Origin of the sequence: Ramlibacter rhizophilus (genome assembly GCF_004681965.1) — a bacterium.
Taxonomy (GTDB): Bacteria; Pseudomonadota; Gammaproteobacteria; order Burkholderiales; family Burkholderiaceae_C; genus Ramlibacter; species Ramlibacter rhizophilus.
On the sequence record NZ_SMLL01000003.1, the window covers coordinates 54,808 to 163,860 of the forward strand.

The window sequence follows — 109,053 nt, forward strand, 5'->3', positions numbered from 1 at the left end:
CGTGCTGCACGAGCCGGTGTTCGCGAACGACAAGCCCAGCGACGAAAGCGTCTACGCCTCCACCATGACCATTCCCGGTGGCTTGGAGATGACCACCTCCAAGGACGTGCTCGAAGCCATGGCCACCGGCGCCGGCCCGCGCAAGGTGCTGGTCTCGCTGGGCTACTCGCAGTGGGGCGAGGGTCAGCTCGAATCGGAGCTGGCCGAGAACAGCTGGCTCACGGTGGGCGCCGACGCGGCCGTCATCTTCGACACGCCGGTCGAGCAGCGCTACGACAAGGCGCTGCTGCTGCTGGGCCTGCAAAGCTGGATGCTCTCGCCGGACGCGGGCCACGCATGAGCCCGGACCCCGGCGACGTTCCCGCGCACTTCCAGACCTTTCTCGCTTTCGACTTCGGCCTGCGCCGCACCGGCGTGGCCAGCGGCAACCGCCTGCTGCGAAGCGCCACGCCCCAGCGCACGATCCGGGCCGAGGGCGCCGCGCGCCTGGCCGAAGTGCAGGCTCGCGTGCGCGAGTGGCAGCCCGACGCGCTGGTCGTGGGCGTGCCCTTCCACCCCGACGGCGCAAGCCACGAAAATACCGCCCGCGCGCGCAAGTTCGCCCGCCAGCTGCGGGCGCACCTGGGCCTGCCGGTGTACGAAGTCGATGAGCGCTACAGCACGACCGAAGCGCGGGCCAGCGGGGCGGCCGATGCCGACGCCGGCGCCGCCTGCGTGATCCTGGAACAGTTCCTGAGGAGTATCGAATGAGTGAACCCGGTGCCTTGCTGCTCGACGCGGAGGCCCTGTACGGCGAGTTGCTGCGTGGCGTGCGTGGGCTGCTCGGCGCCGACACCCGCCTGGTGGGCATCACCTCCGGTGGCGCCTGGCTGGCCGAGCGGCTGCAGCAGGACCTGCAGCGGCCCGGCAAGGCCGGCGTGATCTCCTCGGCCATGCACCGCGACGACTTCGCGCGGCGCGGCATGTCCGGTGCGGGGCAGCAGACCCAGCTGCCCTTCGATGTCAACAATGCCGACATCGTGCTGCTCGACGACGTGCTCTACACCGGCCGCACCCTGCGCGCCGTGCTCAACGAACTCTTCGACTATGGCCGCCCCGCCAGCGTGAAGCTCGCGGTGCTGGTGGACCGCGGCGGACGCGAGCTTCCGGTGCAGGCGGACCTGGCCGCGGCGCGGGTGACGCTTCCGGCGGCGCAGTCGCTCGCGCTGGCGCGCGACGCGCAGGGCCGCTTCAGCTTCGCGGTGGAAGGCGCCTGACGCATGCTCTCCAAGCGAAATCCGCAGCTGAACAAGCACGGCGAACTGATCCACCTGCTGTCCACCGAGGGCCTGCCGCGCGAGATCATCACGCAGATCCTCGACACCGCCGCCACCTTCGTGAGCGTAAGCGACCGCGAGGTCAAGAAGGTGCCGCTGCTTCGCGGCAAGAGCGTCTTCAACCTGTTCTTCGAGAACAGCACCCGCACGCGCACCACCTTCGAGATCGCGGCCACGCGGCTGTCGGCCGACGTCATCAACCTGGACATCGCGCGCTCCTCGGCCGCCAAGGGCGAGTCGCTGCTGGACACCATCGCCAACCTCTCAGCCATGGCGGCGGACCTGTTCGTGGTCCGCCACAGCGAGTCGGGCGCGCCCTACCTCATCGCGCAGCACGTGGCGCCGCACGTGCACGTCATCAACGCCGGCGACGGGCGGCATGCGCACCCCACGCAGGGGCTGCTGGACATGTACACCATCCGCCACTACAAGGGCGACTTCTCCAGGCTCACGGTGGCCATCGTGGGCGACGTGCTGCACTCGCGCGTGGCCCGCTCGGACATCCACGCGCTCACCACCCTCGGCTGCGCCGAAGTGCGCGTGGTCGGCCCGCGCACCCTGGTGCCCGCCGACATGGCGCCCATGGGCGTGCGCGTCTTCCACAGCCTGGAGGAGGGCATCCGCGGCTGCGACGTGGTCATCATGCTGCGCCTGCAGAACGAGCGCATGAGCGGCGCGCTGTTGCCGTCCTCGCAGGAGTTCTTCAAGAGCTTCGGCCTCACGCCCGAGAAGCTGAAGCTCGCCAAGCCCGACGCCATCGTCATGCACCCCGGCCCCATCAACCGCGGGGTCGAGATCGATTCGGCCGTGGTCGATGGCAAGCAGAGCGTGATCCTGCCGCAGGTCACCTTCGGCATCGCGGTGCGCATGGCCGTCATGAGCATCGTCGCGGGCAACGAATCGTGAGCGCCTTTCCACCATGAAGATCCTGATCCGAAACGGCCGGGTGATCGACCCGGCCAGCAACCGCGACGAGCTGTGCGACCTGGCGGTGGCGGCCGGCCGCATCGTCGCCATCGGCAGCGCGCCGGCCGGCTTCACGCCCAGTCGCGTGCTCGACGCGAGCGGCTGCGTCGTCGCCCCCGGCCTGGTGGACCTGGCCGTGCGCCTGCGCGAGCCCGGCCACGAGCACGAGGGCATGCTGGAAAGCGAGATGGCCGCGGCCGTGGCCGGCGGCATCACCAGCCTGGTCTGCCCGCCCGACACCGACCCCGTGCTGGACGAGCCGGGGCTGGTGGAGATGCTGCGCATGCGCGCCGAGAAGCTCCACCAGGCACGCGTGTTCCCGCTGGGCGCGCTCACGCGTGGCCTGGGCGGCGAAGTGCTCACCGAGATGGCCGAACTCACCGAGGCCGGCTGCGTGGGCTTCAGCCAGGCCGAGGTGGCGCTGGGCAACACGCAGGTGCTGCAGCGCGCGCTGCAGTACGCCGCCACCTTCGGCTACACGGTCTGGCTGCGGCCGCAGGAGCTGCACCTGGGCCGCGGCGTGGCCGCCAGCGGGCCGCTGGCCACGCGCCTGGGCCTGGCCGGCGTGCCGGTGGCGGCCGAGACCATCGCCCTGCACACCCTGTTCGAGCTGATGAAGTCCTCGCGGGCGCGCGTGCACCTGTGCCGCATCAGCAGCGCCGAGGGCCTGGCCCTGGTGCGCGCGGCCAAGGCCCAGGGCCTGCCGGTCAGCTGCGACGTGAGCATCAATTCGCTGCACCTGACGGACCTGGACATCGGCTTCTTCGACAGCCGCGCCCGCCTGAATCCGCCGCTGCGCCAGCAGCGTGACCGCGACGCGCTGCGCGAGGGCCTGGCCGATGGCACGGTGGACGCGCTGGTCTCGGACCACACGCCCGTGGACGAGGACGCCAAGACCCTGCCTTTCGCCGAGGCCGAGCCCGGCGCCACCGGCCTGGAGCTGCTCCTGAGCCTGGCGCTCCACTGGGGCCAGCACAGCGGGGTGGGGCTCACGCGCTCGCTGGCCGTGGTCACCAGCGAGGCCGCGCAGGTGCTGGGCGCGTCGCTCGGCACCCTGCAGGCCAGCTGCGGGCAGCTGGTGGCCGGCGGCGTGGCCGACCTGTGCATCTTCGATGCGTCCGCGCGCTGGACGGTCGGCCCCGAGGCCCTGCGCAGCCAGGGCAAGAACACGCCCTTCGCAGGCTACGAGCTGCCCGGCAAGGTGCGCTGGACGCTGGTGGGCGGACAGGTCGCCTACGAAGCGCGCGAGCCGGCCTGATGGCGGCGCGCACCCGCTTCGCATGAGGTCCCTGCGCGCCAGCTGGAAGCTCGCGCGGGCGCTGGGCATGGTGCTCTCGGGGCTGATGACCCTCGCGTTCGTGTTCCCGCGCCTGTCGGCCGGCGAGCGCGAGGCGCGCGTGCAGGCCTGGGCCGAGCGCACGCTGCAGGTGCTGGGCGTCGGCCTGGAGGTGCGGGGCGTACCGGCCGCCCAAGGCCCCGTGCTGCTGGTGGCCAACCACATCTCCTGGCTGGACATCCTGGTACTGCACGCGGCGCGTTACTGCCGCTTCGTCTCCAAGGCCGACGTGCGCCGCTGGCCGCTCATCGGCCGGCTGGCCGAGGGCGCGGGCACGCTGTTCATCGAGCGCGAGTCGCGGCGCGACGCGCTGCGGGTGGTGCACCACATGGCCGAGCGCCTGCGCGCCGGCGACGTGCTGGCGGTCTTCCCCGAGGGCACGACCAGCAACGGCATCGCGCTGCTGCCCTTCCACGCCAACCTGCTGCAGGCCGCCATCAGCGCCGACGTGCCGGCGCAGCCGGTGGCGCTGGTCTTCCTGGACGCGGCCAGTCGCCAGCCGACCACGCGGGCCTGCTACATCGGCGACGACAGCCTGGTCGGCTCGCTCTGGCGCACCCTGGGCGGGGCCCCCATCGTGGCGGTGGTGCACTTCGGCCAGCCGGAGGCGGCGCAGGCGCGGGACAGGCGCCTGTGGGCCGAGCACCTGCGCGAGCGGGTGGATGAACTGCGGCGGATCTAGAGGCGCTCGCGCACCGTGTCCAGCAGGTCCTGCGGGCGCAGCATGGCGTCCCGCACGATGCGCGCGGTCTCGAACTGCTGCAGGACCGGGCGAAGCCGCGGGCGGCTGGCCAGGCCCTCCCAGAGCGACTGGAGCGGCGCAGGATCGGCGCGTCCTGCGTCGGCATGGCGCAGGGCGAATTCCAGGGTCTCGGCTTCGCCGAGCAGCAGGGCCCGGGCCGCGGCGCTGAGCGGCGGGGGTTGCGCCTCGGGCGGGGCGTTGCAGCAGTAGACGACGCGCTCGGGCAGGGCGCCGCCTCGCGGCCGAAGGGCGCGCAGCGCTTCGCCGGGCAGATCGATCGGGCCGTGTTCGCTTGCGAAGCGATAGCGCATGCCGGGCTGCGCCAGCGCGAGGCGGCGCAGGCCGCTCAGGAGTCGCGGCAGGTCGGGCACCGCGGCCGCGGGCGAGGCTTTCACCTCGCCCAGCAGGGCCACGCGCGCAGCGTCGTGCGCGAACACCACGAGTGCGATGTCCCATTCGTCCTTCGCGCCGGACAGCACGCCCGGAAAGCCGGCCGGCAGGCGCAGTCCGCGCACGGCCCGCCAGGTGGTGCCGGTCGCCGCGTGCCCGTTCAGGACCTCGGCCATCGCATCGAAAACCTCCGCGACCTCGGCCTCGGCCTGGCGCCCCACGCGGGCCGAGGCGCGGCCCTGCGCCGCCGCGGCGTCAGTGCCGGCGAGCGGCCCGCGCGCGGCGTGCAGCGCCTGGAGGCGCCGCACCGTGGCATGGGCCTGCAGGGCCTGCAGTCGCTCGAGTCGGGCGAGCGCGGGCGACTGCGCCAGCGCGTCCAGCGCGTGCCGCAGCGGCGGGTCCGCCAGCGGGTGCAGCGCCGCCAGCGCGTCCCGCAGCGCCGCCCAGTCGCCTGCCCGGGCGCATTGGTGGGCGTGCGCCAGCGCGGTCGCGAGGCCCGTGGCGGCGAGGGCGTCGTGCTTGGCGGGATGGGCGAAGCGGTCCAGTTCCGTGCGAACGCGGCGCTGGTCGGCGCGCAGCTGCGCGTGCAGCGCCAGGAATTCGTCCAGGACGGGCGCCTGGCGGCGCAGCAGCAGCGCCTGGAACGCGGGGTCGCCCCCCACCGGGGCGAGCGCCGTCTCCACCAGCGCCGCCAGCGCGCCGACGAAGAGGGGCGCGGCCCATGCGGGCGCGGGCTGGCTGGCGGCAAGGCTCGCCCGTTGGATTTCGATGGCCGTCGCCAGGGCCAGGTCGGGAGCGGCCCGGCCGGCGGCCTGCGGGTCGGCCGGCAGGGAGGGCAGGCGCGTGCGCCGGGGTGCGGCGCGCAGGGCCGCGAGCAGTGCGGCGTCGGGATCGGTCGGCGCGGGCGCAGGCACGGCCGGGCAACCGGTCAGCGACCGGCCGACACCGAGGGTGAGGCGAGCGGCGGCACGACCTCGCGCAGGCCCACGCGCCGATCGGTCTCGGCGACGCAGGGCATCTGGCACAGCTCGGTGCCCTGCAGCGCACAGGCGCGGTTGAACGTCACCACGTGGTCCACCTGCGGGCGGATGCCGATCCACTCGCCGATGCGGTGGTCGTGGTGGCTGGGCACGTGCGCGAGCACCACCTGGCCGCTCTTGAGCCGCAAGGTGTAGAGGAACTCCGAGCCGCGGAAGGCCTTGCGCACGATCTGCGCCTTCACCGGCGCGTCGTCGTCGTGGAGGATGTCGTCGGCGCGCAGCAGCACGTCGCACTCGCCGCCCTGGTAGGCGCAGGGCAGGGGGCACTCGGCCACGTCGCTGAGCGGCCCCAGGGGCGTGTCGACGACCACCTTGCCTTCGATCTCGCGCAGCGTCGCGGGCGTGAACACGCCATGGCCGATGAAGTCGGCCACGAAGCGCGTCGCGGGGCGGTGGTAGAGGGTGTAGGCATCGTCCCACTGGTGCAGGCGTCCCTCGTGGAGCACGCCGATGGCATCGGCCATGGCGAAGGCCTCCATCTGGTCGTGCGTCACGAACAGCGCCGTGGCGCCGGCCGCCTTGAGGATGCCGCGGATCTCGTGCGCGAGGCGCTCGCGCAGGTCCACGTCGAGATTGGAGAAGGGCTCGTCCAGCAGCAGCAGCTCGGGCCGGGGCGCCAGGGCGCGCGCCAGCGCCACGCGCTGCTGCTGGCCGCCCGAGAGCTCGTGCGGCATGCGTCCTTCGGTCCCCGGAAGGCCGACCAGTTCGAGCACCTCGGCCACGCGGGCCGCCCGCTCGCGGCGGGGCAGGGCGTCCAGGCCGAAGCCGATGTTGCGCCCCACGTCCAGGTGGGGGAACAGCGCATAGTCCTGGAACACCATGCCGATGCGGCGGCGCTCGGGCGGGACATGCACGCCCTTGCCGCTCACGACCTCGCCGGCGATGCGGATGGTCCCGGCGCTGACCGGCTCCAGGCCGGCGACAGCCCGCAGCAAGGTGGTCTTGCCGCAGCCCGAAGGGCCGATCAGCACGCCGATGCCGCCGGCCGGCAGCCCGAAGGAGACGCCGTCCACCGCCGGGCGGGGCCGTCCGCGGTAGTGCACGCCCAGCTGCGACAACTCCAGATGCATGAGGCGCATTCTAGATGCCTACAATTCTCATTTGCATCCAGCGGGCTCCGTCGGGTCCGTCCTCCACCTCCTTCCATGCCTCACCGCCGCTTCCAGGACCTTGCCTTGCTCATCCTCGGGGGCGTGGTGGTGATTCCCGTGGCCGGTGTGCTTTCCGCCTGGCTGCAGTGGGACGCCCGCAGCGCCGACATCCTGCGCCAGATGGCCGGCACGGTCCTGCTCGAGTACGCGCTCACCAGCCTGCTGCTGTGCGGCGTGGTGGCGCTGGGTGTCGCGCTGGTCGGCACCGTGTGCGCGGCCGCGGTCACGCTCTTCGACTTCCCGGGCCGCCGCACTCTGGAGTGGGCCCTGCTGCTGCCGCTGGCCATCCCGGCCTACGTGGTGGCCTACGCCTACACGGACTTCCTGCAGTTCAGCGGGCCGCTGCAGACCGGCCTGCGCGCGAGCTTCGGCCTGGAGGGGCGGCTCCTGCCGGAGGTGCGCAGCCTGCCCGGCGCCGCCTGGGTGTTCGTGTTCACGCTCTATCCCTACGTGTACCTGCTCGCGCGTGCCGCGCTCGGCGAGCGCGCGGCGCACCTGATGGAGGCCGCGCGGCTGCTGGGCGCGCCGCTGCGGCGGCGCATCACCTCGGTCGCGCTGCCGCTGGCGCGGCCGGCCGTGGCCGCGGGCGTGGCGCTCGCGCTGATGGAGACGCTGGCCGATTTCGGCGTTGCCAGCTACTTCGGCATCCAGACCTTCAGCGTGGGCATCTACAAGGCCTGGCTGGCCATGGACGACCGCGTCGCCGCGGCCCAGCTCGCCACCAGCCTGCTCGCGGTGGTGGCACTGGTGCTGATGCTGGAGGCGCGCGCCCAGCGGCGACTGCGCTTCGTCACCTCGCGCGGAGGGCGCGGCGCGGCGGCCGAGGCGCAGCCGGTTCGCCTGCGCGGCTGGCGCGCCGGCGCGGCGTTCGGCGCTTGCCTGCTGCCGGTGCTGGCCGGATTCGTCTTGCCGGTGGCCTTCATGCTGCGGCCGCTGGGTGCCGACTGGTCGATGCTGCCTTGGGACCGATTCGTGCAGTGGGGCTTCAACAGCGTGCGGCTGGGTGCGATCAGCGCCGCCCTGGCGGTGGCCATCGCCCTGCTGCTGGCGTTCCGCATGCGCCAGCGGCCCGACGCGGTGACCCGGGGCGTGGTGCAGCTGGCCGGCCTGGGTTATGCGATTCCCGGTGCGGTCATCGTGGTGGGCCTGCTGCTGCCGGTCGGCTGGCTGCAGCAGGCAGCGCCCGGCCTGCCCAGCGCCTACTGGGTGACCGGCACCATCCTGGGGGTGGTCTGGGCGTATCTGGTGCGGTTCATGTCGGTCGCGCTGCAGTCGGTGCAGAGCGGCTATGCACGGATCCCCGCCAGCCTCGACGATTCGGCCCGCATGCTGGGAACGGCCGGGCTGGGTCTGCTGGCGCGCGTGCACTGGCCCCTGCTGCGCCGGTCCGCCATCGCGGCGGGCCTGCTGGTGTTCGTGGACGTGATGAAGGAGCTGCCCGCCACCATGGTGCTGCGGCCCTTCAACACCGACACGCTCGCGGTGGTGGCCTACCAGCTCGCGCGCGACGAGCGCCTGGGCGAGGCGGCCCTGCCGTCGCTGGCGCTGGTGCTGGTGGGGATGATTCCGGTGGTGTTGCTCAGCAGGACCTTGCGGCAGCCCCGAACCTGAGCATCAAACCTCGTCGGTGAGGGCTTCGGCCTGCGCTTCGTGCTTGCGGAAGACGATCTCGCCCGTGGGCACATGCACCACCCGGATCTCGTGGCCGGAGGCCGGAACGAAATTCTTGGCAGCGAGGGCGACCGCCAGGCCCCGGTCCCCCACCAGCACCTGCTTGCTGCCGCCCATGGGCAGCAGGCGCCCGGACAGGGGCAGGTTGCTTTCGATGCGGTAGTCGGCTGGCGTCATGGGGTTCCCTTCGTCTCTCTCGTTCTTTGCAACTTCCGGGCCAGCGGCGGACCCGGCCCGCGCAGCTCCATGTAAGCGGGTCGGCATAGGGTAGCCAGCGGCCGCCGCCTGTATGTAGGACGAAAGCTCATCGCGCGACCTGGGCTGCGTGCGTGCCGACGCCGCGGTGCTAACGTGGCCCGCTTCGCCGCAGCATGCCGCCACGACCGCCCGCCGAACCCCGCTTCGCTGCCGACGCCATGCTCGGGCGCCTCGCACGCTGGCTGCGCGTGCTGGGCTGGGACACCTTCTTCGACGCCACGGTCCACGATCCTGAGCTCGTGCGGCGGGCCGATGCCGAAGACCGCGTGCTGCTCACGCGCGACCGCCACCTGCTGCGCGCGCTCGCACCGCGCCGGCACATCGAGATCCGGCACGACGCGCCGCTGGCGCAACTGGTGCAGGTGGTGCGGGTGCTCGATCCGCCGCCGCCGGCTGAGCTCTTCCTTCGCTGCACCGTCTGCAACGGGGTGCTGTCGGCGCCGGTGGACTTGGATCAGGCCCGCCCCTTGCTGCCGCTGGGCCTGCGGCACGATCCGCCCACGCCGGTGCGCGCCTGCCCGGACTGCGGTCGGCTGTACTGGCCCGGCTCGCATGTGCGCCGCATGCGCGACGCGCTGGTGCGGAGCCTGCCGGGCTGGCTGGATGCGGCGGGACGTGAAGGCAGTGCTGGCGCCAACCGTTGAGCAGCGCTACGATTCCTGACAGTCCCTCACCGGCAGGAGCTGAGCATGGCAACTGTACCGACGACCTGGATCACCACGGCCTTGTTCCTGCTGGGAGGGGCACCTGTCGCGCAGGGGGCCGAAGCCTTCCAGATCCGCTACAACCTCGCCGGCAGCCTGGGGCAGGACCTGTTCGCCCCGGTGCCCGCGGCCGGCTGGGTGGGCAGCCTCACCCACACCCATGGGCGGGTGCATGAGGTCACCGGGGACGGCGGCGGGCCGCCGAGCGTCCAGGTCCCCGGCGGCGTGGCGCCGGTCACGTCGCTCCCACCGGCCTTGCGGCCCAGCTACGGCGCCTCGCTCGCGCGGCTGCAGGGCACCGGTTCGCTGCGGCAATGGAACCTTGGGCTGGCCCGCCTTTCCGAACTGCAGGGCGGCTCGCGCTGGGCCTTGGGCCTGAGCCTGCCCTACGCCACCCGCCAGCAGAACTACCGGGTGCAGGCGGCCACACCGGCACTGAACTGGTCGCCGGCGGTCCCGCCCGCAGCGCGCGCCGCCGCCACCCCGCTTTTCCAGGCCGGCTACCAGGCCGCGATCGCGGCGCTGGGCGGCGGCGAATCCGGCGAGGTCAGCGGCTTCGGCGACCTGGAGCTCAGCGCCGCCTGGCTGCACACCGGTGAACGCATGCGCCTGGGCGCCGGAGCGACCCTGGTGCTGCCGACCGGCAAGTACGACGCCGCGCGCGGCGTGGACGTGGGCTTCGGCAATTTCTACACCCTGCGGCCGGCCGTCCAAGCGCAGTGGGAGATCGGCCCGCGCACCGCGGCGGCCGCGCGCTTCGTGCTGGGCCTGAACACGCGCAACGAGGACAACGACCTGCGCAGCGGCAACTGGGCGGCGCTGGAGCTGGCAGCCGGCCAGCGCACGGACTTCGGGGTGTTCGGCGTGCTGCTGCTGCACGCGCGCCAGGTGCAGGACGACCGCAACAACCCCTTCGGCGCGAGCCGCTACCGCACCAACAATGCCGGTGTGTTCTACACGGTGCGCCTGCCGGCGCCCGAGCTGTCGGTGAGCCTGCAGCACACCGTCTCGGTGTCCTCGCAGAACGCCAAGCACGGACGCTTCACGCAGCTGCGCCTGGCCAAGGCCTTCTGAGGCTTGCGCGGCCCGCCGCCTCCGGGCTGCCGGCCGCCGCGGCGATACTTCCCCGCTCGCGAGAAAGGGTGAAGACGTGGCATGGATGTACCTGATCGTGGCCGGCCTGTTCGAAGTGGGCTGGCCGGTGGGCCTGAAACTGGCGCAGCAAAGCGAAACGCGCGTCCTGGGCATCGGCGTGGCCGTGGTGTTCATCGCGCTGAGCGGCCTGTTCCTGTGGCTGGCGCAGCGCCACATTCCCATGGGCACCTCCTACGCCGTGTGGACCGGCATCGGCGCGGCCGGCACCTTCCTGGTGGGCATCGTGTTCTACGGCGACGCCGCCACGGCCGGGCGCTGGCTGGGGCTGGCGCTGATCGTCGCGGGCGTGGCGACGCTCAAGCTCGCGCACTGAGCACGCGCTGCGGCGTGAGGACCGCGCCAGGACATCCGGCGCGAGGCTCGACGCCCGCTTCTCACGTCACGTAGTCACCACTCGCCTCGGGCTGGAAAAGCACGGCACCTACCCGCACGGTCCTGCAACTTCCCCTCGGCGTCTGCCAGCGCACTTCGTTCCCCGCCCGCATGCCGATCAGGCTGCGCCCGAGCGGCGACAGCACGGAGATGAAACCGCTGGAGGGTTCCGCGTCGTCCGGATAGCAGATGGCGAGGACGCGCCGCTCGCGCGTGTCGACCTCTTCCAGTTCGAACTGGGTGTACATGGTGATCACGGCCGCTTCGATCTCGGGCCCGGGAACGATATCGGCGGCGTCCAGCACCTCGTCGAGTTCAGCCAGCGGCCGGGACGAATTCAGGGTGCGAAGGCGGGTGAAGTCCAGCTCGGTGAGTTGCCGCTCCTGGACGCGAAGGTCTGCTTGCATGGTTGCGCTCCGAAACAATGCGCCGGCTGGGTGCCCGGCGGAGAGGATGGCGCGTCAGAGGAAAGCAGAGGGCCGCCGGGCCGGGGGAAGTGCGGCAGCAGGCCGCCGACCGCACGAAGGCGAGCCGGCATGCATGGGAACGTGGGTGAACAAGGGCACGAGGCGAGTATGTGCGGTCTCGGCCGGAGCGCGCGTGATTCTGGCAAGGGCCGCAGGGGCTTTGTCACGAGGTCCGGGCCCGGACGGGATAGCGGCTCGTGGCGCCCCCGGCAGGAATCGAACCTGCATCTAGCGCTTAGGAGGCGCTCGTTCTATCCATTGAACTACGGCGGCACAGGAGGCGGATTCTAAGCGGCGCCCCTACTTGGACAGCAGCCGCATCGCCTCCTCCAGCCCCTTCACGGTCAGCGGGTACATGCGCTGGCTCACGAGCTGCTGGATGACGCCGATGCTTTGGCGGTACTGCCACACGCCCTGCGGCTCGGGGTTGATCCACACGAACTTGGGGAAGGCGTGCGTGAGGCGCTGCAGCCACTCGGCGCCGGCTTCCTCGTTGTTGTATTCGACGCTGCCGCCCGGCTGCAGGATCTCGTAGGGGCTCATGGTGGCGTCGCCCACGAAAACGAGCTTGTAGTCCTTGTTGTACTTGCGGATCACGTCCCAGGTGGGGAACTTCTCCGAGAAGCGGCGGCGGTTGTTCTTCCACATGAAGTCGTAGACGCAGTTGTGGAAGTAATAGAACTCCAGGTGCTTGAACTCCGTCTTGGCCGCGGAGAAGAGTTCCTCGACCCGGTGCACGTGTTCGTCCATGGTGCCGCCCACGTCCATCAGCAGCAGCACCTTCACGTTGTTGTGGCGCTCGGGGACCATGCGCAGGTCCAGCCAGCCGGCGTTCGCCGCGGTGGAGCGGATGGTGTCGTCCAGGTCCAGTTCTTCCTGCGCGCCCTCGCGTGCGAAGCGGCGCAGGCGGCGCAGGGCCACCTTGATGTTGCGCGTGCCCAGTTCCTGGCTGTCGTCGTAGTCCTTGTAGGCGCGCTGGTCCCAGACCTTCACGGCGCTCTTGTTGCGTCCCTTGTCCTGGCCGATGCGGATGCCCTGCGGGTTGTAGCCGTAGGCGCCGAAGGGCGAGGTGCCGCCGGTGCCGATCATCCTGTTGCCGCCCTCGTGCCGCTCCTTCTGTTCCTCGAAGCGTTTCTTCAGCGTCTCCATCAGCTCGTCCCAGCCCTTCTTCTCGATGCGGGCCTTCTCCTCGGGACTGAGTTCCAGCTCCAGGTTCTTGCGCAGCCACTCCAGCGGAACGTCCTTGCTGAAGTCGGTCAGCATCTCCACGCCCTTGAAGTAGGCGGCGAAGGCACGGTCGAACTTGTCGTAGTGCTTCTCGTCCTTGACCAGCGTGGTGCGGGCGAGGTAGTAGAAGTCGTCCAGCGACCAGCCGTCTTCGCTGCGCGGACCGGCCACGCCGGCCGAGACCGCCTCCAGCAGCGTGAGGTACTCCTTGACCGAGACCGGCAGCTTGGCACTGCGCAGGGTGTAGAAGAAATCGATCAGCATGGCGCTTCTCCCGCGGCCTGGCCGTGGCGGGCGAGCTGGTACTCCAGGTGGGCGCGCACCTCGGGCCATTCGCCGGCGGCCAGGCTGTACATCACCGTGTCGCGCACCGTGCCGTCGCGCCGCAGCGCATGGTGGCGCAGCACGCCGTCGCGGCGTGCGCCCAGGCGCTCGATGGCGCGCTGGCTCGCGAAGTTGAAGTTGTCGGTGCGCCAGCCCACCAGCTTCGCGCCCAGCACCTCGAACGCATGCGCAAGCAGCAGCAGCTTGGCACCGGTGTTCACGTGCGTGCGCTGCCAGCTGCGGGCATACCAGGTGTAGCCGATCTCCAGGCGGTCGATGGCCGGCACGATGTCGTGGAAGCGCGTGGTGCCGACCACCTGGCCTGTCGCCCGCTCACGCACCACGAAGGGCAGCATGTGCCCCGCGGCCTGGCCTTGCAGGGCGGTGGCGATGTAGGCGGCCGTCTCGCCGGGCGCGGGCACCGAGGTGATCCGCAGCTGCCACAGCTCGCCGTCGCGTGCGCAGGCCTCCAGGGCGGCCGCATGGTCGGCCGTGAGCGGCTCCAGGGACAGCCGGGGCGACTGCAGGGTGACGGGCACGACCGGGTTCATGCTCGGGAACGCGTCAACGGTTGTGGCGTTGCATGAAGACGAGCTTTTCGAACAGCGTGACGTCCTGCTCGTTCTTCAGCAGCGCCCCCACGAGCGGCGGCACCGCGACCTTGTCGTCCTTGCTTTGCAGCGCCTCCAGCGGAATGTCCTCGGCCACCAGCAGCTTGAGCCAGTCCAGCAGCTCCGAGGTGCTGGGCTTCTTCTTCAGGCCCGGCAGGTTGCGCACGTCGTAGAAGGTCTTCATGGCGGCCGAGAGCAGCTCCTGCTTGAGGCCGGGGAAGTGCACGGCAACGATCTGCCGCATGGTGTCCGCGTCGGGGAACTTGATGTAGTGGAAGAAGCAGCGGCGAAGGAAAGCGTCCGGCAGTTCCTTCTCGTTGTTGGAGGTGATGAACACCAGCGGGCGATGGCGCGCCTTGACCAGCTCGCGCGTCTCGTAGACGTAGAACTCCATGCGGTCGATTTCGCGCAGCAGGTCGTTGGGGAACTCGATGTCGGCCTTGTCGATCTCGTCGATCAGCAGGGCCACCGGCTGGTCTGCGGTGAAGGCCTGCCACAGCACGCCCTTGACGATGTAGTTGTGGATGTCCTTGACGCGTTCGTCGCCCAGCTGGGAGTCGCGCAGGCGGCTCACCGCGTCGTACTCGTACAGGCCCTGCTGCGCCTTGGTGGTGGACTTGATGTGCCATTGCAGCAGCGGCATGTCCAGCGCCTGTGCCACCTCCTCGGCCAGCATGGTCTTGCCCGTGCCCGGCTCGCCCTTGACCAGGAGCGGCCGCTTGAGCGCGATGGCGGCATTGACCGCCAGCATCAGGTCCTGCGTGGCGACGTAGTTCTCGGAGCCTTGGAATTTCATGGGAGTCGGAAGATAACGGCGGGAAGCGGACCGCGACACGGGCGACGGAGCCTGGACGGCCGAGCCATATAATCGCCGGTTGATTTGACTTGACGATTGTGCTCGCAAAATGACCAAGTTGCTGACCTCGCTCTTTGCCGTGCTTGTCGCTTCTGCGACCGGTTTCGCGAGTGCGCAGACGCCCGCCGCGCCGGCCCCCACGCAGCCGGCCGCTGCGCCCACCGCACCCGCGTCCGCCAGCGTCGAAGCCAAGGTCGCCATGTGCATCGGCTGCCACGGCATTCCCGGTTACCAGGCCAGTTTTCCCGAAGTGCATCGCGTGCCCCTGATCTCGGGGCAGAACGCCAAGTACATCGTCGCCGCGCTCAACGCCTACAAGAGCGGTGACCGCAAGCACCCCACCATGCGCAGCATCGCCGCCGGCATGTCCGAGCAGGACATCGCCGCCGTCGCCAGCTGGTACGAGAAGCAGGGCACCGGCGCGCTCGAACCGGCCGCGCCCCTTCCCCAGCCGAACGCCCGGGTGGCCGCGCTGCTGCAGAAGGCCGCCTGCGCCTCCTGCCATGGCACGACCTACTCCAACCCGGTCGATGCCAGCTACCCCAAGATCGCGGGCCAGCACAAGGACTACCTCTACGTGGCCCTGCGGTCCTACAAGGTGGACAACAACCCGGTGGTGGGCCGAAACAACGCCGTCATGGGCGCCATCGCCCGACAGTTCACGAACGCCGAGCTGAAGGAACTGGCCGACTACATCGGCGAACTCGAGGGCGAGATGCAGGTTCAGCCGCAGAGCCGCTTCCGCTAGCCCACAGGCACCGCCCGCACACGAAAGCCCCGCAACGCGGGGCTTTTCGCTTCATGGCGGCATTTTTCCCCTTGGGCTAGGTCAACCAAGCGGCGTCGCAACGGCCAGCGCTCGTCGATGGCCCGACGTGGGCCTCAGCGGCCATGATCGTTCTTGATGCCGCTCGTCATCCTCACGTGGGCCGGTGAGGGCCGCCGTCCGTTGACGAAAGCGACCAGCGACAGCATCACCGGCACCTCGACCAGCACACCGACCACCGTCGCGAGCGCAGCGCCCGAGTGGAGCCCGAACAGGGAGATCGCCACCGCCACGGCCAGTTCGAAGAAGTTGGATGTGCCGATCAGGCAGGCGGGCCCAGCGATCTCGCGCGGCAAGTGGAGCATCCTGGCGCCCCACCACGAGATGAAGAAGATGCCGTAGGTCTGCAGGATGAGCGGCACGGCAATGAGGCCGATGACGGCAGGCTGCTCGATGATCGTCCGGGCCTGAAACCCGAAGAGGAGAACGACAGTGGCAATGAGGCCGATCACGGACCAGGGCTTCAGGCTCGCGACGAAGCGCGGGAGCGCCGTTGCCGATCTGCGGGTGAGCGCGCGGCGAGTGAGCATGCCCGCGACGAGCGGAAGCACCACGTACAAGGCCGTGGCAAGCACCAGCGTCTGCCAGGGAACAGCGACATCCGTGACCCCCAGCAGGAACGCAGCGATGGGTGCGAAGGCGACCACCATGATCAGGTCGTTCACCGAGACCTGCACCAGGGTATAGCTGGGATCGCCCTTGACCAGTTGGCTCCACACGAAGACCATGGCCGTGCAAGGCGCCACGCCCAGCAGGATCATCCCGGCGATGTACTCCTTGGCCGACTGCGGATCGACCCATGGCGAGAAGATGTACTGGAAGAACAGGACACCCATGGCCGCCATCGTGAACGGCTTGACCAGCCAGTTGATCACGAGCGTCAGGGCCAGACCCCTGGGCCGGCGGCCGACATCGCGGACCGCGCTCCAGTCCACCTGGATCATCATCGGATAGATCATCACCCAGATGAACACGGCGACCACCAGGTTGACGTGGGCCACCTCGAGCGAGGCCACGAGGGAGAAAAGGCTTGGCAGCGCCAGTCCGAGCCCCACGCCTGCTGCGATGCCCAGCGCCACCCACACGCTCAGATACCGCTCGAACAGCCCCATCAGGTCTCCCGGCCGATGCGATCGAGTTCTCTTTGGAGTGCGAGCTTGTTGAGCTTGTCCAGCGGAAGGTTGGCGAAGATCGCGATCCGACGGCTCAGGAGCATCAGTGCGTCACTGAAGGCCTTGCGCCGGCGATCCTCCGGGCCTTCGGCCTGTGTGGGATCTTCGACCCCCCAGTGGGCCGACATGGGCTGCCCGGGCCAGATGGGGCACACCTCGGCCTTGGCTCGGTCGCACACGGTGATGACGAAGTCCATGTGCGGCGCGTCGGGCTGCGCGAACTCGTTCCAGCTCTTGCTGCGAAGGCCCGCGGTCACGAGGCGATGGCGCTCCAGCAGCTCGAGCACGAAAGGGTGCACCTCTCCAGCCGGAGCGCTACCCGCGCTGAAGGCGCGAAACCGGCCCTGCGCCTGCGAGTTCAGGAGCGCTTCACCCATGATGCTGCGCGCCGAGTTGCCGGTGCACAGGAAGAGGACATTGAAGGTCTGATGTTCCATGGATGTCTAGCAGTTCGAGCAGTCAACAGCGGAATCTGGCATGCAGGCGTTCCCGCCGCAGCAGTTGGCGGTCAGGAATCCGAGCAGGTCGTTCATGGCAGCGATCCGGGCGCGATAAATCAGATTGCGGCCCACGCGCTCCTGGGTGATCAGGCCGGCGTTGGTGAGCTCCTTGAGATGGAAGGACAGGGACGTCGGCACGATCCCGAGCTCCTCCGTCATCCGGCCGGGTGTCACCCCTTCAGGCCCTGCCACGATGAGAAGACGGAACACCTTCAGCCTCGACTCCTGGGCCAGGGCAGCCAATGCCTTCACCACGTCGGCATCGTTCATGCGTGGACTCCGGGGGATTCGGGAACGCGGGTGGGAAGGCCCAGGGTGAACAGCCAGCACAAGCCGAGCATCGCGGCCGATCCGACCAGCGCATACAGCAGGCCGCCCCACTGGTACAGGAGCCCGGACAAGAGCGTTCCGAGGAAGCGGCCCAGCGCGTTGGCGGCGTAATAGAAGCCCACGTCCTCGGCCGCTTTTTCCGAGCCGGCGTAGGCCAGCACCAGGTACGAGTGCACCGAGGAATTGACCGCGAAGGCGAAGCCGAACACGCCAAGTCCGGCAACCACCACCCATTGGAGGTCGGGCACGTCGAGGGCCACCGCCACGGCCAGGCCGAGGGGCACGAGCGCGAGCGCGGCGGACCACCACCGGGCGGCCGGCACTTCGCGGCTGAGTCCGTCCGGACTGCGCCGGACGATCTGCGGCGCCAGGGCCTGCACCAGCCCGTAGCCGATGGTCCAGGCGGCCAGGAAGCCGCCGACCATCGTGAACGTCCAGCCCGCCGAGTACAGGAACACCGGCACACCCACGACGAACCAGACATCGCGGGCGCCGAAGAGACCGACGCGCGCGGCTGCCAGGGCGTTGATCCCGGGGTTCTTCGCGAAGAGCTCCTTCGCGCTCGTGGACGCCTTGCTCTTGCCCATCATCGTGGGCAGGGCCGTTGCGACACCGACGAGAACCAGCGCCAGCAGCCCCGCCATGGCCCAGAGCGAGTGGCGAAAGCCCAGCGTCTGCAACAGGAGCCCGCCCAGGAAGAAGCCGATGCCTTTCATGGCGTTCTTGCTGCCCGTGAACCAGGCCACCCACTTGAACAGCTGGCCGGCCCCCTGCTGCTTGACCTGGGCCTGCGTCACCTTGATCGCCGACTTGCTGGCCGTCTTGGTGAGGTCCTTGGCCACGCCGCAGATGCCTTGGGCCAGCACCACCCAGGCGACCGACAGCGCGGCAGTCCACCCCGGATCGAGCATGGACAGGAGCGTGAAGCCCGTGATCTGCGTCACCAGCCCCACCGTCAGCATGCGCGTGATGCCGAAACGTGTCGCCAGCCATCCCCCGATGAGGTTGGCCAGGATGCCCGCTGCCTCGTACAGCAGGAACAGGAAGGCCAGCGTGAAGGGCGAGTAGCCCAGCTGGTAGAAGTGCAGCAGCACCAGCATCCGCAGCGCGCCGTCGGTGAGCGTGAACCCCCAGTAGGCCGCCGTGACGATCGCGTAATTGCGCGCTGCGTGCTGCATCGTCAGATCCCGACGTGCTGCATGTGGCACGCCAGATCGACCATGCGGCACGCATAGCCCATCTCGTTGTCGTACCAGGCATAGACCTTGAGCAAGGTGCCGTCCGTGACCATCGTGGACGGCGCATCGACGATGCTGCTGCGGGTGTCGCGCGCATAGTCCGCGCTCACGAGAGGCCTCTCCTCGTAGCCCAGGATGCCGGCAAGCGGGCCGGCAGCCGCTGTCTTGAACAGTGCGTTCACCTCGTCGGCCGTGGTGTCCCGCCGCAGCTCGAACACGCAGTCGGTCAGCGAGGCGTTGAGGACGGGCGCGCGCACGGCATGTCCATTGAGCTTGCCCTTGAGCTCCGGGTAGATCAGCGCGATGGCGGTCGCGCTGCCCGTGGTGGTCGGCGCCAGGCTGAGCATGGCGCTGCGGGCGCGCCGCAGGTCCTTGTGAGGAGCATCGACAACCAGGTTGGTGTTCGTGGGATCGTGAATGGTGGTGATCTGGCCGTGCCGGATGCCGATGGCCTCATGGACGACCTTGACGACCGGCGCCAGGCAGTTGGTCGTGCACGATGCGGCCGTGACGATGCGGTGCCTGGCCGGGTCGTAGAGGTGGTGGTTCACGCCGACGACGATGTTCAACACGTCGCCGACCTTGACCGGTGCCGCCACGATCACCCGCTTGGCACCGCGGTCCAGGTGAGCCTGCAGCGTCTCGGGCGTGAGGAACTTGCCGGTGCACTCCAGCACCACCTCGACGCCGTGTTCACCCCAGGGGATCTCGGCCGGACTGGCATGCGACGAGAAGGAAAGGCCGCGCTCGGCGATGCGGATGCGGGAGTCCCCTTCGGCTTCGATGCCCGCGCGCCACTTGCCCTGCACGCTGTCGAAGGCCAGAAGGTGCGCCGTGGCGGCTGCGCCGCCCTTGACTTCGTTCAGGTGAACAACGTCCAAGCGGTTGGCTGCCCGGGGATCGTCGGCGCCGCGCTCTGCCGCGCCCAGGGCCGCACGCAGGGCAAGCCGCCCGATCCGGCCCATGCCGTTGATCCCAACTCGCATCATCACCTCGATATTTCGATAAAGGTTGAAATGTAGGGCGCAGTGGTGACAACTTCGTGACGATGTCTCAGGCGGTCCGCAGTCGTGCTTCGGCCGAGTGCGTCGCAGGGGGACGCCGGACGGTGGCGAGCCGGCTCAGCCCGTCGCCCGCCGCTGCACGCAGTCGAGGTAGGCCTGGCCATCGGGCGGCCGGCCGGACCGCTGGCTTTCCCAGAGCATCTGTCCCAGGCATTCCATCGCCTCGTGGTGTGCGTCGTGCAGGGAGTTGCGGCGCGCTGCGAGCAGCTCGACCGCCTGCCGGATTCCCCGCGGCTGGTCGATCGAGCACTGCTCGCTGATGGACAGGTGCATGGCCAGGTGCAGGAAGGGATTGGACTGGCCGTCGCCGCCGTCATAGACGCGGGCCACGGCCGCCTCGGCATCGGCGAGGTGCGGGTCGTATTCGGCGTGCTCGCCCAGCCACTGGCTGGCGAGGGTCTCCAGCGCGTCCAGCGGCTGTCCGGCACGCGACTTTGCGTGCACGCCGCAGAAGAAGCGGCGCACGTCTTCCTGGGAGGGATTGAACATGCGGGCAAGGGTAGCACCCGCGGGCGCGTAAGCTACGCACCTCGCGCCCGGTGCGCCCTGCCTGTTTTTCCGGAAGTACCCACGTGATCGACAAAATCGCGGCCAGCGTGGCCGAGGCCCTGGCCGATACGCCCGACGGCGCCACGGTGATGGTCGGCGGCTTCGGCACCGCCGGCATTCCCAACGAGCTCATCGACGGCCTGATCGAGCAGGGCGCCCGGGACCTCACCCTCGTGAACAACAACGCCGGCAACGGCGACCACGGACTGGCCGCGCTGCTCAACGCCGGGCGCGTGCGCAAGGTCATCTGCAGCTTCCCCCGGCAAGCGGACAGCCACGTCTTCGACGAGCTGTATCGCAGCGGGCGCATCGAGCTCGAGCTCGTGCCTCAGGGCAACCTGGCCGAGCGCATCCGCGCGGCCGGGGCCGGCATCGGCGGCTTCTTCACCCGCACGGGTTACGGCACCGAGCTGGCGCGCGGGAAGGAGACGCGCGAGATCGGCGGGCAGATGTACGTGCTGGAGTCGCCCATCGCCGGCGACCTCGCGCTGGTCAAGGCCGAGCGCGGCGACCGCTGGGGCAACCTCACCTACCGCATGGCCGCGCGCAACTTCGGGCCGGTGATGGCCATGGCCTGCCGCCACACGGTGGCCAGCGTGCACGAGATCGTGGCGCTCGGCGAGCTGGACCCCGAGGCCGTGGTCACGCCGGGCATCTTCGTCAGCCGCGTTGTGCGGGTGCCGCGCACGGTCACGCAGGCCGGCGGTTTCAAGCGTTCGCAGTGAAAGGGCAGGGCATGACGTATGCACGACGCAGCAAGGACGCCCTGGCACGGCGCGTGGCGCAGGACATCTTCGACGGCGCTTACGTGAACCTGGGCATCGGCATGCCCACGCTGGTGGCCAACCACCTGCCGGCCGGCGTGGAGGTGGTGCTGCACAGCGAGAACGGCATCCTCGGCATGGGCCCGGCGCCGGCCGAGGGCGAGGAGGACTACGACCTCATCAATGCGGGCAAGCAGCCGGTGACGCTGCTGCCCGGCGGCGCCTTCTTCCACCATGCGGACAGCTTCGCGATGATGCGCGGCGGGCACCTGGACATCTGCGTGCTGGGCGCCTTCCAGGTCTCGGCCACGGGCGACCTTGCCAACTGGAGCACCGGCGAGCCCGGCGCCATCCCCGCGGTGGGCGGCGCCATGGACCTGGCCGTGGGCGCGCGCCAGACCTGGGTGATGATGGACCTGCTGACCAAGCAGGGCGCCAGCAAGATCGTCGAGCGCTGCACGTATCCGCTGACCGGCCTGGCCTGCGTCAAGCGCATCTACACCGACCTGGCCACCTTCGAGTGCACGCCCGCGGGCCTGCGGCTGGTCGACGCCGTGCCGGGGCTGGGCGCGGCCGAACTCGAATCTTTGGTGGGCCTGCCCATCGACACCCGACACCTGACCCAAGGAGACTGACCATGACGACGACCCACGCCTTCATCTGCGACGCCGTGCGCACGCCCTTCGGCCGCTACGGCGGCGCCCTGTCCCCGGTACGTGCCGACGACCTGGCCGCGGTGCCGCTCAAGGCGCTCATGGCGCGCAACCCCAAGGTGGACTGGCAGGCCGTGACCGACGTGCTCTATGGCTGCGCCAACCAGGCCGGCGAGGACAACCGCAACGTCGCGCGCATGGCGCTCCTGCTGGCGGGACTGCCGCAGGAAGTGCCCGGCGCGACCATCAACCGCCTGTGCGGCTCCAGCCTGGACGCGGTGGGCACGGCCGCCCGCGCCATCCGCGCCGGGGAGGCGGGCCTGATGATCGCAGGCGGCGTGGAGAGCATGAGCCGCGCGCCCTTCGTCATGCCCAAGGCGGAGTCGGCCTTCTCGCGCAACAACGCGGTGTACGACACCACCATCGGCTGGCGCTTCGTCAACAAGCTGATGAAGGAGCAGTTCGGCGTGGACTCCATGCCCGAGACGGCCGAGAACGTGGCCACCGACTACGGCATCGAGCGCGAGGCGCAGGACCGCATGGCGCTGGCTTCGCAGCTCAAGGCGGTGGCGGCGCAGAAGTCGGGCTTCTTCGACGGCGAGATCGTGCCCGTCACCATCCCGCAGAAAAAGGGCGAGTCCATCGTCGTGAACCGCGACGAGCATCCGCGCGAGACCAGCCTGGAGGCGCTCGCCAAGCTCAAGGGCGTGGTCCGGCCGGACGGCAGCGTGACGGCCGGCAATGCCAGCGGCGTGAACGATGGCGCCTGTGCGCTGATCCTGGCCAGCGAGGCCGAGGCGCAGCGCCATGGCCTCACGCCGCGCGCACGGGTGCTGGGCATGGCGACCGCGGGCGTGCCGCCGCGCATCATGGGGATCGGCCCGGCGCCGGCTACGCAGAAGCTGCTGGCGCAGACCGGCATCCCGCTGGAGCGCATCGACGTGATCGAGCTGAACGAGGCCTTCGCCGCGCAGGGCCTGGCCGTGCTGCGGCAGCTGGGCCTGCAGGACGACGATCCGCGCGTGAACCCCAACGGCGGCGCCATCGCGCTGGGCCACCCCCTGGGCGCCTCGGGCGCGCGGCTGGTGACCACCGCGGTGAGCCAGCTGCACCGCACGGGTGGCCGCTACGCGGTGTGCACCATGTGCATCGGCGTGGGGCAGGGCATCGCGCTGCTGGTCGAGCGGGTCTGATCGCGCGGCGCGTGGAGGGCCACGGGTCCTGATCACCGATCCGTTCTTCTATGCCATCGCCATCCCGGCGGTGTTCCTGCTGGGGTTGAGCAAGAGCGGCTTCGGCGCGGGCTTCGGTTCCCTCACGGTGCCGCTCATGGCCCTGGCGGTGCCGGTGCCGCAGGCCGCGGCCATCCTGGTGCCGGTGCTTTTCGTGCTGGATCTGCTGGGGCTGCACGCCTGGCGCCGGCACTTCGACTGGCCCCTCATCCGCTTCCTGCTGCCCTTCGGGCTGCTGGGCACGGCCATCGGCACCGCGCTGTTCACCCTGCTGGACTCGCGGCTGGTGGCCGGCATCGTGGGCGTGTTCACGCTCCTGTTCCTGGCGCAACGGGTGATGTTTCCGTCCAGGCCGGACAGCGCGCCGCCGCCGCGCTGGCTGGGGGGCGTGCTGACCACGGTCGCGGGCTTCACCAGCTTCATCGCGCATGCCGGCGGGCCGCCGCTCAACGCCTACGCGCTCAAGCTTCGCCTCGCCCCCGCGGTGTACACGGCCAGCATGGCCATGTTCTTCTTCACGGTGAACGTGGCGAAATGGGGACCCTATGCCTGGCTGGGCCTGCTGGATGCGCGCAACCTCGCCACCTCGGCCGCGCTGCTTCCGCTGTCGCCCATCGGCGTGTGGGTGGGTGTGCGGATCGCGCACCGGCTGGACCCGGTGCTGTTCTACCGGCTCATCGACGCCGGCATGCTGCTGACCGGCTGCAAGCTGGTCTGGGATGGATTCCTGTCGGGTCGGATCTGAAGGTCAGGCGCCCGGCTGGCGCGCCACCAGCACCGGCACGGGCGCCAGGCGGATGATCTGGTCGGCACCGCTTCCCAGCATCAGACGGTTGAGGCCACGGCGGCCGTGCGTCCCCACCACGATCAGGTCGGCGCTCCATTGCCGCGCCTCCTCGGCCACCAGGTGGGGCATGCGCTCCCCCATGCGGTCGATCAGCTCGGCCTCGCAGTCCAGGCCGGCGGCCTTCACCTGCTGCACGGCCTCCTCGAGGATGCGGGTGGCGTTGTCGCGCGTGGCGCGGTACAGCTCGCCGGCAGCGGCGCCGGTGGCGTCATAGCCCGCGAGGTAGGTGGCGTCCTCGAGCACGTGCACCAGGCGCAGCTTCCCGCCGCTCTCGCGGGCCATGCCGACGGCCGTGGTGAGTGCATGGCGCGAAGCGTCGCTGCCGTCGACGGGAACCAGTAGGCGTTGGAACATGGCGGTCTCCTGTGGCGCTATGGATCGGACGATCGTACGCCGCCTCAGGCGCGGATGTCGGTCTCGCCGGTCGGGTCCGGCGCCGCCGCGGGGTCCAGCCGCGCGCGCTCGGCATCGGCGCGCTCCTGGGCCATCTGCTGCTCGAACTGCTCGCGCCCCTGGCGCGCCACGGCGATCAGGCGGGCACGGTCTTTGTAGTGGGGGTACATCTGCTCGAAGAGGGCCAGGTTGTGCGTGCGAAAGCGCCCGGCCTGCTGAGCCACTTCGGCCTCGTCCATGCCCAGCACCTGCAGCACGGTCATGCCGCTTCGAAGGCTGGACTCGAAGAGCTCGCGCTGCACGTGGCGTACGCCCCGGTCGCGCAGCTTGTTCCAGTGGGTGACGTCGCGGGCGCGCACCACGAGCTGCAGGTGCGGGAAGTGCGCCTGCGCGGTGTCCACGATGGCCAGGCACTGCGCCTCGTCGTCCACCGCCACCACCAGCACCCTGGCCTTGTCGGCACCGGCGATGCGAAGCAGGTCCAGGCGGCGGGCGTCGCCGTAGAACACCTTGGAGCCGAAGGCACGCGCGGCTTCCACCATGTCGGCGTCGTGGTCCAGCAGGGTGCTGGCCACGCCCTGGGCGGCGAGCAGACGCGCGACGATCTGCCCGTAGCGGCCGAAGCCCGCGATGATGACCGGCGCGTCCTGCGGCTCGCTGATCTCGGGCAGGCGCCGCGGCTGGCTCCAGCGCGGCATCAGCCAGCGGTCCATGGCCGCAAGCAGCAGCGGCCCGAGCAGCATGGAGATGGCCACGGACCCCACCAGCAGCGAGCTGGTCGGGGCGTCGATCACCCGGGCGCCGGTGGCGGCCTGGAACACCACGAAGGCAAACTCGCCGCCCTGGGCGAGCAGCAGGGTGAAGACGGTGCGGTCGGGCCGCGCCAGTCGCAGCGCGCCGCCCAGTGTCCAGATGAGCGCCCCCTTGATCGCGAGCAGGCCGATCACCAGCGCGGCCACCAGCCCCGGCGCGGCGCGCAGCGCGGCGAAGTCGATGCTCATGCCCACGGCGATGAAGAAGAGGCCGAGCAAAAGGCCCTTGAACGGCTCCAGGTCGGTCTCCAGCTCGCGCCGGTATTCGCTGTCGGCGAGCAGCACACCCGCGAGGAAGGCGCCCAGGGCCATGGACAGCCCCACCGACAGCATCAGCGACGCGCTGAGCACGACCAGCAGCAGGGCGGCGGCGGTGAAGATCTCCGTCGTGCGACTGCGCGCGATCCAGCGGAACACCGGCCGCAGCAGCAGCCGTCCGCCCAGGATGATGGCGGCGATGGTGGCGACGATCTGCAGCGCCTCCAGCAGGCGCTGTGACACCGGGATGCTCGCGGCCGCGTCGTGTGCCCCGAGCAGCGGCACCAGTGCCAGGATGGGGATGGCCGCCACGTCCTGGAACAGCAGGATGGAAAAGCCCGCCTGGCCTGCCGGCGTGCCGAGGATGTTGCGCTCGTTCATGACCTGCAGGGCGATGGCCGTGGACGAGAGCGACAGGCCGAGCGCCGCCACCAGGGCCAGCGTCCAGGACGCCCCGGCCAGCCAGCCGGCCGCGAACAGCAGCGCCGTGCAGCCCAGGACCTGTGCCGAGCCCCAGCCGAAGATCGGACGTCGCATCGTCCACAACCTCCGCGGCTCCAGCTCCAGCCCGATCAGGAACAGCATCAGCACCACGCCCAGCTCGGCGAAGTGCAGGATGGCCTGCACGTCCGTCACCAGGCCGAATCCCGCCGGTCCGATCACGATGCCGGCAGCCAGGTAGCCCAGCACGGCGCTCAGGCCCAGGGCCCGGGTCAGCGGAACGGCCAGCACGGCGGCCGCGAGATAGATGAGCGTGTGGGTCAGCCACACGGGAGCGTGGTCGATGGTGCGACTCCGGCAGGGTGGGTGCGGCCGAGTCTACGGCGGCCGCGTCGGCGGCCCTAACATCCCGGTCATGAAAGTCCTCCAGTCCCCCACCGATCTGCTGGCCCTGGTCGGCCAGGAAGTCGCCGCCAGCCCCTGGCTGACCGTCACCCAGGAGCAGGTGAACCTGTTCGCGCAGGCCACGGGCGACGCCCAGTGGATCCACGTGGACGAGGACCGCGCGCGCCACGGGCCTTTCGGCACCACCATCGCGCACGGCTACCTCACCCTCTCGCTGCTGCCGCGCTTCTTCGCCGAGGCGATCACGGTGCAGTCCATGCGCATGTCGGTGAACTACGGCCTCAACAAGGTGCGCTTCCCCGCCCCGGTGCCCGTGGGCAGCCGCCTGCGCGCGCACTTCAAGCTGCTGGGTTGCGACGCGATCGAGGACGGCCTGCAACTGGCCTGGCAGGTGACGGTGGAGCGCGACGGCGGCGACAAGCCGGTGTGCGTGGCGGAGACGCTGTCGCGGGTGTATCCGTAGGTCCAGGCTTCAGGCCGCCGCCTCGAAGCCGTTCTGCCGCCAGGCCTCGAACACCGTCACCGCAACGGCATTGGAAAGATTCAGGCTGCGCTGGCCCTCCCGCATCGGAAGCCGCAGGCGCTGTGCGGGCGGGAAGCTCTCACGCAGCGCCGGGTCGAGCCCGCGGGACTCGGAGCCGAAAACCAGCCAGTCGCCGGGCGCGAAGCGCACATCGTGCACTCGCTGCGTTCCGCGCGTGGTGAGGGCGAACATGCGCTCGCGCGGAGGCTGCTCGGCCTCCATCAGGCGGGCCCAGTCCGCGTGGCGGCGCACCTGCGCCCACTCGTGGTAGTCCAGGCCGGCGCGGCGCATCAGGCGGTCTTCCATCGAGAAACCCAGGGGTTCCACGAGGTGCAGGGTGCAGCCGGTGTTGGCGGCAAGGCGGATCACGTTGCCAGTGTTGGGCGGGATCTCGGGTTCGACCAGGACGATGTGGAACATGGGCGTCATTCGTCGGTGCGCGCCAGCACCACGCCGACGATGCGCGCCGCACCGGCGCGGCGCAGGGCGCAGGCCGCGGCCTGCAGGGAGGCGCCGCTGGTCATCACGTCGTCCACCAGCACCAGCCGGCGCCCGGCGAGCTCGCGCAGGCGCAGCGGGTCCACCGCGAAGGCGTGCGCCACGTTGCGCAGGCGCGCCTGGCGGTCGAGCTGGGCTTGCGGCGGCGCTTCCCGCACGCGACGCAGCAGGTCCGCGCGCAGCTTGCCGGCGGCCAGCCGCCGCGCGAGTTCTGCCGCCTGGTTGAAGCCGCGCTGAGCCAGGCGCCGCGGCGACAAGGGCATCGGAACGAGCAGGTCGGCCTCATCGACGGCCATGCCGATCCTCGGGTCGCGTCGCATCAGGGCTGCCAGCGTCGCGGCCCAGCCGGGTTGCTCCTGGAACTTGAAGCGCGCGATGAGCCCGGACCAGGGATAGGCGTAGCCCAGCGCCGCGTGGCAGGCGTCCAGCGCCGGCGGCTGCAGCAGGCAGGTTCCGCAGCGCGCCACGCCCGCGGGCACGACCAGCGCGCAGCCCTCGCAGCGGGGCGTGGGGCGGGCGAAGCGGCGATGGCAGGACTCGCAGACCGGCCCGTGCGGCCAGCCCCCGCAGACCGCGCAGCGGGAAGGCAGGCGCGAGAGCAGGGAGCCGAGGCGGTCGCGGAGCATGGCGTCAATATACTGGCCGGCTTTCCCGCTCATGCCCGATCCGCGTCCTCCCACCCTCGACCCCGTCGCCGCCGCGCGCTGGCAGGCCAGGGCCCCGGCGCGCTCGCCGTGGTTGCACGAGGAGGTAGGCCGGCGCATGCAGGAGCGGCTCGAATGGATCCGCCTGCAGCCGGCCCGCTGGGCCGACTGGGCGCCCGTGCGCGGAGGCCTGCAGGCGCATGCCCTGGTGGCGCAGCGCTACGCGCAGGCGCCCTCGCTGGCGGTGGAGCCGCAGCCGCGCCAGCGCGAGGCGGCGCTTGCGCACTTCGCCGCGCCGTGGTGGCGGCGCTGGGGTGGCGCTCGGACGCAGGTGCTCGATGCGCTTCCGGACGCCTCGGTGCAGATGCTGTGGGCGAACATGGCGCTGCATTTCGACCCCGACCCGCAGGCCCTCATCGCGAGCTGGCACCGTGCGCTGCAGGTCGACGGCTTCCTGATGTTCTCCTGCCTCGGTCCCGACAGCGCGCGCGAGCTGCGCCGGCTGTATGCGGCGCTCGGCTGGCCGCCGGCCGGGCCCGAGTTCACGGACATGCACGACTGGGGTGACATGCTGGTGCACGCCGGCTTCGCCGAGCCCGTGATGGACATGGAGCGCCTCACGCTGACCTGGTCCGACGCGCGCGCCCTGCTCGCTGAGCTGCGCGAGCTGGGCGCCAACCTGCACCCGGGGCGCTTCGCCTCGCTTCGCGGGCGGCGCTGGCGCGAGCGGCTCGAGGCCGGGCTGACGCAGGGCCTGGCGACGTCCGACGGGCGGCTCGCCCTGGACCTGGAGATCATCTACGGCCACGCGCTGCGACCGCAGGCCCGGCCGCGCGTGGGCGGCGACGCCGCGGTGTCCCTCGAGGACATGCGTGGCCTGCTGCGCCAGGGGCGCCCCAGGGGATGAAGCCGGGGTTGCCGGTGTCGGAAGTCGACCACGGCGCGAGGGATTGAGCGTCCTGCGGCGCGGGGGTGGGGGGTGGGCGCACGCTACAATTCCGCGTTGATCTTGTGAGCGGCCACCGTACTATGCGGGGATATCGATTCGCCACGGTTCAGGGCCCTCGCATCCAGTGGGCCCTGAAGCGCAACTGTTCGATCTCCCCAGGTCAGCTGGCCTGGTTCTACGCCTCGCTGTGCGTGGTGTCCCTGGGCATCGCAACGTTCTTCTGGCTGCAAGGCGCGACATTGATCCTGCCTTTCGCCTGGGCGGAGCTGGCGGCCGTCGGCATCGCATTCCTGGTGTACGCCCGGCACGCGACCGACGGTGAGCGCATCACCCTGAGCGGCCCCCGGCTGGTGGTCGAGCTGGAGAATGCGGGGCGCCTGGAGCGGGCGGAGTTCCACCGGGACTGGGTCCGGGTGGAGCCGCGGTCGGACCAGCGCTCGCTGATCGAGTTGTCGGGCCGCGGGCAGTCGGTGCAGGTGGGGCGTTTCGTGCGCCCGGAGCATCGCACCGCGCTGGCCCAGGAGATCAGAAGGGCCTTGCGTGAGACCGCGTGAGGCGCGGCGCATCGAGGCGGCGGATTGTCATTGAGGTAGATACGAAGTGAAAACGATCAAGAGCATTTCCCGGTTGGCCTTGCTCCTGGCTTCCGGGGCCGGCTGCGGCGCTGCCCTGGCCCAGATCCAGGACCTGCCCGGTGGGCCGGCGGTGCGCCAGCTCAACCTGCATGACGCCGCCACCCGCATCGCGGGCGAGCAGGCCTGGCTGCACTGGTTCATGCTCATCACCTGCGTCGTCATCTTCGTGCTGGTGTTCGCGGTGATGTTCTATTCCATCTGGAAGCATCGCCGCTCGCGCGGCGCCAAGCCGGCCAACTTCCACGAAAGCGTCACGGTGGAGGTCATCTGGACCGCCATTCCCTTCCTGATCGTCATCGTCATGGCCCTGCCGGCCACCAAGGTGCTGGTCGCGGCCAAGGACACGAGCAACGCCGACCTCACCATCAAGGCCACGGGCTACCAGTGGAAGTGGGGCTACGACTACCTCAACGGCGAGGGTGCCGGCATCGCCTTCCTCTCGGCGCTGGATGCCAGCCATCGCCAGATGTCCGACGAGGGCGCCCGCGGTGTCATGCCCAACGACTACCTGCTCAAGGTGGACAACCCGCTGGTGGTGCCCGTGGGCAAGAAGGTGCGCATCATCACCACCGCCAACGACGTGATCCACGCCTGGGGCGTGCCGGCCTTCGGCGTCAAGCAGGACGCCATCCCCGGCTTCGTGCGCGACACCTGGTTCCGCGCCGAGAAGGTCGGTGACTTCTACGGCCAGTGCTACGAGCTGTGCGGCAAGGAGCATGCCTACATGCCCATCCACGTGAAGGTGGTGTCCCCGGCCGACTACAGCGCCTGGGTCGTGGCCGAGCAGAAGAAGATGGCCGCCCGCCTGGACGATCCGGCCAAGGTCTGGGAGCTCACCGACATCGCTGCCCGCGGCGAGAAGGTCTATGCGGCCAACTGCGCGGCCTGCCACCAGGCCAACGGCAAGGGCGCCGGTCCCATCAAGGCGCTCGACGGCTCGCCCCTGCTGCTCAACGCCGAGAAGAGCGCGGCCATCGACATCCTCCTGAACGGCAAGGGTGCCATGCCGGCCTGGAAGCAGCTGTCCGACACCGACATCGCCGCCGTGATCAGCTACACCAAGAACGCCTGGGGCAACAAGACCGGGCAGGTGGTTCAGCCCGCCGACGTGCAGGCTTTCCGCGCCAAGTAATTCCCCGAGGTAATCCAAGATGAGTGCAGTTCTCGACAACCACGCACACGGCGCCGACCACGCGCACGACCACCATCACGACCATCCGACGGGCTGGCGCCGCTGGGTGTACGCCACCAACCACAAGGACATCGGAACGCTCTACCTGCTGTTCGCGTTCTTCATGCTGATGTTCGGCGGCGTTCTGGCGCTGGGCATCCGCGCCGAGCTGTTCCAGCCGGGGCTGCAACTGGTCAACCCCGAGCTGTTCAACCAGCTCACCACCATGCACGGCCTCATCATGGTGTTCGGCGCCATCATGCCGGCCTTCGTGGGCTTCGCGAACTGGATGATCCCGCTGCAGATCGGCGCCTCGGACATGGCCTTCGCGCGCATGAACAACTTCAGCTTCTGGCTGATGGTGCCGGCGGGCGCGATGCTGGCGGGCTCCTTCTTCATGCCCGGCGGGGCGCCAGCGGCCGGCTGGACGCTGTATGCGCCGCTCACGCTGCAGATGGGCCCGTCCATGGACGCGGGCATCTTCGCCATGCACATCCTGGGCGCGAGCTCCATCATGGGCTCGATCAACATCATCGTGACCATCCTCAACATGCGCGCCCCGGGCATGACGCTGATGAAGATGCCGATGTTCTGCTGGACCTGGCTGATCACCGCCTACCTGCTGATCGCGGTCATGCCCGTGCTGGCCGGCGCCATCACCATGACGCTGACGGACCGCCACTTCGGCACCACCTTCTTCAACCCCGCCGGCGGCGGTGACCCGGTGATGTACCAGCACATCTTCTGGTTCTTCGGCCACCCCGAGGTGTACATCATGATCCTGCCGGCCTTCGGCATCATCAGCCAGGTCGTGCCCGCCTTCGCGCGCAAGCGCCTCTTCGGCTACGCCTCCATGGTGTATGCCACCTCGTCCATCGCCATCCTGTCGTTCATCGTGTGGGCGCACCACATGTTCACGACCGGCATGCCCGTGACCGGCCAGCTGTTCTTCATGTACGCGACCATGCTGATCGCGGTGCCCACGGCCGTGAAGATCTTCAACTGGATCGCCACCATGTGGCAGGGCTCGATGACCTTCGAGACGCCCATGCTGTTCGCGGTGGGCTTCATCTTCGTGTTCACCATGGGCGGCTTCACCGGCCTGATCCTGGCCATGGCGCCCATCGACCTGCTGCTGCAGGACACCTATTACGTGGTGGCGCACTTCCACTACGTGCTGGTGGCCGGCTCGCTGTACGCGCTCTTCGCCGGCTTCTACTACTGGGCGCCCAAGTGGACGGGCGTGATGTACAACGAGACCCGCGGCAAGATCCACTTCTGGTGGTCGCTGATCTCCTTCAACCTCACCTTCTTCCCCATGCACTTCCTGGGGCTGGCCGGCATGCCGCGCCGCTACGCCGACTACCCCATGCAGTTCTGGGACTTCAACGCCGTGGCCTCGGTGGGCGCCTTCGCCTTTGGCCTGGCCCAGGTGTACTTCTTCTTCTTCGTGGTCCTGCCCGTGATGCGCGGCAAGGGTGCGGTGGCGCCGCAGCGCCCCTGGAACGACGCCGACGGCAAGGGTGCCGAAGGCCTGGAGTGGGAAGTTCCTTCGCCGGCACCTTTCCACACCTTCGAGGTGCCTCCCCGCCTGGACGCCACGGCCACCCGCGTGCTCGACGCCCGCGTGCAGCCGAGCAACCCCGACGCGGTGCATTGAGCCTGAAAGACGAGCAGCCGCCATGGCACGTGACGACGACCCGCGCAACAACGCGGCGCCCGAAGAGCGGCGCAGGGGCAACCTGCGCCTGGGCCTGATCCTTGCGTCCATCGCGGCGGCCTTCTTCCTGGGCTTCGTCGCCAAGATGTTCCTGCTGGGTGGCTGAGCGTGACAGGAGTGCTGCAGTGAGCATCAGGCGCGAGAACCTTCGCATGGTCGGCAAGCTGGTCGTCGTGGCGGCCGGCATGTTCGCCTTCGGCTATGCGCTGGTGCCGATCTACCAGAAGGTCTGCGACGCGCTGGGCATCAACATCCTGGCCATCGGCGAGCGGCAGGTCCCGGGCGGATCGACGGCGCTGCCGAGCAACACCCAGGTGGACACCAGCCGCACCATCACCGTGGAGTTCGACGCCAATGCGCGCGGGCCCTGGGAATTCCGGCCGGCGCAGCGTTCCGTGCAGGTCCATCCAGGGCAGCTCACCACGGTCATGTACGAGTTCCAGAACGTGCAGAACCGGCGCATGGCCGCGCAGGCCATTCCCAGCTACGCGCCGCGGCAGTCCGCAGCGCACTTCAACAAGCTCGAGTGCTTCTGCTTCAACCAGTACACGCTCGAGCCGGGCGAGAAGAAGCAGTGGCCGGTGGCTTTCGTGATCGATCCGCGCCTGCCCAAGGACGTGACCACCATCACCCTGTCCTACACCTTCTTCGAGGTGGGCGCGCCGGTGCCCTCCGCTCCGAGTGCCGCCGCACCGGCACAGCCTCGGTCATGAGCCACAAGGTCGCTGCCATGGCTTCGCCGCGCAAGGGATCGATCCTCCAGACCGCCAGGGCCGTGGCCTGGGCGTTCCTGGGCGTGCGCAAGAACAGCGCCTACCAGCAGGACCTGGGGCGCCTGAACCCCCTGCACGTGATCGTGGTCGCACTCGTGGCTGCACTGCTCTTCGTGCTGGCCCTGGTGGGGCTGGTGCACTGGGTCGTGAATTGAATCTGAAATCGACATACAAGAACTTATCCGGAAGCAGGAGTTGAGATGAGTACCAGCGCCCACGGCACCACGCCGTACTACTACGTGCCCCAGCCGTCGCGCCACCCGGCGATGATGGCGCTGGGCCTGTTCTTCGTGATCCTGGGCGCGGGCCAGTGGATCAACGGGGTGGAGTGGGGGCAGTGGTCCCTGTACTTCGGCCTGGCCTGGGTTGCGGTGGTCCTGTTCCAGTGGTTCCGCGACGCCGTGCGCGAAAGCGAAGGCGGCTTGTACAGCCGCAAGATCGACCTGTCCTACCGCTGGAGCATGAGCTGGTTCATCTTCTCGGAGGTGATGTTCTTCGGCGCCTTCTTCACCGCGTTGTGGTGGATGCGGGCCCACTCGGTGCCGGCCCTGGGCGGCATCGACAACGCCGTCCTGTGGCCCGACTTCAAGGGCCTGTGGCCCACCGCCGCACCGGGCGTCACCGCCTCGCCGGGCAACATCATCGAGCCCTTCCAGACGATGACGCCGTTCTGGCTGCCCACCATCAACACCGCGCTGCTGCTGTCTTCGGGCGTGACGCTCACCATCGCGCACCACGCACTGCGCGAGAACCATCGCGGCAAGACCATCGCCTTCATGTGGGCCACCGTGATCCTGGGCCTGGTGTTCCTCTTCGTGCAGGGCTACGAGTACTACCACGCCTATGTGGACCTGAACCTCAAGCTCACCTCGGGCGCCTACGGCTCGACCTTCTTCCTGCTGACCGGTTTCCACGGCTTCCACGTGCTGGTGGGCATGCTGATGCTGCTGTTCATCACGCTGCGCCTCATGAAGGGCCACTTCACGGCCGATCGCCACTTCGGCTTCGAGGGCGCTGCCTGGTACTGGCACTTCGTGGACGTGGTGTGGTTGGGCCTGTACGTGCTGGTGTACTGGCTCTGATCGCCGCCGCACACGACAAGGGCCGCGAAAGCGGCCCTTTGTCTTGGTGCCCGGCGGCGGCTCAGCCCTGCAGGGGAATCCCGGTGGGGCGCAGGTATCCCAGTTTCCAGGCGACCAGGATGCACACGAACAGCAGGATCGAGAACCCGACGCGGAAGGCCAGCGCGCGTGCCATGTGGCTGCTCTTGGGCTTGTCGCCGCTGTCCTTCATCATGAAATACAGCGCCGCCCCCAGGCTGCCGATGATGGCCACGAAGGCCAGCGAGATCAGGAGAACTTTCATGCGAGGGATTATCCGGTGCGTGCCCTGAGGGCATGGCGCTTCTGGGCCGTGACCGTGGTCGCGCTGGCCATGGCCCTGCTCACCGCGCGCCTGGGCCTGTGGCAATGGAGCCGTGCCGGGGAAAAGCTGGCGCTGCAGGAGGCCATCGAAGCACGGGCATCGGCGCCGGCGGTGGACGCCCGCGAACTGGTCGGCACCGGCCCACCCGCGCTGCTGCACCGCACGGCCGTGCTGCGGGGCCAGTGGCTTGCGCCGCACACGGTGTACCTGGACAACCGCCAGATGCAGGGCCGCCCGGGCTTCTACGTGGTCACGCCCCTGCAGCTTGCCGATACCGATGCCGTGGTCCTGGTGCAGCGCGGCTGGGTACCGCGCAACTTCGCGGAACGCGAGCGGCTGCCCGAGGTGGCGACGCCGGCCGGCGAGGTCACCGTGCGGGGGCGCATTGCCCCGCCTCCGTCCAAGCTATACGACTTCGCCGGGGCAGGGCAGGGGCCCATCCGGCAGAATCTCGACCTCGCCGATTTCCGCGCGGAAACCCGCCTGCCGCTGCTCGAAGGCTCGGTGCAGCAGACCGGGCCGGCTTCGGAAGGCCTGCTGCGTGACTGGCCGGTGCCGGCCAGCGGGGCGGGCAAGAACTACGGCTATGCCTTCCAGTGGTGGGCGCTGTGCGCCGTGATCCTCTTCATGTATGTCTGGTTCCAATTCATCGCGCCTGGGCGCGCCAAGCGCCGTGACTGACCAACCGCTGGACCTGACGGTCCACTCCCTGCCCAGCCCGCAGGCCGCGGCCGACACCGATGCGCGGCGCACCCGCGCCGGCCGCTGGAAGATGCTGGCCGTGCTGCTGGTGTGCGCCGCGCCCGTGGTCGCGTCCTACTTCACCTACTACGTGGTGCGGCCGGAGGGGCGGCGCAACTTCGGCGAGCTGATCGAGCCCCAGCGGCCGCTGCCCGCCTGGAGCGCGACCACGCTGGCGGGGCAGCCCGTGCCCCTGCCGTCGCTGCGGGGCCAGTGGCTGCTGGTCACGGTGGCCGGCGGCGCCTGCGATGCGCGCTGCGAGAACAACCTGTACCTGCAGCGGCAGCTGCGCGAGTCCCTGGGCAAGAACATGGATCGCCTGGACCGCGTCTGGCTGGTGAACGACCAGGCGGATGTCCCCTCGTCGCTGCAGCCCGCGCTCGCGCAGGCGACGGTGCTGCGCGCCGACCCGCAGGCGCTCGCGGCGTGGCTGCAGCCCGCCCCGGGCCGGGACCTGTCCAGCCACCTGTACGTGGTCGATCCCATGGGCCACTGGATGATGCGCTTTCCAGCCGACCTCGACCGCGCCGGCGCCGCCAAGGCCAAGCGGGACCTGGAACGGCTGATGCGCGCCTCGGCCTCCTGGGACCAGGCGGGGCGCCCGCAATGAGCGAAACGGTGGATCTCTACAACCTCTCGCCCGCCCTGTGGCTCATGGGGCTGGGCGCGTTGATCGCGCTGGGCCCGCTCGCCTGGGTCTGGCTGCGCAACCGGGGCGCTTCCCCGGCCCAACGCCTGGCCGCGCTCACCGTCCTCACCCTGTTCCTCACCTTCGACCTGGTGCTGTTCGGGGCCTTCACCCGCCTGACCGACTCGGGCCTGGGTTGCCCGGACTGGCCCGGCTGCTACGGCAGCGCGAGCCCGAAGGGCGCGCATGCCGAGATCAGCCAGGCGCAGGCCGCCATGCCCACCGGGCCGGTGACGCACACCAAGGCCTGGATCGAGATGGTCCATCGCTACCTCGCCACCGGCGTGGGCGCGCTGATCCTCGCCCTGGCGGTGGCCACCTGGATGCGCCGGCGCGAGCTGCCCGTGAGCATTGCCTGGCCCGTGGTGACCCTCGTCTGGGTGTGCGTGCAGGGCGCCTTCGGCGCGCTCACCGTCACCATGAAGCTCAAGCCCCTCATCGTCACCCTGCACCTGCTGGGTGGCCTGGTGCTGCTGGCCTTGCTGTGCCGGCAAGCCGTGACGTATGCGCAGGCGGCGTCCCGCCGGCCGCTGCCCATGGTCTCGCCGGGCCTGCGCGGCGCGCTGCTGGCCTGCTTCGCGCTGTTGTGGCTGCAGGTCGCACTGGGGGGCTGGGTCAGCACCAACTACGCCGTGCTCGCCTGCCGCGACTTCCCCCTCTGCCAGGGCCAGTGGTGGCCTGAGATGAACTTCCGGCAGGCCTTCGAGCTGTGGCGGCCCCTGGGCATGACGGGTGCCGGCGAGCCGGTCGAGTTCGCGGCGCTCACTGCCATCCACTACACGCACCGGCTCGTCGCCTACGTGCTGCTGCCGCTGCTGCTGGCCCTGGGCTGGGCGCTTCGGCGGGCCGGGCTTGCACGCCAGGGCGCCTGGATGATGGGCCTGGCCTTGTGGCAACTGCTCACGGGCCTGAGCAACGTGGTCCTGGGCTGGCCGCTCGTGGCCGCCGTCGCGCACACGGGCGGCGCCGCGGCCCTGGTGGTGGTGTTCACCTGGACCGCCTGCGCCTGCCGCGCACCGCAAGCGCTGGCGCCGCGCCACGCGCGGGAGCTGCGCGCATGAACGCCGTGCCGTCTCCACCGGGCGCGCGCTCCATGAGCCGCTTCGCGCAGTTCCACGCCCTCACCAAGCCGCGCGTGGTGCAGCTGATCGTCTTCTGCGCGCTGATCGGCATGGTGCTGGCCGTGCCGGGCCTGCCGACCCTGGCCGAACTGCGCGTTGCCGCGCTGGCCTGCCTGGGCATCTGGCTCGTGGCGGGCGCCGCCGCCGCCTTCAACTGCCTGGTGGAAAAGGGCATCGACGCCAAGATGCGGCGCACCGCCTGGCGGCCCACGGCCAAGGGCGAACTGTCGGACCTGCAGGCGCTGCTCTTTTCCGCCGGGCTGTGTGCGGCGGGCTCCTGGCTGCTGTATGCCTGGGTCAACCCGCTGACCATGTGGCTCACCCTCGCCACCTTCGTGGGCTATGCGGTGGTCTACACGGTGATCCTCAAGCCACTCACGCCGCAGAACATCGTGATCGGCGGCGCCTCGGGCGCGATGCCGCCGGTGCTGGGCTGGACGGCCATGACCGGCGAGGTCGGCCCGCAGGCGCTGATCCTGTTCCTGATCATCTTCCTGTGGACGCCGCCGCACTTCTGGGCCCTGGCGCTGTACCGGGTGGAGGACTACCGCAAGTCGGGCCTGCCCATGCTGCCCGTGACGCACGGCAACGAGTTCACGCGCCTGCAGATCCTGCTCTACACGCTGGTGCTCTTCGCCGCCTGCCTGCTGCCCTTCGCCTACGGCATGAGTTCCTGGCTGTACCTGCTGGCCGCCGTGGTGCTGAGCGGGGCGTTCTGCGTCTATGGCTTCCGGCTCTGGCGCGAATACTCCGACGCGCTGGCCCGCAAGACCTTCCGCTTTTCCCTCATCCACCTGAGCGCGCTGTTCGCCGCCCTGCTGGTGGATCACTACCTGTTCTGAGACCCGGACTCGTGATGCAACGCCGAACTCTTCTCTCCTGCCTGCTCGCGGCCGGCGCGCTCGCCGCCTGTGGCGAACCGAAGCCGCAGTTCAAGGCCGTCGACATCACCGGCGTGGATTACGCCCGCGACTTCCGCCTGAGCGACGCCCAGGGCCAGGCGCGCAGCCTCGCCGACTTCAAGGGCAAGGCGGTGGTGGTCTTCTTCGGCTTCACGCAGTGCCCGGACGTGTGCCCCACCACCATGACCGAGCTGGCCGAGGCCAAGCGCATGCTCGGCGCGCAGGGCGAGAAGGTGCAGGGTGTCTTCATCACCGTGGACCCGGAGCGCGACACGCCCGAGGTCCTGCGCGGCTACATCGCCAACTTCGACCCGAGCTTCGTCGCCTTGCGCGGCAGCCTGGCCGAGACCGAGCAGGTCGCCAAGGACTTCAAGGTCTATCACAAGAAGGTGGAAGGCAAGACGCCCGGCAGCTACACCATGGACCACACGGCCGCCAGCTTCGTCTTCGATCCGCAGGGCAAGCTGCGGCTCTACACCCGCTACGGCACCGGGCCCGAGGCCCTGGCCCACGACCTGAAGCTGCTGCTGCAGGGAGCGTGAGCCTCTAGAAGTTCAAAGGCCGGATGGCCCGGCGCGGCTCGGCGCGCATGGCGTTGCAGGCCTCCTCCAGCCAGCGCAGGCACCGGCTGGAGTCGAGCTCGTGGTCCGGCAGCAGCGTCACGGCGACGTGGAATTTCAGCGTGGTCGCGGGGGGCAGGGCGCTGGCGTGCTGCAGGCCCTGGGCGACGATCTGCTGCGCGCGGGACATGGCCACTTCACCCGTGGTGGGTCCTTCGAGCAGCAGGGCGAAATCACGCTCGCCGATGCGGGCGGCCAGGTCGATGTCGCTGGCCGCGCTGCGCAGGATGGAGGCGGCCACCAGCAGCGCGCGTTCGGCCGTCGCGCGGCCGAACTCGTAGTCCAGCGCGTCGTGGTTGGTCAGGCGCACGGCCAGCACGGCGCACTGGTGGCGCTGGCTGATGGCCCGGCGCAGCGACTCGTCGAGGCGGCGCAGCAGGGTGTCGCGGTCGCACAGGCCCGTCAGCGTGTCGGTGTGCGTGAGCTGCGCGGCCCGCAGCCCCGGCTCGCGGCGCCGATGGGCGCGCCGGCTCAGGGCGTAGTAGGTCAGGGGCAGTTGCAGCGCCGTGCCGAAGGTCAGGCCGTGGCGGGTGAGCAGGCCTTCGGGCAGCAGGCCGAGGACATAAGCGATCGGGAGCAGGGCGCCCACGATCGTCGGGACGAAGGCCGCCACCATGAGCCCCAGGTAGGGATCGCGGCCGCGCCGCCAGGCGAGCACGAGCAGGCCGCCGGCCAGCGGGAGGGTCGCTCCCAGCAGCAGGGCGACCAGCGTGGCGCTGCCCCGCGTGGCGATGAAGCCATTGAGGGCCGTGGCGCCGAGCAGCGCCGCGATCAGGCCCCAGGTGGCCAGGTCCAGCAGACGCGAGAAGCGGGCCGGCCCGGTGAGCACCTTCACGAACCAGAGGCAGGCGGCAACGGCGCAGCCCGGAACGACCAGGTGGGCCATGGCGTTCCAGTGCGGCCAGTCGGTCCACAGGTGCTGCGCGCCAACCCCCAGGTAGACCAGTTGGATCGCGACGATGCCGGCCAGGTAAACCGCGAAGGCGCCGAAGTTGCGGTCACGCCAGACGAGGGCCGCGACGACCGAGGCGGCCGCCAGGAACACCAGCACGCCGAAGTACCCGCCCAGCGTGAACTGCTCGAAGGCACGCAGCTCCAGCACGGCCGACTGGCTGTAGAAGTGCAGCGGCAGGCTGACCTCGGAACGCTCCCGCAGCACGCGCACCCAGTAACGCGTGCTGCCGTCCGAAGGAGGCGCCAGCTCGAAGGTGGGAAGGCGCCCCGGCACCGACCAGTCCTCCGTCGAGAGCGTCTGGCCGGCCGATTGGGTCACCCAGCGGCCATCGGGGCGGCGGTAGTGCAGCTCGATCAGGTCCACCGAGGGGTGCATCAGCACCAGGTACCAGCGGCTGTCCGGCGGCGTGGCGGCATCGAACTGCAGCCACAGGGCCTTGCCGTCGATCCGGTGCTGGCGTTGCGGCTGGAAGGGCTCCCAGGCCAGGCGGGAGGCGCCAGCGGCGATCTCCTCGGCGGTGCGGTAAGCCTTGTCGTCGATCCAGGCGAGCGCGCCGGGCCCGAGGGCGCTTGCGTCGCTGCTGCGCTCCAGGCGCAGCGGTGAAGGCGTCTGTGCGCTGGCCGTGGAGCCGATCCACGCCACGAGCAGCACCAGCGCCAAGCACCTGAAGAAGTTCACGCCCGCATTGTTGCCGCAAAAAAGCCCGGAAGCTCTTCCGGGCTGGGTTGGGTGTGGCGCCGGTGCGATCAGGCGAAGGCGGCCAGGGCCTTGCGCATCTTCTTCATGGCGGCACCCTCGATCTGGCGGATGCGCTCGGCCGAGACGCCGTATTCGGCGGCCAGTTCGTGCAGCGTCATGCCGCCCGAGCCGTCGTCGTTGACCCGCAGCCAGCGTTCTTCAACGATGCGGCGGCTGCGCGGATCGAGCTGCTCGAGTGCGCTGGCGATGCCGTCGGTGGCCAGCACGTCGCGCTGGCGCGACTCGATCATCGAGGTCGGCTCGTGGCTCGCCTCGGTCAGGTAGGTGATGGGGCCGAAGGCCTCGTCGCCATCGTCGGAAGGCGAGGGGTCCAGCAGCACGTCGCCACCGGCCATGCGCGTTTCCATCTCGATGACTTCCTCGCGCTTGACGTTCAACTCGCGGGCCATCACCTCGATCTGCGCGTCGGTGAGGGTGTCGCGGTGGGTCTGCGCGCCGGCGTCGTCCTTGAAACCCTGCTTCATGGAGCGCAGGTTGAAGAACAGCTTGCGCTGGGCCTTGGTCGTCGCGACCTTGACCATGCGCCAGTTGCGCAGGATGTATTCGTGGATCTCGGCCTTGATCCAGTGCAGCGCGTAGCTCACCAGCCGCACGCCCTGGTCGGGGTCGAAGCGCTTGACGGCCTTCATGAGACCGATGTTGCCTTCCTGGATCAGGTCGCCGTGGGGCAGGCCATAGCCCAGGTATTTGCGGGAGACCGACACCACCAGGCGCAGGTGCGAAAGCACCAGCTTCCCGGCGGCCTCCAGGTCGTTGTCGTCCCGCAGCTTGCGCGCGTACTCCTGCTCTTCCTCAGGTGTGAGCATGGGCAGGCGGTTCACGGCAGAGATATAGGCGTCCAGGTTGCCCAGCGAGGGCACCACGGCCCAGGGGTTGGACACCGCCAGCGCGGTGCCGGAAGCTCCAACTGCGGAAGTGGACATGCCGAAGAGTCCTTTCGTCGTGTGCGTCGTCATATTAGCACTCGATTGGAGGGAGTGCTAAGCCGCAAGTTCCACGGATCGCGAAACGAGGCCCGCACGGGCGTCGGGGCGGCCGAGCGCCGCGCGCACAATCGCGGTCGGGCACCGGCAGGAGATGGGATGGACACCGTACTGAGCATCACGACCACGGTCGACTCGGCCGAGGCGGCCCGGCAGCTGGCCCAGGAGCTCATCCGCCGCCGGCTGGCCGCCTGCGTGCAGGTCGACGAAGGCGTGAGCTCGCATTACCGCTGGGAGGGCCGGGACTGCCTGGACGCCGAGTGGCGGCTCACGGTCAAGACCCTGCCGTCCTGCCGGGCGGCGGTCGAAGCCTTTTTCGCCGCGGAGCACCCCTACCAACTGCCCCAGCTGTTGTGGCTGGAAATGCAGGCCAGCCCGGCCTATGCGGCCTGGGTCCGCGCCCAGGTCGGCGAAGCGGCGTAGCGCTTCAGCGCACCTGGAGCCGGGCCGCGCCGGACTCGGCCGCGAGCACCTCGCCCACGACGCCGGCCTGCTCGAATCCGTGACGGCGGAAGAGCGCCAGCACGGCCGGGACCGCCTCGGGCGTGCAGGACACCAGCAGGCCGCCGCTGGTCTGTGGATCGGACAGCAACGCCTGGTCCACGGCCGAGAAACCCTGCGGCAGCGCGACCTCGGCGCCGTAGCCGGCCCAGTTGCGGCCCGAGGCGCCGGTCACGAAACCGTCCGCGGCCAGTGCGCGCACCCCGTCCAGAAGCGGCACCTGCGCCCAGTCCAGGCGCACGCTGGCGCCAGCGCCGCGGGCCAGCTCGAGCGCATGGCCGGCCAGGCCGAAACCGGTCACGTCGGTCAGCGCATGCACGCCCTCCAGCTGCGCCAGCTCGGGCCCGGGCGTGTTCAGGCGGGTGGTGGTCTCGATCATGCGCTGGTAACCCGCCGCATCCAGGGCTTCCTTCTTCAGCGCCGCCGACAGGATGCCCACGCCCAGGGGCTTGCCCAGCACCAGCACGTCGCCCGGCCGGGCGTCGGCGTTGCGCTTGACCTTGTCCGGATGGACCAGGCCCAGGGCCACCAGGCCGTAGATGGGCTCGACCGAGTCGATGGTGTGGCCGCCAGCGATGGGAATGCCGGCTGCGCGGCAGACCGATTCGCCGCCTTCCAGGATGCGGCCGATGGTGGTCGTCGACAGGACGTTGATCGGCATGCCCACCAGGGCCAGTGCCATGATGGGCTGCCCGCCCATCGCGTACACGTCGGAGATGGCGTTGGTCGCGGCGATGCGCCCGAAGTCGAAGGGGTCGTCGACGATGGGCATGAAGAAGTCGGTGGTGGCGATCAGCGCCTGCTCGTCGTTGAGCTTGTAGACGGCCGCGTCGTCGGCCGTCTCGATGCCCACCAGCAGCTGCGGCGGCAGCGGCATTCGCGCCGTGCCCTTGAGGATCTCGGACAGCACGCCCGGGGCGATCTTGCAGCCGCAGCCGCCGCCGTGCGACAGCGAGCTCAGGCGTGGTTCCATGGGGCTCTTGGCCGGGGCAGGGTGGCTCATGATTGCTGCATTTCCTCGATCAGTTGAAGCAGCCGCTCGCGTTCCCGGGCCGGGTCGAACAAGGCGGCGCGAAGCTCGCATTGTCCGCGCAGTCGCTCCAGCAGCGGGCCGGCGTGGTCTTGGGCTTGCGCCTGCTGTTCGCGCCGGCACTGCCGCAGGCGCTCGGCCAGCGCGGCGGCGTCGCGGGGCTCGAAGTAGCCGAGGTAGTCCTCCCCCAGCATGCCGACGTTGCCCGGCACTCGCGAGGCGAGCACGGGCGTGCCGCTGCGCACGGCCTCCATGATCACGTGGGCGCCGCCTTCCAGCGCGCTGGTGTGCACGAGCAGGTGCGCGCGCTGGATGGCGTCGCGGGCGCGGGCGTGCGGCCGGGGACCCAGCCAGCGGTAGTGGGGGCATTGCGCCGCCACCTGCCGGGCCGCCTCGGCCCAGCCCGCCTCCGCCGCGTCGCCGATGTGGTCGATGCGGATGCCCTCGTCGGCTCGCAGCCGGCGCGCGGCCTCGAACAGCGTGCCTGGGTCCTTGACCTGGCGCAGGTGACCCACCATCACCGCCCGCAGCTCGCGCCGCGTCTTGGGCAGCGCCGCCCGCGCGCTGGTGGACTGGTAAATCACGCGGGCCTTGGCGCGCAAGGCCTCGGGCAGCGCCTCGATGCCGAGCGACTGCAGCACGACCAGGCGGCCGGCCTGCGCGGTGGATTCGCGGGCCAGCGGGTCTTCTGCCAGGTCCTGGTAGAGGTCGGTCCCCGTGAGGACCACGGCCAGCCGCCGGCCGCCGCGCGCCTCGGCCCAGGCGCGGATCGAGGATGCCGAGCGCCGCGCGTGCAGCGCGAGCATGAGATCGTCGCCCGCGGCGGCCGCATCGGGCCACTGCGCGGTGATGCGCACCGCATGGTCGCGGGCCAGCAGCGCGCGCCAGCGCCGTGCGGTCTGCCAGTTGCCATTGTTGGCGCTCGCCAGTGCGGGGCTTACGATGACGAGCGATGAGCGATCCATTGGTCGGTTATAGCGTGCCGGCGCAGCACGCCCGCTGGGAGGCCGGGCAGCAACTGCGTTGCGGCGGCCCGCGTGCACTGTCGCGGGCGTTGCAGGCCGTGCGGGCTCGAACCCTGGCGCTGGCGGGCATGTATGCGCAGGCCCTCGGTCCGGCCATGGCCGTGCCCCCGCGCGAGACGCTCAATCCGCCGCGCTGGGAGCTGGGGCACGTGGCCTGGTTCCAGCAATGGTGGATCGAGCGCAATCCGCATCGCGCCCGGGGCTTTCGCGCCGATCCGCTGGTGCCGCGGCCGCCCTCGGACCTGCCCGAGGCCGACGCCTGGTACGACTCCGGCGCGGTGCCGCATGCCACGCGCTGGGACCTGCCCCTGCCGCCGCTGGCGAGCACGCTGGACTGGCTCGGTTCGACCCAGGCCCGCACGCTCGCCCTGCTCGAGGGCCTGCCCGACGACGCCGACGACGACGCCCTGTATTTCTTCCGCCTGGCCTGCCTGCACGAGGCCATGCACGTCGAAGCGGCGGCCTACATGGCCCGCTCGCTCGGTTTCCTGGACCCGGGCACGCCCGATGGGCAAGCTGGGCAGTGCGGCCCCGCATCGCTGCACCTGCCCGCGCAGGCGTGGACCACCGGCTGGTGCGGCCCGGGGTTCGCCTTCGACAACGAATTGCCTGCCCGTCGCCTCTCGCTCGATGCCTTCCAGATCGACGCCGACCCCGTCTCCTGGGACCGCTTCGCCGGCTTCGTCGAGGCCGGTGGCTATGCCAATGCCCGCTGGTGGACCGCGCCGGGCTGGGCCTGGAGGCTGCGGGCGCGTCCCCACGCACCCACCTTCCCCACCGGCAGCGAAGCGGCCCTGCACCTGAGCGCCCACGAGGCCGAGGCCTGGTGCCGCTGGGCCGGCAGGCGCCTGCCCACCGAGGCCGAATGGGAATGCGCGGCCATGACGGCCCCGGGCTTCCGATGGGGCGACTGCTGGGAGTGGACCGGGTCCGTCTTCGCGCCGCTGCCGGGCTTCGAGCCGCATCCCTACCTGGACTATTCACAGCCCTGGTTCCGCAGCCGGCGCGTGCTCAAGGGCGCCTCGCCCTGGACCCCGGCGTGCCTGGCCCATCCGCGCTTTCGCAACTTCTATCCGCCGGCGCGCTGCGACATCTTCGCGGGCTTTCGCAGCTGTGCGCCAGCGGTGGACGCGCCTGCGGTGTAATCCAGCCTCCTCACCCTTCCCGGATCTGCCATGCACGACACCTCGCGCCGTCGCGTCCTCCTGGGCGCCCTGACCTCGACCGCCGCCTTCGCGCTGCCCGCCTGGGTGGGAGCGCAGGGCACGCCGCTGCGCGTGACGGCCATTCCCGACGAGTCGCCGACCGAGCTGGCGCGCAAGGCCGCGCCGCTCATGCGCTACCTCGGCGAGCGCCTGGGCACGAAGGTGGAGTTCACGCCCGTGACGGACTATGCGGCCGCCGTGGAGGCGCTGGTCAACGGGCAGGTGGACCTGGCCTGGTTCGGCGGCTTCACCTTCGTGCAGGCCAACCATCGCTCGGGCGGCAAGGTCCTCCCCCTGGTGCAGCGCGAAGAGGACGAGAAGTTCCGCTCGGTCTTCATCACCACCGACCCGGCCATCCGTTCGCTGGCCGACCTCAAGGGCAAGACCCTGAGTTTCGGATCGCCCTCCAGCACCTCGGGGCACCTCATGCCGCGCAGCTTCATGCTGGCCGCGGGCGTCGACCCCGACCGCGACCTGCGGCGCGTGGCCTACTCCGGCGCGCACGATGCGACGGCGGCGGCCGTGGCCTCGGGCAAGGTGGATGCCGGCGCGCTGAACATCTCGGTATGGGACAAGCTGGTGTCCGACGGCAAGGTCGATCCGGCCAAGGTGCGCGTCTTCTACACCACGCCGCCTTACTACGACTACAACTGGAGCGTGAACGCCGCTATGCCCGCCGAGCGGCGCCAGAAGCTGGTGCAGGCCTTCACCGACCTGTCCCCCGAGACCCCGCACGGCAAGGAGATCCTGGGCCTGCAGCGCGCGAGCCGCTTCATCCCCACGCGCGCCGAGAACTACCGCGGCATCGAGGCCGCTGCCCGCAGTGCCGGGCTGCTGAAGTGATGCGCATCGCGCGCGGAGTCCCGCGGTGAAGCTCGCGCTGGAGCGGCTGTCGCTGCGCCATCCCGCCGCGCGGGGCGCACCGGCCCTGGACCTGGACGCACTGCAGCTCGCTTCCGGCGAGCAGCTGGCCATCGTCGGCCCGTCGGGCGCGGGCAAGACGACGCTGCTGCACGCCCTGGCCTGCGCGCTGCGTCCCAGGTCCGGGCGATTGCTGCTCGACGGCGCCGACCCCTGGGCGCTGTCCGCGCGCGAGTTGAGGCGGCTGCGTGCCGAGCTGTTCCTCGCGCCGCACATTCCGCCGCTGCCGCCGCGCCAGCGCGTGGTCACGGCCGTCCTCGCGGGCAGGCTGCCCCGCATGGGCTTGTGGCAGAGCCTGCGCAGCCTCTTCTATCCCGTCGGCATCGCGGACGCGGACGCCGCCCTGGAGCGTTTCGACCTGGCCGACAAGCTCTTCGCGCGCGTGGACCGGCTCTCCGGCGGCGAGCGCCAGCGCGTGGGACTGGCGCGGGCCCTGGTCGCCCGGCCCAGGCTGCTGCTGGTGGACGAGCCGCTGTCCGCCCTGGACCCGGCCCGTGCGCGGCAGGCCATGCAGGCGCTCACCGAGAGCGCCCGACAGCAGGGCGCCACGCTGGTGTGCACCATGCACGACGTGCCCATGGCGCTGGCGCATTTCCCGCGCGTGCTGGGCCTGCAGGGCGGCGCCCTGGCCTTCGACCTGCCGGTGGGCGAGGTCACGCCCGAGCGCCTGCAGGCGCTGTACGCGCGCCATCCCGAGGAACTGGCGGGCCTGCCCGCCGCGCGCGACGAGCCGCCGGCACCGGTCGGCGCTGCGCGCATGCATTGCCGCTGAGCAGGGACCCCAGGCATGCCGGACCCAGGCCCGCGCAGGAGCGCCCTCGGCGGCATGCTCCATCCGGCCCCCGCCGGGGCCGCCCTGCCAGCCCGCCACCTGCGCGACCCGGCCTGGACCGGGCGCCTCTTCTGGCTGCTGGCCGCGGCCGTCGTGCTGTGGCCCCTGGCGGTGGCCGCGGAGTTCCGTCCCTGGGAACTCTTCGCGCCCGAGAGCCTGCGCGCCACGCTGCGCTTCCTGGCCGACTTCTTTCCGCCGCGGCTGGATGCGGAGTTCCTCGGCCTGGTGCTGCGCGAGACCTGGCGCACGGTCGCCATCGCCACCGCGGGGCTGGCGCTGGCCTTGGTCGTGGCCATTCCGTTTGCGCTGCTGTCGGTGCGCAGCCTGTCCATCTCGGCGCTCGCCGGGCCCATGCACAAGGCGCCGGCCGCACTGCGCTGGGTGGTGCGCGGCGTGCTCGTGGTGCTGCGCAGCGTGCCCGAGCTGATCTGGGCCCTGGTCTTCGTGCGCGTGGTGGGCCTGGGGCCCACGGCCGGCGTGCTGGCCATCGCGCTCACCTACGCCGGCATGCTGGGCAAGGTCTATGGCGAAATCCTGGAAAGCGGCGAGCGCGAACCCACCCTCGCCCTGCTGCGCGGCGGCTCCGGGCGCTTGCAGGCCTTCTTCTACGGCATGCTGCCGCAGAACGCCGCGGAGCTGACCAGCTACACGGTCTATCGCTGGGAGTGCGCCATCCGGTCCTCGGCCGTGCTGGGCTTCGTCGGCGCGGGCGGCCTGGGGCAGCAGATGGACAACGCCATGAAGATGTTCAACGGCAGCGAGGTGGCCACGCTGCTGCTGGTCTTCGTGCTGCTGGTGGCGGGCTGCGACCGCATGAGCGCCTGGCTGCGCCGCAGCCTGGGTTGAGGAAGCGGGTCATGAACGAGCCGCGCCGTCCTGCCGCCAACGAGGTCTATCGCCTGCCGCCGCCGCTCTTCGACGCGCGCTGCAAGGCCTGCTGGTTCGTGCTCGCTGTCGTCGCGCTGGTGGTCCTGAGCTTCTGGTCGCTGGACCTGCAGTGGGGTCGCTTCGTCTCGGCCCAGGCGCTCGATCGCATGGGGCAGTTCCTGCTGCAGCTGCTCGCGCCCAGCACCGAGGCGGCCTTCCTGCTGCGGCTCGTGCCGGCCGTTTTCGAGACGCTCGCCATGTCCGTGCTGGGCACGCTGCTGGCCGCGGTGGCAGGCCTGGTGATCGCCTTTCCCGCCAGTCGCCTGCCGGGCGCCGAGGCGAGTGTCTGGCGCGGCCCCGCGCGCCTCCTGCTCAATGCCTTGCGCAGCATCCCCGAACTGGTCTGGGCCGCGCTGCTGCTGGTGTCGGCCGGGCTCGGGCCATTGGCCGGTACGCTGGCGCTGGCCCTGCACACCACGGGCGTGCTGGGGCGCCTGTTCGCCGAGGCGATCGAGAACGCACCGCCCGGCCCGGCCTTCGCGCTGCGGGTGCGGGGCGTGGGTGAGGGGCGGGTGCTGATGTGGGCCGTGCTGCCGCAGGTGCTGCCGCAGCTGGTGAGCTACACGCTCTATCGCTGGGAGAACAACATCCGCGCCGCCGCCGTGCTGGGCGTGGTGGGTGCCGGCGGCCTCGGGCAGATGCTGGCCTTCCATCTCGGCCTGTTCCAGATGCCCGAGACCTCCTCGGTGCTGGCGGCCATGCTGGTGCTGGTGCTGGCGGTCGATGCGGTCAGCGTGCTCGCGCGCGAGCGGCTGATGCGCTAGCGCCCCAGCAGGGCCAGCGAGAACTCGCGGGCGTTGAAGGTCTGCAGGTCTTCCAGCTTCTCGCCCACGCCGATGAAGTACACCGGCACCGGCTTTTCCTGCGCAATGGCGGCCAGCACGCCGCCCTTGGCCGTGCCGTCCAGCTTGGTCACGATCAGGCCCGTCAGGCCCAGCGCCGCGTCGAAGGACTTGACCTGCGCCAGCGCGTTCTGCCCGGTGTTGCCATCGATCACCAGCAGCACCTCGTGCGGGCCGCTCGGGTCGGCCTTCTGCACCACGCGCTTGATCTTCTTGAGCTCCTCCATCAGGTGCAGCTGCGTGGGCAGGCGACCGGCCGTATCCACCAGCACCACGTCCTTGCCGCGGGCCCGGCCGGCGCTCACGGCGTCGAAGCTCACCGCGGCCGGGTCGCCGCCTTCCTGGCTCACGATCTCGACGCGGTTGCGGTCCGCCCAGACGGCGAGCTGCTCGCGCGCGGCGGCGCGGAAGGTGTCGGCCGCCGCCAGCAGCACCGTGGCGCCGCTGTCGGCGAGGTGGCGGGTCAGCTTGCCGATGGAGGTGGTCTTGCCCGCGCCGTTGACGCCGGCGACCATGATCACGGTCGGCTCGTGCTGGCCGATCACCAGGGGCTTCTGCAGCGGCAGCAGCAGCTGCGTCAGCACCTCGGCCAGGATGTTCTTGACCTGCACCGGACGCGTCGCGCCGGTGGACTGCACCTTGCGCTTGACCTCGGCCAGCAGCCATTCGGTGGCCGCCACGCCGGCATCGGCCATGAGCAGCGCGGATTCGAGCTCCTCGTACAGCGCGTCGTCGATCTGGCCGCCGGTGAAGACCTGCGACAGGTTGGAGCCGGTCTTGCGCAGGCCATCGCTCAGCTTGCTGAACCAGCCGCGCCGCTCCGGCGCGACCTCGGCCGCGGGCGTGGCCACCGGGATGTCCATGGCCTGGACCAGGGCGCTGCCGATCAGGCCGCTGTCCGGCGGCCCGGGCTCGGCGACGCGCGCCGCTTCGGCGGGTGCGACCTCGGCGGCGACCGGATCGGGCGGCGGCGGCACGGGTGCCGGCTCAGGCGCCAGCGCAGCGGGCGTGGGCGGCGGCACCGGCGGTGCGGCGACTTCGACCGGCGTGGGCACGGGCTCGGGTGCAGCGGGCGGGGGTTCGGCGACCGGCGCCTGGACAGGTGCGGCGCTGGCTGGTGCGGGCGCCTCGACGCCTTCGGTCGGCGCGGCGACTTCGGGTGCTGGTGGGGCAGCCGGCTTTTTTTTCCGGAAGAAACTGAACATCAATGAGCTTTGGCGACTCAGACGATTCTATGAAACAACTCCTGCAGAGCTTCCTGGGCGTGGGCCTCCTGGCCGCCGCCCTGGCCTCGGCGGCCCAGCCGAGCGCGCCGCCACCGGTCCCCACCCCGCAGGTGGCGAGCGCCAACGCCCCGGCGGTCCACCAGTACACCCTCTCCAATGGCATGACCCTCATCGTCAAGCCCGACCGGCGGGCGCCTACGGCCGTGCACATGGTCTGGCTGCGCGTGGGGTCCATGGACGAGACCGACGGGCAGTCGGGCGTGGCGCACGTGCTCGAGCACATGCTTTTCAAGGGCACGCGCGAGCTCAAGCCCGGCGAGTTCTCGCGCCGCGTGGCCGCGCTGGGCGGCAGCGACAACGCCTTCACCGCCCGTGACTACACCGGCTACCACCAGCAGATCCCGGCCGAGCGCCTGGAAGACGTGATGCGCCTGGAGGCCGACCGCTTCGCCAACAACCAGTGGCCGGACGAGGAGTTCCGCCGCGAGCTGGAGGTGGTCAAGGAGGAGCGCCGCCTGCGCGTCGAGGACTCGCCCCGCGCCCGCCTCTACGAGACGCTCAACGCCACGGCCTTCCTGGCCTCGCCCTACCGCCGCCCCATCGTCGGCTGGATGAGCGATCTCGAAGCCCTGACGCCCGAGGATGCCCGCGAGTTCTACCGCCGCTGGTACGTGCCGGCGAACGCTGCCGTCGTGGTGGCGGGCGACGTCGATCCGCAGCAGGTCCTGAAGCTGGCCGAGCGGCACTACGGCCGCATCCCGGCCCGCCCGGTGCCGGCGCGCAAGCCGCAGGGCGAGCCCACGCAGCACGGACCTCGCCAGGTCGAGGTCCGGGCGCCGGCGGACCAGCCCTACACCACCCTGCAGTTCAAGGTGCCCAAGCTCAGCTCCTTCGAACCCACGCCGCAGAATGACGACGCGCTGGCGCTGTCCATGCTGGCGGCGGTGCTGGATGGCCACGCGGCGGCGCGGCTGAACCGCGCGCTCACGCAGGGCCCGGACCGCGTGGCCGACAGCGCCGGTGCGTCCAACGGGCTGTGGGGCCGCGGCCCCCAGCTTTTCGCGCTCGATGGCGTGCCGGCCCCGGGCAAGACGCCGCAGCAGGTCCAGGCGGCGCTGCGCGCCGAAGTCGAGCGCATCGCCCGCGAGGGCGTGAGCGAGGCGGAGCTGCAGCGCGTCAAGACCCGCTGGATCGCCGGCGAGGTGTACAAGCTCGATTCGCTGTTCAACCAGGCGCGCGAACTCGGCGCGTACTGGGTCTATGACCTGCCGATGGATGCCGGCGAGCGCCTGCTGCGGCGCCTCGGCGAGATCACGCCCGCGCAGGTGCAGTCCGTCGCGGCCCGCTACTTCGGCGACGAACAGCTCACCGTCGGCACGCTCAAGCCCCTGCCGCGCGACAAGCAGGCGCCCCCGCGCGCTCCCGCGGCTGGCGCGCGCCACTGATGACCGGTTTACTTCCCATGAACAGAATCCCCGTGACAAGCTTCCGTGCGCTGGCCCATGCAGGCCAGGGCCTCTTCATCGCGCTCTCGCTCCTGGCTGGCGCTCCGGCATTGGCGGCGCTGCCGATCCAGCACTGGGTGCAGGACAGCGGCGCCAAGGTTTACCTCGTCGAATCGCCCTCGCTGCCCATGGTGGACGTGCAGATCGACTTCGATGCCGGCTCGCGGCGCGAGCCGGCGGGGCAGGTCGGCCTGGCCAACGCGACGGCCAGCCAGACCGCCAGCGGCATCCGGCGCCAGGACGGCGCGGCGGACGGCCCCTATGAATCGGCGCTGGACGAGAACCAGCTCAGCGAAGCCTGGTCCGACCTCGGCGCCGGCTTCGGCGGCTCGGCCGGCAGCGACCGCATGAGTTTCACCCTGCGGTCCCTGAGCGACCCGGCCGTGCTGTCGCGCGCGGTCAACCTCGCGGCGCGCCAGCTGGGGCAGCCCGCCTATCCCTCCGACGTGTGGCAGCGCGATCGCGAACGCGCGGTCGCGGCCATCCGCGAAGCCAACACCCGCCCCGGCACGGTGGCGGGCAAGGCCTACCGGGCCGCGGTCTATGGCGGCCATCCCTACGGCTGGGAGGTGACCGAGTCCACGCTGGCCGCCATCTCGGTGGACGACATGCGGCGCTTCCATGCCCGCTACCTGCAGCCGTGCCGGGCCAAGGTCAGCATCGTGGGCGCGGTGGACCGGGCGCAGGCCGACCAGCTCGCCCGCCGGATGCTGTCGCTGCTGCCGCAGGGGCAGCGCTGCGAACCGCTGCCGTCCGTGGCCGAGGTGCCGCCGCTGACCCAGCCCGTGCGCCTGGACATTCCCTTCGAGTCGGCGCAGGCCCATGTGCTGCTCGGCCAACCCGGCGTCCGCCGCGACGACCCCGACTACTTCCCGCTGCTGGTGGGCAACTACATCCTGGGCGGCGGCGGCTTCGTCTCGCGCCTGTCCACCGAGGTGCGCGAGAAGCGGGGCCTGTCGTACAGCGTCTCCAGCCACTTCGCGCCCGGCCGCCATGCCGGCGCCTTCACGGTCGGCCTGCAGACCCGGCCCGACCAGGCGGGCCAGGCGGTGTCCGTCGTGCGCGAGGTCATCGAGCGCTTCGTGGCGCAGGGCCCCACCGCGCAGGAGCTCGCGGCCGCCAAGGACTACATGGTGGGCAGCTTCGCGCTGCGCCTGGACAGCAACGCCAAGCTGCTCGGCAACTTGGCGGCGATCGCCTGGCACGAGCTGCCGCTCGACTACCTGGACACCTGGCAGGACCGCGTGCGCGCGCTCAGCGCCGCGGACGTGCGCTCGGCCTTCCAGCGTGCCTTGCAGCCCGATCGCATGGCGGTCGTCACGCTGGGCGCTGCAGGCGCGGCCGCCAGCCGATGAACCCTGTCAACGCTGTCAGCCCGCTGTCCGCCTCGGCCAGCCCAAGCGTAGAAAATCACGGCGTTCTGTCACACCAAGGTTCCGGCGCCAGCCAGGAATGGTGACCAGGGAGCAAGAAGGCAGTTTGAACGCGGCACGTGCCGCGTTCTTTTTTTTGCGGCTTCGCGGCCCGAAGCGGCCGTGCCGTGGCGATAAGCTGCGCGCCATGGCCACTTCCCCGTCTCGTCCGGCTTCGCGTCCGCGCCCTGGCGTCGCCGGCGCGCGCCTTCCGCAGGAGGTCCGCATCATCGGCGGCCTCTGGAAGCGCACCCGTCTTCCCGTGGCCGACCGGCCGGGCCTGCGGCCCACCCCGGACCGCGTGCGCGAAACGCTGTTCAACTGGCTGGGACAGGACCTCGCCGGCTGGCAGGTGGTGGACGCCTTCGCCGGCAGCGGCGTCCTTGGACTGGAGGCCGCCTCGCGCGGCGCGCAGCACGTGCTGCTCGTGGAGCAGGAGCCGCAGCAGGTCGATTCGCTGCGCGCCCTGGTCCAGCGGCTGCAGGCGCAGGCGCAGGTCCAGGTGCAGCGCGGCAACGCCCTCACCGTGCTGCAGGGCCTGCCCGCACGCAGCCAGGACCTGGTCCTGCTCGATCCGCCTTTCGATGCCCCGCTGCATGAGAAGGCCCTGGCCGCCGCGGCACCCGCCCTGCGCAGCGAAGGCTGGCTGTACCTGGAGGCGCCCACGGCCTGGACCGAGGCGCAACTGGCTCCGCTGGGCCTGCAGCCGCACCGCTACCTGCGCGCCGGTGCCGTGCACGCGCACTTGCTGCGCCTGGCCGTGCGGCCGTCATAATGCACCGCAACATTTCGCCACACAGGGCGGGCTGCCACCGGCCCGCCTGCAGGAGACAACCATGGGCCAGCCCGTGATCGCCGTCTATCCCGGCACCTTCGATCCCATGACGCTCGGCCACGAGGACGTGGTGCGCCGCGCCACGCAGCTCTTTCCCAAGGTCATCGTGGCGGTGGCGGCGGGGCACCACAAGAAGGCCATGTTCACGCTGCAGGAGCGCATCGAGATGGCGCGCGAGGTCGTCAAGGACTATGCGCAGGTGGAAGTGGAGAGCTTCTCCGGCCTGCTGCGCGACTTCGTGGTGGCACGCGGCGGCAAGGCCATGGTGCGCGGCCTGCGCGCCGTCACCGACTTCGACTACGAATTCCAGCTCGCCGGCATGAACCGCAGCCTCATGCCCGAGGTGGAGACCGTCTTCCTCACGCCCAGCGACAAGTACCAGTTCATCAGCAGCACCTTCGTGCGCGAGATCGCGGTGCTGGGCGGCGAAATCGACAAGTTCGTCTCGCCCCTGGTGCAGGCGCGCCTGATGCAGAAGGTGCGAAGCCTCGGTCGCGATTGAAACGCGGTCTTGCCTGCGGCCACGGCATGTAAATTTCCGGCCCATCACTGGCGGCGGCATGCCGGCTTCCGGCCGGCAGCCTTACATCCGGCTGCATCCACCTGAGGTCGGCTTCGGATGATCGGACCTTTCCGAAGCCGCAAGGGCGTGCCGCGAGCACCGCTTGCCGGCTAGTTCCGACTGACAGCAAAGGAATGGCCATGACATCCAAGCACATCCCGCTTCTCGCATCCCTGCTCCTGGGCGCCGGCATCGCCGCAGCGCAGACCACTTCGGGCAGCACCAGCTCGGACACCACCACGTCCGGCACGCCCAGTGCGAGCACGCAGGCTCCAGGCGCCGGACCGGGCGCCCCGCTGTCCGCCGCCGAGCAGCAGGCCGTGGAGAAGCTGCAACAGGCCGCCAACCGCCTGCGCGAATCCATCCAGGCCATGCAGAGCAAGCCCGAGGGCTCCGAGCGCGTGGGCGCGATCCGCCAGACCCAACAGGCGCTGAACGAAACGCACGAGGCCATGCTGGCCCTGCCGGAGAACCTGCGCAATGCACCGGGCGTGTCCACCACCACCTACGACGAGTCGGTGCGCAAGCTGATGCAGGCCGCCGACTCGCTGCGCGACTCCATCCAGTCCATGGCCAAGCTGCCGGCCGGTGACGCCCGCAACAACGCGATCAAGCAGGCCAACGACGCCCTGATGCAGACCCACTCCGCCGTGGCTCAGGCCTATGTGCCGACCACCTCCGGCACCAGTGCCATGGGTGCGGGGGCGGCCACGCCGGCAAGCAGCACCCTGAAGGAGCCGCCGGCCGCCGCTGGCAGCACCGGCACCCCGGGCGAGAGCTCGCGCACCGGCACCCTGGGTTCCGGCGCCACCATGCCGGCCCAGGGCGCGGGCACGGAAGGCACGGCGGGCGAGAAGAAGTAGGCGCGCCGCTTCAGCGCTCGGTCGCGCGCAGCCAGTCGGCCAGCGCCGCGTTGACGCGGGCCGGCTGCTCCATGGTCAGCATGTGCCCGCAGCAGGGCACCGTGTGCAGCACGGCGCCGGGCACAGCGGCGTGAATCTCCCGGGAGCATTCCAGGGGCGTGAGCGCGTCGTCCTCGCCGCACATCACCAGGACCGGGCAGGCGAGCGCCGGCAGGTGCGGCCGCGCGTCGGGCCGCAGCGTCACGGCGCGGTTCTGCCGGGCGAGCTGCTGCGCACCGGCCCGGTACACGAATCCCAGGTAGCGGCCTACCAGGGCCGGATCCCTGGCGTGATCGGGGTGGAAGGCGAAGTGCAGGTTGGGCTCGATCACCTCCTCCATGCGGCCCTGTTCGAACAGCTCGATGGCGGCTTCACGCAGGCTGCGCATGTCGGGTGTCTCGGGCCGCGCGGTGGTGCCGAGGAGGGCCAGCCCGCGCACGCGCTCTGGCGCCTGGCGGGCAGCTTCCAGCGCGATCATGCCGCCCATGGACGCGCCGCAGAGGGTGAGCGGGCCCTCGTGTTCCTGCAGCAGCAAGGCCGCCATGGCCGCGATGCTGTCCTCGCGCATGTGCACGTCGCTGACCTCCGGGTGCCATGGGGCCAGCCCCAGCAGCTGGTCCCGCCACATCGTCGCATCGCCGGCCAGGCCCGGCAGCAGCACGAGGCGGGCCTTCATGCGCCGAACACCGGCGCCACCGCCGCGAGCCCCAGGCATTCGTAGAGCGCACGGGCCTGGCGCCGCAGGCGCAGGGACTCGGGCGTGGCCCGCAGCCGCTGCTGCAGCAGGTGCTGGGCGCCGGAGAGCGCGCCGGCACGCCGCAGGGCGTCCAGGTGCAGCTGCTCGAACAGGTCGCGCTGCGCATGGCTGCCGCCGATGGCGGTGAGCCGGGGCAGGGCGCCGCCGAGTGCCTCGGCCGCTTCGGGGAAGCGCCCCTGCGCGTGCGCCAGCAGGCCGCGCGCGGCGGGCAGGGCGACCTGCATCCACACGCCGCCTTCGGCCTGCGCATGGCGTTCCAGGTGGCGCAGCAGCACCTCGGCCTCGGTCCGGCCGGCGCGGGCGAGGCCGTAGAGGTAATGCAGGTCCAGGAAGGGCAGGACCTGGTCCGCCGTCCGGGGCGCGAGGAACTCGCCGAGCTCGTGCCAGCGCGGTCCCACGTCCCAGCCGGCCAGCTCCAGGCGCGCGAGCAGGGAGACCGCATTGACCTGGTCCTGGCTGTAGCCCTTCTCGTGCGCCCACACCTGCCGGTCGTACAGGGCCAGCACCTCCTCGGGCCGGTCCAGCTCCAGCGCGAACAGCGCCTGGTGCCAGAAGTTGTGCGTGACCATGAAGGAGTTCAGGCCGACCCAGGTTTCGCTCATCTCGGCGAGGAAGGCGTGGCCTTCGGCGATCCGGCCCTGCGTGAGCAGCACGTGCGCCAGCGCGTGGTGGGCCCAGGGCTCCTTGCGGCGCAGCGCGATGGCGCGCCGCGCAGCGGCCTCGGCCTGCTCCAGCGCATGGCACTGCTCCCAGCCGAAGGCCAGCATGCCGTGCAGAAAGGGCACGTCCGCGCAGGCGGGCGCGGCGTGAAGCGCCAGGCGCAGCAGGCCCGGCGCGTCGCCGGCGTTGAAGCGGTGGTACTGCCCCAGCTTGACCGAGGCCAGGTCACGCGGGTGCAGGCGCGCCTGTTCCTCGTGGAGGTCCGCGGCGCGCCGGGTGTCGCCCGCGACCCAGGCCGCCACGGCGGCGATGAAGCGCTGCTCGCGGTCGGTGGCCTGCTGCGCGCCGGCCTGTGCACGCGCCAGGAAGGGCTGTGCGTGGTGCGGCGCCTCGGGCGTCTCGGCGAACATGTGCACGGCGGCGGCATAGGCCTGCACGAGCGGGCTCTCGTCTTCCTGTGCGCAGGCAAGCACGTGGACGGCCCGCGACTCGCAGGCGATGAAGCCCTCGACGAAGTCGTTCACGGCCGCCAGGGCCGCGTCGCTGTCGCAGCCCGTGAGCGGGTTGCCGAGGCTGTCGCTGCGTGCGGCGGGCATGGGCGGGTCCCCGTGTCCTAGCCTTCGATCAGCGGCGTGGGCCAGGGCCGCTGCGGCTCGCGAATGCGTTCCCAGGCACGGGCCACCTTCAGCACGCCCAGGTCGTCGAAGCGACGGCCGGCGATCTGCAGGCCGATGGGCAGGCCCTCGTCGGTGTAGCCGCAGTTGATGGAGGCGGCCGGCTGCTCGGACATGTTGAAGGGAACGGTGAAGGCAATGTGCTCCAGCGGCCGCAGCGGGTCGTTGGTGGGCGAGGGCAGTTCGGCCTCGAAGGCCACCACCGGCGAGGTGGGCGAGAGGACGTAGTCGAAGGGCGCGCAGGCGGCAACCGTGGCCACGCGCGTGGCGTGGAACTGGCTCGCGGCGCGGAACATGGCGTCTGCGGAAAGGCCGGCGGCGCTGTCGGCCCACTGGCGGATGTAGGGCAGCACCTGTGCGCGGGCGTCCTCGGGCAGCGCCTTCATGTCCACATGCGAGCGCATGCGCCAGAAGTGGTCCATGCCGTCGAGCATGGCGCGGGTGAAGAAGGGCGGCATGGCTTCGACGACGGCACCGGCGCGCTCGAAGGCGCGTGCGGCGTCCTCCACGGCGGCACGGACCGCCGGCTGCACGGGCAGGCCGCAGCCGGCGTCGAGCAGCAGGCCGATGCGCAGGCCGCGAAGGCGTTCGGGAGCGGCGTCGAACTCGCCCCAGGCGATGTCCTGCCAGGGCAGGCTCATGCTGTCGCGTGCGTCGGGGCGGCTGAGTACCTGCATGAGCAGCGCCGAGTCCGCGACCGTGCGCGTCATGGGCCCGGCCGCGCGGCCGGTGTAGGGGGGGTCGATGGGCACGCGGCCCAGGCTCGGCTTGAGCGTGAAGATGCCGCACCAGCCCGCCGGCAGGCGGAGCGACCCGCCGATGTCCGTGCCCACGTGCAGCGGCCCGTAGCCGGCCGCCGCCGCCGCGCCGGCGCCGGCGCTGGAGCCGCCGGGCGTCTTGCGCAGGTCCCAGGGGTTGCGCGCGAGTGCGTGGAAGCTCGACAGGCCCGAGGACAGCATGCCGTAGTCGGGCATGGTGGTCTTGGCCAGCAGCACCGCGCCGCTTTCGCGAACGCGCGCGGCGGGGGGCGCGTCGGCCTGCGCGGGCGAGAGCGGCACGGCCCGCGTGCCCAGGGGGGTGGGGTCGCCCCGCGTGGCGATGTTGTCCTTGAGCGTGATCGGCACGCCGTCGATGGGCCCGAGCGGCTCGCCGCGACGCCAGCGGGCTTCGCTCTCACGGGCCGCTGCCAGGGCGGCTTCGGGCCGCGGCAGGTAGAGGGCATGGAGCCGCGGCTCCCAGGCCGCGATGTGGTCCAGCACCGCGCGCGTGGCCTCCACCGGCGAGACGGCCCGGTCGCGGTAGGCAGCCACCAGTTCGGCGGCCGACAGCTCGTGCAGTGCGCCCACGCCGATCAGGACCAGGAGATGGCGGACAGGTCGTTCACGAAGATGGGCATGTCCTTCCAGAGACCCTTCACGTTGCGGTTGGCCACCGTGACCCATTGCGGCTGGTACAGGAAGGCGTGCACGCTGTCCTCGGCGATGAGGCGCTGGATATCGGCCAGCAGCTTGGCGCGGTCCTGCGGGCGCGGCGCGTTCTTGTACTTGTCGTACAGCTCGACGAACTTGGGGTTCTCGTAGTTCCAGTAGTAGCCCGGCTTGCCGAAGTTGCCCAGGTCGAAGGGCTCGACGTGGGAAATGATGGTCATGTCGTAGTTCTTGTTGCCGTAGACGTTGGAGAGCCACTGCGCCCACTCCACGTTCTGCAGCCTGGCGTTGATGCCCACCTTGGACAGCATGGAGGCGATCACCTCGCCACCCTGGCGCGCGTAGGGCGGCGGCGGCAGCACGATGGTCAGCTCCAGCGGCGTCGTGATGCCCGCTTCCTTGAGCAGGGCGCGGGCCTTGTCGGGGTCGTAGGGGTTCACGCCGGTGGTGTCCACGTAACCGAAGGCGCCCGGGACGTAGTGGCTGCCGATGGGCGCTCCGTAGCCGTCGCCGGCGCCCTGGATCACGGCCTTGCGGTCGATGGCGGCCGCGATGGCGCGGCGCACGCGCACGTCGTCCAGCGGCTTCTTCTTGTTGTTCATGGCCAGGATGGTCTTGGCGCGCGATCCCGCGACCAGCACCTGGAACCGCGGGTTGCCCTTGAGCTGCGGCACGCTGCGCGGCGTCACGCGCTGGAAGACGTCCACGTCGCCGGCCAGGAGCGCCGCCATCTGCGCCGCCGGGTCGGAGATGAAGCGGAAGGTGGCCCGCTCGATCTTGATCTGGTCGGCGTTGCGGTACTCGGGCCACTTGCGCAGCGTGACGGAGGAGCCCTTGACCCAGTTCTCCAGCACGTAGGGGCCGGTGCCCACCGGCTTGGTGGCGTTGCTGTCCACGCTCTTGGGCTCGACCATGATGGCCGTGGCCTGGCCGAGCAGGAACAGCATGTCCGGGTCCAGCTCCTTGTTGACGATGACCAGGGTGTGGTCATCGACGGCGCGCACGGTCTCCATGGCCGCGAAGGTGCGCTTGTCCTTGTTGGTGCTTTTCTCCGCGCCGGCGCGCTCGAAGGAGAACTTGGCGGTGTGGGCGTCGAAGGGCACGCCGTTGTGGAACTTCACCCCCTTGCGCAGCTTGAAGGTGTAGGTGCGCAGGTCGGGCGAGACTTCCCAGCTTTCAGCCAGCAGCGGGCTCACCGTGCCGTCGGGGTTGATCTTGGTGAGCGTCTCGTAGACGTTGTAGAGGGTGATCTCCGCGATGGCGGAGGCGGCGCCGGCGGTCGGGTCCAGCCCCGGCGGCTCCAGCGCCATGGCCAGGGTGAGCGTGTTCTTCTTGCCTTGCGCCAGCACGCCGGCGGGCAGGGTGGCCAGGGCGGCCAGCGAGGCCGAGTGGGTGAGCAGGCTGCGTCGTTTCATGGAACAAGGCTCCTCGGAAGGGATGGGCTGGATGGGAATCGTGAACCGCTGGAAAGGTTCAGCCGCGGGGCATGATCGGCTGGCGCGGCGGTGGACGGCAATGGGGGTTTCCTCATGGCGCGGCCGGTGGCTCGGGGATGGCGTCGAGCAGGCTGCGCGTGTAGGGGTGGCTCGGCTCGCTGAACAGGCGCTGCGACGGCCCCTGCTCCACGATCTGCCCCTGCCACAGCACGGCGACCTCGTCGCACAGGTGGTGCACCACCGCCAGGTCATGGCTGATCAGCATGTAGGTGACGCCGAACTGCGCCTGCAGGTCCTGCATGAGGTTGAGCACCTGCGCCTGCACGGAAACGTCCAGGGCGCTCACCGGCTCGTCGGCGACGATGAGGCGCGGCCGCGTGATCAGCGCCCGCGCGATGGCGATGCGCTGGCGCTGGCCGCCCGAGAACTCGTGCGGGTACTTGGCCAGGTCCGAGGCCCGCAGGCCCACCGACTCCAGCACCTCGGCCGCCTGCCGGCGCCGCTCGGCGCGCGAGGCCTCGTCCAGCGCCCGCAAGGGCTCGGTGACGATGCGCTCGATGGACTGGCGCGGGTCCAGCGATCCGTAGGGGTCCTGGAACACCATCTGGAAGTCGCGCCGGGCCCGGCGCAGGTCCTCGCGCGGCAAGGCGTGCAGCTCGCGCCCCTGGAAGCGCACGCGACCGGCGGTGGGCACGTCCAGGGCCATCACCAGGCGCGCGAGCGTGGACTTGCCCGAACCCGATTCGCCCACGATGCCCAGGCTGCGCCCGGCCTCGATGGTGAAACTCACGCCACGCAGGGCCGACAGGCGCGGCGGCGGCTGCAGCAGGCGCTCGCGCGGCAGCACGTAGTCCTTGGCCAGGCCCTCGACCTGCAGCAGCGGCTCGGTCATGCCGGGGTCTCCGTGCGGCGCCTTGCGGGGTCGGCCGCGACGGCGTCGAGGCGGATGCAGCGCGCCTGGTGGTCCGGGGCCACCGTGACAGGTGGGGGCAATCCGGCGTGGCAATCCGGCACGGTGTAGGCGCAGCGGCCCGCGAAGGGGCAGCCGGGCGGCAGGTCGGGCAGCTCCGGCACGGTGCCGGGGATGGTCACCAGCCGCTGGCGGGGCTGGCCGGCCAGCCCCGGGCGGGCGCCGAAGAGGCCCAGGGTGTAGGGATGCGCGGGGCGTGCGAAGACGGCGGCCGTGGGGCCGTTCTCGACCACCGTGCCGCCGTACATGACCATCACGCGCGCGACGTTGCGCGCGATCACGCCCAGGTCGTGCGAGACCAGGATGAGCGCCATGCCGCGCTCGGCCACCAGCTCGCGCAGCAGGTCCAGGATCTGCTTCTGGATGGTCACGTCCAGCGCAGTGGTGGGCTCGTCGGCGATGAGCAGGTCCGGCCCGCAGGCCAGCGCCATGGCGATGGTGATGCGCTGGCGCTGGCCGCCGGAGAACTGGTGCGGATAGGCGTCGGCGCGGCGGGCGGCATCGGCGATGCCCACGCGTTCGAGCAGGGCGATGGCCTCGCTGCGCGCCTGGCGCGAGGACAGGCCGCGGTGCAGCCGCAGCGGCTCGGCCACCTGCCGGCCCACGGTGTGGACGGGGTTCAGGGCCGTCATGGGCTCCTGGAACACCATGCCGATGCGGTCGCCGCGCAGGCCCGCAAGCGCCCGGTCCGGCAGGCCCACCAGCTCCTGGCCGGCCAGGCGGATGCTGCCGGTGACGCGCGCGTTCTCCGGCAGCAGCCCCATGAGCGCCAGCGCGGTCATGGACTTGCCGCAGCCCGATTCGCCCACCAGCCCCAGCGTGTCGCCCCGCGCCAGGCTGAAGCTCAGGTCGCGCACGGCGCGGGCCGGGCCGCGGGGCGTGGAAAGCTCGATGGTGAGGTGGCGGACGTCCAGCATCAGCGGCGGCGCGAGAGCTTGGGGTCGAGCAGGTCGCGCAGCCCGTCGCCCAGCAGGTTGAGGCCGAGCACCGCGGCCGCGATGGCCAGGCCCGGGAACACCGCGAGCAGCGGCGCCTGGAAAAGCAGCGTCTGCGCCTCGCTCAGCATGCGGCCCCAGGAGGGCTGCGGCGGCTGCGTGCCCAGGCCCAGGTAGGACAGGGCGGCCTCGGCCAGGATGGCGATGGCGAAGCGGATCGTCGCCTGCACGATCAGCACCGAGGCGATGTTGGGCAGCACGTGCTCCAGCGTGATGCCCAGGCGCCCCTTGCCGCAGGCCCGGGCCGCCAGCACGAACTCGCGCGCCCACACCGCGTTGGCCGAGGCGCGCGTGATGCGCGCGAAGGTGGGGATGTTGTAGATGCCGATGGCGATGATGGCGTTGACCATCCCCGGGCCGAACACCGCGGTGAGCATGATGGCCGAGAGGATGGCCGGGAAGGCGAAGCCGAAGTCGGCCACGCGCATGATGGCCTCCTCCACCCAGCCGCGCAGGGCCGAGGCCAGCAGGCCCAGCGCCGTGCCGGCGAGAAGGCCGATGCCCACCGCGATCACGCCCACCACGATGGACGCGCGAGCCCCTACCAGCAGCAGCGAGACGAGGTCGCGCCCGTAGGGATCGGTGCCGAGCCAGTGCGCGCCGCCGGGGGGCAGCAGGCGCAGCGACATGTCCACGTCATAGGGGTCGTGCGGGGTCCAGACGAAGGACAGCAGGGCCGCGAGCACCAGCAAGGCGGTGAGCACCGCGCCCGCGACGAAGCTGGGGTGGCGCATTGCCCGGCGGCGGAAGTCGTGCACCGGTGCGGCGCCGGGCTGGACGGGTGCGATGTCCCCGCCCGGTCCGCCGCCTGCCCCGGCACCGGCGCCCGCGGCCGGGGAAGCCGGATGCGGCACGCCGTCGCGCGGGGATGGCGTGCTCGGCCGGGTGCCTGCGCTCATATGTCGCTCGCCTTCACGCGCGGATCGATGGCCGCGTACAGCAGGTCCACCACGAAGTTGACGACCACCACCATGGCCGCGAGCAGCATCACGCAGTTGCGCACCACGATCAGGTCGCGGTTGGCGATGGACTGGAAAATCAGCCGCCCCAGGCCTGGCAGGTAGAACACGCTCTCGACCACGATGGTGCCGGCCAGCAGCTCGGCGAACTGCAGGCCCATCACGGTGACCACCGGGATCATCGCGTTGCGCAGCACATGCCCCCACAGCACGCCGCGCTGCGACACGCCCTTGGCGCGAGCGGTGCGCACGAAGTCCTCGCGCAGCACCTCCAGCACCGCCGAGCGCGTGATGCGCGCGAGGATGGCCGACTGCACCACCGCGAGCGACAGCGCCGGCAGCATCAGGGAACGCAGGCCTTCCCACAGCCCGGCGTCCCAGCCCGGGAAACCGCCGGCGGAGAACCACTGCAGGTGCACCGAGAACAGCAGGATCAGCAGGATGGCGAACCAGAAGTTCGGAATGGCGATGCCCAGCTGCGTGAGGCCCATGACGCCCACGTCCCCCGCCTTGTTGTGGCGGGCGGCGGCATAGACGCCGGCACCCAGCGCCAGCGCGATGGTGAGGGTCATGGCGAGCACCGCCAGGGGCACCGTGAGCAGCAGGCGCTCGCGCACCAGCTCACCGACCGGCGTGCTGTAGGCGTAACTCAGGCCCATGTCGCCTCGAAGCAGGCCCGAGATCCAGTGCAGGTAGCGGGAAAAGGCCGGCTGGTCCAGGCCCAGCTTGGCGGCCAGGGCTGCCACGGCCTCGGGGGAGGCGTCCGGCCCCATCAGCACCTGGGCCGCGTTGCCGGGCAGCACCTCCAGCACCAGGAACACGACGACCGAGGTGCCAACCAGCGTCGCGAGCAGGGTGATGAAGCGCTTGACCAGGAACAGGCTCATGGCGCGCGGGATAATGCCAGACTTGTTCCCGGGAGTACTTTCGCATGGCGCTGATGATCACCGACGAATGCATCAACTGCGACGTCTGCGAGCCCGAGTGCCCGAACGAGGCGATCTCGCTGGGCCCCGAGATCTACCAGATCGATCCGGACAAGTGCACCGAGTGCGTGGGTCACTTCGACGAGCCGCAGTGCGTGCAGGTCTGCCCGGTGGCCTGCATCCCGGTCAACCCCGATCGCATCGAGGACCGCGACTCGCTCTGGCGCAAGTTCCAGCGCCTGTCCGACCCCGCCTCACGAGGCTGAGCCTTCGGTCACTTCCTCGAACTTGCGGTCTTCCTGCTTGGCCCGCTGCATCGCCTCGGGCTCCAGCTCCTCGGCCGCGCGGTTCAGGCGAACGAAGACGCCCCAGGCCGCAAGCAGCACGCCGGTGGCCGCCAGAACCGCGCCGGCGTACATGAGTCGTTCCATGTCCTCGTGCACCGCCTTGAAGACGGCCACCAGCCCCTCGATCGCCAGCGCAACCACGATCACCACGAAGAAACGCGAGAGGAAGCGCCGCACGCGCGTGGGGCCGCTCACGTTGGCGCCGCGCACGATCTCCTCTTCCGCGATGGTCTGCGACATCTGAAGCGCCAGCACCGCGGCAGCGAGGTAGCCGATGGCCTCGATCACCTCCTGCGCCGCGTCCTTGCCGAAGCCGTCCGCCTGCAGCGCGACCCAGGCCACGCGAAAGGCGATGACGATGAGCGCACCGGCTGCCATCGTGAAAAGGAGTGCGACCACCCCATGGATGAAGGCGAAGAGGTGCATCAGCAGGCGCATGGCCCTGCGATGCTAGCGCCCGGGGGCTCAGCGCGGGTGCTTCGAGTCCGAGGGTTTGCCCGTCCTGCCCTTGCCGGGGCGGGTGTCGCCCGCGGTACGCGGCACGCGGGCAACGAAGGGCTGGTCGCGCAGCGAGAGGTCATCCGCGAAATCGAACTCGCTGTCGTCCCGCGCGGGCTCCGTGCGCGAGCGCACCTTCACCGTCACCGGCCGCAGCGCCTGCGCCCGCTTTTCCGCGCGCAGTCGGTCCCGCTCCAGCGTGTCGGCCAGGCGGGCGTCACGCTGCGCCGCGCGCTCGGACTGCGCGCGCTGCTCCGGCAGGCGCTCGTCCGCGGCCTCCACGGCGCGGGCGCCGGGGCAGGGCCGGTCGGCGTAGGTGTTGCCGCAGCGGTAGATGGCCTGCCCCCAGGCGGGGGTGCTGGCCAGCAGCGCGATGGCAAGGGTGGTTCGCGGCTTCATCCATCTCCTCCTCAATGCGTGGGCGATCAGCCGTCGGCCGCCGGGGGCACGTCCGCGCGCGGCGGCTTGGGCCGGGGCGGCTTGTGCGTGTGGACCAGCAGCGTGGCCTTTTCCATCTCGCCGGCCAGCAGGGCCGGTGCGGCCTTCAGCGTGCGCGCGATGCAGTCCTCGATGGCACTGCGCTGGTCCGGTGCGGGCTTCCTGAGCACCCAGTCGGTGACCTCGGACTTCACGCCCGGATGCCCGATGCCGATGCGAAGGCGCCAGTAGTCCGCGGTGCCCAGCTGGGCATGGATGTCGCGCAGGCCGTTGTGGCCGCCGTGGCCGCCACCGAACTTGAGCTTGGCCTGGCCGGGCACGACGTCGAGTTCGTCGTGGGCGACCAGGATGTCCTGCGGCGCAATCTTGTAGAAGCGCGCGAGCGCGGCCACCGAGCGGCCGGAGAGGTTCATGAAGGTCTGCGGCTGCAGCAGCCACACGGCCTGCCCGTGCACGCTGCCCCGCGCGAGCAGGCCCTGGTAGTGGCGGTCGGGGGCCAGTTGCAGGCGCAGCTCGCGCGCCAACGCATCGACCCACCAGAAGCCGGCGTTGTGGCGCGTTCCCTCGTACTCGGTCCCGGGATTGCCCAGGCCCACGAACAGCTTGATCATGGCGGCTATTAGAGACGAAATCCCCGCACGCGCCCGTGGCTGCCTGCGAGGCTTGCCAGAAACGAAACGGCCCGCGATGGGCGGGCCGTTTCACCATCGAGGCCTGCCGCGGCGGCAGGCTCTGGGGCTTACTTCTTGCCTTTGCCCTTGCCCTTGGCGGGCTCCGGCGCGGGAGCGGCTTCAGCCGCAGGCGCTTCTTCGGCAGCCTGTGCGACCACCGACACCAGCACCGGGTTCTTCTTGCCGCGCGTGACGGCCGACACGCCCTTGGGCAGCTTGATGTCTTCCAGGTGCAGGGACATGCCCTTCTTCAGGCCGGACAGGTCCACCTCGATGAATTCGGGCAGGTCGCCGGGCAGGCAGGAGATCACCAGCTCGGAGATCACGTGGTTGACCACGCAGTGATCCAGCTTGACGGCATCGGACTCGGCCTCGCCCTTGTAGTGGACCGGCACGTTGTTCTGCAGGCGGGTGCGGGCGTCCACGCGCTGGAAGTCCACGTGCTGGACCAGCTGCTTGAACGGGTGGTACTGCACGTCGCGCAGCAGCACCTTGCTGCTCTTGCCGTCCACTTCCATGTCCAGGATGGACGAGTGGAAGGCTTCCTTCTTCAGGGCGTGCCACAGCGCGTTGTGATCGAGCTCGATCAGCTGGGGCTGGCCTTCGCCACCGTAGACGATGCCGGGCGTCTTGCCCGTGTTGCGCAGACGGCGGCTCGCACCCGTTCCCTGCTTGGCGCGCTCGAAAGCGACGAATTTCATGACTGGCTCCTTGTGCAGCGCCCTGGCGCTGCCGGTTTCGATCGGCACCCACCGCGACCAGTGTGATGCCAATGCTGGAAATGCCCGCCGCAGGCGGCGGGCGGCTTGTGCCTCAGAACAGGTTGTCCTGGTCCGAGAACAGACTCATGACCGACTCGCCCTTGGCGATGCGCTGGATCGTCTCGGCGATCAGCGGCGCGACGCTCAGCTGGCGGATCTTGGTGCAGGCGCGGGCGCCGTCGGTCAGGGGGATGGTGTTGGTCACGACCACTTCGTCCAGGGCCTCGCCCTTGGAGATGCGCTCGATGGCCGGGCCCGAGAAGATGGGGTGGGTGCAGTAGGCGTAGACGCTGCGCGCGCCGCGCTCCTTGAGGACCTCGGCCGCTTTGACCAGCGTGCCGGCCGTGTCGATCATGTCGTCCATGATCACGCAGTTGCGGCCGTCGATCTCGCCGATGACGTGCATGACCTCGCTCACGTTGGCCTTGGGCCGGCGCTTGTCGATGATGGCCAGGTCGCAGCCGAGCTGCTTGGCCAGGGCCCGCGCGCGCACCACACCGCCGACGTCGGGCGAGACCACGATGAGGTCGTTGTAGTTTTGCTGGCGCAGGTCCGCCAGCAGCACGGGCGAGGCGTAGATGTTGTCGACCGGAATGTCGAAGAAGCCCTGGATCTGGTCGGCGTGCAGGTCCATGGTGAGCACCCGCGAGACGCCCACGGTCTGCAGCAGGTCGGCCACGACCTTGGCCGAAATGGGCACCCGCGACGAGCGGGGCCGGCGGTCCTGGCGGGCGTAGCCGTAGTAGGGGATGACGGCGCTGATGCGCTCGGCCGAGGCGCGCTTGAGCGCGTCGACCATGATCAGCAGTTCCATCAGGCTGTCGTTGGTGGGCGCGCAGGTGGGCTGGATGACGAAGACGTCGCGCGCCCGAACGTTGGTGTTGATCTCGACGGTGACCTCGCCGTCCGAAAAGCGCCCCACGGTGGCCGCGCCCAGCGAGATCTTGAGGTGGTCGGCGATCTCGGCCGCCAGCTTCGGGTTGGCGTTGCCCGTGAAGACCATGAAGTCGGGGGAAGGAGCAGCCTGCATTGCGGAGCCAGCGATGTGAAACGTTTGAGCCTGGAGTGCGGTGAGCGACACACGGCCACTGCGTCGCGCCTTGCCTGTGTCGCTCTTACCGTCGCCGCACGTGACCGGCACGCCGCGCCGCGTGCCCCGGCAACTGCAGCGTGCCGACGGCGGTTTGGCAGGGGAGGAAGGACTCGAACCCTCGCATGCCGGAATCAAAATCCGGTGCCTTAACCAACTTGGCGACTCCCCTACACAGGTGGAAGGCCGTTCAGCCTTCCACCCTTGAACTGTCGCTGCCTGCCCAGCCCCGCAGGGGGTGCGCCGGCAGATTGCTGCAGATCCTCAGTTGCATGCCCGGTGGCGGCGTGAGGGCCGAAGTGGCCAGCGCATCGCTCTTTCGGGCCGGCTCGCCCTCCCCGAGGATGGCGAACACCGCACTGCCTGAGCCGGTCATCCTGCCCTGCCAGCCTTGCGACTCCAGCCACCCGAGGGCTTCGGAGATGCCGGGGCAAAGCCTCTGGGCAACCGGTTGCAGGTCATTGCGACCGAAGTCGTAAGGCCCTGCAGCAAAGCCCGTGAGTATAGCAGGCTCGCTGGACCGGTTTAGCTGGGCGTCGGAAAAGATTTTCGCGGTCGCCAGGCCTTGCTGCGGCTTGAGCACCACGCAGCGTACCGGCGGCAGCTCGATGGGCGTGATGCGTTCGCCGATGCCTTCGACCCAGGCATTGCGTCCCCGCAGGAAGAAGGGCACGTCCGCGCCCAGTGACAGGCCGATGCGTTCCAGCGCCGGCAGGTCGAGCCCGAGGTTCCAGAGGCGATTGAGCGCCAGCAGGCAGGTCGCCGCATCCGAGGAGCCGCCGCCCATGCCGGCCTCCGCCGGAATGCGCTTGTCGATGGCGATGTGCACGCCCTCGCGGCAGCCCGTGGCCTGCTGCAGCGCAGCGGCCGCGCGCAGGCACAGGTCCTGCGGCGGCAGGGCGGCGCCCAGGTCCTCGCGGCTGAGGGCGCCGCCGGGCCGGCGTTCGATGTGCAGGGTGTCGTGCCAGTCGATCAGCATGAAGACCGACTGCAGCAGGTGCATGCCGTCCGCGCGCCGGCCGGTCACGTGCAGGAAAAGGTTCAGCTTGGCCGGCGCCGGAAGGTCGTGGAAGGCCTTCATGGCGTTTCGAGGACGATGCGCAGTTCGGCGGGCGGCGCGGGTGAATCGCGGCGCGCGACCAGCCGGCCCTCGGCATGCCGCGACAGGTCGGCCTGCCACCCTTCGGCCTGGCCCGGGCGCCCCCGGAGCCAGTCGAAGAGGGTCTCGACCGGAACCTGCGTGCCCAGCGCGTGCGTGATCAGCGCCTCCAGCGAGGGAAAGCCCCGCGGCTCGCCGCCGCTCTCGCGCAGCACCGCAAGTCCGGGCGCCCAGCTCAGGACGGCGGCCGTGCTGCCGACCGGGGTGAACAGCGCGAGCTCGCCGCGTTCGGGCGAGCCGCGCAGCTCGAAGCCCGCGGAGACGGACTGGCGCGGTTCGCTGTCCACGCGCACGGCCAGGCGGCCGCTCCAGCGGGGCAGCTCGGCCGCTTCCGCGGAGGGCGCGCGCAGGCGGCTTGCACAGCCGGCGAGCACGGTGAAGAGGCACGCCAGCAGCAGCCAGAGGCCCAGGCGCATCGGTGCGCCCAAGGGGATCACGGGGTGACCTGCAGGCGCTTGAGCGTCTGCTGGAGGGTCTCGTTCTCGCGGTCGACCATCAGGCCCTCGCGCCAGACCGCCTGGGCCCGCTCGCGCTGCCCCATGCTCCAGAGCACCTCGCCCAGGTGGGCGGCGATCTCCGCATCGGGCCGCTGGCGGAAGGCGCGCTCCAGGAGGCGCAAGGCCTCGGCCTGGTTGCCCATGCGGTACTCCACCCAGGCCAGGCTGTCCGTGATGAAGGGGTCGCCGGGCGCGAACTCCAGGGCCTTCTGGATCAGGCGCTTGGCCTCGGGCAGGCGCTGGTTGCGATCGGCCAGCGAATAGCCCAGCGCGTTGTAGGCGTGGTGGAAATCCGGCTTGAGCTCGATGGCCTTGCGCAGGAGGCGCTCGGCCTCGGCGTGGTCGCCCATCTTCTCGGCCAGCATGGCCCAGTCGTAGAGCAGCTCGGCGTCCGCTGGCTCCTTTGCGCTCGCCTCCTGCAGCAGCGCCTGGGCGGCCTTGTACTGGCGGTTCTCGCGCAGCAGCTGCACCTGTGCCATGAGCTTGGTGCGCGCCTCGGCCGGCGTGCGCTCGGGCAGGCCGCGAAGCAGCTCGCGCGCGTCCTCCAGTCGACCCTGGCGCGCCATGATGGAGGCGCGCCGGGTCTGCGCCGCCACCAGTTCCTGTGGGTTCTCGATGCGGTCCAGCCAGGCGTTGGCCTGTGCCAGGTCCTGGCGCTTCTCCGCCACCTGCGCCAGTCCCAGGTAGGCCTGGGCCCGCCCGCGCGCGCGCTCCTCGCCGCTGCCCTCGGCGGCGCGTGCGAGCTCCAGGTAGCGCTTGAACGCGGCGTCGGCCTCCTCCAGCCGGTTCTGCTGCACCTGCAGCGCGCCCAGGACCAGCCAGGCCTCCGGAAACTCGGGGCGCTCGGTGGTGATCTGCTGCAGCTGGCCCACGGCTTCCGGCGCGCGCTGCGCGTCCAGCAGGACGCGGGCGTAGGCCATGCGCAGCTCGGGCAAGGCCTTGGGCCCGGCCAGGTAGCGCAGCACCATGGCCTCGGCCTGCGGTTCCTTCGGGTCCATGAGTTCCAGGGCGAGGAGGGCGGGACCCTCGGCTGACGGGTCGGCCGAGTGCGCGCGCTGCGCGGCGGTCACCGCACCGGGCGTGTCGCCGGCGGCAAGCCGCACGCGGCCCAGGGCGGTCCAGGCCGAGGCGCGGGTCTGCTCGCGCGCGGTCCACTCGGCCAGCGCCTGTTCGACCACGGCCGCGGCCTGCTTCTTGTCGCTCACGCGGGCATAGAGGCGGGGCAGGGCGGCCAGCACCGCCGCTCGCTCGCTGGCGGGGGCGAGGCTCAGCTCCGACCGGAGCGGCTCCAGGCTCTCGGGAACCCGATTGAGCGCCAGCAGGATCTGCAGCACGTAGCGGTTCGCCTCGCGCGAGCCGGGATGGGCCTGCTTCCAGGCCCGGGCCGCCTGCAGCGCGGATTCGCCGGCGCGCGACTGGAAGGCGATCTCGACCGCCCGCTGGTACAGCTCCGGGTTGTTGGTCTTGCGGGCCGCGTCGAGCACCAGCGAGAACCCCATGCCGGGGTCGTCGCTGCGGGCGTTGAGTTCGCCCAGGAGCAGCTGGTAGAACAGCTCCGCGCCGAGTCCGCCGCCGGCTGCGGCCGCGGCGGCGGCAGGGCCCGGGCTCGAAGTGGGTTGCGGCGCGGCCGCCGCGGGCCGTGATGGTGGCGAAGCGGGCGCGTTGCCCTGCGCGCAGGCGGCCTGTGACGCGGCCAACAGCGCCAGCGCGACCGCGCCAAGACGGGGAAGAAAGCTCATTCGGGCCATCATAATCGGCGCCTTTCGCCGCCATGCCTGAACTGCCGGAAGTCGAGGTCACTCGCCTGAGTTTTGCCGACCGGATCACCGGCGCGCGCATCCTTTCGGCGCGAATCGGCAAGCCGTTGCGCTGGGCGCTGGGCTGCGAGCCGGCCGAGCTGGCCGGCCGGACGGTGTGTGGCGTGCGTCGCCGCGGCAAGTACCTGCTCATCGACCTGGACCAGGGCATCCTGCTGCTGCACCTGGGCATGTCCGGCAGCCTCTCCTTCGCGCCGGACCATCCCGAGCCCGGCCCCCACGACCACTTCGACCTCGCCACCACCCAGGGCGTGCTGCGCCTGCACGATCCGCGGCGTTTCGGCGCCGTGGTGTACGCGGGTGGCGAGGCGGCGCCGGAGGCGCTCAAGCTGCTCGGGCGGCTGGGCGTGGAGCCCCTGGGCGAGCACTTCGATCCGGCCGCCTTCCATGCCGCGCTGAAGCAGCGCCGGGCGCCCATCAAGCAGGTGCTGCTGACCGGCGACGTGGTGGTGGGCGTGGGCAACATCTACGCCTCGGAGGCCCTCTTCCTCGCCGGCATCCGGCCGACCACGCGCGCCTCGCGCATCGGACCCGAGCGGGCCCTGCGCCTTCACGCCGCCGTGCGCGAGGTGCTGGCCAGGGCGGTGCGCCAAGGGGGCAGCACGCTGCGGGACTTCTCCAATGCGCGCGGCGAGTCCGGGTACTTCCAGCTTGAAGCCATGGTCTACGACCGCGCGGGCCTGCCCTGCCGCCGGTGCGGCACGCCGGTGCGGATGATCCGCCAGGGGCAGCGCGCGACGTACTACTGCCCCCAGTGCCAGCGCTGAAAATGAACCGGTTCGGTTTACATTCCGTTTCTTCCGCCATGGAGCCAGCGGCATGGAATTCACCGAACTCATCGACCAGCTTTCTCAGCAGCTGAACCTGCAGGGGCTGCAGCCCGGCCCCGGCGGCCGCTGCGCAGTGCGCTTCGACGATGTCGTCGTGCAGTTCGCCGCCGTGCCGTCCGCCAACGCCGTCGACCTGAGCGCCCAGGTGGGCGTGGTCGACCTGCGCGAGCCGCAGGTGATGCAGCTGCTGCAGTCCACCCGGGACAACAGCATCGCCCTGCACTGGAACGAGCGCGGCGAGGTGACCGTGCGCCAGCGTTTCTGGCTGCAGGTGCTCTCCTTTCCCCACTTCTTCCGCTCGCTGAACCTGTTCATCACCCAGGCGGAGCACTGGCGGGTGCGGCTGAAGGCGACGTACCCGGTCTGAGCCAAGAACAAGCTGGGCAGTCGGCAACCCGGCTGCTATAGTCGCCGCAGCCTGCCAATGCTCACCCCCAGCTTCACCGCACAGCTCGATCAGCACACGCTCTGGCGGCGCGATTTCGCGCTGCGGCTCAAGCACCTTTCCAGCTGGCTGCGCGACAACGAACTCCTGGACGACGCCACCTCCGACCGCCTTCGCGGGCTGGAGCAGCAGGTGCGCTCGGACAAGGTGGTGGTGGCCTTCGTCGCCGAGTTCTCGCGCGGCAAGTCCGAGCTGATCAACGCCATCTTCTTTTCCGGCTACAAGCGGCGCATCATGCCGGCCAGCGCCGGGCGCACCACCATGTGCCCGACCGAGCTGGGCTGGGACCCCGAGCTGCCCGCCTGCCTGCGCCTGCTTCCGATCGAGACGCGGCTGCAGCCGCAGGCCCTGTCCGAGTGGCGCCAGCTGCCCGAGCACTGGCAGCAGATCGAGCTGGACGTGAAGGACCCGGCGCAGCTGGCCGAGGCGCTGCAGAAGGTGTCCGAAGTGCGCCACGTCTCGGTGGACGAAGCGCGCGAGCTGGGCTTCTGGCACGAGGACGCCCCCGAGGACAACCCGCGGGTGGATGCGGCGGGCCGCATCGAGGTGCCGCGCTGGCGCCATGCCCTCATCAACATCGCCCACCCGCTCCTGAAGCAGGGACTGGTGGTGCTGGACACGCCGGGCCTCAACGCCATCGGCGCCGAACCCGAGCTCACGGTCAACCTCATCCCGCAGGCCCACGCGGTGGTGTTCATCCTGGCGGCCGACGCCGGCGTGTCGCGCTCGGACCTGACCATCTGGCGCGAGCACCTGGCCGTGGCGCCGGGCGAGGCGGACTCGCGCCTGGTGGTTTTGAACAAGATCGACACGCTCTGGGACGCGCTCAGCACGCCCGAGCAGGTGGAGGCGCAGATCCAGCGCCAGCGCGACACCTCGGCCGAGGTCCTGGGCCTGCCCGCCAGCCGCGTCATTCCCGTGTCGGCGCAGAAGGGTCTGCTCGCCAAGGTGGGCAACGACACCGAGCTGCTCATGGCCAGCCGCCTGCCCGAGCTGGAGCTGGCGCTGGCGCAGGGCACCATGGGCCAGCGCCAGCGGATCCTGCGTTCGGCCGTCACCGCCGGCCTCGCGGAGCTGCGCCAGGACGTGGCGCGCTCGCTGCACGCGCGCCGGCGCGAGCTCGCCGAACAGCGCGTGGAGCTCAAGGGCCTGCGTGGCAAGAACACGGCCGTCATCCGCCACATGCAGTCGCGCATCGAACTCGAGCGCGCCGAGTTCGACGAGAGCGGCGCGCGCCTGCATGCCGTGCGCTCCATCCACCTGAAGTTGCTGCGCGACCTCACCGAGATGCTGGGCGCCGCGCAGGTGCGCGCGCAGGTGGCGGACCTGGCGACCACACTGCGCCAGCCCGGCCTCAAGCTCGGCGCGAGCCGCGCGTATGCCGAGGCCTTCGAGCGCCTGCGCGGCCAGCTCGCCAAGGCGCAGGCGGCCAGCGCGGAGATCCACGCCATGCTGGCGGCGGCCTTCAGGCAGCTCAATTCCGAGCAGGGCTTTTCGCTGCAGGTCCCGCGTGAGCCCGACCTGTCCCGCTTCGGCAAGGACCTGGACCTCATCGAGCGCAGCCACCTGCAGTACCTGGGCGTGCGCAACATGCTGCGCATGGCCCAGCCGGCCTTCGCCGAACGCGTCGTGCGCGCGCTCACGGCCCGGCTGCGCGCCGTCTACGAGTCCGCGCTGGGCGAAGTGGAGCAATGGAACAAGTCGGCGGCTTCGCAGCTCGACGGCCAGCTGCGCGAGCGCCGCCGCAACTTCAACCGGCGCATCGAGGCGCTGGACCGCATCCAGCAGGCCGCCGCCGGCCTCGACGAGCGCATCGTCGAGATCGAGTCGCAGGAAGCCACGCTCGACCAGTCCGTGCGGCAGCTCGCGGCGCTCACGAGCGCCCTGATGGACACGTCGGCTGCCGCCGAAGTCCGACCGCCGCTGGAGCGCGCCGAAGCCGCTGCATGAGTTCCCTGCCGCAGGCGTTCGCCGGCCGCGTGGTGGCCTGGCAGAAGGCGCACGGCCGCAGCGGCCTGCCCTGGCAGGCCACGCGCGACCCCTACCGCGTGTGGCTGTCCGAGATCATGCTGCAGCAGACGCAGGTCAGCACGGTCCTGGGCTACTACCAGCGCTTCCTCGCGCGCTTCCCCGACGTGCGGGCGCTCGCGGCGGCGCCATTGGACGAGGTCTTCGGGCTCTGGAGCGGCCTGGGCTACTACAGCCGGGCGCGCAACCTGCACGCCTGCGCGCAGCAGGTGGTGACCGAGCACGGCGGCATGTTTCCCGACTCGGCCGCCGCCCTGGCCACCCTGCCCGGCATCGGCCGCTCCACGGCGGCGGCCATCGCCGCCTTCTGCTTCGGCGAGCGCGTCGCCATCCTGGACGGCAACGTCAAGCGCGTGCTCACGCGCGTGCTGGGCTTCGACGCCGACCTGGCCCAGGCCGCCAGCGAGCGGCGCCTGTGGGACCGCGCGAACGAACTGCTCCCCGCGGGCGGGCCAGACATGCCGGCCTACACGCAGGGCCTGATGGACCTCGGCGCCACCGTCTGCCTGGCACGGCGCCCGCAGTGCGACCGCTGCCCGGTGCAGGCCCCATGCGTGGCCTTCCGCCAGGGCGAGCCCGAACGCTACCCCGTCAAGACGCGAAAGCTGCGCCGCACGGCGCAGTCGCTCTGGCTGCTGCGCGCCTGCCGCACCGGGGACGGTGCCGTGTGGCTGCAGCGCCGCCCTGATTCGGGCGTGTGGGCGGGCCTGTACTGCCTGCCGGTGTTCGACTCCTTCGAGGCCCTGCGCGGCTGCGTGCCGGCCGGGACCGCGCTGGAGGAGGAGCCCGGCTTCCTGCATGTGCTGACCCACAAGGACCTGCACCTGCACCCGGTACGGGTGCAGCTCGGCGCAACCGGCCCCGCCACCGCGGGGGAGTGGGCTGCGGCACCGCGCTGGGAGCAGCTCGGCCTGCCCGCGCCGATCCGGCGCCTGCTCACGGCCTGAAGAAGGCGCCAGGCCAGCGCTTCAGCCCTGGTCCAGTTCGCGGTGGCGGGTGAGCGTGGTCCAGCGGTCGCTGAAGGCCGCGGCGAGCTTTTCCACCAGGTACACCGAGCGGTGCTGCCCGCCCGTGCAGCCGATGCCCACGGTCACGTAGCTGCGCTGGTTGCGCGCCAGCGCCGGCAGCCAGTGGGTGAGGAAGGATTCGATGTGCGCGTACATCTGCGCGACCTCCTCACTGGCCGCGAGGTAGTCGGCCACCGGCGCGTCGCGGCCGGTGAGCGGGCGCAGCTCGGGCTCGTAGTGCGGGTTGGGCAGCATGCGCACGTCGAACACGTAGTCCGCATCCACCGGGATGCCGCGCTTGAAGGCGAAGGACTCGAACAACAGCGTGAGCTGGCTCGCGGGCGCCGCGAGCAGCGACTTCACGTGCGCCTGCAACTGCGCGGCGCGGATGACGCTGGTGTCGATCACCAGCGACTGCTCGCGCAGGTCGGCCAGCAGCTCGCGTTCGAGTTCGATCGCTTCCACCAGCACGTTCTGCAGGTCGGGCTTGCCGGCGAGTTCGTCGCCCGGTCGGTCCGCCAGCGCCGACAGCGGATGCCGGCGCCGCGTCTCGGAGAAACGGCGCACCAGCGTGTCGGTGGTGGAGTCGAGGAAGAGCGCGCGCAGGCGCACGCCGCGCCGCTGCAGCTCGCGCAGCTGCGAAGGCACGATGGGCAGCGACTGGGCGCTGCGCACGTCCATGGCGATGGCCACCTGGCCGGCGGCGATCTGCTCCTCCAGCGTCACGAAGGCCAGCAGCAGCTCCGGCGGCAGGTTGTCCACGCAGTAGTAGCCCGCATCTTCCAGCGCGCGCAGGGCCACCGACTTGCCGGAGCCCGACATGCCCGTGATGAGGACCAGCTCCAGGTTCATGGGTGCGTGCCGCTCAGGTGGGCCGGGCGCCGTCGCCCAGCATTTCCTTGGCGTGCGCCAGGCTCGTGCCGGAGAGGCGCTCGCCGCCCAGCATGCGCGCGATCTCGGCCACGCGCTGCTCGTGCGCCACCGGCGCGACCGAGCTGGCCGTGCCCTGCGCGTCGGCCTGCTTGCTCACCACCAGGTGCTGGTCGGCGCAGGCCGCCACCTGCGGCAGGTGCGTGACCGCCAGCACCTGCCGGTCGCGACCGAGCTGCTTCATGAGGCGGCCCACGGTCTCGGCTACGGCGCCGCCCACGCCGGCATCCACCTCGTCGAAGATCAGGGTCTGCGCCTCGCCCAGGCGGCTCGTGGTCACGGCAATGGCCAGCGCGATGCGGGACAGCTCGCCGCCCGAGGCCACCTTGCCCACCGGCCGGGGCGTGCTGCCCGGGTGGCCGGCCACCAGGAAGCCCACGTCCTCCAGGCCCGAGGCGGCGGGTTGATCCAGCTTGTTCAGGGCCACCTCGAAGCGCCCGCCCTGCATGCCCAGGCCCTGCATGGCCTGCGTGATCGCAGTGGCCAGGGCCGGGGCGGCCTTGGTGCGCTGGCGCGACACGTTGCGCGCCAGCGTGAGCCAGGCCTGCTGCTCGCGGGCTTCGGCCGCCTCCAGGCTGGCCAGGTCGGCCGCGGCATCGAGCGCGGCGAGTTCTTCCTTCCAGCCGGCCAGCACCGCGGGCAGCTCGGCGGGCGTGCGGCGGAAGCGCCGCGCCAGCGACATCCACAGCGACATGCGTTCGTCCAGCTCGGCCAGGCGCTGCGGGTCCAGGTCGGCGCGGCGCAGCCAGGCATGCAGGCTGTGAGCGGCGTCCTCGGCCTGCGCGAGGCTGGAGGCCACCACCTCGGCCATCGCGCGGAACTGCGCGTCGAAGGACTGCTGCTCGTCCAGCAGCGCCTGCGTGCGCGCGAGCCGGCCCGCGGCGCCGCCGTCCTCGCCTTCCAGCAGCTCCAGGGCCTGCTGGGCCGCGTCGATCAGGGCCTGCGCGTGGGCCAGCCGCGTGTGGCTCGTGTTGAGTTCGTCCCACTCGTCGGCGCCGGGCGCGAGCTTGTCCAGCTCCGCGATCTGCCAGGCCAGGCGCTCGCGCTCGCGCTGCAGCGACTCCTGCGCGGAACGCGCATCGGCCAGCGCCTTCTGCGCGCTGCGCCAAGCCTGCCAGCGCGCGGCCAGGGGCCCGGTGTCGATGCCGGCATAGGCGTCGAGCAGGCCACGCACGGAGTCCGAGCGCGTGAGGCTTTGCCAGGCATGCTGGCCGTGGATGTCCACCAGCCGGTCGCCGGCTTCGCGAAGCTGCGCCGCGGTGGCCACGCTGCCGTTGATCCAGGCGCGGCTCTTGCCCTGCGCATCGACGCTGCGCCGCACCAGCAGCGTGTCGCCGGCCTCGAAGCCGGCCTGCTCCAGCCAGGCGTGCAGCGAAGCGGGCGTGTCGAACTCCGCGCTCACCTCCGCGCGCGGCGCGCCTTCGCGCACCACGCCGGCCTCGGCCCGCGCACCCAGCGCCAGCTGCAGGGCGTCGATGAGGATGGACTTGCCGGCGCCGGTCTCGCCGGTGAGCACGGTGAAGCCGTGGGAGACATCGAGCTCGAGCTCGCGCACGATCACGAAATCACGCAGGACGATGCGCCGCATCATGAGGTGCCGCCGCCTCCGTACCAATGAAGCTTTTCGCGCAGCGTGTCGAAGTAGCTCCAGCCGCGCGGGTGCAGGAAGCGCACCTGGTGCTGCGAGCGGCACACCGTCACGCGGTCGCCGTGCAGCAGCGAGGCCAGGGACTGCATGTCGAAATTGGCGCTGGCATCGCGCCCGGCCACCAGCTCGATGGTGACCTCACCGGCGTCGTTCAGCACGATGGGCCGGTTGGACAGCGTGTGCGGCGCGATGGGCACCAGCACCCAGCCGGGATTGGACGGGTGCAGCAGCGGCCCGCCCGCCGACAGGGCGTAGGCCGTGGAGCCGGTGGGCGAGGCCACGATCAGGCCGTCCGAGCGCTGGTTGGCCACGAAGTGCCCGTCCACCTCCACGCGAAGCTCCACCATGCCCGAGGTGGCGCCGCGATTGACCACCACGTCGTTCATGGCCAGCGCGTCGAACACGCACTGGCCGTCCCGCATGACCCGCGCGTGCATCAGGCGCCGGCGGTCCTCGTCGTACTCGCCGCGCAGCATGGGGGTGAGCACCGTGCGCCATTCGTCCAGGCGGATGTCGGTGATGAAGCCCAGCCGGCCCTGGTTGACGCCGATCAGCGGCACGCCGAAAGGCGCCAGTTGCCGCCCGATGCCCAGCATGGTGCCGTCGCCCCCCACCACCAAACACAAGTCACACTCGCGTCCGATGGATGGGACATCCAGCGTGGCGTGGGCGTGCACTCCGGCATGCGCGGCCGTCTCGCGCTCGATACACACCTCACAGCCTTGCGCCTGCAGGAACTGAGCCATATCCTCGAGCGCAGCGCGGGGCGTGCCGCCGCCACTGACCGCCACCGACGCGGGGTGCTTGCCGATGAGGGCGACGTGACGGAAGTGGGAACTCATTCACAAAGATTACATCATTAAAATTCAGCAGGACCCGCCCGAAGATGCTCGATGACCGTGCCAAGTTGTTGTTGAAAGCGCTGGTCGAACGCTACATCGCCGACGGCCAGCCCGTGGGCTCGCGCACGCTCTCGCGCGCCTCGGGCCTGGAGCTGTCGCCGGCCACCATCCGCAACGTCATGTCCGACCTGGAGGAGCTGGGCCTCATCGCGAGCCCCCACACCTCCGCCGGCCGCGTGCCCACCGCGCGCGGCTACCGCCTCTTCGTGGACACCATGCTCACCGTGCAGCGCGAGTCACTGCCCGGCGCGCGCCTGGCGCCGGACCAGCCGCAGCGCGTGATCGCCAACGCAGCGAGCCTCTTGTCCAACCTCTCGCACTTCGTCGGCGTGGTCATGGCACCGCGCCGTAGCTCGGTCTTTCGCCACATCGAATTCCTGCGCCTGTCCGAGCGCCGCTACCTGGTCATCATCGTCTCGCCCGACGGCGACGTGCAGAACCGCGTGGTCTTCACCGAGGTGGACTACACGCAGCAGCAACTGGTGGAAGCGGCCAACTACCTCAATGCGAACTACGCGGGCCTGGCCATCGAGCAGGTGCGCGAGCGCCTCAAGGGCGAGGTAGAAAAACTGCGCGCCGAAATCGCGCAACTGATGCAGACCGCGGTGGACGCCAGCTCCGAGGCGCTCACGCAGGCCAGCGAGGAAGTCGTCATCTCCGGCGAGCGCAACCTCCTGTCGGTCAGCGATTTTTCCAGCGACATGAGCCACCTGCGCCGCGCCTTCGACCTCTTCGAGCAGAAGACGCAACTCATGCGCCTGCTGGACATCTCCAGCCAGGCCGAGGGCGTGCGCATCTTCATCGGCGGCGAAAGCCAGACCGTGCCCTTCGAGGAACTGTCGGTCGTGAGCGCGCCGTATGAAGTGGACGGCCAGGTGGTGGGCACCCTGGGCGTCATCGGCCCCACGCGCATGCCCTACGACCGCATGATCCAGATCGTGGACATCACCTCACGGCTGGTGAGCAACGCGCTGAGCCACCACCCGAAGCCTTGATTGGGCTCCTCAGCCCGCGCGCTTGCCGCTGTCCTTCACCACCTCACCATCTTCCTTGGTGAAGGGCGCCACCGGCCCGGTGGTAGGCAGGATCTCCAGCACGGCCTCAGAGGGGCGGCACAAGCGCGTTCCCAGCGGCGTCACGACCACCGGCCGGTTCATCAGGATGGGATGCTGCAGCACGAAGTCCAGCAGCTCATCATCTGACCACTTCCCATCGCCCAGCCCCAGCTCCGCATAGGGCGTTCCCTTCTCCCGCAGGATCCCCCGCACCCCCAGCCCGGACTGCGCCGCCAACTCGCGCAGCTTCTCCTTGGAGGGCGGGTGCTTGAGGTACTCGATCACCTGCGGCTCGATCCCCGCATGGCGGATGAGGGCCAGTGTGTTGCGCGAGGTGCCGCAGGCAGGATTGTGGAAGACGGTGACGTCGGCCATGGCCGGCAAGCATAGCGGGAGCGCGAACCTACAATGCGTCGGCTCGGGGGCCGTTAGCTCAGTTGGTTAGAGCAGGGGACTCATAATCCCTTGGTCGCTGGTTCAAGTCCAGCACGGCCTACCAGGCCTCCCCACGGGTTCCGCCCGGGGACTTGAGACCGTCTGGCGACAATGCCAGCGCCGTGTCCCACCTGCCTGCTACGCACACCTGTCGTGCCATCCTCCTCGCAGCCCTGCTCGCAAGCGGCTGCGCATCACCGCCTGAGCCACCACCCGCCCCCGAGCGCACCGTCTTCGTCGTCCGCCACGGCTGGCACACCGGCATCGTCTTCCGCAGCCAGGACCTGCCTGCGGATTCGCCGCTTCGCACCAGTTTCCCTCGCGCCCACCACATCGAAGTCGGCTGGGGCGACCGCGCCTTCTACCCCGCACGGGAGCCGGGCCTGGTGCTCGGGCTGCGCGCGCTGCTGTGGCCCACGCCGGGCGCGCTGCATGTCGTGGGCCTGGCCGGCCCGCCGGCCCTCGCGTGGCCGGACAGCACGGTGGTCGAAGTGGGTGTCACGGCCGGCGGCCTGGACCGCATGCACGAGCGGGTGCGAGGCAGCTTCGCGCGGGACGCCGGGGGTGCCCTGGAGCCGCTCGGTCCGGGGCTGTACGGCGACAGCCGCTTCTACGCCTCGCGCGAGTCCTTCCACGCCTTCAAGACCTGCAACGTCTGGACGGCCCAGGTGCTGCGCGCGGGAGGCTTGCCGACGGTGCCGGCGGCCGCGCTCACCAGCGGCATGCTGCTGAACCAGATCAGGCCGCTTCGGCTGCCCGAGGCCGCCGGGCAGCAATCGCCGACTTGAGGGGGAAGCGTCGTGCGGGCCGGCTGACGGGCCGGCGCCGCCAAGCCCCACGGCTGCCTCCGCTGCCCGGGTTTGCCTCAGCGCCACGCGCGACCAGCCGTCTTACCATCCCGCCATGAACATGCGATTCGTGGAAACCTTCGTGTGGCTGGCGAAGTTGAAGAACTTCCGGCTGACCGCCGAGAAGCTCCATACGACCCAGGCGGCGGTCTCCAGCCGGATCGCCACGCTGGAGCAGGAACTGGGGGTGCGGCTGTTCGAGCGCGGGGACCGCGCGGTCACGCTGACCCTGGACGGCAGCAAGGCGCTGGGCTTCGCCGAGCGGATGCTGCGCACCATGAACGAGATGCAGGAGAGCCTGAAGGACCGGGAGTCGTACACCGGCGTCATCCGCATCGGCGTGATCGAGTCGATCATCCATTCCTGGTTTCCGCAGCTCATGTCGCGCATCCACCAGGCCTACCCCAAGCTGGAAGTGGAACTCTCCGGGGACACCACCATCCGCCTGATGGAGCAGTTCGGCCGCGGCAATCTCGACCTGATCCTGCATACCGACCACGTGGCCGGCGCCGGCGTCCGCAACCTGGCCCTGTGCGACTTTCCCATGTGCTGGGTCGGCGCCGGGTCGCTCAAGCTGCATGGCGAGCGGCTCACCTTGCAGGAGCTCAGCCACTTTCCCGTGTTGAGCTTCTCGCGCAACTCCGGGCCGCATCGTTTCCTGGAACGCCTGTTCGCCGAGTACCAGGGGGGACGCGTCCACATCAACTGCATGACCTCCGTGTCGGCCATGGTGAGGCTGGTGGTGGATGGGTTCGGGGTCGCCATGCTGCCGCCGGCCATCATCCAGCGCGAGTTGGCTGAGGGCGCGGTGGAGATGCTCAAGATGGACACCCACATGCCGGCCATGCCGCTGGTGTGTTCGCTGCGCAGCGGGCTGGAGACGCCCCTGATCCAGCAGGTCGCCGTGGAGGCGCAACGCACCGCACAGGACTTCGCCGGGAACCTGCCGGCGCACGTGGCTCGACTGCCGAGCGTCAATCCGGCGGCCGATCCCTGGGCCCTGTCCCTGCAAACGGCCTAGCGGCAGACAGCGGGCGATGCCGAAATTTGATGGGTGGCGTCCAGATTTCCTTGTTGGACGTGCAGGCGCCGGATGGCAATACTAGGTTTTTGCCCCATCACGGATCCGCGCCTATGACCCCCGACCGCGCAGCCCGCGGCCTCCTGTGCATCTGGACCGACATCGATCCAGCCCACGAAGCCGATTTCAACCGCTGGTACGACCGCGAGCACATGCAGGAGCGTGTGGCCATTCCCGGTTTCCAGAGCGCTCGCCGTTTCGCAGCCGTCGGCCCGTGCCCGCGTCCCTACCTGGCGCTGTACTTCACCGATTCGCTGGACGTCTTCACCTCCGGGCCCTACACCCGCGCCTTCGCCAACCAGACCCCCTGGTCGCTGGAGAACTTCAAGCGCATGCGGGGCACGCAGCGCCGTGTCGGCGCGCTCACGCTGGAGGCCGGCGAGGGTGAGGGCGGCAGCCTGGCGGCGTTCGTCCTGCCGGCCGCCGTGGTGGCCGATGCGCAGGCCCTCGCCGGTGTCGAAGCCGGCCTGCGCCAGGCGGTCTCGCAGGACGCCATCGTGCGCAGCGCGCTGCTGCGCACCGACCCCGAGCTGTCCAAGCCGCTGACCGCGGATGCGGTGCCGCCCCCCGCCGATGCGCTGGTGATGCTGGAAGGCTCGCGGCCGCAGGCCTGCCTGGACCTGGCCACGGCGCTGGCCGCCGAGCATGGCGTCGCGGCCGGCGAGGTCTATCTGTTCCAGTCGCTCTGGCGGCTGGGTGCCTGAGAGTTCAACCCCTGGAGAAGTCCGCATGATGAAACTGAACCGACGCATCCTTCTGTCCGCCTGTGCCGCCGCGGCCTGGGTCGCCCTGCCGGCCCAGTCCGCCGAGCGCTGGAACATGTCCGCGGAGCAGCCCGACGGCAACTACATCACCGGCGTGGCCAAGTCCTTTGCCGAGGACGTGGCCAAGGCGACCAAGGGCGAGCTGGAGATCAAGGTCCATTCCAACTCCGTGCTGTTCAAGCGCCCCGAACTCAAGCGCGCGGTGCAGACCGGCCAGGTGCCCATCGGCGACGTGCTGGTGTCGGTGCTGGGCAATGAAGATCCCATCTATGAAGTGGACGCGGTGCCGCTGCTGGCGACGGACTTCGATGCGGCCTGGAAACTGTGGCAGGCCAGCAAGCCCGCGATGGAGCAGCGCCTGGCCAAGCAGGGCATCAAGCTGCTGTACAGCGTGCCCTGGCCTCCGCAGGGCATCTATACCAAGGTGCCGGTCAAGAGCACGGCCGACTTCAAGGGCATGAAGTTCCGCGCCTACAACGCCGCCACCTCGCGCCTGGTCGAGCTGATGGGCGCCTCGCCCACCACGGTGAACTCCGGTGACGTGCCCCAGGCCTTCGGCACCGGCCTGATCGAGGCCATGATCACCTCGCCGGCGACCGGCGTCGATTCGCAGGCCTGGGACTTCTCCAAGTACTACTACGACGTGCAGGCCTTCATCCCGAAGAACGTCACCATCATGAACGCCCGCGCCTTCGCCCGGCTCTCGCCGGCGTCGCAGAAGGCCGTGATGGAAGCCGCCGCCGCCGCCGAGAAGCGCGGCTGGGAAGAGGCCCGCAAGCAGACCGCCACGCTGACGCAGACCCTGGCCAAGAACGGCATGGTGGTGGGCAAGACCCCGCCCGCGCTGGGAGCCGACCTGGAGAAGATCGGCGCCACCATGGCCGACGAGTGGCTGAAGAAGGCCGGCGCCGACGGCAAGGCCGTCCTGGACGCGGCGCGTCGCTGAGGCCATGGGGAGGCTGCACTGGCTGTATCGCGCCGCGGGACTGCTGTCGGCGCTGTGCCTGGTCCTGATCTGCGGCCTCATCCTGGCCCAGGTGATCGCCCGCAACCTGGGCTCCACCGTGCGTGACGCGGAGGAGTTCGCCGCCTGGTCGATGGCCGCGGCCGGCTTCTTCGGCCTCGCCTATACCCTCCACAGCGGCGCGCATATCCGGGTGCAGGTCACCCTGCGCTTTTTGCCCGCACGCGCGCAGCGCGCGGTGGAGATCGTGGCCACGGCCATCGCCCTGGCCATCGCCGCCTACCTCGCCTGGTTCTGCGTGGCCTTCGTCTGGGAAAGCTATACCTTCAAGGAGGTTTCGCAAGGCCTGGTCCCGGTACCCATGTGGGTGCCGCAGCTGCCCATGGCCATCGGGTCCACCCTGCTCGTCGTGGCCTTCGCCGAGCGCCTGGTGTGCGTGCTCAAGGGGCGCACTTTCGAGCTGGCCGACTCGGCGGAGATGAGCGAATGATGGAACTCCACTGGGTCGCCGCCATCCTGGTCGGCGCGCTTTTCCTGCTGCTGGCGCTGGGCGTGTGGATCGGCCCGGCGCTGCTGGCGGTCGGCATCGTGGGCATGTATTTGTCCGACGCGCCGGCCGGCGCGATCCTGGCCACCACCAGCTGGTCCTCCAGTGCGAGCTGGACCATGACGGCCTTGCCCCTGTTCATCTGGATGGGGGAGATCCTGTTCCGCACGCGGCTGTCCGACGACATGTTCGCGGGCCTCGCCCCCTGGGTGGAGCGCCTGCCCGGGCGCCTGCTGCATGCCAACGTGCTGGGCTGCGGCATCTTCGCCGCCGTGAGCGGCTCGTCCGCCGCCACCGCCGCCACCATCGGCCGCATTTCGCTGCCCGAGCTCAAGAGCCGCGGCTACCCGGAGAGCCTCGCCATCGGTTCGCTGGCCGGTTCGGGCACGCTGGGCCTGCTGATCCCGCCGTCGATCATCATGATCGTGTACGGGGTGGCGGCGCAGGTCTCCGTCGCCCGCCTGTTCATCGCGGGCGTCGTGCCGGGCTTGCTGCTGATGCTGCTTTTTTCCGGCTACCTCGTCGTCTGGTCGCTCCTGAACCGCGGCGCGATTCCCGTCTCCAGCCATCGCCAGCCCCTGGGCGAGCGGCTGCGCGCGACCTTCCGCCTGCTGCCCGTGGTGCTGCTGATCGTGGCCGTGATCGGCTCCATCTACGCCGGCTTCACCACGGCGACGGAAGCTGCCGCGGTCGGCGTGGTCGGCGCGCTGGTCATCGCTGCCGCCGGGGGCTCACTGAACCGCGCCACCCTGATGGCCAGCCTGCTGGGCGCGGTGCGCACCTCCACGATGATCTTTTTCATCCTGCTGGGTGCGGCCTTCCTCACCTCCGCCATGAGCTTCACCGGCCTGCCGGCCGAGCTGGCCAAGTGGATCGGCCAGGCCGGGCTCAGCACGGCCTCGCTGCTGATCGCCCTGACGGTGCTGTTCATCGTGCTGGGCTGCTTCCTCGATGGCATCTCCATCGTGCTGCTGACCACCTCGGTGATCCTGCCGGCCGTGCAGGCCGCCGGGCTGGACCTGATCTGGTTCGGCATCTTCATCGTGCTGGTGGTGGAGATGGCGCAGATCACGCCGCCCGTCGGGTTCAACCTGTTCGTGGTCCAGGGCCTCACCGGCCGCGACATCTTCACCGTGGCCAAGGCGAGCCTGCCCTTCTTCCTGCTGATGGTGGTCGCCACGGCCTTGATCTCCCTCTTCCCTGAACTGGTCCTGAGCCTGCCGCGGGCCATGACCGCGCGCTGATCACCCCGAAAGCTTTTCCCATGGCCGTCGCTCCCCACACCCTGGCGCACTGGCAAACCCAGCTGGCCGCCGGCCGCATCAGCAGCCGCGAGCTGACCGAGCAGGCGCTGGACGCCGCCCAGGCCGATCGGGTCAGCTTCCTGGCCGTGCACGCGCAGGCGGCGCGGGCCACTGCCGATGCGACCGACCGGCTGCGCGCCGCCGGCGTGCCGCTGCCACCGCTGGCGGGCCTGCCGCTGTCGATCAAGGACCTCTTCGACGAGGCGGGCCAGGTCACCCGGGCGGGCTCGAGCGTGCTGGCCTCGGCCGCGCCCGCGGCCGCCGACAGCACCGTGGTGCAGCGCCTGCGCGCCGCCGGGGCGGTGATCGTCGGGCGGACCAACATGACCGAGTTCGCGTTCTCCGGGCTCGGGCTGAATCCGCACTACGGCACGCCGCGCACGCCGTGGGACCGCGCCACCGGACGCATCGCCGGGGGCTCCTCCTCGGGGGCGGCGGTATCGGTCGCCGACGGCGCGGCCGTGGCGGCGATCGGCACCGACACCGGCGGCTCGGTGCGCATCCCCTCGGCCCTGTGCGGCCTGACCGGCTTCAAGCCCACGGCCCGGCGGGTGCCCATGGACGGCGTCCTGCCCTTGTCGCCCACCCTGGACTCGGTCGGCCCGCTGGCGCGCAGCGTCGCCTGCTGCGCCCTCCTGGATGCGGTGCTGGCGGGTGAGCCGTGGCGGCCGCTGCCGCCGGCCAGCCTGGCGGGCCTGCGCCTCGCGCTGCCGCGCACGCTTGTGCGCGAAGGGATGGATGCCAGGGTCGGGGCGGCCTTCGAGGCGGCTTGCGGCGCCTTGTCCGCCGCCGGGGCCACGGTGGTCGAGATCGATGTGCCCGAGTTCGCCCAGCTGGCGCACCTGAACCGCGCCGGCGGCTTCATCGCGGCCGAGGCCTGGGCCTGGCATGCCCGCCTGCTCGAGACCGCGGGCGAGGCCTACGATCCCCGGGTGGCCGCCCGCATCCGGCGCGGCGCCAGCATCACGGCCGCCGACTACCTGGAACTGCAACAGGCGCGCGCTCGCTGGATCGCGGATGTCACGAGCCGCCTGGCCGAGGCCAACGCCGCGGCCTTCGTCATGCCCACGGTGCCCATCGTTGCACCGCCGGTGGCGCAACTCGAAGCGGATGACGAGGCTTTCACCCGCATCAACCTGCTGATGCTGCGCAATCCCACCTTCATCAACTTCCTGGACGGCTGCGCGGTCACCCTGCCTTGCCACCGCGCGGGCGAGGCCCCGGTCGGCCTGATGCTGGCCGCCCCCGGTGGCCAGGATCGCAGGCTGCTGGCCCTGGCCGCCGCGGCAGAAGCGGTGCTTCCGGCACGCCACTGACATCACCGCGCCTGGCGCGCGGTCAACCCCCTGGACTCGTCTCATGACTGGAAAAGTAGCTCTCATCCTCGGCGGCACCGGCATGGTCGGCGCCAACATGGCGCAACTGCTCGACCGGGAGGGTGACTGGGAGGTCACCCTCGTGTCCCGCCGCGCCCCGCAATTCGAGACGCGCGCGCGCCACGTCGCCTGCGACCTGGCCGACCCCGAGGACTGCCGACTCCAGCTCGGCGCGCTCTCCCGGACCACCCATGTCTTCTGGACCGGCCATGCCACCGGAACCCGCTGGGTGGACAAGGCGGCGCAGGACGCCGACCTGTTCCGCAACGCCATGACCGCGGTGGACGCGGCGATGCCCGAGCTCCAGCACGTCTGCCTGCTGCAGGGCTCCAAGTACTACGGCCGGCACCTGGGACCCTTCAAGACGCCCGCCAAGGAAAGCGACGCGCGGCATTTCCCGCCGAACTTCTACTACACGCAGGAAGACTTCCTGCGCGAACTGGCGCAGGGAAAGCCCTGGAGCTTCTCGCTGATGCGCCCGCACATCGTGTGCGGCTTCGCCCGCAGCGACATCAACGTGCCCAAGCCCCTGGCCGTCTATGCCACGCTGTGCAAGAAGCTCGGCCTGCCGCTGCGCTTCCCCGGCCCCGAGGCGGCCTTCCGCGCGGTGCACTGCGCCAGCGACGTGGAGCTCCTGAACAAGGGCATGCTGTGGGCAGCGACCACGCCGGCCTGCGCCAACGAGGCCTTCAACATGGTCAACGGCGACCACTTCCGCTGGCAGCACCTGTGGCCGCGCATCGCCGACTACTTCGGCATGAAAGACGGCGGCGTGCAGCAGATCGACCTCGAACTCATGATGGCCGACAAGGCGCCGCTGTGGGACGAGATCGTGCGCGAGCACGGCCTGCTGCCCACGCCGTTCGAGGAAGCCGCGAGCTGGGCCTTTGCCAACTACGCCTTCGCGCCGACCTGGGACATCATGTTGGACAACACCAAGGCGCGCCGCTTCGGCTTCAACGAATTCGTCGATTCGGAAGACATGTTCATCCGCATCTTCGACAGCTTCCGCGAGCAGCGATTCATCCCCTGACATGCGCGCGGCGGGGCCGCGTCATCACCTTCACGACGCCATGAACGACACCACGCCCACCCGCCCGGCCGCGCGCTGGCAGTTCTGGATCGACCGCGGCGGCACCTTCACCGACGTGGTGGGCCGCCGGCCCGATGGCAGCCTGGTCACGCACAAGCTGCTGTCCGAGAACCCGGAGCAGTATGCGGACGCGGCGGTCGCCGGCATCCGCCACCTGCTTGGCTTGTCCCCGGGCGAGCCGGTCACCGCCGAGCGCGTCGAGTGCGTCAAGATGGGGACCACCGTCGCCACCAACGCGCTGCTCGAACGCAAGGGCGAGCCGACCCTGCTGGTGACCACGCGGGGCTTTCGCGACGCGCTGCGCATCGCCTACCAGAACCGGCCCCGGCTGTTCGACCGCCACATCGTGCTGCCCGAGCTGCTGTACACCCGGGTCGTCGAGGCGCAGGAGCGGGTCGGCGCCCAGGGCGAGCTGGTGCAGGCGCTGGACGAGGCCGCGCTGGGCGAGGAGCTCGCCGACGCTGCGGCGCAAGGGCTGCGCAGCGTGGCCATCGTCTTCATGCACGGCTGGCGCTATCCCGCGCACGAACAGGCCGCCGCCCGCCTCGCGCGCGAGCGCGGGTTCACCCAGGTCTCCACCAGCCACGAGACCAGCCCGATGATGAAGTTCGTGAGCCGGGGCGACACCACGGTGGTCGATGCCTACCTCTCGCCCATCCTGCGGCGCTACGTGGAGCAGGTCGCCGCCGAGATGCCCGGCGTGCAGCTGTTCTTCATGCAGTCCTCGGGCGGCCTGACCGACGCGCACAGCTTCCAGGGCAAGGACGCCATCCTCTCCGGCCCGGCAGGAGGCATCGTGGGCATGGCGCGTACCGCCACCCTGGGCGGGCACCAGCGGGTGATCGGCTTCGACATGGGCGGCACCTCCACCGACGTGTCGCACTACGCGGGCGAGTTCGAACGCGAGTTCGAGACCCAGGTGGCCGGCGTGCGCATGCGCGCTCCCATGATGAGCATCCACACCGTGGCAGCCGGCGGCGGCTCCGTCCTGGCCTACGACGGTGCCCGCTTCCGGGTGGGGCCACGCAGCGCCGGGGCCAATCCCGGGCCGGCCAGCTACGGCCGCGGCGGGCCGCTGGCGGTGACCGATGCCAACGTGATGCTGGGCAAGATCCAGCCGCGCTACTTCCCCCGCGTGTTCGGCCCGCGCGGCGACCAGCCGCTGAGCCCGCAACCCGTGGCCGACGGTTTCGCTGCCATCGCGGCGCAGACCGGCCGCAGCCCCGAGGAGGTGGCGGAGGGCTTCATCGCCATCGCCGTCCAGCAGATGGCCAACGCCGTCAAGAAGATCTCGGTCGCTCGCGGCTACGACGTCACCCGCTACACGCTGCAATGCTTCGGCGGGGCCGGCGGCCAGCACGCCTGCGGCGTGGCCGATGCGCTGGGCATCACCCGCGTGTTCGTGCATCCGTTCGCCGGCGTGCTGTCGGCCTACGGCATGGGGCTGGCCGACCAGAACGTGATCCGCGAGCAGGCCGTCGAACTGCCGCTCTCGCCCGAGGCCCTGCCGCGCATCGAGGCGCAGCTGGACGCCCTGGCGGATGCCGCGCGCACCGAGCTGGCCCGCCAGCAAGGCGGCGGCGACCGCGTGCGGGTGCATCGCCGCATCCATGTGCGCTACCAGGGCAGCGACTCGGCGCTGGTGGTCCCCTTCGGTACGCTGGACGACATCGTCGCCGCCTTCGAGGCCGCCTACCGCCAGCGCTTCGCCTTCCTGATGCAGGGCCGCGCCCTGGTGGTGGAGGCCGTCTCGGTCGAGGCCGTGGTGCCGGGCGAAGCGCCGGTGGAGCCGCGGCTGCCCGTGGCGCCGGTGCGCGAGGTGCCGCGGCGCGAGACGGTGCGCATGTACTCGGGCGGCAGGTGGCACGAGGCGGCCCTGGTCGTGCGTGAAGACCTGCAGGCCGGCGACGTGGTGGCCGGCCCGGCCGTCATCGCCGAGCAGAACGCCACCACCGTGGTGGAGCCCGGCTGGCAGGCCGAGCTCACGGTGCTGGACCACCTGGTGCTCGAACGTCGCGTGCCACGCGAGACCGCCCATGCCATCGGCACGCAGGTCGATCCCGTCCTGCTGGAGGTGTTCAACAACCTGTTCATGAACATCGCCGAGCAGATGGGCCTGCAGCTGCAGAACACCGCCTACTCGGTGAACATCAAGGAGCGGCTTGACTTCTCGTGCGCGCTGTTCGACGCCGAGGGCAACCTCATCGCGAACGCGCCGCACATGCCGGTGCACCTGGGCTCCATGGGCGAGAGCATCAAGACCGTCATCCGCGAGAACCGCGGCCGCATGGCGCCGGGCGACGTGTTCGTGCTCAACGACCCCTACCACGGCGGCACCCACCTGCCCGACGTGACCGTGATCACGCCGGTGTACCTGCAGGACGCCGGCGGGGGCGAGCCCATGTTCTACGTGGGCTCGCGCGGCCACCATGCCGACATCGGCGGCACCTCGCCCGGCTCCATGCCCCCGTTCTCGACCCGGATCGAGGAAGAGGGCGTGCAGATCCAGAACTTCAAGCTGGTGGACCGGGGCACCCTGCGCGAGGCCGAGATGCTGGCGCTGCTGGCCAGTGGTCCCTGGCCCAGCCGCAATCCCCCGCAGAACCTCGCCGACCTGAAGGCGCAGATCGCCGCCAACGAGAAGGGCCTGCAGGAGCTGCGCCGCATGGTCGCCCAGTTCGGGTTGGAGGTGGTGCAGGCCTACATGCAGCACGTGCAGGACAACGCCGAGGAGTCGGTGCGCCGCGTCATCACCCGGCTCAAGGACGGCAGCTTCGTCCTGCCGCTGGACAACGGTGCGCAGATCCGCGTGGCGGTGCGGGTGGACGCGCAGGCGCGCAGCGCCGAGATCGACTTCACCGGCACCTCTGCGCAACAGGCCAACAACTTCAATGCGCCGCGCGCGGTGTGCATGGCCGCCGTGCTGTACGTGTTCCGCACGCTCGTGGACGATGACATCCCGCTCAACGCCGGCTGCCTCAAGCCGCTGAAGGTGATCATCCCCGCCGGTTCCATGCTGAACCCGGACCCGCCGGCCTCGGTGGTCGCGGGCAACGTGGAGACCTCCACCTGCATCACCAATGCGCTCTATGGCGCGTTGGGCGTCATGGCGGCCAGCCAGTGCACCATGAACAACTTCACTTTCGGCAACGAGCGCCACCAGTACTACGAGACCATCTCCGGCGGCTCGGGGGCGGGCGAGGGCTTCGACGGCACGGCCGTGGTCCAGACACACATGACCAACTCGCGCCTGACCGACCCCGAGGTGCTGGAGTTCCGCTTCCCGGTGCGCCTGGACAGCTACGTGATCCGGCACGGCTCCGGTGGTGCCGGCCGCTGGCGCGGCGGCGATGGCGGGGTGCGCCGGGTGCGTTTCCTGGAAGCCATGACCGCCAGCATCCTCTCCAACGGCCGCAGGTCCGGCGCCTTCGGCATGCAGGGCGGCCAGCCGGGACAGCCGGGCCTGAACCGCGTGGTGCGCGAGGACGGCAGGGTGGAGACGCTGGACCACATCGGGCAGGCGCAGATGCAGCCCGGCGACGTGTTCGAGATCCACACGCCCGGCGGCGGCGGCTTCGGCCCGCCGACCGGCTCGTGAACGGGGCATTGCTGCTGAAGCTGGCACTGGTGGCAGCGTCCATGCTGGCGGCCAGTGCGGCATCGCGGCGCTTCGGCCACGCGGTCGGCGGCGTCATCGGGGGCATGCCGATGATCGCGGCACCGATCTGCGCCGTGCTGCTCGTGGACGCCGGCAGCGAGACGGTGCGGGCCATCGCGCTGGGAACGCTGGTGTGCATCCCGGGCTCCGTCCTGCACAGCGTGACGGTGGCCTGGGCGGCCCGCATCGCTCCCTGGCCAGTGGCGGTGGGCTCGGGCTTGTCGGTGTTCCTGCTGGCCGGCCTGGCGCTCACGAGCCTGCAACTGCCGGTGGCGCTCACCTGCGCCCTGGCGCTCGCGGCCCCGGCACTGGGCGTGCTGGCGTCGCCGCGTGCAGCCCGCGTCGGCGGCCCGGTGCCGGTGCCGCACCGGGAGATCGTTCTGCGCCTGGTGGCCGCGGTTGGCATGGCGGCGGTCATCATCCTGGGCGCGGACGTTCTGCCGCCGGTCGCCAGCGGATTGCTGCTGGCGGTGCCCATCACCGGGACCATCCTGCCGTGCTTCACCTTGCCTCGCCATGGTGCGCAGGCCACCGCGATGCTGATGGGCGGGTTCCTGATGGGATTGCACGGCTTCGCGGGCTTCTTCGTGGTGCTGTACCTGGCCCTGGGCCGGCAGGGACCCGTGGTGGCCTTCGTGCTCGCGCTGGCCGGCGCGGCCGCGGTGGCGCTGCTGGTCCAGTGGGTGCGGCGGCTGGTCGTGCCACGGGCTGCGGCGCAGGCGCGGGAGTAAGCGGCGCCGCCCCTGTGATCGACCATCCTGCCGGCGGCAGGCTCAGCTTCTCAGCGCCTGTCCACCCAGAACGGCGAAGCAAAGCGCTCGTCCGTCCCCAGCACCGGATCGCTCAACGTCTTCATGAAGGCCACCAGCGCCGCCTTGTCCTGCGGCGAGAGCTGCGGCTTCAGCGGCGCGCCGTCCGGGCCCTTGAGGCGGCCGTCGAGGGCCGGGCCGTCCTGCACACCGGAGCTGTAGTGCTCCACCACTTCCTCCAGCGAGGAGAAGCGGCCGTCGTGCATGAAGGTGGACGAGAGCGCCACGCTCTTCAGGGACGGGGACTTGAAGCGGAGCGTCTCGCCCGCGTCCAGGCCGTTGCTGCCCGAGCCGCCCAGCGCGAAGGAAGGGGGCTGGTGGCAGGCCGCGCAGGCCTGGCCGCCTGCGGCGCGGCTGGCCATGAAGAGTTCGCGGCCGCGGTTCTCCTCGTCGGTGAAGCCGGGCAGCGGCTTGTTGACGCCCTTGTCCGGCAGACTGGGGTCGAAGACCTGCGCGAAGGCTTCGTCCCAGCGGCTGTTGGTGGAGACCATGCCGCGCATGAACATCGCCAGGGCCTGCTGCATGCGTTCCTCGGTGATGGCCGCGTCGCCGTAGGCGGCGGTGAAGAGCTCCGGGTAGTAGGGGAGGAACTGCAGGCGCTGGATCACCGCCGGCATGCCCCCCCGCGCGGCGTCGAAGCCCATCTCCACCGGGTGCTGCACCGGCAGCGTGGATTGCGCCTCCAGCGAGGCGGCGCGCTTGTCCCAGAACATGGAGCCGGCGGCGAAGAAGCGCAGGTTCGCCAGGCGCATGGCGTGCGCGGTGGTCTTGCCGACGCCGTCGAAGCCGGTGGAAAAACGCGCCGCATCGCCGAAGCCTTCGTCCTGCTTGTGGCACGAGGCGCAGGAGACGGTGGAGGTCAGGCTCAGCTGGCGGTCGTAGAACAGCACGCGGCCCAGCGTCGCGACGGCGGGGCTGTCCAAGGTGCCCGGCGGCGTGTTGTCGGCGGTGCCCGCATAGTGCGGCGGCAGAGTCGCCTTGTAGTCGGGCAGGTTCTGCAGGTCCAGCGCGAGGATGCTCGCCGCCGCCGGCGAGAGCGGCTGCGACAGGGCCGTCGCGTCCACCGACACGGGCGCGGGCTCCGGTGGCGCGACGGCGACGAGGCCATCGCCACCGCCACCGCCACCACAGGCCGCCATGAGGGCCGCCACGGTCAAGGGCAGGAAACGGGTGAGCCTGAAGGCAGGGGTGGAATGCATCGTCATCCTTGAATGGGCGTGGAGCCGGCATTCTTGGAAACCAATGTGGAGGAACTTTGGAGGACCTCGGCGCAGGCGCTCCATGCTGCGGCTGGGCTTGCGGCCCGCCGCAGAGCCTCAACGCACGGCGGACAGCTCCGGATCGAAGCGGTAGCCCACGCCGTAGACGGACACGATGGCCGCGCCTTCGCCGCGTGCGGCCTCGAGCTTGCGGCGCAGGTTCTTCACGTGGCTGTCCACCGCGCGTTCGCTGCCAGCGCGAGGCAGGGGCTCGTCGTCGGCCAGGTCCATCAGCTCCTCGCGCGTGAACACGTGTCCGGGGCGGGTGAGGAGCTTGCGCAGCAGCCGGTACTCCTGCGAGGTCAGGGGCAGCCAGTGGTCCTCGAAGGCGATCCGCCGCGCGCTGTCGTCGATGCGAAAACCATGCATCACGGACCGCGCGCCCACGCGGCCTTCGGACCGGCGCAGCTGCGCCTTGATGCGCGCGGCGATCTCGCGAAAGCCATAGGGTTTGCAGACGTAGTCGTCGGCGCCCACTTCCAGGCCCAGGGTGCGGTCGATCTCCTCGGTGCGCCCGCTCACCATGATGATGGGCACGGTGGAGAAGCGGCGCAGCTGGTGGCACACCTCGATCCCGTCCAGGCCGGGCAGGCTCACGTCCAGCAGCACCACGGCCGGGTCGGCGCGGCGAACGGCCGGCTCGACATGCAGGCCGTTCATGAGGACGGTGGTGGCGAAACCCTGTTCCTGGAGGAACTCCGCCAGGAGCGCCGAGCTGAGCGCGTCGTCATCGACGATGAGTATTTTTCTTGCTTGTGTCACGGCTGGCAGCCGGCGTGGCGCCCTCCCTCGGGGGCGTGCTCAGCCGGTTCTTTTTCTTCGAAGCTGCGGACAATGCATGGCCTCGCGCTGGACCGGTCGAGGATTCGTGACTTGCGTGACGGTGTGTCTTCGCTCCTTCCCCTCTTTGGGGGAAGGCTGGGATGGGGGCCACGTGAGAAGAAGCTTGGCCGGCGCGCGGCCCCCACCCCAGCCCTCCCCCAGAGGGGGAGGGAGCGAGCGTTACCTTTGGCTACCGCGCCGCCCTGCGGCTCAGGTAGGCGCGGCGCGGGCCTCGGCGGCGGGCGGTGACCCCTTGCGAGCGCGGCCCGGGGGCGATTGCATGCGCTGCTCCATCCGCGCCAGCAGCATCGGCACCACCTGCGCCTGGTTGCCCGGGCGCGAGAAGGTGTGGTCCGCCGAGGCGACATAGCGCATCTCGAAGTTCCGCTGTTCGCGCATGCGCCGGCCGGCGGCGCCGAAGTGGAACTCGACGTAGTCGCGCCCGTCGTCCGCATCGGACACCAGCATCAGCACGTCGCAGCCGCGGCGGCACAGGGCCTGCATGCGCCCGAGCAGGGTGTCCTTGGCCGGGCCTGCGACCAGGCGTTCCAGCCTCGCCCGCGCGACGTCGGCGAAGCGGCTGGCGATCAGGCGGACGTTGATCTGCCCGCGCAGCAGGCGCTGCCAGGGCTCCCGCGTGAAGGCGGCCTTGAGGTAGTAGTCGGTGGACTTCGCATGGCGCTGCATGGAGTCCTGCCAGCGGTCGCCGGGCTGGCCGGGTTGCCATTCGAGCAGGCGCGAGTTCATGAGCACCAGCCCGCCCACGCGCGGATCGGCCTGCGCCGTCTGGAAGGCGACGTATGAGCCGGAGCACGCGCCCATCAGCACGAAGTCCCGGCAGCCTTGCGCGGCCAGGGCGTCCATGGCGTGGCGAACGTCCTGGGTGGCGTCGCGGTCGTACAGGCTGGCCCAGGGCTTTCCGGGCTGCGGTGGGCTGTCGCCGATGCCCGCGAGGTCCAGGCGCAGCGTGCGCCACCCCGCGGCGGCGAGGGCGCGTGCGGTCTTGACGTAGAACCGGTGCGGGCCGATGCGGTAGTTGGCCCCGATGTTCAGCAGGATCACGCCGGTGCGTCGCCGCTGTTCGTCGGGCACGGCGGGTTCGGCGAGCACGCCCACGAGCTGCTGCTGCGGACCGACGAAGACGGTGCGCTCCAGGACGGCATCGATCCGGGCAACGGCCTGGCACGGCGGGGAGCCTGCCGGCATCGACGGCGCCGGGAGCGCCGCGGGGGAAGCGAGCAGCCACCCGGCCAGTTCATCGAGCGCGGAGGCCTGCAGCACCCCGCCCCCGGGCTCGCCGGACACCATCGCCGCATAGCCTTCCAGCGTGGCCTCGTGGACATCGACGCCTGCCGCGCGCAGTGCGCCGGGCAGGGGGCCGGCCACCGCCATGTCGTCGCGCATCACCACGAGCGCGCGCTGCGCGGGGCGGCAGGCGGGCTTGCGCGCATCGAGGGCGTCCAGGTCACGCACCGTCTCCTGGCTGAAGTGATGGCCGAAGGCGTGCAGCGAGCCGTCCTCTCCCACCTCACCCGCGGCCCGCATCTCGCGCAGGAACGACCGGCCGGTGGGGCAGGGCGCCCACAGCAGCAGGCTGTCGACGCCGCCGAGGCGTGCAGCCGCCTCCACGGCCAGCGCCGCGCCCAGGCGGATGCCCAGGAGGGCGACGGCACCGTGGCCGCTGCGTCGCCGCGCTTCGGCCACGGCCCGCTGCACGCTGTCGATCCACGCATCGACCCGGCCAGGCTGCGTGTCCTCGCCCGCCGAATCACCGGTGCCGTGGTAGTCGAAGCGCAGCACCGGCAGGCCGAGGCCGGCGAGGTGACGCGCGAGCTGCACCTGGGTCGGATAGCTGAAGACGGCTTCGTAGCCGATGGGCGGACACAGCACGACGCTCAGTGCGCGCGCGGGGCCCTCCGGGGCATGCCACCAGCCGAAGCACCAGTCGCTGCCCTGGGCCAATCGCAGGGGAGTCGCCATGTTCATGCCCGGGCCTCCACGAACACCGGTGAATGCGCATTGAGCGCGCCAACGCTGCCGGCCAGGGGTGCTCCGGCCCGCCGCCGCTGCAGCTTCACGTGGCGCTCGGCGCCGGGCGCGAGGTGCAGGTGGTCGTCGTCGGCTTCCCAGCCGGGGATGTCGGCGTGCAGGTCGAGTGCGAGGCAGCGTGTTTGCAGGTGCAGCATGGCGTGGCCATCGGTGATCGTGGTGAGGCTGGCGCGCAGGCCGAGGTCGCGGCGCTGCGCCAGCAGGGGCGCGAGCCCGAGCGGAAACAGGAAGGCTTCGGTCGCGGCCTCGACGGCTGCGTCGGCACCCGGGGCCGTCCATCGCCCGGCCAGGCGTGCGTGCAGCACGTCGCAGGCGGGGGGGCCGAAGCGCCAGAAGTGGGTCAGGTCCATGACGTGGTCCAGCAGCTGCGCCACCGGCAGGCTCCGGCTCGACCGCGCCGGCAGGTGCAGCGGCTGCTGCGCGTGGACCACGGGCACTTCGGCGCCCTGCCAGGCCGACACGGTGAGCTCGCCGTCGAAGGCCTCGGCGCGTTCGTTGACCAGGTGGACGAAGGCCCCGTTGGCGCCTTCGTCGCTCAGGTGCAGGGCCAGCGGCTGGAGCATGCGGCGCAGCGCGTGCCAGCCCGACTTGGCGCGCCCGAGCTCGTCGAGCACGCCCCAGCCGGCGCCGGCCCAGAAGTCGCGCAACTGCAGCAGCAGCGCGCCGCCGCAGCGGCTGTCCGGGCGGCGCCATTCGCCGAAGCTGTGGGCCATCGCATGCGCCACGGCCAGGCGGCCGAGCGCCAGGTAGCGCCCATGGTCGGCGTGGCGCAGCCGCGCCGGCTCCACGCCGCACAGGGTGGCGACGTAGTGGTCGCGCACGTCGTCGAAGTCCCAGCCTGCGTTGAGGTCGCGTGGCGAGCGGGCTTTCCACTGCGGGTGGTGCACGCGGGTGGCGAGGCCCCCGGGCATGCGCGCCAGCGCCTGGTCGTTTGGGACGCCGGCGAAGGCCAGGCACTCGGTGGCGAAACTCAGGCGGCTCGCCTGCGCATCGGCCAGCGGCCGCTCGTAGGCGCCCACGCCGTAGTACGAGGTGGTGCCTTGGTCCGCCTGGTGGGGGAAGGCGCCGCCGTGCGCGCTGGAGGGCCAGTAGGGCAGCCCCGGTGCGAGCTCGGCGCACAGGGCGGGCAAGTGTTCGTGGAAGAAGCGCGGCTGCCAGTGCGCGCGCGGCGCGCCCCACATGGCCGCCTGCTGTTCCACTTCGCTGTTGCCGCACAGCACGACCAGGCAGGCATGGCCGGCCAGGCGTGCGAGCTGCTGGCGCGCCTCGGCGGTGCAGCTGGCCGCGAAGGCCGGGTCGTCGAAGGGATAGTCCATGCTGGCGAACATGAACTCCTGCCAGACCATGAGACCGAGTTCATCGCAGCGGGCGTAGAAGTCCGCGTCCTCGTACACGCCGGTGCCGGGCAGACGCAGCAGGTTCAGCCCCGCATCCCGCGCGCGCAGCAGCGCCTCGTGGCAGGCCTGCGGCTGCGAACGCAGGCTCACCACGTCCAGCGGGAACCAGCCCGCGCCGCGGCAGAAGACGGGCTCGCCGTTGATGCGCAGCGCGAACCGCCCGCCCTCGATGTCCACGGTGACCTCGCGGAAGCCCAGCTTCCCCACGGCGAGCCGCTCCACGCCGCCGCCGCGGGCCTGTGTCTGCAGCACCGCCTCGTACAGCACCGGCTCGCCATGCGTGTGCGGCCACCAGCGCCGGGGCTGCGCGAGCTCCAGCCGGGCCGAGAAGCCTTGGCCTTGCCGGACCACGGGCGCGGTGTGCGTCGCACCGTCGGGCGCGATGAGCACGAGCTGCGCCGACTCCATCGCGGACGACCAGCCCTCGGGCGCCTCGAAGCCGAGTTCGCACACGCCATGGCCATCGTCGATGCGCGCGCGCAGGTCGAAGGACCAGGCCGCCTCGTGCAGGGGCCGGCACCACACCTCGCGCCAGGGACCCACGGGGGCCACCGGTGGCGACCACCCCGGCGTGCGACCCAGCAGCGTGGTGCGCAACCAGCGCAGCTGCGCGTCCGGCACCATGGGCGCCCGCCAGCGCGGCCGCGGCCGGCGCTTGCCAAGCTCGGGGCGCAGCGCGCGGCAGTGGATCAGGAGTTCGTTGTCCTCGGCAAGCAGTGGCGCGGACAGGGGGTGCCGGTGGGCGAGGAACATGTTGTCGCTGGTGAACAGGGCCTGCCCGTTCAGCGACACCTCGGCGAGGGTGGCGAGACCCTCGCAGCCGAGGACGTGGGCCTCACCGCCCGGCGAGGCAAAACGCGCACGGAACCACCAGTCCTGGCCATCGAAGTCGCGCGCCGGTCCGTCCAGCGACCACTCGCCGCGGGCACGCAAAGCGGCCGCCGCGGTCTGGGCACCCCCTTCCATCGGCATCCAGTCACCCGCACCCGCCGAAGGCGCCGGCGCGCCCGTGTCGGTCGGGCAGCAGTGCCATTCGGCGCGCATGGGAGCGGCAGCGGGGTGGGTTACTGCGCGTCCAGCTCGCCCAGGGCCCGCTCGATCGATCGGACGCTGCGGAACACGTTGCGCTGGAGCATGTGGTCGGGGAACTCCACGTCGAACTCGCCTTCGAGCGCCAGCATCACGTTCACGCTGGCGTGCGAGGTCATGCCCGCTTCGTACAGGTCCGCGTCCGGGCCGAGTTGCTCCGCATCCACGGCCAGTCGGCCGTGCTCACGCAGGATGCGTCGGATGGTGGTTTCGGTGCTGGTGGTGGTCGTCATGGCGGGCCATTCTGTTCAGCCACTTCCGCCGAGCTTGTCGGACAGGGCCGCAACCACAGCAGCAGCGTAATCCCCATCGTGAGTCAGACTGAGCAGGAGCTCGCTGGTGCCGCGCTCGCGGGCGAGCGCGAGCGTTCGGCCTTCCAGGCGCAGCCGGCAGTGCCCGTTCTCGTCCCGCACGACCTCGATCTCGCGCCAGCTCACGCCGTGCTCGGCCAGGCCCACGGCCTTGATCACCGCTTCCTTGGCCGCGAACCGGGCGGCGAAGCGCGCGGCACGGTGGGCGGGCGAGGCGTTCGCATAGGCGATTTCGGCGGCACTGAAGAGCTTGCGCTCGAACGCGGCGCCGTGGCGCTCGAGCGACTCCTGGATGCGTGGAATGTGCACGAGGTCCAGCCCGAGTCGGACAAGACGCCGTGCCTCAGCAGGCGATATTCCCGCCAACGGATCGGTGAGTTTCGAAATGTCGAAGGTCATGCGTGCAAGCCTGTTGAGCCCGTCCAAGCGCTGCTATTGTGGCCGCCATCGAGACCGGTGCGCGGCATCGGAAAGGGAGAGGCAGACCATGAAGAGTCCAGAAGTTCCGGCCAGTGCCGGGCTGCTCGCGGCCGTGCGAGCCATCGCGACGCAGACGGCGGCGCGCCATGCCGCCGACGTGGATGCGAAGGCCAGGTTTCCCGCCGAGACGGTGGCGGCCCTGCGCGACGCCCGCGTCCTCTCGGCCGCGGTGGCGCCGGAGCACGGCGGCCCAGGTTGCGGCCTGCGCGAGCTGGCCGAGTTCTGCGCCATCCTGGCGCAGGAATGCGCGTCCAGCGCGATGGTGCTCGCCATGCACTACAGCCAGCTGGCCTGCATCACGCGCCATGGGGCGGACAGCCCCTGGTTCAGTGCTTGGCTGCGCGAGACGGTCCAGCGCCAGGACCTGCTCGCGTCCATGACCTCGGAGAACGGCACCTTCGGCGACACCCGCTCCAGCATCTGCGCCGTGCAGCGCGACGGGGACCGCTTCACCCTGGAGAAGGACGCCACCACGGGTTCGTACTGCGCCCACGCCGACGCCATCCTCGTGACCTGCCGGCGCGATGCCGACGCACCGGCGAGCGAGCAGGTGCTCGTGATGGTGCGCCGGGAAGACTGCACGCTGCAGCAGACGACGAGCTGGGACACCCTGGGCATGCGCGGCACCTGCAGCCCCGGCTTCAAGCTCGCGTCCAGCGGCCACGTGCGGCAGATCCTGCCGGGTGCCTTCGCCGACAGCTCGGCCCAGAGCATGGTGCCCTACTCGCACATCCTGTGGGCCGCGCTGTGGTGGGGCATCGCCGCCGGTGCGGTGGCCCGCGCCGCGCAGTTCGTGCGCGGACAGGCCCGGCAGAAGCCCGGCACCGTGCCGCCCACCGCGCAGGCGCTCGCCCAGCTGCAGGTGCGCCTGCAGGCGATGAAGCAGAACTGGGTGTCGGCCGCGCGCGACTTCGACGCCCTGGCCGGCGAGCGCGACGAGCTCATGGGCATGGGCTGGGCGCTGCGCCTGAACAACCTGAAGATCGCCTGCTCGGAAGCGGCGCCGCAGATCGTGCATGGCGCGCTGCAGGTGGTCGGCATCCTGGGCTACAAGAACGACAGTCCGTTCAGCCTGGGTCGCCACTACCGAGATGCCCTCTCGGGCTCTCTCATGATTTCCAACGAACGCATCGCCGCCAAGAACGCATCGATGCTGCTGGTCTACAAGGACGCTGCCTGACATGGACACCCGCACCTACGACATCGAAGGATTCCACGACGAGCTCGTGGCCTATGGCCTCATCGTGCCCACCGGGATCAAGGGCGCCTACGGGCGCGGCCCGGTATTCGAGGACATCCTGCGCCGCTTCGACGCGCTGGTGGTCCGCGAGGCCGCGCCGGACAACGCCCAGGAGCTCACCTTCCCGCCCATCGTGGCACGGCGCATGATCGAGGAGCTGGGCTACCTCGACAACTTCCCGCAGCTGGCCGGCTCGATCCACAGCTTCATGGGCGACGACCGCCAGGCGCGCCAGCTGTCCGAGCGCGTGCAGGCGGGGCAGCGCTGGGAGGACCTGCTCGCACCGACCGACGTGATGCTCACGCCGGCGGCCTGCTACCCGGTGTACCCGACCTTCAGCGGCCTGCTGCCCGACAGCGGCCGGCTCGTCACCGTCATGAACTGGGTCTTCCGCCACGAGCCGTCCGACGAACCCACGCGGCTCCAGCACTTCCGCATGCGCGAGTACATCCGGGTGGGTAGCCCGCAGGAGGTGCAGGCCTGGCGCGACGCCTGGCTGGAGCGCGGCCTCGACCTGCTGCGCCGCCTCAAGCTGCCGGTGCAGAGCGACCTGGCCTCCGACCCCTTCTTCGGCCGCGCCGGCCGCATGATGGCCGCCAGCCAGGTGGACCAGCGGCTGAAGTTCGAGATCCTGTGTCCCGTCATCTCGCGTGAGAAGCCCACCGCGATCTGCTCGTTCAACTGGCACCAGGAGCACTTCACTTCGACCTTCGGCATCCGCCAGCGTGACGGCGCGCTCGCCCACACCGCCTGCCTGGGCTTCGGCCTGGAGCGCGTGACGCTGGCCCTGATCAAGACGCACGGCTTCGATCCGGCCGACTGGCCTGCGCAGGTGCGGGAGCTCCTGTGGCCCTGAACCACGATGCCGCTGGACGCGATGAGGGCCTGAGCGGCCTGCCCGGATTCGCTTCGCTCGGCGCACCGGACTTCCGGCGCCATGCGCTCCAGGCGGACGGCGTCGCCTGGCCGGAGAAGAACTGCTACGCCGACCTCTGGATCGGCCTGCTGCATGCGCTCGGCCTGGAGCCGCGGGCCATGCTCGGCTTCACCGCCGCGGTGGATTTCGAGGGGGACCAGTGGACCTTCTTCAAGCCGCCGCCGTCCGACCTGCGCCTGCTGTACGGCATCGACGTGCAGGAGCTCACGGTGTGGCGACCGCTGCTGGAGCACGTCGAGGAGTGCCTGTCCGCGGGGCGGCTGGTGAGCACGGAGTCGGACGCCTGGTGGCTTCCCGACACGGCCGGCACCGACTACCGCCGGCAGCACACCAAGACCACCATCCTGATCGTGCGCCTGGACCGGCCCGCGCAACGCCTCGGCTACTTCCACAACGGCGGCTATTTCGAGCTGCAGGACGAGGACTTCCGCGGCCTCTTTCGCATCGGGCTGCCGCCCGATCCGGGCTTCATGCCTTTCTTCGCCGAAACCGTTCGCATCGACCGCCTGCGCCGCCGCGCCCCCGAGTCGCTCGCCGCGCCGGCCTGGGACCTGCTGCGTGAGCACGTCGGCTGGCGTCCGGACGGCAATCCCTTCCTGCGATTCGCCCGGCGCATCGAGGCCGACCTGCCGCAGATCCGCGCCGCCGGACTGGCGCACTACCACCAATGGGCCTTCGCTTCGATCCGCCAGGCCGGATCGGCCTTCGAGCTGCTGGCCGCGCACCTGCGTTGGCACCAGGGCCTGGGCCGAAGCGGCCTGGCGGAAGCGGCCGGGCACTTCGACGCGATCGCGCAGGCGAACAAGGCCCTGATCCTCAAGGGCGCCCGCGCGGTCGCGACCGGCAAGCCCCTGGGCGCGGACGAACTGCTGCACTCGATGGCAGCGGACTGGGACGCGGGGATGGCCAAGACGGTGGCGGCGCTCGGCTGAGGGGCTCGAAAGAGCTAGGTCAGGTGCCTACGAGCCTCAGCTATCCACTCCGACAGCGAACAGCCTGTATGGATGACCCTCAGGCACAGCAGCAGACCCGAGCATTCGTTCCGGTTTTGACGGAGATCGAATGAACAACATGCACGTTTCGGGAGTGAGTCGCTTCCATCGGACCGCTGTCGTCTGTGCGCTGTCCCTGCTGGCGGCGGGGTGTGGTGGCGGGGGCGGCGGCGGCGACCCGCAGGCTGCCGCGCCGACAGCGCCCATCGGCAGCGGAGGTGCATCGGTGCCGGCGCCCGCGCCCGCACCTGCGCCTGCGCCCGCACCTGCGCCTGCGCCCGCACCCGCACCCGCACCCGCACCGGCGCCTGCGCCTGCACCGGCACCTGCACCTGCACCTGCACCTGCACCTGCACCCGCGGGCGTCGTCCAGGCGCAGCCCAATGGCGCGTACACGGCGCAGGCGACCGCGAGCGGTGTGTACGAGCTGCGCCTGCCGGCCAACTCGGAGTTGCGCGTCGGCGATACCGTCGCCGTCTCCGGCACCGGCGCGGTGCCCTGGCGCATCTCGCAGCAGGACCAGCAGCTCGTGGTCACGACCGGGCTGCCGGGCAATGTCGTGCCCGGCACGCAGTGGACGCCGATCACCGTGGACCCCGCGCTCGCGCAGCAGGACTGGGTGGCCAGCGCCAGTTCGGCCAGTGGCAATGTCCTGGCAGCCGCGGTGCGCAACGGCGGCATCTACGTCTCGCGCGACGGCGGGACGAGCTGGGTGCGTAGCAACGCCCCGGCCACGAACTGGGGGGCCCTGGCGATGTCGCCGGATGGAGGCCATCTGGTGGCCGCCGATCGCACCGGGCGCCTGTACACCTCCGCGGATGGCGGCGCGAGCTGGACCGTGCGCACGGGCTCGAACCGCTACTGGGGCGGCGTCTTCATCTCCGCCGACGGCCAGCGCATCGTCGCCATGGAGACGGGCGGCTCCATCCATCTGTCCAACGACGGCGGCGCCAGCTTCACCGCGGTGCCCGGCACGGCCAATACCGACTGGCGCCGCGTCGCCGGGTCCGCGACCGGCGACCGCCTGGTCGCCGTGGCCTCGCTCTACGACGGCGATCCGGCGCGCCAGGGGGTCTATGTGTCCGAGGACGCCGGGCAGACCTGGACGCGCCGGACGACCACCGGCTCGCCAGCGCCCACGGGCAACTGGTCCTTCGTGGCCGCGAGCCACGACGGCATGCGCATGGCCGCCATCGACAACGGCGCCTATCCCTGGATCAGCGCGGACGGCGGCGCGACCTGGCAGATGCGCTTCAGCTACAGCAACTGGGCGGACGTCGCGGTCTCGGGCGACGGCCGGGTCGTGATGGCGCTGGAGCCCCGCGACGACCCGAAGGGCTACACGGGCTACACCTTCGTCAGTCCCGACGGGGGCGGCGACATCTGGCACTGGTACGGCGAGAACCGCTGGTACAGCACCGTGGCCATGTCCTTCGACGGCAACAACATGCTGGTCGGCGACGCCGGCCCGAACGGCAGCGGCGGTCTGCTCTACACCTCGCGGGGCAACCGGACCTCGCTGGGGCCGGTCGGCTCCCTCGCAGCCGCGCAGGCGGCCAGCATCGAGCTGCGCTACGAGGGCGACGGGCGCTTCAGCGTGCTGCGGCAGTCCGGCGGCCCGTTCTCGATCCGTTGACGGCCGAAGCGGCCAGCAGGAAGGAGCATCCCGCGATGAACCCGTCCGACCCGCATCCCCCGGTGGAGCCCATGCTCCTGCGGCGCCTGCTGGGGTGCTTTCCGACCGGCGTGGCCATCGTCACGACCTGCAACGCCCACGGCCTGCCCGTGGGCCTGACCTGCAACTCCTTCAGCGCCGTCTCGCTGGAGCCGCCGCTGGTCCTCTTCAGCCTCCGACGTGCCAGCGGCCTGCTGGACACCTTCCTCGCCGCGGACGCCTTCGCGGTCAACGTGCTGTCGCAGGCGCAGGACGGCTTGTCGAGCCTGTTCGCCTCGCGGGTGCGGCGCGACCAGTTCAACGAGATCGGCTGGCGACCGGGGCAGTGGGGCACGCCGCTGATCGACGATTGCCTTGCCCGCTTCGAGTGCCAGGTGCGCGCCCGGCACGAGGCGGGGGACCATGTCATCTTCATCGGCGAAGTCGTGCACCTGGAGCCCGGCTGCACCGAGGAGGCGCTGGTTTTCTACAAGGGCGGCTACATGGCGCTCGCCGGGGCGCCCGCGCCCCGCGCGATGCCCGCGGCCTGTTCGGCTCAGGCCGCTTCCAGGTAGCCTTCCCGCAGCGCCCGCGCCGTGCGCGCGTGCAGCTGCACCAGGGCCTCGTGCCAGTCCTCGGCGGGCCACTGCCCGTCCTGCACGAGTTGCGCGTACATCGCCCGGGTCTGCTGGTGCAGGCTGTGGGCGCCCATGTTGCCGCTGACGCCGACCAGGGAATGCAGCAGCTCCTTGGCCAGCACCGCGTCGCGGCTCGCCACGGGCGCCTGCAGTTGGTCCAGCAGGGAACGGGTCGACTGCAAAGCCATCGGCAGGGCCTTGCCCAGGATGCCCACGCTGCGCAGCGTCTCCAGGTGTTCGAGGTTGAGAAGGTCCTCCTGCGCCGTGTCCTTGCCGGCGGGTTCCGGCGCGGCCGGTGCCGGGCCCTGCGGCGGCAGCGACACCAGGTGCTTCGCCAGGGTGGCGAACAGCTGGTCCGGCTCGGCCGGTTTGGCGATGAAGTCGCTGATGCCGGCGGCGCGTGCCTTGGCGATGGCCAATTCGTCGTCCCGGCCACTCAGGGCGATCAGCACCGGCTTGGGGTCGATGCGCGAAGACTCGCGCACGGCGCGCGCGAGCCGGATGCCGTCGAGCACGGGCATGTGGATGTCGGTGATGACCGCGTCCGCGGCTTCGCGTTCCAGCAGCTTGAGGGCGGCCGCGCCGTCCGTCGCCTCCAGCACGCGGATCCGCCGGGCCTCCAGCAGGGCGCGCAGGTAGCGCCGGTTGAAGTCCTCGTCGTCCACCAGCAGCACGGTGCGGCCCGCCAGCGAGACCGCGGCGGCGTCCGCCTCGGCGCTTCGCTGCGCGTGCTCCCAGGCGCGGCAGAGGGACTCCACCAGTTCCAGCTGTGAGCAGGGCTTGCCGACCAGGGCTTCGACGCCCACGCGATCCAGCTTGGCGCGCGCGATGTGGGCGGCTTCGGCGGTGTAGACCACGATGGGCAGCCGCGCGAGCCCCGGCACCTGGCCGGCGCGGATGCGCTCCGCGGTGGCATAGCCGTCCAGGACCGGCATGGACAGGTCCAGCACCATGGCGTCGAAGCGCTCGCGCGCGAGCAGGGCCAGCGCCTGCTCGCCATCCTCGGCTTCCACGACCTGCAGGGCTAGCGGCTCCAGCATGCCGCGCGTGGACAGGCGCAGCACGGGGGAGTCGTCCACCACCATCAGGCGCTTGCCCGCGAAGAGGGCGCGGGCCTGCTCCAGGCGCTGGGCACGGTGGCCTTCGAGCTGCGCCGCGGACGCGGACGCGAAGCGCAGGGTGAAACGCGTGAAGCGCATCGCCTGCGACGTACAGGCGATGTCACCGCCGAAGGCCACCATGGTGCGTTTGCAGAAGGACAGGCCCAGGCCGGTGCCCCCGGTCTTGCCGGCGGTGTGGAAGGACTCGAAGACGCGCGCCAGCACCTCCGGCTTCATGCCCGGGCCGGTGTCCTCCACGACCACGCTGTCCGGGCCCACGACGATGGTGACGCGCGACTGCGGGAAGTCCTTGAAGTAGTGGATGGCGTTCTTCAGCAGGTTGAACAGCACGAAGATGTAGCGCGTCTCGTCCCCGCGGAAGACGAAGTCCTGTTCCACCCGCAGCGTCACGCGGGCGCGGTCGGAGGCGCTCTCGTAGGCGAACTCCTCCACGGCCTTGCGGGTGGCGCTCTCGGCGGACAGGTAGCGCAGGTCGGAGGTGTCCAGCGGCTTGGCGTGGATCTCGTCCAGCGTCATCGCGATCATCTGCAGGCCGCGCTCGATCGCCGCGCGGCCCTGCGCCAGCTCCTTGTAGACCGTGTCCAGCTCCTGCGCCGTCATGATCACGTCCTGCCCGTCCAGCACCGGCCGTGGCAGGTTGCGGTTGATGCGCTCCAGCTGGTGGCGCAGCTGCCCCAGCGGATTGCGCAGCTCGTGCGCGATGGAGCCGGCCAGGTCCTTGAGCGTGTCGATCCGCTGGCGCGCGAGGATGCCCTTGAGGTTGCTGCGCGTGAAGAGCAGGCCCGCCGTCACGCTGTACACCATGGCCTGGAGGTGGACCGACTTGACGATCTCGTGATGCAGCGACGTGAAGTTCGGGATGGTGAGGTAGCCCGCCAGCACCCCCAGCGCGACGCCCAGCGCGATGTTCACCAGCGCCAGCACGTAGTGCGGAAAGATGACGATGACGAAGAAGGCCATCGAGACCACCAGCATCGAGCGCAGCACCGAGTAGTCGCTCCCGAGGAGCTGGTAGGTGGCGTAGAACGGCAGCGCATAGAGCACGGCGGCGAACCACACCCAGGGCAGGACGGGCTTGAGCCGCCGCGGCCAGTACGCGCTGAAGCTCACCGACAGGCACAGGAGCACGGCCACGCTGCGAAGCGCCAGGCTCTCGTGTTCCACTGGCGTCACGTAGAGCCACAGCACGCCATAGAAGATGAAGATGGCCGCGCCCACGCTGGAGGCCACCAGCATGGTGCGCGCCGACGCGTTGGCGCAATCGCGCAGCGCCGCGTCGAAACGCCTGAACAAGTCCAGCACCATGGCCCGTGCTTCTCCCACCGTCAGAACACGAATTGCCCGAGCGCGAAGGACATGCCCGCGCTTCCCATCAGGAACATCACCCGGTCGCCACGGGACAGCCTGCCGGCGCGCCGGGCGCGGGCCATGGCCGCCGGAATGGAGGCCGAGACCACGTTGCCGGTCTCGGGGTAGATGTGGAAGATCTTGTCCGCGAAGCCGAACGCCTGGCCCACGCGGGTCCACGCGGGGGTGGAGGAGGAGTGCGTGAAGACGATGTCCGCCTGCTCGACGCGCGTGCCGGCCCGCTCGATCAGCGCCGGCAGTTCCTCGGCCAGCGCGTCGTGCAGCTCGGTGCCGCGGGCGGTGAATCGCCCCTCGCCCAGGGCCGCGACGGCCGGTCCCACCTCGTACCAGCCTTCGTGCCCGGCGGTGGGGATCATGCACAGGTCGGCCAGGTCGGGGCGCGAGCCGAAGGCGATGGAGAAGTTCGCCGCGTCCTGCGGCAGCAGCAGCGTGGCCGTGGCCGCTTCGCCGATGGTGTAGGAGGGCAGCAGTTAGTTCAGTTCGGCCGCGTCCCGCAGCGCATAGTTCTCCGGAAAGCCGGCCATGCCCGGGATCATGTTGAACTCGGCGTTCACCACCAGCGCGTTGCGGTATCCGCCGGACTTGAACAGGCTGTCCACCACGGACAGCGCGCGGGTCCAGCTCATGCAGGCATCGATGATGTCGAAGCACTGCGCGCGGCCCAGGCCCAGGGACTTGGCAACCATGTAGGAATTCCCGGGCTCGCGAAAGCCCCCGCCGATGCCCACGTACACCAGCAGGTCCACGTCCATCGGCTTGACGCCAGTGCCCTCCAGCGCGTCCTGCACCGCGCCGGTCAGCAGGTCGATGGGCCGCTCGCCGGGTGCGCGCCAGTTCCGCTTGTCCACGCCGCTGCGATCGAGCAGGGTCTTGACCGTGCGCAGCATCCTGTCGATGTCGCCTTCGAAGCGGGTGGAGTGCTGGCGCACCAGCGCGACGATCTCGTCGTTATTCACTCGCCGCGTGGGAAAGCGGGCGGCGACGTTTC

The 109,053-nt window shown here is 70.7% G+C and carries 113 protein-coding genes and 3 tRNA genes (2 of these 116 cut by a window edge); 62 read left to right on the plus strand and 54 right to left on the minus strand.

All coding sequences use genetic code 11. The annotated features are described in order from the left end of the window. The 6 genes in view from EZ242_RS06660 to EZ242_RS06685 are tightly spaced (at most 22 nt apart) and all read left to right on the plus strand, a layout consistent with a single transcriptional unit that may run on beyond the window. On the plus strand, positions 1-340 hold the 3' portion of the coding sequence (locus EZ242_RS06660; protein ID WP_135284368.1) for a YqgE/AlgH family protein. It extends 260 nt beyond the left edge of the window; 340 of the gene's 600 nt are visible here — the last part of the coding sequence; the start codon falls outside the window, past its left edge; its stop codon occupies positions 338-340. After that, entirely contained in the window at positions 337-750 is a 414-nt protein-coding gene (gene ruvX, locus EZ242_RS06665) for a Holliday junction resolvase RuvX (RefSeq protein ID WP_135284369.1), read from the plus strand. The genes EZ242_RS06660 and ruvX overlap by 4 nt, the downstream gene beginning before the upstream one ends. After that, complete coding sequence (pyrR, locus tag EZ242_RS06670) at positions 747-1,256, plus strand: bifunctional pyr operon transcriptional regulator/uracil phosphoribosyltransferase PyrR (protein ID WP_135284370.1); 510 nt, start codon at positions 747-749, stop codon at positions 1,254-1,256. The genes ruvX and pyrR overlap by 4 nt, the downstream gene beginning before the upstream one ends. 3 nt (positions 1,257-1,259) lie before the next feature. Further along, positions 1,260-2,222, plus strand: coding sequence for an aspartate carbamoyltransferase catalytic subunit (locus EZ242_RS06675; protein ID WP_135284371.1), 963 nt, complete (start codon positions 1,260-1,262; stop codon positions 2,220-2,222). 13 nt (positions 2,223-2,235) lie between these two features. Continuing rightward, complete coding sequence (locus tag EZ242_RS06680) at positions 2,236-3,540, plus strand: dihydroorotase (protein WP_135284372.1); 1,305 nt, start codon at positions 2,236-2,238, stop codon at positions 3,538-3,540. 22 nt (positions 3,541-3,562) lie between these two features. After that, the gene (locus EZ242_RS06685; protein WP_135284373.1) at positions 3,563-4,300 is read left to right on the plus strand and encodes a lysophospholipid acyltransferase family protein; all 738 of its coding nucleotides are present in this window, start codon (positions 3,563-3,565) and stop codon (positions 4,298-4,300) included. Here EZ242_RS06685 and EZ242_RS06690 read toward each other — a convergent pair. Continuing rightward, positions 4,297-5,664 (minus strand): hypothetical protein, encoded by a 1,368-nt coding sequence (locus tag EZ242_RS06690; RefSeq protein WP_135284374.1) that lies wholly within the window; start codon positions 5,662-5,664, stop codon positions 4,297-4,299. The two genes, EZ242_RS06685 and EZ242_RS06690, sit on opposite strands and share 4 nt — an antisense overlap. Positions 5,665-5,678: 14 nt before the next feature. Continuing rightward, complete coding sequence (locus tag EZ242_RS06695; RefSeq protein ID WP_135284375.1) at positions 5,679-6,860, minus strand: ABC transporter ATP-binding protein; 1,182 nt, start codon at positions 6,858-6,860, stop codon at positions 5,679-5,681. A gap of 75 nt (positions 6,861-6,935) precedes the next feature. Here EZ242_RS06695 and EZ242_RS06700 point away from each other — a divergent pair, with 75 nt between their 5' ends. Next, positions 6,936-8,552, plus strand: a complete 1,617-nt coding sequence (locus EZ242_RS06700; protein WP_135284376.1) for an ABC transporter permease — start codon at positions 6,936-6,938, stop codon at positions 8,550-8,552. Between the two features lie 3 nt (positions 8,553-8,555). Here EZ242_RS06700 and EZ242_RS06705 read toward each other — a convergent pair whose 3' ends face one another. Then, positions 8,556-8,789 (minus strand): hypothetical protein, encoded by a 234-nt coding sequence (locus EZ242_RS06705; protein WP_135284377.1) that lies wholly within the window; start codon positions 8,787-8,789, stop codon positions 8,556-8,558. 194 nt (positions 8,790-8,983) lie between these two features. On the opposite strand from EZ242_RS06705, the gene EZ242_RS06710 reads away from it, so the two are divergent. From EZ242_RS06710 to EZ242_RS06720, 3 genes are all read left to right on the plus strand, one after another. Further along, a complete protein-coding gene (locus EZ242_RS06710) occupies positions 8,984-9,514 on the plus strand; it encodes a Mut7-C RNAse domain-containing protein (protein ID WP_135284378.1) in 531 nt (176 codons plus the stop codon). Positions 9,515-9,559: 45 nt separating this feature from the next. Next, on the plus strand, positions 9,560-10,648 hold the full coding sequence (locus EZ242_RS06715; RefSeq protein ID WP_135284379.1) for a transporter: 1,089 nt from the start codon (positions 9,560-9,562) through the stop codon (positions 10,646-10,648). Between the two features lie 85 nt (positions 10,649-10,733). Next, positions 10,734-11,042, plus strand: coding sequence for a DMT family transporter (locus EZ242_RS06720; RefSeq protein WP_476705492.1), 309 nt, complete (start codon positions 10,734-10,736; stop codon positions 11,040-11,042). A gap of 61 nt (positions 11,043-11,103) precedes the next feature. Here EZ242_RS06720 and EZ242_RS06725 read toward each other — a convergent pair whose 3' ends face one another. The 5 genes from EZ242_RS06725 to EZ242_RS06745 form a co-directional block, all read right to left on the minus strand. Beyond that, a complete protein-coding gene (locus EZ242_RS06725; RefSeq protein ID WP_135284381.1) occupies positions 11,104-11,508 on the minus strand; it encodes a GreA/GreB family elongation factor in 405 nt (134 codons plus the stop codon). Between the two features lie 258 nt (positions 11,509-11,766). Further along, positions 11,767-11,841: transfer RNA gene (locus tag EZ242_RS06730), tRNA-Arg, on the minus strand. A 27-nt stretch (positions 11,842-11,868) separates the two neighbouring features. Then, positions 11,869-13,059 (minus strand): vWA domain-containing protein, encoded by a 1,191-nt coding sequence (locus EZ242_RS06735; protein WP_135284382.1) that lies wholly within the window; start codon positions 13,057-13,059, stop codon positions 11,869-11,871. Next, entirely contained in the window at positions 13,053-13,670 is a 618-nt protein-coding gene (locus EZ242_RS06740) for a GNAT family N-acetyltransferase (RefSeq protein WP_135284383.1), read from the minus strand. Before EZ242_RS06740 ends, EZ242_RS06735 begins: the two co-directional genes overlap by 7 nt. Positions 13,671-13,683: 13 nt before the next feature. Continuing rightward, positions 13,684-14,526, minus strand: a complete 843-nt coding sequence (locus tag EZ242_RS06745; RefSeq protein WP_135284384.1) for an AAA family ATPase — start codon at positions 14,524-14,526, stop codon at positions 13,684-13,686. 109 nt (positions 14,527-14,635) lie between these two features. On the opposite strand from EZ242_RS06745, the gene EZ242_RS06750 reads away from it, so the two are divergent. Further along, entirely contained in the window at positions 14,636-15,334 is a 699-nt protein-coding gene (locus EZ242_RS06750; RefSeq protein WP_135284385.1) for a c-type cytochrome, read from the plus strand. Positions 15,335-15,468: 134 nt separating this feature from the next. On the opposite strand, the gene arsB is transcribed toward EZ242_RS06750, so the two are convergent. The 6 genes from arsB to EZ242_RS06780 form a co-directional block, all read right to left on the minus strand. Then, entirely contained in the window at positions 15,469-16,524 is a 1,056-nt protein-coding gene (gene arsB / locus EZ242_RS06755) for an ACR3 family arsenite efflux transporter (RefSeq protein ID WP_135284386.1), read from the minus strand. After that, a complete protein-coding gene (locus tag EZ242_RS06760) occupies positions 16,524-17,021 on the minus strand; it encodes an arsenate reductase ArsC (RefSeq protein ID WP_135284387.1) in 498 nt (165 codons plus the stop codon). Before EZ242_RS06760 ends, arsB begins: the two co-directional genes overlap by 1 nt. A 6-nt stretch (positions 17,022-17,027) precedes the next feature. Next, positions 17,028-17,354, minus strand: coding sequence for an ArsR/SmtB family transcription factor (locus tag EZ242_RS06765; protein WP_135284388.1), 327 nt, complete (start codon positions 17,352-17,354; stop codon positions 17,028-17,030). Beyond that, the gene (gene arsJ, locus EZ242_RS06770) at positions 17,351-18,592 is read right to left on the minus strand and encodes an organoarsenical effux MFS transporter ArsJ (RefSeq protein ID WP_135284389.1); all 1,242 of its coding nucleotides are present in this window, start codon (positions 18,590-18,592) and stop codon (positions 17,351-17,353) included. Before arsJ ends, EZ242_RS06765 begins: the two co-directional genes overlap by 4 nt. 2 nt (positions 18,593-18,594) lie before the next feature. Then, positions 18,595-19,638 carry an ArsJ-associated glyceraldehyde-3-phosphate dehydrogenase gene (locus EZ242_RS06775; protein ID WP_135284972.1) on the minus strand — a complete coding sequence of 348 codons (1,044 nt, stop codon included), beginning with the start codon at positions 19,636-19,638 and terminating at the stop codon, positions 18,595-18,597. 135 nt (positions 19,639-19,773) lie between these two features. Beyond that, a complete protein-coding gene (locus EZ242_RS06780) occupies positions 19,774-20,205 on the minus strand; it encodes a DUF1841 family protein (RefSeq protein ID WP_135284390.1) in 432 nt (143 codons plus the stop codon). A gap of 83 nt (positions 20,206-20,288) precedes the next feature. Here EZ242_RS06780 and EZ242_RS06785 point away from each other — a divergent pair, with 83 nt between their 5' ends. The 4 genes from EZ242_RS06785 (at position 20,289) to EZ242_RS06800 (ending at position 23,659) form a co-directional block, all read left to right on the plus strand. Beyond that, on the plus strand, positions 20,289-20,990 hold the full coding sequence (locus EZ242_RS06785; RefSeq protein ID WP_135284391.1) for a 3-oxoacid CoA-transferase subunit A: 702 nt from the start codon (positions 20,289-20,291) through the stop codon (positions 20,988-20,990). Between the two features lie 11 nt (positions 20,991-21,001). Next, positions 21,002-21,664 (plus strand): 3-oxoacid CoA-transferase subunit B, encoded by a 663-nt coding sequence (locus EZ242_RS06790; protein WP_135284392.1) that lies wholly within the window; start codon positions 21,002-21,004, stop codon positions 21,662-21,664. A gap of 2 nt (positions 21,665-21,666) precedes the next feature. Beyond that, complete coding sequence (pcaF, locus tag EZ242_RS06795) at positions 21,667-22,875, plus strand: 3-oxoadipyl-CoA thiolase (protein WP_135284393.1); 1,209 nt, start codon at positions 21,667-21,669, stop codon at positions 22,873-22,875. Between the two features lie 70 nt (positions 22,876-22,945). Next, positions 22,946-23,659, plus strand: a complete 714-nt coding sequence (locus tag EZ242_RS06800) for a sulfite exporter TauE/SafE family protein (protein WP_240787013.1) — start codon at positions 22,946-22,948, stop codon at positions 23,657-23,659. Between the two features lie 3 nt (positions 23,660-23,662). Here EZ242_RS06800 and EZ242_RS06805 read toward each other — a convergent pair whose 3' ends face one another. Beyond that, positions 23,663-24,115, minus strand: a complete 453-nt coding sequence (locus tag EZ242_RS06805) for a universal stress protein (protein WP_135284394.1) — start codon at positions 24,113-24,115, stop codon at positions 23,663-23,665. A gap of 44 nt (positions 24,116-24,159) precedes the next feature. Next, the gene (gene kefC / locus EZ242_RS06810; RefSeq protein ID WP_135284395.1) at positions 24,160-26,010 is read right to left on the minus strand and encodes a glutathione-regulated potassium-efflux system protein KefC; all 1,851 of its coding nucleotides are present in this window, start codon (positions 26,008-26,010) and stop codon (positions 24,160-24,162) included. A 70-nt stretch (positions 26,011-26,080) separates the two neighbouring features. On the opposite strand from kefC, the gene EZ242_RS06815 reads away from it, so the two are divergent. After that, positions 26,081-26,533, plus strand: coding sequence for a MaoC family dehydratase (locus EZ242_RS06815; RefSeq protein ID WP_135284396.1), 453 nt, complete (start codon positions 26,081-26,083; stop codon positions 26,531-26,533). Between the two features lie 9 nt (positions 26,534-26,542). Here the strand turns inward: EZ242_RS06815 and EZ242_RS06820 are convergent, their stop codons facing one another. Together EZ242_RS06820 and EZ242_RS06825 are read right to left on the minus strand one after the other, a co-directional pair. Then, positions 26,543-27,013: a tRNA (cytidine(34)-2'-O)-methyltransferase gene (locus EZ242_RS06820; protein WP_135284397.1), complete on the minus strand. Its 471-nt coding sequence runs from the start codon at positions 27,011-27,013 to the stop codon at positions 26,543-26,545. 5 nt (positions 27,014-27,018) lie between these two features. After that, a complete protein-coding gene (locus EZ242_RS06825; RefSeq protein ID WP_135284398.1) occupies positions 27,019-27,717 on the minus strand; it encodes a ComF family protein in 699 nt (232 codons plus the stop codon). Between the two features lie 31 nt (positions 27,718-27,748). On the opposite strand from EZ242_RS06825, the gene EZ242_RS06830 reads away from it, so the two are divergent. From EZ242_RS06830 to EZ242_RS06860, 8 genes are all read left to right on the plus strand, one after another. Continuing rightward, entirely contained in the window at positions 27,749-28,642 is an 894-nt protein-coding gene (locus tag EZ242_RS06830) for a methyltransferase domain-containing protein (RefSeq protein WP_135284399.1), read from the plus strand. Positions 28,643-28,764: 122 nt separating this feature from the next. Then, a complete protein-coding gene (locus tag EZ242_RS06835; RefSeq protein ID WP_135284400.1) occupies positions 28,765-29,238 on the plus strand; it encodes a DUF2244 domain-containing protein in 474 nt (157 codons plus the stop codon). 55 nt (positions 29,239-29,293) lie between these two features. Beyond that, the gene (gene coxB / locus EZ242_RS06840) at positions 29,294-30,451 is read left to right on the plus strand and encodes a cytochrome c oxidase subunit II (RefSeq protein WP_135284974.1); all 1,158 of its coding nucleotides are present in this window, start codon (positions 29,294-29,296) and stop codon (positions 30,449-30,451) included. Between the two features lie 19 nt (positions 30,452-30,470). Then, on the plus strand, positions 30,471-32,150 hold the full coding sequence (gene ctaD / locus EZ242_RS06845) for a cytochrome c oxidase subunit I (protein WP_135284401.1): 1,680 nt from the start codon (positions 30,471-30,473) through the stop codon (positions 32,148-32,150). Positions 32,151-32,172: 22 nt separating this feature from the next. Next, positions 32,173-32,316: a cytochrome oxidase small assembly protein gene (locus EZ242_RS21965; RefSeq protein ID WP_167784678.1), complete on the plus strand. Its 144-nt coding sequence runs from the start codon at positions 32,173-32,175 to the stop codon at positions 32,314-32,316. Positions 32,317-32,335: 19 nt separating this feature from the next. Then, the gene (locus EZ242_RS06850; RefSeq protein ID WP_135284402.1) at positions 32,336-32,923 is read left to right on the plus strand and encodes a cytochrome c oxidase assembly protein; all 588 of its coding nucleotides are present in this window, start codon (positions 32,336-32,338) and stop codon (positions 32,921-32,923) included. Positions 32,924-32,940: 17 nt separating this feature from the next. Beyond that, positions 32,941-33,138: a DUF2970 domain-containing protein gene (locus tag EZ242_RS06855; RefSeq protein ID WP_420821238.1), complete on the plus strand. Its 198-nt coding sequence runs from the start codon at positions 32,941-32,943 to the stop codon at positions 33,136-33,138. Positions 33,139-33,183: 45 nt separating this feature from the next. Further along, on the plus strand, positions 33,184-34,065 hold the full coding sequence (locus tag EZ242_RS06860; protein WP_135284404.1) for a cytochrome c oxidase subunit 3: 882 nt from the start codon (positions 33,184-33,186) through the stop codon (positions 34,063-34,065). 61 nt (positions 34,066-34,126) lie between these two features. Here the strand turns inward: EZ242_RS06860 and EZ242_RS06865 are convergent, their stop codons facing one another. Further along, a complete protein-coding gene (locus tag EZ242_RS06865) occupies positions 34,127-34,348 on the minus strand; it encodes a twin transmembrane helix small protein (protein WP_205960613.1) in 222 nt (73 codons plus the stop codon). 69 nt (positions 34,349-34,417) lie between these two features. Between EZ242_RS06865 and EZ242_RS06870 the strand changes: the two genes are divergently transcribed. From EZ242_RS06870 to EZ242_RS06890, 5 genes are read left to right on the plus strand one after another with little or no spacing between them, the layout of a single operon-like run. Beyond that, on the plus strand, positions 34,418-35,089 hold the full coding sequence (locus EZ242_RS06870) for an SURF1 family protein (RefSeq protein WP_135284405.1): 672 nt from the start codon (positions 34,418-34,420) through the stop codon (positions 35,087-35,089). Continuing rightward, positions 35,040-35,759, plus strand: a complete 720-nt coding sequence (locus EZ242_RS06875) for an SCO family protein (RefSeq protein WP_135284406.1) — start codon at positions 35,040-35,042, stop codon at positions 35,757-35,759. Before EZ242_RS06870 ends, EZ242_RS06875 begins: the two co-directional genes overlap by 50 nt. After that, entirely contained in the window at positions 35,756-36,898 is a 1,143-nt protein-coding gene (locus EZ242_RS06880) for a COX15/CtaA family protein (protein WP_135284407.1), read from the plus strand. The genes EZ242_RS06875 and EZ242_RS06880 overlap by 4 nt, the downstream gene beginning before the upstream one ends. Then, positions 36,895-37,800 (plus strand): heme o synthase, encoded by a 906-nt coding sequence (gene cyoE, locus EZ242_RS06885; RefSeq protein WP_135284408.1) that lies wholly within the window; start codon positions 36,895-36,897, stop codon positions 37,798-37,800. Before EZ242_RS06880 ends, cyoE begins: the two co-directional genes overlap by 4 nt. A 14-nt stretch (positions 37,801-37,814) precedes the next feature. Further along, positions 37,815-38,402, plus strand: a complete 588-nt coding sequence (locus tag EZ242_RS06890; protein ID WP_135284409.1) for an SCO family protein — start codon at positions 37,815-37,817, stop codon at positions 38,400-38,402. Positions 38,403-38,406: 4 nt separating this feature from the next. On the opposite strand, the gene EZ242_RS06895 is transcribed toward EZ242_RS06890, so the two are convergent. Next, positions 38,407-40,113 (minus strand): sensor domain-containing diguanylate cyclase, encoded by a 1,707-nt coding sequence (locus EZ242_RS06895; RefSeq protein WP_135284410.1) that lies wholly within the window; start codon positions 40,111-40,113, stop codon positions 38,407-38,409. Positions 40,114-40,181: 68 nt separating this feature from the next. After that, positions 40,182-41,117, minus strand: a complete 936-nt coding sequence (gene rpoH, locus EZ242_RS06900) for an RNA polymerase sigma factor RpoH (protein ID WP_135284411.1) — start codon at positions 41,115-41,117, stop codon at positions 40,182-40,184. 159 nt (positions 41,118-41,276) lie between these two features. On the opposite strand from rpoH, the gene cutA reads away from it, so the two are divergent. Next, entirely contained in the window at positions 41,277-41,600 is a 324-nt protein-coding gene (gene cutA, locus EZ242_RS06905; protein WP_135284412.1) for a divalent-cation tolerance protein CutA, read from the plus strand. A 4-nt stretch (positions 41,601-41,604) separates the two neighbouring features. Here cutA and selD read toward each other — a convergent pair whose 3' ends face one another. Together selD and senB are read right to left on the minus strand one after the other, a co-directional pair. Then, positions 41,605-42,681, minus strand: coding sequence for a selenide, water dikinase SelD (gene selD, locus EZ242_RS06910; RefSeq protein WP_135284413.1), 1,077 nt, complete (start codon positions 42,679-42,681; stop codon positions 41,605-41,607). Then, positions 42,678-43,673, minus strand: a complete 996-nt coding sequence (gene senB, locus EZ242_RS06915; protein ID WP_135284414.1) for a selenoneine biosynthesis selenosugar synthase SenB — start codon at positions 43,671-43,673, stop codon at positions 42,678-42,680. The genes selD and senB overlap by 4 nt, the downstream gene beginning before the upstream one ends. Between senB and senA the strand changes: the two genes are divergently transcribed. From senA to phnE, 5 genes are read left to right on the plus strand one after another with little or no spacing between them, the layout of a single operon-like run. Beyond that, the gene (gene senA / locus EZ242_RS06920; protein ID WP_135284415.1) at positions 43,661-44,878 is read left to right on the plus strand and encodes a selenoneine synthase SenA; all 1,218 of its coding nucleotides are present in this window, start codon (positions 43,661-43,663) and stop codon (positions 44,876-44,878) included. The genes senB and senA overlap by 13 nt on opposite strands. Before the next feature lie 30 nt (positions 44,879-44,908). Further along, positions 44,909-45,781 carry a putative selenate ABC transporter substrate-binding protein gene (locus tag EZ242_RS06925; RefSeq protein WP_135284416.1) on the plus strand — a complete coding sequence of 291 codons (873 nt, stop codon included), beginning with the start codon at positions 44,909-44,911 and terminating at the stop codon, positions 45,779-45,781. A gap of 25 nt (positions 45,782-45,806) precedes the next feature. Continuing rightward, complete coding sequence (locus tag EZ242_RS06930; RefSeq protein WP_135284417.1) at positions 45,807-46,631, plus strand: phosphonate ABC transporter ATP-binding protein; 825 nt, start codon at positions 45,807-45,809, stop codon at positions 46,629-46,631. 54 nt (positions 46,632-46,685) lie between these two features. Then, positions 46,686-47,537, plus strand: a complete 852-nt coding sequence (locus tag EZ242_RS06935; protein WP_135284418.1) for a PhnE/PtxC family ABC transporter permease — start codon at positions 46,686-46,688, stop codon at positions 47,535-47,537. A gap of 11 nt (positions 47,538-47,548) precedes the next feature. Continuing rightward, complete coding sequence (gene phnE / locus EZ242_RS06940) at positions 47,549-48,382, plus strand: phosphonate ABC transporter, permease protein PhnE (protein ID WP_135284419.1); 834 nt, start codon at positions 47,549-47,551, stop codon at positions 48,380-48,382. Here the strand turns inward: phnE and ftsY are convergent. After that, positions 48,379-49,665 (minus strand): signal recognition particle-docking protein FtsY, encoded by a 1,287-nt coding sequence (gene ftsY / locus EZ242_RS06945; protein ID WP_135284420.1) that lies wholly within the window; start codon positions 49,663-49,665, stop codon positions 48,379-48,381. The two genes, phnE and ftsY, sit on opposite strands and share 4 nt — an antisense overlap. A gap of 29 nt (positions 49,666-49,694) precedes the next feature. Here ftsY and EZ242_RS06950 point away from each other — a divergent pair, with 29 nt between their 5' ends. From EZ242_RS06950 to EZ242_RS06970, 5 genes are all read left to right on the plus strand, one after another. Next, a complete protein-coding gene (locus EZ242_RS06950) occupies positions 49,695-51,131 on the plus strand; it encodes a M16 family metallopeptidase (protein ID WP_135284421.1) in 1,437 nt (478 codons plus the stop codon). A 17-nt stretch (positions 51,132-51,148) separates the two neighbouring features. Next, a complete protein-coding gene (locus tag EZ242_RS06955) occupies positions 51,149-52,546 on the plus strand; it encodes a M16 family metallopeptidase (RefSeq protein ID WP_135284422.1) in 1,398 nt (465 codons plus the stop codon). Positions 52,547-52,751: 205 nt separating this feature from the next. Beyond that, positions 52,752-53,378 (plus strand): 16S rRNA (guanine(966)-N(2))-methyltransferase RsmD, encoded by a 627-nt coding sequence (gene rsmD, locus EZ242_RS06960; protein ID WP_135284423.1) that lies wholly within the window; start codon positions 52,752-52,754, stop codon positions 53,376-53,378. Between the two features lie 61 nt (positions 53,379-53,439). Further along, entirely contained in the window at positions 53,440-53,940 is a 501-nt protein-coding gene (coaD, locus tag EZ242_RS06965) for a pantetheine-phosphate adenylyltransferase (protein WP_135284424.1), read from the plus strand. Positions 53,941-54,140: 200 nt separating this feature from the next. Beyond that, positions 54,141-54,863 (plus strand): hypothetical protein, encoded by a 723-nt coding sequence (locus EZ242_RS06970; protein WP_135284425.1) that lies wholly within the window; start codon positions 54,141-54,143, stop codon positions 54,861-54,863. Positions 54,864-54,873: 10 nt separating this feature from the next. Here EZ242_RS06970 and EZ242_RS06975 read toward each other — a convergent pair whose 3' ends face one another. The 8 genes from EZ242_RS06975 to EZ242_RS07010 form a co-directional block, all read right to left on the minus strand. Beyond that, a complete protein-coding gene (locus EZ242_RS06975) occupies positions 54,874-55,578 on the minus strand; it encodes an alpha/beta fold hydrolase (protein WP_135284426.1) in 705 nt (234 codons plus the stop codon). Further along, positions 55,575-56,915, minus strand: coding sequence for a tetratricopeptide repeat protein (locus EZ242_RS06980; protein ID WP_135284427.1), 1,341 nt, complete (start codon positions 56,913-56,915; stop codon positions 55,575-55,577). The genes EZ242_RS06975 and EZ242_RS06980 overlap by 4 nt, the downstream gene beginning before the upstream one ends. Positions 56,916-56,932: 17 nt before the next feature. Further along, the gene (locus tag EZ242_RS06985; protein WP_135284428.1) at positions 56,933-58,339 is read right to left on the minus strand and encodes an amidase; all 1,407 of its coding nucleotides are present in this window, start codon (positions 58,337-58,339) and stop codon (positions 56,933-56,935) included. Positions 58,340-58,344: 5 nt separating this feature from the next. Continuing rightward, complete coding sequence (locus EZ242_RS06990; protein WP_135284429.1) at positions 58,345-59,835, minus strand: ABC transporter substrate-binding protein; 1,491 nt, start codon at positions 59,833-59,835, stop codon at positions 58,345-58,347. A 112-nt stretch (positions 59,836-59,947) separates the two neighbouring features. Then, positions 59,948-60,748 (minus strand): ATP-binding cassette domain-containing protein, encoded by an 801-nt coding sequence (locus EZ242_RS06995; protein WP_135284430.1) that lies wholly within the window; start codon positions 60,746-60,748, stop codon positions 59,948-59,950. Next, positions 60,745-61,743, minus strand: a complete 999-nt coding sequence (locus EZ242_RS07000) for an ABC transporter ATP-binding protein (RefSeq protein WP_135284431.1) — start codon at positions 61,741-61,743, stop codon at positions 60,745-60,747. The genes EZ242_RS06995 and EZ242_RS07000 overlap by 4 nt, the downstream gene beginning before the upstream one ends. Continuing rightward, positions 61,743-62,720, minus strand: a complete 978-nt coding sequence (locus EZ242_RS07005; protein WP_135284432.1) for an ABC transporter permease — start codon at positions 62,718-62,720, stop codon at positions 61,743-61,745. Before EZ242_RS07005 ends, EZ242_RS07000 begins: the two co-directional genes overlap by 1 nt. After that, positions 62,717-63,667 (minus strand): ABC transporter permease, encoded by a 951-nt coding sequence (locus EZ242_RS07010; protein WP_135284433.1) that lies wholly within the window; start codon positions 63,665-63,667, stop codon positions 62,717-62,719. Before EZ242_RS07010 ends, EZ242_RS07005 begins: the two co-directional genes overlap by 4 nt. A gap of 44 nt (positions 63,668-63,711) precedes the next feature. Between EZ242_RS07010 and EZ242_RS07015 the strand changes: the two genes are divergently transcribed. Then, complete coding sequence (locus EZ242_RS07015; protein ID WP_135284434.1) at positions 63,712-63,972, plus strand: YfhL family 4Fe-4S dicluster ferredoxin; 261 nt, start codon at positions 63,712-63,714, stop codon at positions 63,970-63,972. Here EZ242_RS07015 and EZ242_RS07020 read toward each other — a convergent pair. The 9 genes from EZ242_RS07020 to EZ242_RS07060 all read right to left on the minus strand — a co-directional run bounded on the left by EZ242_RS07020 (position 63,961) and on the right by EZ242_RS07060 (position 70,906). Continuing rightward, entirely contained in the window at positions 63,961-64,491 is a 531-nt protein-coding gene (locus EZ242_RS07020) for a hypothetical protein (RefSeq protein WP_135284435.1), read from the minus strand. The genes EZ242_RS07015 and EZ242_RS07020 overlap by 12 nt on opposite strands. Positions 64,492-64,518: 27 nt before the next feature. Then, positions 64,519-64,950: a hypothetical protein gene (locus EZ242_RS07025; protein ID WP_135284436.1), complete on the minus strand. Its 432-nt coding sequence runs from the start codon at positions 64,948-64,950 to the stop codon at positions 64,519-64,521. A 26-nt stretch (positions 64,951-64,976) separates the two neighbouring features. Beyond that, complete coding sequence (gene pth / locus EZ242_RS07030; protein ID WP_135284437.1) at positions 64,977-65,600, minus strand: aminoacyl-tRNA hydrolase; 624 nt, start codon at positions 65,598-65,600, stop codon at positions 64,977-64,979. Between the two features lie 128 nt (positions 65,601-65,728). Beyond that, on the minus strand, positions 65,729-66,361 hold the full coding sequence (locus EZ242_RS07035; RefSeq protein ID WP_135284438.1) for a 50S ribosomal protein L25/general stress protein Ctc: 633 nt from the start codon (positions 66,359-66,361) through the stop codon (positions 65,729-65,731). A gap of 112 nt (positions 66,362-66,473) precedes the next feature. Then, positions 66,474-67,451, minus strand: a complete 978-nt coding sequence (locus EZ242_RS07040; RefSeq protein ID WP_135284439.1) for a ribose-phosphate pyrophosphokinase — start codon at positions 67,449-67,451, stop codon at positions 66,474-66,476. A 155-nt stretch (positions 67,452-67,606) separates the two neighbouring features. After that, positions 67,607-67,683 (minus strand) — tRNA-Gln (locus tag EZ242_RS07045). An 18-nt stretch (positions 67,684-67,701) separates the two neighbouring features. Further along, the gene (ispE, locus tag EZ242_RS07050) at positions 67,702-68,592 is read right to left on the minus strand and encodes a 4-(cytidine 5'-diphospho)-2-C-methyl-D-erythritol kinase (RefSeq protein ID WP_135284440.1); all 891 of its coding nucleotides are present in this window, start codon (positions 68,590-68,592) and stop codon (positions 67,702-67,704) included. Beyond that, entirely contained in the window at positions 68,589-69,107 is a 519-nt protein-coding gene (locus EZ242_RS07055; protein ID WP_240787014.1) for a lipoprotein insertase outer membrane protein LolB, read from the minus strand. The genes ispE and EZ242_RS07055 overlap by 4 nt, the downstream gene beginning before the upstream one ends. Next, the gene (locus EZ242_RS07060; protein ID WP_135284441.1) at positions 69,104-70,906 is read right to left on the minus strand and encodes a tetratricopeptide repeat protein; all 1,803 of its coding nucleotides are present in this window, start codon (positions 70,904-70,906) and stop codon (positions 69,104-69,106) included. Before EZ242_RS07060 ends, EZ242_RS07055 begins: the two co-directional genes overlap by 4 nt. A 32-nt stretch (positions 70,907-70,938) precedes the next feature. On the opposite strand from EZ242_RS07060, the gene mutM reads away from it, so the two are divergent. From mutM to mutY, 4 genes are read left to right on the plus strand one after another with little or no spacing between them, the layout of a single operon-like run. Continuing rightward, entirely contained in the window at positions 70,939-71,751 is an 813-nt protein-coding gene (mutM, locus tag EZ242_RS07065; RefSeq protein ID WP_135284442.1) for a bifunctional DNA-formamidopyrimidine glycosylase/DNA-(apurinic or apyrimidinic site) lyase, read from the plus strand. Between the two features lie 52 nt (positions 71,752-71,803). Then, on the plus strand, positions 71,804-72,181 hold the full coding sequence (locus EZ242_RS07070) for a type III secretion system chaperone (RefSeq protein ID WP_135284443.1): 378 nt from the start codon (positions 71,804-71,806) through the stop codon (positions 72,179-72,181). 57 nt (positions 72,182-72,238) lie between these two features. Then, positions 72,239-74,209, plus strand: a complete 1,971-nt coding sequence (locus tag EZ242_RS07075) for a dynamin family protein (RefSeq protein WP_135284444.1) — start codon at positions 72,239-72,241, stop codon at positions 74,207-74,209. Beyond that, positions 74,206-75,234, plus strand: coding sequence for an A/G-specific adenine glycosylase (gene mutY, locus EZ242_RS07080; RefSeq protein WP_135284445.1), 1,029 nt, complete (start codon positions 74,206-74,208; stop codon positions 75,232-75,234). The genes EZ242_RS07075 and mutY overlap by 4 nt, the downstream gene beginning before the upstream one ends. Before the next feature lie 21 nt (positions 75,235-75,255). Here the strand turns inward: mutY and rapZ are convergent, their stop codons facing one another. The 3 genes from rapZ to EZ242_RS07095 are packed head-to-tail and all read right to left on the minus strand — an operon-like array spanning position 75,256 to position 78,714. Then, positions 75,256-76,146, minus strand: a complete 891-nt coding sequence (gene rapZ, locus EZ242_RS07085) for an RNase adapter RapZ (protein ID WP_135284446.1) — start codon at positions 76,144-76,146, stop codon at positions 75,256-75,258. A 13-nt stretch (positions 76,147-76,159) separates the two neighbouring features. Beyond that, complete coding sequence (recN, locus tag EZ242_RS07090; protein WP_135284447.1) at positions 76,160-77,815, minus strand: DNA repair protein RecN; 1,656 nt, start codon at positions 77,813-77,815, stop codon at positions 76,160-76,162. Further along, entirely contained in the window at positions 77,812-78,714 is a 903-nt protein-coding gene (locus tag EZ242_RS07095) for an NAD kinase (RefSeq protein WP_135284448.1), read from the minus strand. The genes recN and EZ242_RS07095 overlap by 4 nt, the downstream gene beginning before the upstream one ends. A 44-nt stretch (positions 78,715-78,758) precedes the next feature. Here EZ242_RS07095 and hrcA point away from each other — a divergent pair, with 44 nt between their 5' ends. Next, on the plus strand, positions 78,759-79,769 hold the full coding sequence (gene hrcA, locus EZ242_RS07100; protein ID WP_135284449.1) for a heat-inducible transcriptional repressor HrcA: 1,011 nt from the start codon (positions 78,759-78,761) through the stop codon (positions 79,767-79,769). Positions 79,770-79,778: 9 nt separating this feature from the next. Here hrcA and arsC read toward each other — a convergent pair whose 3' ends face one another. Continuing rightward, positions 79,779-80,204 (minus strand): arsenate reductase (glutaredoxin), encoded by a 426-nt coding sequence (gene arsC, locus EZ242_RS07105; RefSeq protein WP_135284450.1) that lies wholly within the window; start codon positions 80,202-80,204, stop codon positions 79,779-79,781. A 47-nt stretch (positions 80,205-80,251) separates the two neighbouring features. On the opposite strand from arsC, the gene EZ242_RS07110 reads away from it, so the two are divergent. The 11 genes from EZ242_RS07110 to EZ242_RS07160 all read left to right on the plus strand — a co-directional run bounded on the left by EZ242_RS07110 (position 80,252) and on the right by EZ242_RS07160 (position 92,630). Beyond that, positions 80,252-80,328, plus strand: a tRNA-Ile gene (locus tag EZ242_RS07110). Positions 80,329-80,386: 58 nt separating this feature from the next. After that, positions 80,387-81,052, plus strand: a complete 666-nt coding sequence (locus EZ242_RS07115; protein ID WP_167784679.1) for a DUF2459 domain-containing protein — start codon at positions 80,387-80,389, stop codon at positions 81,050-81,052. Between the two features lie 115 nt (positions 81,053-81,167). Next, positions 81,168-82,133, plus strand: a complete 966-nt coding sequence (locus tag EZ242_RS07120; protein WP_135284452.1) for a LysR family transcriptional regulator — start codon at positions 81,168-81,170, stop codon at positions 82,131-82,133. A gap of 113 nt (positions 82,134-82,246) precedes the next feature. After that, complete coding sequence (locus EZ242_RS07125; RefSeq protein ID WP_135284453.1) at positions 82,247-82,897, plus strand: DUF4286 family protein; 651 nt, start codon at positions 82,247-82,249, stop codon at positions 82,895-82,897. Positions 82,898-82,922: 25 nt separating this feature from the next. Continuing rightward, on the plus strand, positions 82,923-83,903 hold the full coding sequence (locus EZ242_RS07130) for a TRAP transporter substrate-binding protein (protein WP_240787015.1): 981 nt from the start codon (positions 82,923-82,925) through the stop codon (positions 83,901-83,903). Positions 83,904-83,907: 4 nt separating this feature from the next. Beyond that, positions 83,908-84,411 (plus strand): TRAP transporter small permease, encoded by a 504-nt coding sequence (locus tag EZ242_RS07135; protein WP_135284454.1) that lies wholly within the window; start codon positions 83,908-83,910, stop codon positions 84,409-84,411. Further along, positions 84,411-85,712, plus strand: coding sequence for a TRAP transporter large permease (locus EZ242_RS07140; RefSeq protein ID WP_420821242.1), 1,302 nt, complete (start codon positions 84,411-84,413; stop codon positions 85,710-85,712). The genes EZ242_RS07135 and EZ242_RS07140 overlap by 1 nt, the downstream gene beginning before the upstream one ends. Positions 85,713-85,732: 20 nt before the next feature. Beyond that, positions 85,733-87,088: an amidase gene (locus EZ242_RS07145; protein WP_135284456.1), complete on the plus strand. Its 1,356-nt coding sequence runs from the start codon at positions 85,733-85,735 to the stop codon at positions 87,086-87,088. A 43-nt stretch (positions 87,089-87,131) separates the two neighbouring features. Next, a complete protein-coding gene (locus tag EZ242_RS07150; RefSeq protein ID WP_135284457.1) occupies positions 87,132-88,181 on the plus strand; it encodes an SDR family oxidoreductase in 1,050 nt (349 codons plus the stop codon). A gap of 40 nt (positions 88,182-88,221) precedes the next feature. Further along, positions 88,222-91,839 carry a hydantoinase B/oxoprolinase family protein gene (locus EZ242_RS07155; RefSeq protein ID WP_135284458.1) on the plus strand — a complete coding sequence of 1,206 codons (3,618 nt, stop codon included), beginning with the start codon at positions 88,222-88,224 and terminating at the stop codon, positions 91,837-91,839. Further along, positions 91,836-92,630: a hypothetical protein gene (locus EZ242_RS07160; RefSeq protein WP_167784681.1), complete on the plus strand. Its 795-nt coding sequence runs from the start codon at positions 91,836-91,838 to the stop codon at positions 92,628-92,630. The genes EZ242_RS07155 and EZ242_RS07160 overlap by 4 nt, the downstream gene beginning before the upstream one ends. A gap of 50 nt (positions 92,631-92,680) precedes the next feature. Here EZ242_RS07160 and EZ242_RS07165 read toward each other — a convergent pair whose 3' ends face one another. From EZ242_RS07165 to acpS, 6 genes are all read right to left on the minus strand, one after another. Next, a complete protein-coding gene (locus tag EZ242_RS07165; RefSeq protein WP_167784682.1) occupies positions 92,681-93,907 on the minus strand; it encodes a cytochrome-c peroxidase in 1,227 nt (408 codons plus the stop codon). 117 nt (positions 93,908-94,024) lie between these two features. Continuing rightward, positions 94,025-94,729, minus strand: a complete 705-nt coding sequence (locus tag EZ242_RS07170) for a response regulator (protein ID WP_240787016.1) — start codon at positions 94,727-94,729, stop codon at positions 94,025-94,027. A gap of 270 nt (positions 94,730-94,999) precedes the next feature. Further along, positions 95,000-96,775 carry an alpha/beta fold hydrolase gene (locus EZ242_RS07175; protein WP_167784683.1) on the minus strand — a complete coding sequence of 592 codons (1,776 nt, stop codon included), beginning with the start codon at positions 96,773-96,775 and terminating at the stop codon, positions 95,000-95,002. Then, on the minus strand, positions 96,772-99,279 hold the full coding sequence (locus tag EZ242_RS21970) for a glycosyl hydrolase 2 galactose-binding domain-containing protein (protein ID WP_167784684.1): 2,508 nt from the start codon (positions 99,277-99,279) through the stop codon (positions 96,772-96,774). The genes EZ242_RS07175 and EZ242_RS21970 overlap by 4 nt, the downstream gene beginning before the upstream one ends. Positions 99,280-99,299: 20 nt before the next feature. Then, positions 99,300-99,557: an acyl carrier protein gene (locus tag EZ242_RS07180; protein ID WP_135284463.1), complete on the minus strand. Its 258-nt coding sequence runs from the start codon at positions 99,555-99,557 to the stop codon at positions 99,300-99,302. A gap of 15 nt (positions 99,558-99,572) precedes the next feature. Further along, the gene (gene acpS / locus EZ242_RS07185) at positions 99,573-100,034 is read right to left on the minus strand and encodes a holo-ACP synthase (protein WP_135284464.1); all 462 of its coding nucleotides are present in this window, start codon (positions 100,032-100,034) and stop codon (positions 99,573-99,575) included. An 88-nt stretch (positions 100,035-100,122) separates the two neighbouring features. Here acpS and EZ242_RS07190 point away from each other — a divergent pair, with 88 nt between their 5' ends. The 5 genes from EZ242_RS07190 to EZ242_RS07215 all read left to right on the plus strand — a co-directional run bounded on the left by EZ242_RS07190 (position 100,123) and on the right by EZ242_RS07215 (position 105,513). Next, positions 100,123-101,295 carry an acyl-CoA dehydrogenase family protein gene (locus EZ242_RS07190; RefSeq protein WP_135284465.1) on the plus strand — a complete coding sequence of 391 codons (1,173 nt, stop codon included), beginning with the start codon at positions 100,123-100,125 and terminating at the stop codon, positions 101,293-101,295. Between the two features lies 1 nt (position 101,296). Further along, on the plus strand, positions 101,297-102,211 hold the full coding sequence (locus tag EZ242_RS07195) for an amino acid--[acyl-carrier-protein] ligase (RefSeq protein ID WP_135284466.1): 915 nt from the start codon (positions 101,297-101,299) through the stop codon (positions 102,209-102,211). After that, positions 102,202-103,224: a DUF1839 family protein gene (locus EZ242_RS07200; protein ID WP_167784685.1), complete on the plus strand. Its 1,023-nt coding sequence runs from the start codon at positions 102,202-102,204 to the stop codon at positions 103,222-103,224. The genes EZ242_RS07195 and EZ242_RS07200 overlap by 10 nt, the downstream gene beginning before the upstream one ends. 130 nt (positions 103,225-103,354) lie before the next feature. After that, positions 103,355-104,920: a WD40/YVTN/BNR-like repeat-containing protein gene (locus tag EZ242_RS22360; RefSeq protein WP_167784672.1), complete on the plus strand. Its 1,566-nt coding sequence runs from the start codon at positions 103,355-103,357 to the stop codon at positions 104,918-104,920. 35 nt (positions 104,921-104,955) lie between these two features. Continuing rightward, on the plus strand, positions 104,956-105,513 hold the full coding sequence (locus tag EZ242_RS07215; RefSeq protein ID WP_135284469.1) for a flavin reductase family protein: 558 nt from the start codon (positions 104,956-104,958) through the stop codon (positions 105,511-105,513). Here the strand turns inward: EZ242_RS07215 and EZ242_RS07220 are convergent. The 3 genes from EZ242_RS07220 to EZ242_RS22370 form a co-directional block, all read right to left on the minus strand. Next, positions 105,495-108,002: a response regulator gene (locus tag EZ242_RS07220; RefSeq protein WP_135284470.1), complete on the minus strand. Its 2,508-nt coding sequence runs from the start codon at positions 108,000-108,002 to the stop codon at positions 105,495-105,497. The genes EZ242_RS07215 and EZ242_RS07220 overlap by 19 nt on opposite strands. A gap of 20 nt (positions 108,003-108,022) precedes the next feature. Next, positions 108,023-108,421: a 3-oxoacyl-[acyl-carrier-protein] synthase III C-terminal domain-containing protein gene (locus EZ242_RS22365; RefSeq protein ID WP_240787017.1), complete on the minus strand. Its 399-nt coding sequence runs from the start codon at positions 108,419-108,421 to the stop codon at positions 108,023-108,025. A gap of 114 nt (positions 108,422-108,535) precedes the next feature. After that, positions 108,536-109,053 carry the 3' portion of a beta-ketoacyl-[acyl-carrier-protein] synthase family protein gene (locus tag EZ242_RS22370; RefSeq protein WP_240787018.1) on the minus strand. 10 nt of this gene lie beyond the right edge of the window, so 518 of the gene's 528 nt are visible here — the last part of the coding sequence; the start codon falls outside the window, past its right edge — the gene reads right to left on this strand; the stop codon is at positions 108,536-108,538.

Excerpts from the sequence above, each read along its gene's own strand:
- ruvX (WP_135284369.1), top strand. The coding sequence starts at position 337 with ATGAGCCCGGACCCCGGCGACGTTCCCGCGCACTTCCAGACCTTTCTC.
- pyrR (WP_135284370.1), top strand. The coding sequence starts at position 747 with ATGAGTGAACCCGGTGCCTTGCTGCTCGACGCGGAGGCCCTGTACGGC.
- EZ242_RS06675 (WP_135284371.1), top strand. The coding sequence starts at position 1,260 with ATGCTCTCCAAGCGAAATCCGCAGCTGAACAAGCACGGCGAACTGATC.
- EZ242_RS06680 (WP_135284372.1), top strand. The coding sequence starts at position 2,236 with ATGAAGATCCTGATCCGAAACGGCCGGGTGATCGACCCGGCCAGCAAC.
- EZ242_RS06685 (WP_135284373.1), top strand. The coding sequence starts at position 3,563 with ATGAGGTCCCTGCGCGCCAGCTGGAAGCTCGCGCGGGCGCTGGGCATG.
- EZ242_RS06695 (WP_135284375.1), bottom strand. The coding sequence starts at position 6,860 with ATGCATCTGGAGTTGTCGCAGCTGGGCGTGCACTACCGCGGACGGCCC.
- EZ242_RS06700 (WP_135284376.1), top strand. The coding sequence starts at position 6,936 with ATGCCTCACCGCCGCTTCCAGGACCTTGCCTTGCTCATCCTCGGGGGC.
- EZ242_RS06705 (WP_135284377.1), bottom strand. The coding sequence starts at position 8,789 with ATGACGCCAGCCGACTACCGCATCGAAAGCAACCTGCCCCTGTCCGGG.
- EZ242_RS06710 (WP_135284378.1), top strand. The coding sequence starts at position 8,984 with ATGCCGCCACGACCGCCCGCCGAACCCCGCTTCGCTGCCGACGCCATG.
- EZ242_RS06715 (WP_135284379.1), top strand. The coding sequence starts at position 9,560 with ATGGCAACTGTACCGACGACCTGGATCACCACGGCCTTGTTCCTGCTG.
- EZ242_RS06720 (WP_476705492.1), top strand. The coding sequence starts at position 10,734 with ATGTACCTGATCGTGGCCGGCCTGTTCGAAGTGGGCTGGCCGGTGGGC.
- EZ242_RS06725 (WP_135284381.1), bottom strand. The coding sequence starts at position 11,508 with ATGCAAGCAGACCTTCGCGTCCAGGAGCGGCAACTCACCGAGCTGGAC.
- EZ242_RS06735 (WP_135284382.1), bottom strand. The coding sequence starts at position 13,059 with ATGCTGATCGATTTCTTCTACACCCTGCGCAGTGCCAAGCTGCCGGTC.
- EZ242_RS06740 (WP_135284383.1), bottom strand. The coding sequence starts at position 13,670 with ATGAACCCGGTCGTGCCCGTCACCCTGCAGTCGCCCCGGCTGTCCCTG.
- EZ242_RS06745 (WP_135284384.1), bottom strand. The coding sequence starts at position 14,526 with ATGAAATTCCAAGGCTCCGAGAACTACGTCGCCACGCAGGACCTGATG.
- EZ242_RS06750 (WP_135284385.1), top strand. The coding sequence starts at position 14,636 with ATGACCAAGTTGCTGACCTCGCTCTTTGCCGTGCTTGTCGCTTCTGCG.
- arsB (WP_135284386.1), bottom strand. The coding sequence starts at position 16,524 with ATGGGGCTGTTCGAGCGGTATCTGAGCGTGTGGGTGGCGCTGGGCATC.
- EZ242_RS06760 (WP_135284387.1), bottom strand. The coding sequence starts at position 17,021 with ATGGAACATCAGACCTTCAATGTCCTCTTCCTGTGCACCGGCAACTCG.
- EZ242_RS06765 (WP_135284388.1), bottom strand. The coding sequence starts at position 17,354 with ATGAACGATGCCGACGTGGTGAAGGCATTGGCTGCCCTGGCCCAGGAG.
- arsJ (WP_135284389.1), bottom strand. The coding sequence starts at position 18,592 with ATGCAGCACGCAGCGCGCAATTACGCGATCGTCACGGCGGCCTACTGG.
- EZ242_RS06775 (WP_135284972.1), bottom strand. The coding sequence starts at position 19,638 with ATGCGAGTTGGGATCAACGGCATGGGCCGGATCGGGCGGCTTGCCCTG.
- EZ242_RS06780 (WP_135284390.1), bottom strand. The coding sequence starts at position 20,205 with ATGTTCAATCCCTCCCAGGAAGACGTGCGCCGCTTCTTCTGCGGCGTG.
- EZ242_RS06790 (WP_135284392.1), top strand. The coding sequence starts at position 21,002 with ATGACGTATGCACGACGCAGCAAGGACGCCCTGGCACGGCGCGTGGCG.
- pcaF (WP_135284393.1), top strand. The coding sequence starts at position 21,667 with ATGACGACGACCCACGCCTTCATCTGCGACGCCGTGCGCACGCCCTTC.
- EZ242_RS06805 (WP_135284394.1), bottom strand. The coding sequence starts at position 24,115 with ATGTTCCAACGCCTACTGGTTCCCGTCGACGGCAGCGACGCTTCGCGC.
- EZ242_RS06815 (WP_135284396.1), top strand. The coding sequence starts at position 26,081 with ATGAAAGTCCTCCAGTCCCCCACCGATCTGCTGGCCCTGGTCGGCCAG.
- EZ242_RS06820 (WP_135284397.1), bottom strand. The coding sequence starts at position 27,013 with ATGTTCCACATCGTCCTGGTCGAACCCGAGATCCCGCCCAACACTGGC.
- EZ242_RS06825 (WP_135284398.1), bottom strand. The coding sequence starts at position 27,717 with ATGCTCCGCGACCGCCTCGGCTCCCTGCTCTCGCGCCTGCCTTCCCGC.
- EZ242_RS06830 (WP_135284399.1), top strand. The coding sequence starts at position 27,749 with ATGCCCGATCCGCGTCCTCCCACCCTCGACCCCGTCGCCGCCGCGCGC.
- EZ242_RS06835 (WP_135284400.1), top strand. The coding sequence starts at position 28,765 with ATGCGGGGATATCGATTCGCCACGGTTCAGGGCCCTCGCATCCAGTGG.
- ctaD (WP_135284401.1), top strand. The coding sequence starts at position 30,471 with ATGAGTGCAGTTCTCGACAACCACGCACACGGCGCCGACCACGCGCAC.
- EZ242_RS21965 (WP_167784678.1), top strand. The coding sequence starts at position 32,173 with ATGGCACGTGACGACGACCCGCGCAACAACGCGGCGCCCGAAGAGCGG.
- EZ242_RS06855 (WP_420821238.1), top strand. The coding sequence starts at position 32,941 with ATGGCTTCGCCGCGCAAGGGATCGATCCTCCAGACCGCCAGGGCCGTG.
- EZ242_RS06860 (WP_135284404.1), top strand. The coding sequence starts at position 33,184 with ATGAGTACCAGCGCCCACGGCACCACGCCGTACTACTACGTGCCCCAG.
- EZ242_RS06865 (WP_205960613.1), bottom strand. The coding sequence starts at position 34,348 with ATGAAAGTTCTCCTGATCTCGCTGGCCTTCGTGGCCATCATCGGCAGC.
- EZ242_RS06870 (WP_135284405.1), top strand. The coding sequence starts at position 34,418 with ATGGCCCTGCTCACCGCGCGCCTGGGCCTGTGGCAATGGAGCCGTGCC.
- EZ242_RS06875 (WP_135284406.1), top strand. The coding sequence starts at position 35,040 with ATGTCTGGTTCCAATTCATCGCGCCTGGGCGCGCCAAGCGCCGTGACT.
- EZ242_RS06880 (WP_135284407.1), top strand. The coding sequence starts at position 35,756 with ATGAGCGAAACGGTGGATCTCTACAACCTCTCGCCCGCCCTGTGGCTC.
- cyoE (WP_135284408.1), top strand. The coding sequence starts at position 36,895 with ATGAACGCCGTGCCGTCTCCACCGGGCGCGCGCTCCATGAGCCGCTTC.
- EZ242_RS06890 (WP_135284409.1), top strand. The coding sequence starts at position 37,815 with ATGCAACGCCGAACTCTTCTCTCCTGCCTGCTCGCGGCCGGCGCGCTC.
- rpoH (WP_135284411.1), bottom strand. The coding sequence starts at position 41,117 with ATGTCCACTTCCGCAGTTGGAGCTTCCGGCACCGCGCTGGCGGTGTCC.
- cutA (WP_135284412.1), top strand. The coding sequence starts at position 41,277 with ATGGACACCGTACTGAGCATCACGACCACGGTCGACTCGGCCGAGGCG.
- selD (WP_135284413.1), bottom strand. The coding sequence starts at position 42,681 with ATGAGCCACCCTGCCCCGGCCAAGAGCCCCATGGAACCACGCCTGAGC.
- senA (WP_135284415.1), top strand. The coding sequence starts at position 43,661 with ATGAGCGATCCATTGGTCGGTTATAGCGTGCCGGCGCAGCACGCCCGC.
- senB (WP_135284414.1), bottom strand. The coding sequence starts at position 43,673 with ATGGATCGCTCATCGCTCGTCATCGTAAGCCCCGCACTGGCGAGCGCC.
- EZ242_RS06925 (WP_135284416.1), top strand. The coding sequence starts at position 44,909 with ATGCACGACACCTCGCGCCGTCGCGTCCTCCTGGGCGCCCTGACCTCG.
- EZ242_RS06935 (WP_135284418.1), top strand. The coding sequence starts at position 46,686 with ATGCTCCATCCGGCCCCCGCCGGGGCCGCCCTGCCAGCCCGCCACCTG.
- phnE (WP_135284419.1), top strand. The coding sequence starts at position 47,549 with ATGAACGAGCCGCGCCGTCCTGCCGCCAACGAGGTCTATCGCCTGCCG.
- ftsY (WP_135284420.1), bottom strand. The coding sequence starts at position 49,665 with ATGTTCAGTTTCTTCCGGAAAAAAAAGCCGGCTGCCCCACCAGCACCC.
- EZ242_RS06950 (WP_135284421.1), top strand. The coding sequence starts at position 49,695 with ATGAAACAACTCCTGCAGAGCTTCCTGGGCGTGGGCCTCCTGGCCGCC.
- EZ242_RS06955 (WP_135284422.1), top strand. The coding sequence starts at position 51,149 with ATGAACAGAATCCCCGTGACAAGCTTCCGTGCGCTGGCCCATGCAGGC.
- rsmD (WP_135284423.1), top strand. The coding sequence starts at position 52,752 with ATGGCCACTTCCCCGTCTCGTCCGGCTTCGCGTCCGCGCCCTGGCGTC.
- coaD (WP_135284424.1), top strand. The coding sequence starts at position 53,440 with ATGGGCCAGCCCGTGATCGCCGTCTATCCCGGCACCTTCGATCCCATG.
- EZ242_RS06970 (WP_135284425.1), top strand. The coding sequence starts at position 54,141 with ATGACATCCAAGCACATCCCGCTTCTCGCATCCCTGCTCCTGGGCGCC.
- EZ242_RS06975 (WP_135284426.1), bottom strand. The coding sequence starts at position 55,578 with ATGAAGGCCCGCCTCGTGCTGCTGCCGGGCCTGGCCGGCGATGCGACG.
- EZ242_RS06980 (WP_135284427.1), bottom strand. The coding sequence starts at position 56,915 with ATGCCCGCCGCACGCAGCGACAGCCTCGGCAACCCGCTCACGGGCTGC.
- EZ242_RS06990 (WP_135284429.1), bottom strand. The coding sequence starts at position 59,835 with ATGAAACGACGCAGCCTGCTCACCCACTCGGCCTCGCTGGCCGCCCTG.
- EZ242_RS06995 (WP_135284430.1), bottom strand. The coding sequence starts at position 60,748 with ATGACCGAGCCGCTGCTGCAGGTCGAGGGCCTGGCCAAGGACTACGTG.
- EZ242_RS07000 (WP_135284431.1), bottom strand. The coding sequence starts at position 61,743 with ATGCTGGACGTCCGCCACCTCACCATCGAGCTTTCCACGCCCCGCGGC.
- EZ242_RS07005 (WP_135284432.1), bottom strand. The coding sequence starts at position 62,720 with ATGAGCGCAGGCACCCGGCCGAGCACGCCATCCCCGCGCGACGGCGTG.
- EZ242_RS07010 (WP_135284433.1), bottom strand. The coding sequence starts at position 63,667 with ATGAGCCTGTTCCTGGTCAAGCGCTTCATCACCCTGCTCGCGACGCTG.
- EZ242_RS07015 (WP_135284434.1), top strand. The coding sequence starts at position 63,712 with ATGGCGCTGATGATCACCGACGAATGCATCAACTGCGACGTCTGCGAG.
- EZ242_RS07020 (WP_135284435.1), bottom strand. The coding sequence starts at position 64,491 with ATGCGCCTGCTGATGCACCTCTTCGCCTTCATCCATGGGGTGGTCGCA.
- EZ242_RS07025 (WP_135284436.1), bottom strand. The coding sequence starts at position 64,950 with ATGAAGCCGCGAACCACCCTTGCCATCGCGCTGCTGGCCAGCACCCCC.
- pth (WP_135284437.1), bottom strand. The coding sequence starts at position 65,600 with ATGATCAAGCTGTTCGTGGGCCTGGGCAATCCCGGGACCGAGTACGAG.
- EZ242_RS07035 (WP_135284438.1), bottom strand. The coding sequence starts at position 66,361 with ATGAAATTCGTCGCTTTCGAGCGCGCCAAGCAGGGAACGGGTGCGAGC.
- EZ242_RS07040 (WP_135284439.1), bottom strand. The coding sequence starts at position 67,451 with ATGCAGGCTGCTCCTTCCCCCGACTTCATGGTCTTCACGGGCAACGCC.
- ispE (WP_135284440.1), bottom strand. The coding sequence starts at position 68,592 with ATGAAGGCCTTCCACGACCTTCCGGCGCCGGCCAAGCTGAACCTTTTC.
- EZ242_RS07060 (WP_135284441.1), bottom strand. The coding sequence starts at position 70,906 with ATGAGCTTTCTTCCCCGTCTTGGCGCGGTCGCGCTGGCGCTGTTGGCC.
- mutM (WP_135284442.1), top strand. The coding sequence starts at position 70,939 with ATGCCTGAACTGCCGGAAGTCGAGGTCACTCGCCTGAGTTTTGCCGAC.
- EZ242_RS07070 (WP_135284443.1), top strand. The coding sequence starts at position 71,804 with ATGGAATTCACCGAACTCATCGACCAGCTTTCTCAGCAGCTGAACCTG.
- EZ242_RS07075 (WP_135284444.1), top strand. The coding sequence starts at position 72,239 with ATGCTCACCCCCAGCTTCACCGCACAGCTCGATCAGCACACGCTCTGG.
- mutY (WP_135284445.1), top strand. The coding sequence starts at position 74,206 with ATGAGTTCCCTGCCGCAGGCGTTCGCCGGCCGCGTGGTGGCCTGGCAG.
- rapZ (WP_135284446.1), bottom strand. The coding sequence starts at position 76,146 with ATGAACCTGGAGCTGGTCCTCATCACGGGCATGTCGGGCTCCGGCAAG.
- recN (WP_135284447.1), bottom strand. The coding sequence starts at position 77,815 with ATGATGCGGCGCATCGTCCTGCGTGATTTCGTGATCGTGCGCGAGCTC.
- EZ242_RS07095 (WP_135284448.1), bottom strand. The coding sequence starts at position 78,714 with ATGAGTTCCCACTTCCGTCACGTCGCCCTCATCGGCAAGCACCCCGCG.
- hrcA (WP_135284449.1), top strand. The coding sequence starts at position 78,759 with ATGCTCGATGACCGTGCCAAGTTGTTGTTGAAAGCGCTGGTCGAACGC.
- arsC (WP_135284450.1), bottom strand. The coding sequence starts at position 80,204 with ATGGCCGACGTCACCGTCTTCCACAATCCTGCCTGCGGCACCTCGCGC.
- EZ242_RS07120 (WP_135284452.1), top strand. The coding sequence starts at position 81,168 with ATGAACATGCGATTCGTGGAAACCTTCGTGTGGCTGGCGAAGTTGAAG.
- EZ242_RS07125 (WP_135284453.1), top strand. The coding sequence starts at position 82,247 with ATGACCCCCGACCGCGCAGCCCGCGGCCTCCTGTGCATCTGGACCGAC.
- EZ242_RS07130 (WP_240787015.1), top strand. The coding sequence starts at position 82,923 with ATGATGAAACTGAACCGACGCATCCTTCTGTCCGCCTGTGCCGCCGCG.
- EZ242_RS07135 (WP_135284454.1), top strand. The coding sequence starts at position 83,908 with ATGGGGAGGCTGCACTGGCTGTATCGCGCCGCGGGACTGCTGTCGGCG.
- EZ242_RS07140 (WP_420821242.1), top strand. The coding sequence starts at position 84,411 with ATGGAACTCCACTGGGTCGCCGCCATCCTGGTCGGCGCGCTTTTCCTG.
- EZ242_RS07145 (WP_135284456.1), top strand. The coding sequence starts at position 85,733 with ATGGCCGTCGCTCCCCACACCCTGGCGCACTGGCAAACCCAGCTGGCC.
- EZ242_RS07150 (WP_135284457.1), top strand. The coding sequence starts at position 87,132 with ATGACTGGAAAAGTAGCTCTCATCCTCGGCGGCACCGGCATGGTCGGC.
- EZ242_RS07155 (WP_135284458.1), top strand. The coding sequence starts at position 88,222 with ATGAACGACACCACGCCCACCCGCCCGGCCGCGCGCTGGCAGTTCTGG.
- EZ242_RS07165 (WP_167784682.1), bottom strand. The coding sequence starts at position 93,907 with ATGCATTCCACCCCTGCCTTCAGGCTCACCCGTTTCCTGCCCTTGACC.
- EZ242_RS07175 (WP_167784683.1), bottom strand. The coding sequence starts at position 96,775 with ATGAACATGGCGACTCCCCTGCGATTGGCCCAGGGCAGCGACTGGTGC.
- EZ242_RS21970 (WP_167784684.1), bottom strand. The coding sequence starts at position 99,279 with ATGCGCGCCGAATGGCACTGCTGCCCGACCGACACGGGCGCGCCGGCG.
- EZ242_RS07180 (WP_135284463.1), bottom strand. The coding sequence starts at position 99,557 with ATGACGACCACCACCAGCACCGAAACCACCATCCGACGCATCCTGCGT.
- acpS (WP_135284464.1), bottom strand. The coding sequence starts at position 100,034 with ATGACCTTCGACATTTCGAAACTCACCGATCCGTTGGCGGGAATATCG.
- EZ242_RS07190 (WP_135284465.1), top strand. The coding sequence starts at position 100,123 with ATGAAGAGTCCAGAAGTTCCGGCCAGTGCCGGGCTGCTCGCGGCCGTG.
- EZ242_RS07195 (WP_135284466.1), top strand. The coding sequence starts at position 101,297 with ATGGACACCCGCACCTACGACATCGAAGGATTCCACGACGAGCTCGTG.
- EZ242_RS22360 (WP_167784672.1), top strand. The coding sequence starts at position 103,355 with ATGAACAACATGCACGTTTCGGGAGTGAGTCGCTTCCATCGGACCGCT.
- EZ242_RS07215 (WP_135284469.1), top strand. The coding sequence starts at position 104,956 with ATGAACCCGTCCGACCCGCATCCCCCGGTGGAGCCCATGCTCCTGCGG.
- EZ242_RS07220 (WP_135284470.1), bottom strand. The coding sequence starts at position 108,002 with ATGGTGCTGGACTTGTTCAGGCGTTTCGACGCGGCGCTGCGCGATTGC.
- EZ242_RS22365 (WP_240787017.1), bottom strand. The coding sequence starts at position 108,421 with ATGATCCCCACCGCCGGGCACGAAGGCTGGTACGAGGTGGGACCGGCC.